This window comes from Pseudomonas sp. JQ36, assembly GCF_053851495.1.
Window position 1 is genome coordinate 1,191,975 of the sequence record NZ_CM132642.1, and the last position, 113,154, is coordinate 1,305,128.

At 60.5% G+C, this 113,154-nt stretch carries 101 protein-coding genes (1 of these 101 cut by a window edge); 47 read left to right on the plus strand and 54 right to left on the minus strand.

Annotation, left to right across the window (positions count from 1 at the left end; genetic code table 11):
• Nucleotides 1-43: 43 nt before the first annotated feature.
• Nucleotides 44-1,147 carry a cytochrome P450 gene (locus ACS4NR_RS05385; protein ID WP_456019298.1) on the minus strand — a complete coding sequence of 368 codons (1,104 nt, stop codon included), beginning with the start codon at nt 1,145-1,147 and terminating at the stop codon, nt 44-46.
• 78 nt (nt 1,148-1,225) lie between these two features.
• On the opposite strand from ACS4NR_RS05385, the gene ACS4NR_RS05390 reads away from it, so the two are divergent.
• From ACS4NR_RS05390 to ACS4NR_RS05400, 3 genes are all read left to right on the plus strand, one after another.
• Complete coding sequence (locus tag ACS4NR_RS05390) at nt 1,226-1,981, plus strand: ArsR/SmtB family transcription factor (protein ID WP_456019299.1); 756 nt, start codon at nt 1,226-1,228, stop codon at nt 1,979-1,981.
• A gap of 150 nt (nt 1,982-2,131) precedes the next feature.
• Complete coding sequence (locus ACS4NR_RS05395; protein WP_456019300.1) at nt 2,132-3,352, plus strand: putative DNA modification/repair radical SAM protein; 1,221 nt, start codon at nt 2,132-2,134, stop codon at nt 3,350-3,352.
• Complete coding sequence (locus ACS4NR_RS05400) at nt 3,349-4,170, plus strand: TIGR03915 family putative DNA repair protein (protein ID WP_456019301.1); 822 nt, start codon at nt 3,349-3,351, stop codon at nt 4,168-4,170. Before ACS4NR_RS05395 ends, ACS4NR_RS05400 begins: the two co-directional genes overlap by 4 nt.
• A gap of 159 nt (nt 4,171-4,329) precedes the next feature.
• Here the strand turns inward: ACS4NR_RS05400 and ACS4NR_RS05405 are convergent, their stop codons facing one another.
• The 5 genes from ACS4NR_RS05405 to ACS4NR_RS05425 form a co-directional block, all read right to left on the minus strand.
• The gene (locus tag ACS4NR_RS05405; RefSeq protein WP_027613221.1) at nt 4,330-5,349 is read right to left on the minus strand and encodes a branched-chain amino acid aminotransferase; all 1,020 of its coding nucleotides are present in this window, start codon (nt 5,347-5,349) and stop codon (nt 4,330-4,332) included.
• Between the two features lie 270 nt (nt 5,350-5,619).
• On the minus strand, nt 5,620-6,993 hold the full coding sequence (lpdA, locus tag ACS4NR_RS05410) for a dihydrolipoyl dehydrogenase (RefSeq protein ID WP_456019302.1): 1,374 nt from the start codon (nt 6,991-6,993) through the stop codon (nt 5,620-5,622).
• 7 nt (nt 6,994-7,000) lie between these two features.
• Nucleotides 7,001-8,281, minus strand: a complete 1,281-nt coding sequence (locus ACS4NR_RS05415; RefSeq protein WP_456019303.1) for a dihydrolipoamide acetyltransferase family protein — start codon at nt 8,279-8,281, stop codon at nt 7,001-7,003.
• The gene (locus ACS4NR_RS05420) at nt 8,282-9,340 is read right to left on the minus strand and encodes an alpha-ketoacid dehydrogenase subunit beta (RefSeq protein WP_456019304.1); all 1,059 of its coding nucleotides are present in this window, start codon (nt 9,338-9,340) and stop codon (nt 8,282-8,284) included. It lies immediately after the preceding gene.
• Nucleotide 9,341: 1 nt separating this feature from the next.
• Nucleotides 9,342-10,577 (minus strand): 3-methyl-2-oxobutanoate dehydrogenase (2-methylpropanoyl-transferring) subunit alpha, encoded by a 1,236-nt coding sequence (locus ACS4NR_RS05425; protein ID WP_003224001.1) that lies wholly within the window; start codon nt 10,575-10,577, stop codon nt 9,342-9,344.
• 185 nt (nt 10,578-10,762) lie between these two features.
• On the opposite strand from ACS4NR_RS05425, the gene bkdR reads away from it, so the two are divergent.
• Complete coding sequence (bkdR, locus tag ACS4NR_RS05430; protein ID WP_007965286.1) at nt 10,763-11,251, plus strand: Bkd operon transcriptional regulator BkdR; 489 nt, start codon at nt 10,763-10,765, stop codon at nt 11,249-11,251.
• Nucleotides 11,252-11,344: 93 nt separating this feature from the next.
• Here bkdR and ACS4NR_RS05435 read toward each other — a convergent pair whose 3' ends face one another.
• On the minus strand, nt 11,345-12,208 hold the full coding sequence (locus ACS4NR_RS05435) for an MBL fold metallo-hydrolase (RefSeq protein WP_456019305.1): 864 nt from the start codon (nt 12,206-12,208) through the stop codon (nt 11,345-11,347).
• 91 nt (nt 12,209-12,299) lie between these two features.
• Between ACS4NR_RS05435 and ACS4NR_RS05440 the strand changes: the two genes are divergently transcribed.
• The 3 genes from ACS4NR_RS05440 to ACS4NR_RS05450 all read left to right on the plus strand — a co-directional run bounded on the left by ACS4NR_RS05440 (nt 12,300) and on the right by ACS4NR_RS05450 (nt 14,862).
• Entirely contained in the window at nt 12,300-12,641 is a 342-nt protein-coding gene (locus ACS4NR_RS05440; RefSeq protein ID WP_007965280.1) for an ArsR/SmtB family transcription factor, read from the plus strand.
• 166 nt (nt 12,642-12,807) lie between these two features.
• Nucleotides 12,808-14,052, plus strand: a complete 1,245-nt coding sequence (locus ACS4NR_RS05445) for an FAD-dependent oxidoreductase (protein WP_456019306.1) — start codon at nt 12,808-12,810, stop codon at nt 14,050-14,052.
• 9 nt (nt 14,053-14,061) lie between these two features.
• A complete protein-coding gene (locus ACS4NR_RS05450; protein ID WP_456019308.1) occupies nt 14,062-14,862 on the plus strand; it encodes a sulfite exporter TauE/SafE family protein in 801 nt (266 codons plus the stop codon).
• A gap of 102 nt (nt 14,863-14,964) precedes the next feature.
• Here ACS4NR_RS05450 and ACS4NR_RS05455 read toward each other — a convergent pair whose 3' ends face one another.
• The 6 genes from ACS4NR_RS05455 to ACS4NR_RS05480 all read right to left on the minus strand — a co-directional run bounded on the left by ACS4NR_RS05455 (nt 14,965) and on the right by ACS4NR_RS05480 (nt 21,216).
• Entirely contained in the window at nt 14,965-16,245 is a 1,281-nt protein-coding gene (locus ACS4NR_RS05455; protein WP_027613212.1) for a TRAP transporter large permease, read from the minus strand.
• Entirely contained in the window at nt 16,245-16,772 is a 528-nt protein-coding gene (locus tag ACS4NR_RS05460; protein ID WP_047601543.1) for a TRAP transporter small permease, read from the minus strand. Before ACS4NR_RS05460 ends, ACS4NR_RS05455 begins: the two co-directional genes overlap by 1 nt.
• Before the next feature lie 76 nt (nt 16,773-16,848).
• Nucleotides 16,849-17,820, minus strand: a complete 972-nt coding sequence (locus tag ACS4NR_RS05465) for a TRAP transporter substrate-binding protein (RefSeq protein WP_123588209.1) — start codon at nt 17,818-17,820, stop codon at nt 16,849-16,851.
• A gap of 64 nt (nt 17,821-17,884) precedes the next feature.
• Nucleotides 17,885-18,778 carry an SMP-30/gluconolactonase/LRE family protein gene (locus ACS4NR_RS05470; RefSeq protein WP_456019309.1) on the minus strand — a complete coding sequence of 298 codons (894 nt, stop codon included), beginning with the start codon at nt 18,776-18,778 and terminating at the stop codon, nt 17,885-17,887.
• A gap of 30 nt (nt 18,779-18,808) precedes the next feature.
• Complete coding sequence (locus ACS4NR_RS05475; protein WP_456019310.1) at nt 18,809-19,633, minus strand: NAD-dependent epimerase/dehydratase family protein; 825 nt, start codon at nt 19,631-19,633, stop codon at nt 18,809-18,811.
• Nucleotides 19,634-19,920: 287 nt separating this feature from the next.
• Nucleotides 19,921-21,216: an OprD family porin gene (locus ACS4NR_RS05480; protein ID WP_456019311.1), complete on the minus strand. Its 1,296-nt coding sequence runs from the start codon at nt 21,214-21,216 to the stop codon at nt 19,921-19,923.
• A 389-nt stretch (nt 21,217-21,605) separates the two neighbouring features.
• Here ACS4NR_RS05480 and ACS4NR_RS05485 point away from each other — a divergent pair, with 389 nt between their 5' ends.
• Together ACS4NR_RS05485 and ACS4NR_RS05490 are read left to right on the plus strand one after the other, a co-directional pair.
• Nucleotides 21,606-23,261 (plus strand): MFS transporter, encoded by a 1,656-nt coding sequence (locus ACS4NR_RS05485; protein WP_456019312.1) that lies wholly within the window; start codon nt 21,606-21,608, stop codon nt 23,259-23,261.
• Nucleotides 23,258-24,400 carry an HlyD family secretion protein gene (locus tag ACS4NR_RS05490; protein WP_166497636.1) on the plus strand — a complete coding sequence of 381 codons (1,143 nt, stop codon included), beginning with the start codon at nt 23,258-23,260 and terminating at the stop codon, nt 24,398-24,400. Before ACS4NR_RS05485 ends, ACS4NR_RS05490 begins: the two co-directional genes overlap by 4 nt.
• A 118-nt stretch (nt 24,401-24,518) precedes the next feature.
• On the opposite strand, the gene copD is transcribed toward ACS4NR_RS05490, so the two are convergent.
• Both copD and copC read right to left on the minus strand, forming a co-directional pair.
• A complete protein-coding gene (copD, locus tag ACS4NR_RS05495) occupies nt 24,519-25,376 on the minus strand; it encodes a copper homeostasis membrane protein CopD (RefSeq protein WP_456019313.1) in 858 nt (285 codons plus the stop codon).
• A gap of 3 nt (nt 25,377-25,379) precedes the next feature.
• Nucleotides 25,380-25,742, minus strand: coding sequence for a copper homeostasis periplasmic binding protein CopC (copC, locus tag ACS4NR_RS05500; protein WP_456019314.1), 363 nt, complete (start codon nt 25,740-25,742; stop codon nt 25,380-25,382).
• Between the two features lie 136 nt (nt 25,743-25,878).
• Between copC and ACS4NR_RS05505 the strand changes: the two genes are divergently transcribed.
• Nucleotides 25,879-26,499: a TetR/AcrR family transcriptional regulator gene (locus tag ACS4NR_RS05505; RefSeq protein ID WP_027613201.1), complete on the plus strand. Its 621-nt coding sequence runs from the start codon at nt 25,879-25,881 to the stop codon at nt 26,497-26,499.
• Nucleotides 26,500-26,615: 116 nt separating this feature from the next.
• Here the strand turns inward: ACS4NR_RS05505 and preA are convergent, their stop codons facing one another.
• The 3 genes from preA to hydA form a co-directional block, all read right to left on the minus strand.
• Complete coding sequence (gene preA, locus ACS4NR_RS05510; protein WP_115990121.1) at nt 26,616-27,890, minus strand: NAD-dependent dihydropyrimidine dehydrogenase subunit PreA; 1,275 nt, start codon at nt 27,888-27,890, stop codon at nt 26,616-26,618.
• On the minus strand, nt 27,891-29,258 hold the full coding sequence (locus tag ACS4NR_RS05515; protein WP_247841685.1) for an NAD(P)-dependent oxidoreductase: 1,368 nt from the start codon (nt 29,256-29,258) through the stop codon (nt 27,891-27,893).
• Nucleotides 29,259-29,417: 159 nt separating this feature from the next.
• Nucleotides 29,418-30,857, minus strand: a complete 1,440-nt coding sequence (hydA, locus tag ACS4NR_RS05520) for a dihydropyrimidinase (protein ID WP_456019315.1) — start codon at nt 30,855-30,857, stop codon at nt 29,418-29,420.
• Between the two features lie 624 nt (nt 30,858-31,481).
• On the opposite strand from hydA, the gene ACS4NR_RS05525 reads away from it, so the two are divergent.
• Nucleotides 31,482-32,966: an NCS1 family nucleobase:cation symporter-1 gene (locus tag ACS4NR_RS05525; protein WP_456019316.1), complete on the plus strand. Its 1,485-nt coding sequence runs from the start codon at nt 31,482-31,484 to the stop codon at nt 32,964-32,966.
• A 143-nt stretch (nt 32,967-33,109) separates the two neighbouring features.
• A complete protein-coding gene (locus ACS4NR_RS05530) occupies nt 33,110-34,393 on the plus strand; it encodes a Zn-dependent hydrolase (RefSeq protein WP_456019317.1) in 1,284 nt (427 codons plus the stop codon).
• A gap of 137 nt (nt 34,394-34,530) precedes the next feature.
• On the opposite strand, the gene ACS4NR_RS05535 is transcribed toward ACS4NR_RS05530, so the two are convergent.
• Entirely contained in the window at nt 34,531-34,740 is a 210-nt protein-coding gene (locus tag ACS4NR_RS05535) for a hypothetical protein (protein WP_095139658.1), read from the minus strand.
• 185 nt (nt 34,741-34,925) lie between these two features.
• Here ACS4NR_RS05535 and ACS4NR_RS05540 point away from each other — a divergent pair, with 185 nt between their 5' ends.
• The gene (locus ACS4NR_RS05540) at nt 34,926-36,422 is read left to right on the plus strand and encodes a helix-turn-helix transcriptional regulator (protein ID WP_456019318.1); all 1,497 of its coding nucleotides are present in this window, start codon (nt 34,926-34,928) and stop codon (nt 36,420-36,422) included.
• 134 nt (nt 36,423-36,556) lie between these two features.
• Complete coding sequence (locus ACS4NR_RS05545; RefSeq protein ID WP_456019319.1) at nt 36,557-36,814, plus strand: DUF1652 domain-containing protein; 258 nt, start codon at nt 36,557-36,559, stop codon at nt 36,812-36,814.
• Nucleotides 36,815-38,004: 1,190 nt separating this feature from the next.
• Here the strand turns inward: ACS4NR_RS05545 and ACS4NR_RS05550 are convergent.
• The 4 genes from ACS4NR_RS05550 to ACS4NR_RS05565 form a co-directional block, all read right to left on the minus strand.
• Entirely contained in the window at nt 38,005-38,772 is a 768-nt protein-coding gene (locus ACS4NR_RS05550) for an SDR family oxidoreductase (protein WP_085687598.1), read from the minus strand.
• 22 nt (nt 38,773-38,794) lie between these two features.
• Nucleotides 38,795-39,862 (minus strand): phosphotransferase family protein, encoded by a 1,068-nt coding sequence (locus tag ACS4NR_RS05555; protein WP_443535825.1) that lies wholly within the window; start codon nt 39,860-39,862, stop codon nt 38,795-38,797.
• Between the two features lie 156 nt (nt 39,863-40,018).
• Nucleotides 40,019-40,987 (minus strand): 2-hydroxyacid dehydrogenase, encoded by a 969-nt coding sequence (locus ACS4NR_RS05560; RefSeq protein WP_115987426.1) that lies wholly within the window; start codon nt 40,985-40,987, stop codon nt 40,019-40,021.
• Between the two features lie 139 nt (nt 40,988-41,126).
• Nucleotides 41,127-41,651 carry a cysteine hydrolase family protein gene (locus tag ACS4NR_RS05565; RefSeq protein ID WP_456019320.1) on the minus strand — a complete coding sequence of 175 codons (525 nt, stop codon included), beginning with the start codon at nt 41,649-41,651 and terminating at the stop codon, nt 41,127-41,129.
• A 464-nt stretch (nt 41,652-42,115) separates the two neighbouring features.
• Here ACS4NR_RS05565 and ACS4NR_RS05570 point away from each other — a divergent pair, with 464 nt between their 5' ends.
• The 3 genes from ACS4NR_RS05570 to ACS4NR_RS05580 all read left to right on the plus strand — a co-directional run bounded on the left by ACS4NR_RS05570 (nt 42,116) and on the right by ACS4NR_RS05580 (nt 44,066).
• A complete protein-coding gene (locus ACS4NR_RS05570) occupies nt 42,116-42,310 on the plus strand; it encodes a hypothetical protein (RefSeq protein WP_115987430.1) in 195 nt (64 codons plus the stop codon).
• A 51-nt stretch (nt 42,311-42,361) separates the two neighbouring features.
• Nucleotides 42,362-42,532, plus strand: coding sequence for a hypothetical protein (locus tag ACS4NR_RS05575; protein ID WP_166497649.1), 171 nt, complete (start codon nt 42,362-42,364; stop codon nt 42,530-42,532).
• A gap of 253 nt (nt 42,533-42,785) precedes the next feature.
• Nucleotides 42,786-44,066 carry an HAAAP family serine/threonine permease gene (locus ACS4NR_RS05580; RefSeq protein WP_166497665.1) on the plus strand — a complete coding sequence of 427 codons (1,281 nt, stop codon included), beginning with the start codon at nt 42,786-42,788 and terminating at the stop codon, nt 44,064-44,066.
• Between the two features lie 261 nt (nt 44,067-44,327).
• Here the strand turns inward: ACS4NR_RS05580 and acnB are convergent, their stop codons facing one another.
• Nucleotides 44,328-46,937 (minus strand): bifunctional aconitate hydratase 2/2-methylisocitrate dehydratase, encoded by a 2,610-nt coding sequence (gene acnB / locus ACS4NR_RS05585; protein ID WP_045122402.1) that lies wholly within the window; start codon nt 46,935-46,937, stop codon nt 44,328-44,330.
• Nucleotides 46,938-47,404: 467 nt separating this feature from the next.
• Here acnB and ACS4NR_RS05590 point away from each other — a divergent pair, with 467 nt between their 5' ends.
• A complete protein-coding gene (locus ACS4NR_RS05590) occupies nt 47,405-47,875 on the plus strand; it encodes a DUF1289 domain-containing protein (RefSeq protein ID WP_007965774.1) in 471 nt (156 codons plus the stop codon).
• 101 nt (nt 47,876-47,976) lie between these two features.
• Here the strand turns inward: ACS4NR_RS05590 and ACS4NR_RS05595 are convergent, their stop codons facing one another.
• Nucleotides 47,977-48,840: a universal stress protein gene (locus ACS4NR_RS05595; protein WP_456019321.1), complete on the minus strand. Its 864-nt coding sequence runs from the start codon at nt 48,838-48,840 to the stop codon at nt 47,977-47,979.
• Nucleotides 48,841-48,998: 158 nt separating this feature from the next.
• Here ACS4NR_RS05595 and ACS4NR_RS05600 point away from each other — a divergent pair, with 158 nt between their 5' ends.
• The 3 genes from ACS4NR_RS05600 to ACS4NR_RS05610 all read left to right on the plus strand — a co-directional run bounded on the left by ACS4NR_RS05600 (nt 48,999) and on the right by ACS4NR_RS05610 (nt 51,830).
• The gene (locus ACS4NR_RS05600; RefSeq protein ID WP_443535819.1) at nt 48,999-49,607 is read left to right on the plus strand and encodes a tRNA-(ms[2]io[6]A)-hydroxylase; all 609 of its coding nucleotides are present in this window, start codon (nt 48,999-49,001) and stop codon (nt 49,605-49,607) included.
• Between the two features lie 228 nt (nt 49,608-49,835).
• Nucleotides 49,836-50,543, plus strand: coding sequence for a response regulator (locus ACS4NR_RS05605; protein WP_456019322.1), 708 nt, complete (start codon nt 49,836-49,838; stop codon nt 50,541-50,543).
• Complete coding sequence (locus ACS4NR_RS05610; RefSeq protein WP_456019323.1) at nt 50,544-51,830, plus strand: ATP-binding protein; 1,287 nt, start codon at nt 50,544-50,546, stop codon at nt 51,828-51,830. It begins immediately after the preceding gene.
• A gap of 118 nt (nt 51,831-51,948) precedes the next feature.
• Here ACS4NR_RS05610 and ACS4NR_RS05615 read toward each other — a convergent pair whose 3' ends face one another.
• From ACS4NR_RS05615 to ACS4NR_RS05630, 4 genes are all read right to left on the minus strand, one after another.
• Nucleotides 51,949-52,437 (minus strand): GFA family protein, encoded by a 489-nt coding sequence (locus ACS4NR_RS05615; protein ID WP_456019324.1) that lies wholly within the window; start codon nt 52,435-52,437, stop codon nt 51,949-51,951.
• 149 nt (nt 52,438-52,586) lie between these two features.
• Nucleotides 52,587-53,204 carry a DNA-3-methyladenine glycosylase family protein gene (locus tag ACS4NR_RS05620; RefSeq protein WP_456019325.1) on the minus strand — a complete coding sequence of 206 codons (618 nt, stop codon included), beginning with the start codon at nt 53,202-53,204 and terminating at the stop codon, nt 52,587-52,589.
• 1 nt (nt 53,205) lies between these two features.
• Nucleotides 53,206-54,003 (minus strand): isocitrate lyase/PEP mutase family protein, encoded by a 798-nt coding sequence (locus ACS4NR_RS05625; RefSeq protein ID WP_456019326.1) that lies wholly within the window; start codon nt 54,001-54,003, stop codon nt 53,206-53,208.
• Nucleotides 54,004-54,034: 31 nt separating this feature from the next.
• The gene (locus ACS4NR_RS05630; RefSeq protein ID WP_456019327.1) at nt 54,035-55,117 is read right to left on the minus strand and encodes a bifunctional transcriptional activator/DNA repair enzyme AdaA; all 1,083 of its coding nucleotides are present in this window, start codon (nt 55,115-55,117) and stop codon (nt 54,035-54,037) included.
• Between the two features lie 179 nt (nt 55,118-55,296).
• On the opposite strand from ACS4NR_RS05630, the gene ACS4NR_RS05635 reads away from it, so the two are divergent.
• Nucleotides 55,297-55,710: a VOC family protein gene (locus ACS4NR_RS05635; protein WP_456019328.1), complete on the plus strand. Its 414-nt coding sequence runs from the start codon at nt 55,297-55,299 to the stop codon at nt 55,708-55,710.
• Between the two features lie 3 nt (nt 55,711-55,713).
• Here ACS4NR_RS05635 and ACS4NR_RS05640 read toward each other — a convergent pair whose 3' ends face one another.
• Nucleotides 55,714-56,334, minus strand: coding sequence for a LysE family translocator (locus ACS4NR_RS05640; RefSeq protein WP_456019330.1), 621 nt, complete (start codon nt 56,332-56,334; stop codon nt 55,714-55,716).
• Nucleotides 56,335-56,607: 273 nt separating this feature from the next.
• Here ACS4NR_RS05640 and ACS4NR_RS05645 point away from each other — a divergent pair, with 273 nt between their 5' ends.
• Nucleotides 56,608-57,222, plus strand: coding sequence for a biliverdin-producing heme oxygenase (locus tag ACS4NR_RS05645; protein WP_456019331.1), 615 nt, complete (start codon nt 56,608-56,610; stop codon nt 57,220-57,222).
• Complete coding sequence (locus ACS4NR_RS05650) at nt 57,219-59,465, plus strand: ATP-binding protein (protein WP_456019332.1); 2,247 nt, start codon at nt 57,219-57,221, stop codon at nt 59,463-59,465. Before ACS4NR_RS05645 ends, ACS4NR_RS05650 begins: the two co-directional genes overlap by 4 nt.
• A 42-nt stretch (nt 59,466-59,507) precedes the next feature.
• On the opposite strand, the gene ACS4NR_RS05655 is transcribed toward ACS4NR_RS05650, so the two are convergent.
• Complete coding sequence (locus ACS4NR_RS05655) at nt 59,508-63,191, minus strand: hypothetical protein (RefSeq protein WP_456019334.1); 3,684 nt, start codon at nt 63,189-63,191, stop codon at nt 59,508-59,510.
• Between the two features lie 223 nt (nt 63,192-63,414).
• On the opposite strand from ACS4NR_RS05655, the gene ACS4NR_RS05660 reads away from it, so the two are divergent.
• Complete coding sequence (locus ACS4NR_RS05660; protein WP_095139638.1) at nt 63,415-64,002, plus strand: LysE family translocator; 588 nt, start codon at nt 63,415-63,417, stop codon at nt 64,000-64,002.
• Nucleotides 64,003-64,016: 14 nt separating this feature from the next.
• Here the strand turns inward: ACS4NR_RS05660 and ACS4NR_RS05665 are convergent, their stop codons facing one another.
• The 3 genes from ACS4NR_RS05665 to ACS4NR_RS05675 form a co-directional block, all read right to left on the minus strand.
• Complete coding sequence (locus ACS4NR_RS05665; RefSeq protein ID WP_456019335.1) at nt 64,017-64,850, minus strand: helix-turn-helix domain-containing protein; 834 nt, start codon at nt 64,848-64,850, stop codon at nt 64,017-64,019.
• Nucleotides 64,851-64,885: 35 nt separating this feature from the next.
• Nucleotides 64,886-65,389 (minus strand): VOC family protein, encoded by a 504-nt coding sequence (locus ACS4NR_RS05670; RefSeq protein ID WP_456019336.1) that lies wholly within the window; start codon nt 65,387-65,389, stop codon nt 64,886-64,888.
• Between the two features lie 191 nt (nt 65,390-65,580).
• Complete coding sequence (locus tag ACS4NR_RS05675) at nt 65,581-66,255, minus strand: class I SAM-dependent methyltransferase (protein WP_456019337.1); 675 nt, start codon at nt 66,253-66,255, stop codon at nt 65,581-65,583.
• A 92-nt stretch (nt 66,256-66,347) separates the two neighbouring features.
• Between ACS4NR_RS05675 and ACS4NR_RS05680 the strand changes: the two genes are divergently transcribed.
• Nucleotides 66,348-66,740, plus strand: a complete 393-nt coding sequence (locus ACS4NR_RS05680) for a GFA family protein (RefSeq protein WP_456019338.1) — start codon at nt 66,348-66,350, stop codon at nt 66,738-66,740.
• Between the two features lie 803 nt (nt 66,741-67,543).
• Here ACS4NR_RS05680 and ACS4NR_RS05685 read toward each other — a convergent pair.
• The gene (locus ACS4NR_RS05685) at nt 67,544-68,374 is read right to left on the minus strand and encodes an alpha/beta fold hydrolase (RefSeq protein WP_456019339.1); all 831 of its coding nucleotides are present in this window, start codon (nt 68,372-68,374) and stop codon (nt 67,544-67,546) included.
• Between the two features lie 251 nt (nt 68,375-68,625).
• Between ACS4NR_RS05685 and ACS4NR_RS05690 the strand changes: the two genes are divergently transcribed.
• Genes ACS4NR_RS05690 through ACS4NR_RS05705 form a run of 4 tightly spaced genes read left to right on the plus strand, consistent with a single transcriptional unit; the run spans nt 68,626 to nt 72,870 of the window.
• Nucleotides 68,626-69,081 carry a (2Fe-2S)-binding protein gene (locus ACS4NR_RS05690; RefSeq protein WP_003224136.1) on the plus strand — a complete coding sequence of 152 codons (456 nt, stop codon included), beginning with the start codon at nt 68,626-68,628 and terminating at the stop codon, nt 69,079-69,081.
• A gap of 20 nt (nt 69,082-69,101) precedes the next feature.
• Nucleotides 69,102-71,264 (plus strand): molybdopterin cofactor-binding domain-containing protein, encoded by a 2,163-nt coding sequence (locus tag ACS4NR_RS05695; protein WP_456019340.1) that lies wholly within the window; start codon nt 69,102-69,104, stop codon nt 71,262-71,264.
• 1 nt (nt 71,265) lies between these two features.
• Nucleotides 71,266-71,844 carry a hypothetical protein gene (locus ACS4NR_RS05700; RefSeq protein WP_456019341.1) on the plus strand — a complete coding sequence of 193 codons (579 nt, stop codon included), beginning with the start codon at nt 71,266-71,268 and terminating at the stop codon, nt 71,842-71,844.
• A 60-nt stretch (nt 71,845-71,904) separates the two neighbouring features.
• Complete coding sequence (locus ACS4NR_RS05705; RefSeq protein ID WP_095139630.1) at nt 71,905-72,870, plus strand: sensor domain-containing diguanylate cyclase; 966 nt, start codon at nt 71,905-71,907, stop codon at nt 72,868-72,870.
• Between the two features lie 1,339 nt (nt 72,871-74,209).
• Here ACS4NR_RS05705 and fabI read toward each other — a convergent pair.
• The 8 genes from fabI to gloB all read right to left on the minus strand — a co-directional run bounded on the left by fabI (nt 74,210) and on the right by gloB (nt 84,981).
• Nucleotides 74,210-75,004: an enoyl-ACP reductase FabI gene (fabI, locus tag ACS4NR_RS05710; RefSeq protein WP_053119821.1), complete on the minus strand. Its 795-nt coding sequence runs from the start codon at nt 75,002-75,004 to the stop codon at nt 74,210-74,212.
• A gap of 19 nt (nt 75,005-75,023) precedes the next feature.
• Nucleotides 75,024-76,634 (minus strand): ABC transporter ATP-binding protein, encoded by a 1,611-nt coding sequence (locus ACS4NR_RS05715; protein WP_166497918.1) that lies wholly within the window; start codon nt 76,632-76,634, stop codon nt 75,024-75,026.
• A gap of 1 nt (nt 76,635) precedes the next feature.
• Nucleotides 76,636-77,655 carry an ABC transporter permease gene (locus ACS4NR_RS05720; protein WP_064587187.1) on the minus strand — a complete coding sequence of 340 codons (1,020 nt, stop codon included), beginning with the start codon at nt 77,653-77,655 and terminating at the stop codon, nt 76,636-76,638.
• Nucleotide 77,656: 1 nt separating this feature from the next.
• Nucleotides 77,657-78,730: a microcin C ABC transporter permease YejB gene (locus ACS4NR_RS05725; RefSeq protein ID WP_095139628.1), complete on the minus strand. Its 1,074-nt coding sequence runs from the start codon at nt 78,728-78,730 to the stop codon at nt 77,657-77,659.
• Between the two features lie 4 nt (nt 78,731-78,734).
• Nucleotides 78,735-80,576 carry an extracellular solute-binding protein gene (locus tag ACS4NR_RS05730; protein WP_166497917.1) on the minus strand — a complete coding sequence of 614 codons (1,842 nt, stop codon included), beginning with the start codon at nt 80,574-80,576 and terminating at the stop codon, nt 78,735-78,737.
• A complete protein-coding gene (locus tag ACS4NR_RS05735) occupies nt 80,573-82,405 on the minus strand; it encodes an extracellular solute-binding protein (protein ID WP_456019342.1) in 1,833 nt (610 codons plus the stop codon). The genes ACS4NR_RS05730 and ACS4NR_RS05735 overlap by 4 nt, the downstream gene beginning before the upstream one ends.
• A gap of 242 nt (nt 82,406-82,647) precedes the next feature.
• Nucleotides 82,648-84,114 (minus strand): LysM peptidoglycan-binding domain-containing protein, encoded by a 1,467-nt coding sequence (locus tag ACS4NR_RS05740; protein ID WP_456019343.1) that lies wholly within the window; start codon nt 84,112-84,114, stop codon nt 82,648-82,650.
• Between the two features lie 99 nt (nt 84,115-84,213).
• On the minus strand, nt 84,214-84,981 hold the full coding sequence (gloB, locus tag ACS4NR_RS05745; RefSeq protein WP_166497914.1) for a hydroxyacylglutathione hydrolase: 768 nt from the start codon (nt 84,979-84,981) through the stop codon (nt 84,214-84,216).
• Between the two features lie 66 nt (nt 84,982-85,047).
• On the opposite strand from gloB, the gene ACS4NR_RS05750 reads away from it, so the two are divergent.
• The 5 genes from ACS4NR_RS05750 to ACS4NR_RS05770 all read left to right on the plus strand — a co-directional run bounded on the left by ACS4NR_RS05750 (nt 85,048) and on the right by ACS4NR_RS05770 (nt 90,455).
• The gene (locus tag ACS4NR_RS05750; RefSeq protein ID WP_456019344.1) at nt 85,048-85,806 is read left to right on the plus strand and encodes a methyltransferase domain-containing protein; all 759 of its coding nucleotides are present in this window, start codon (nt 85,048-85,050) and stop codon (nt 85,804-85,806) included.
• Nucleotides 85,807-85,897: 91 nt separating this feature from the next.
• A complete protein-coding gene (gene rnhA / locus ACS4NR_RS05755; protein ID WP_003224162.1) occupies nt 85,898-86,359 on the plus strand; it encodes a ribonuclease HI in 462 nt (153 codons plus the stop codon).
• A 209-nt stretch (nt 86,360-86,568) separates the two neighbouring features.
• A complete protein-coding gene (dnaQ, locus tag ACS4NR_RS05760) occupies nt 86,569-87,327 on the plus strand; it encodes a DNA polymerase III subunit epsilon (RefSeq protein ID WP_007965849.1) in 759 nt (252 codons plus the stop codon).
• Between the two features lie 243 nt (nt 87,328-87,570).
• Nucleotides 87,571-89,826: an Orn/Lys/Arg family decarboxylase gene (locus ACS4NR_RS05765; RefSeq protein ID WP_456019345.1), complete on the plus strand. Its 2,256-nt coding sequence runs from the start codon at nt 87,571-87,573 to the stop codon at nt 89,824-89,826.
• 14 nt (nt 89,827-89,840) lie between these two features.
• Nucleotides 89,841-90,455 (plus strand): GNAT family N-acetyltransferase, encoded by a 615-nt coding sequence (locus ACS4NR_RS05770; protein WP_041067268.1) that lies wholly within the window; start codon nt 89,841-89,843, stop codon nt 90,453-90,455.
• Here the strand turns inward: ACS4NR_RS05770 and ACS4NR_RS05775 are convergent.
• Together ACS4NR_RS05775 and ACS4NR_RS05780 are read right to left on the minus strand one after the other, a co-directional pair.
• A complete protein-coding gene (locus ACS4NR_RS05775; RefSeq protein WP_456019346.1) occupies nt 90,421-91,314 on the minus strand; it encodes a LysR substrate-binding domain-containing protein in 894 nt (297 codons plus the stop codon). The two genes, ACS4NR_RS05770 and ACS4NR_RS05775, sit on opposite strands and share 35 nt — an antisense overlap.
• A gap of 85 nt (nt 91,315-91,399) precedes the next feature.
• Complete coding sequence (locus tag ACS4NR_RS05780) at nt 91,400-91,630, minus strand: hypothetical protein (RefSeq protein WP_123450411.1); 231 nt, start codon at nt 91,628-91,630, stop codon at nt 91,400-91,402.
• Nucleotides 91,631-91,814: 184 nt separating this feature from the next.
• Between ACS4NR_RS05780 and ACS4NR_RS05785 the strand changes: the two genes are divergently transcribed.
• Nucleotides 91,815-92,372 carry an NADPH-dependent FMN reductase gene (locus ACS4NR_RS05785; protein ID WP_027613142.1) on the plus strand — a complete coding sequence of 186 codons (558 nt, stop codon included), beginning with the start codon at nt 91,815-91,817 and terminating at the stop codon, nt 92,370-92,372.
• A 160-nt stretch (nt 92,373-92,532) separates the two neighbouring features.
• Nucleotides 92,533-93,816 carry an arsenic transporter gene (locus ACS4NR_RS05790; protein ID WP_095139620.1) on the plus strand — a complete coding sequence of 428 codons (1,284 nt, stop codon included), beginning with the start codon at nt 92,533-92,535 and terminating at the stop codon, nt 93,814-93,816.
• Nucleotides 93,817-93,948: 132 nt separating this feature from the next.
• Here ACS4NR_RS05790 and ACS4NR_RS05795 read toward each other — a convergent pair whose 3' ends face one another.
• Nucleotides 93,949-94,899 (minus strand): DUF1853 family protein, encoded by a 951-nt coding sequence (locus ACS4NR_RS05795; protein WP_456019347.1) that lies wholly within the window; start codon nt 94,897-94,899, stop codon nt 93,949-93,951.
• 115 nt (nt 94,900-95,014) lie between these two features.
• Here ACS4NR_RS05795 and ACS4NR_RS05800 point away from each other — a divergent pair, with 115 nt between their 5' ends.
• The 6 genes from ACS4NR_RS05800 to pepN are packed head-to-tail and all read left to right on the plus strand — an operon-like array spanning nt 95,015 to nt 101,531.
• Entirely contained in the window at nt 95,015-95,905 is an 891-nt protein-coding gene (locus ACS4NR_RS05800; protein ID WP_003224174.1) for an NAD(+) kinase, read from the plus strand.
• Nucleotides 95,902-96,876, plus strand: a complete 975-nt coding sequence (locus tag ACS4NR_RS05805) for a metallophosphoesterase (RefSeq protein ID WP_456020357.1) — start codon at nt 95,902-95,904, stop codon at nt 96,874-96,876. The genes ACS4NR_RS05800 and ACS4NR_RS05805 overlap by 4 nt, the downstream gene beginning before the upstream one ends.
• Nucleotides 96,873-97,742, plus strand: a complete 870-nt coding sequence (locus ACS4NR_RS05810) for a rhomboid family intramembrane serine protease (protein ID WP_095139617.1) — start codon at nt 96,873-96,875, stop codon at nt 97,740-97,742. Before ACS4NR_RS05805 ends, ACS4NR_RS05810 begins: the two co-directional genes overlap by 4 nt.
• A gap of 33 nt (nt 97,743-97,775) precedes the next feature.
• Complete coding sequence (locus ACS4NR_RS05815) at nt 97,776-98,036, plus strand: YeaC family protein (RefSeq protein WP_003224178.1); 261 nt, start codon at nt 97,776-97,778, stop codon at nt 98,034-98,036.
• Complete coding sequence (locus ACS4NR_RS05820; RefSeq protein ID WP_027613137.1) at nt 98,033-98,863, plus strand: DUF2797 domain-containing protein; 831 nt, start codon at nt 98,033-98,035, stop codon at nt 98,861-98,863. The genes ACS4NR_RS05815 and ACS4NR_RS05820 overlap by 4 nt, the downstream gene beginning before the upstream one ends.
• 10 nt (nt 98,864-98,873) lie before the next feature.
• Complete coding sequence (gene pepN, locus ACS4NR_RS05825; protein ID WP_456019348.1) at nt 98,874-101,531, plus strand: aminopeptidase N; 2,658 nt, start codon at nt 98,874-98,876, stop codon at nt 101,529-101,531.
• Nucleotides 101,532-101,649: 118 nt separating this feature from the next.
• Here the strand turns inward: pepN and katG are convergent, their stop codons facing one another.
• On the minus strand, nt 101,650-103,920 hold the full coding sequence (gene katG / locus ACS4NR_RS05830) for a catalase/peroxidase HPI (protein WP_456019349.1): 2,271 nt from the start codon (nt 103,918-103,920) through the stop codon (nt 101,650-101,652).
• A 270-nt stretch (nt 103,921-104,190) separates the two neighbouring features.
• On the opposite strand from katG, the gene ACS4NR_RS05835 reads away from it, so the two are divergent.
• Nucleotides 104,191-104,601, plus strand: coding sequence for a hypothetical protein (locus ACS4NR_RS05835; RefSeq protein ID WP_456019350.1), 411 nt, complete (start codon nt 104,191-104,193; stop codon nt 104,599-104,601).
• 40 nt (nt 104,602-104,641) lie between these two features.
• The gene (locus tag ACS4NR_RS05840; protein WP_456019351.1) at nt 104,642-105,076 is read left to right on the plus strand and encodes a hypothetical protein; all 435 of its coding nucleotides are present in this window, start codon (nt 104,642-104,644) and stop codon (nt 105,074-105,076) included.
• Between the two features lie 42 nt (nt 105,077-105,118).
• On the opposite strand, the gene ACS4NR_RS05845 is transcribed toward ACS4NR_RS05840, so the two are convergent.
• The gene (locus ACS4NR_RS05845; protein WP_456019352.1) at nt 105,119-107,350 is read right to left on the minus strand and encodes an LTA synthase family protein; all 2,232 of its coding nucleotides are present in this window, start codon (nt 107,348-107,350) and stop codon (nt 105,119-105,121) included.
• Between the two features lie 308 nt (nt 107,351-107,658).
• Between ACS4NR_RS05845 and ACS4NR_RS05850 the strand changes: the two genes are divergently transcribed.
• Nucleotides 107,659-108,675, plus strand: a complete 1,017-nt coding sequence (locus tag ACS4NR_RS05850) for an ABC transporter substrate-binding protein (RefSeq protein WP_095139611.1) — start codon at nt 107,659-107,661, stop codon at nt 108,673-108,675.
• 39 nt (nt 108,676-108,714) lie between these two features.
• Here ACS4NR_RS05850 and ACS4NR_RS05855 read toward each other — a convergent pair whose 3' ends face one another.
• Both ACS4NR_RS05855 and ACS4NR_RS05860 read right to left on the minus strand, forming a co-directional pair.
• Nucleotides 108,715-108,912, minus strand: a complete 198-nt coding sequence (locus ACS4NR_RS05855; protein ID WP_003224191.1) for a helix-turn-helix transcriptional regulator — start codon at nt 108,910-108,912, stop codon at nt 108,715-108,717.
• Nucleotides 108,909-109,283 carry a hypothetical protein gene (locus ACS4NR_RS05860; protein ID WP_456019353.1) on the minus strand — a complete coding sequence of 125 codons (375 nt, stop codon included), beginning with the start codon at nt 109,281-109,283 and terminating at the stop codon, nt 108,909-108,911. The genes ACS4NR_RS05855 and ACS4NR_RS05860 overlap by 4 nt, the downstream gene beginning before the upstream one ends.
• A gap of 183 nt (nt 109,284-109,466) precedes the next feature.
• Here ACS4NR_RS05860 and ACS4NR_RS05865 point away from each other — a divergent pair, with 183 nt between their 5' ends.
• Nucleotides 109,467-109,961: a hypothetical protein gene (locus tag ACS4NR_RS05865; protein WP_456019354.1), complete on the plus strand. Its 495-nt coding sequence runs from the start codon at nt 109,467-109,469 to the stop codon at nt 109,959-109,961.
• Nucleotides 109,962-110,030: 69 nt separating this feature from the next.
• Here the strand turns inward: ACS4NR_RS05865 and ACS4NR_RS05870 are convergent, their stop codons facing one another.
• From ACS4NR_RS05870 to ACS4NR_RS05885, 4 genes are all read right to left on the minus strand, one after another.
• The gene (locus ACS4NR_RS05870; RefSeq protein ID WP_456019355.1) at nt 110,031-110,510 is read right to left on the minus strand and encodes a copper chaperone PCu(A)C; all 480 of its coding nucleotides are present in this window, start codon (nt 110,508-110,510) and stop codon (nt 110,031-110,033) included.
• On the minus strand, nt 110,510-111,115 hold the full coding sequence (locus ACS4NR_RS05875; protein ID WP_047599796.1) for an SCO family protein: 606 nt from the start codon (nt 111,113-111,115) through the stop codon (nt 110,510-110,512). The genes ACS4NR_RS05870 and ACS4NR_RS05875 overlap by 1 nt, the downstream gene beginning before the upstream one ends.
• A gap of 156 nt (nt 111,116-111,271) precedes the next feature.
• Complete coding sequence (gene adeC / locus ACS4NR_RS05880) at nt 111,272-112,678, minus strand: AdeC/AdeK/OprM family multidrug efflux complex outer membrane factor (RefSeq protein ID WP_456019356.1); 1,407 nt, start codon at nt 112,676-112,678, stop codon at nt 111,272-111,274.
• An 84-nt stretch (nt 112,679-112,762) separates the two neighbouring features.
• Nucleotides 112,763-113,154 carry the 3' end of a helix-turn-helix transcriptional regulator gene (locus ACS4NR_RS05885; protein ID WP_095139606.1) on the minus strand. It continues 403 nt past the right edge of the window, so 392 of the gene's 795 nt are visible here — the last part of the coding sequence; its start codon lies off the right edge, out of view; the stop codon is at nt 112,763-112,765.

The following is a 113,154-nucleotide window of genomic DNA, read 5'->3' on the forward strand; positions in this document are numbered from 1 at the left end:
ACGCACATCATGAGCCTGAACCCCAAGCGCTGAGCCACAGCGCCTAAGGCTGTGCCGCGCTGAACAGCGGGATCCGCCCATTGAGCGATGGGCGGTAATGCCACGTCAGCTGTTGCAGATTCACACCCTGATCGAGGATTTCTCTGACAGTCGCAGCGGCAATGCTCAGCGCCAGCGGTTGTCCCGGACACTGATGCCGGCCGCTGCCAAAGCTGAAACTGCGCCTGTCAGGACGATCCAGCAAAAATCGCTCAGGCTCCTCATTTAACAAGGGATCGCGGTTGGCCGAGGCCAGCAGCACCAGAATCACCTCGCCAGCCTCGAGCCGCACGCCATCGATCTCGCAAGTCTGTGCGACAAAACGCCGGGTGTTCTGCACCGGCGGATCAAGGCGCTGAACCTCGGTCAACAGTGCTTCCACAGAGGCGTCATGCAACTCAGGCTGACGTCGCAGCGCGATCAGTGCATTGCCGATCAGTCCCGCACTGGCCTCGAACGTCTGCGAACAGAGACCGATCAGGTTGGCAATCAGGGTTTCCTCATCGCCATCAAATCGCTGCCCGACGGCCTTGAGCAAATCGCTAGGCGGTTCGGCCAGCAACTCGATGAAGTATCCGCGCAATTGCTCCGCTGCCGCATGCGCCGCCGCCAGTTGCAGGTCATTGCTCAGCGGCGACAGGCAGGCGACGAAATCCGCGGTCAGCTCACTGATCGCCCGGCCTTGCGCCGGGGTGAAGCCGAGCAGCGCCGCGACCACGCACACCGGGCCGCGAAACATCGCCTTATATAAGCCGTCGGCGTCCGCTGTAATCAGACGCGCGGCCACTAGTGCGCGTACTTGCTCGTCATCTATCAACTGCAGTGACGGCTCGATTGCCGCACGCGGACAGCGTTGACGTTCGCCATCGTTCATCCGCATCAACTGCCCGAACACCTTGCCAGCCAGCCCCGAGGCAATCGTCTTGGGCACCGGTTCCTGCGGCGGTCGCACCCGACAATCGGCGTGCGTCAGCACTGCGCTCACCGTTCGGGCGCTGCTGGCGACCCACAGTTTCAATCCATGATCGAAGGTCAGTCCGCCCTCGGCGCGCAGTTGGGCGTAGTAGGGGTAGGGATCGGCATGCGTCGCAGCGATGATCGGGTCCATGTTTCACAGCCTTGTCGTCGGGAAAGTGATGCGAGTATCTTCAGTTCGCAGCGACGACGATTCGTCGGGGAGCGAAATATGCACGCAGAACATCTAGACGTCGGCGTATCGCAGGTGGCGGCCGCCATCGCCGAACCGGCACGCACGAAAATCCTCTGCTCGCTGATGGACGGCCACGCCCGCACCAGCACTGAATTGGCGGCCGTGGCGGAAGTCAGCGCCTCCACCGCCAGTGCACACCTGGCCAAGCTCAAGGATCTGGCACTGGTGCGCCTGCATGTGCAGGGCCGCCATCGTTATTACAGCCTCGCCGATCAACGGGTGGCGCAGGCGCTGGAAGCATTGATGGTGATCGGCCAGAACGCCGCACCGAGCTTCAAGCCGCACACCCCGGATCGCCTGCAATTCGCCCGCACTTGCTACGACCACATGGCCGGGACGCTCGCGGTGTTGCTCCACGACCGTTTGCTCGAGGCGGGGTGGCTGGTGGAAACCGACGAGCGGGTTTATCGCTTGAGCGAAAGTGGCGAGGCGCTGTTCGAAGGCTTGGGGATTGAGGTGCAGGATTTGAGTAACTTGCGTCGCAAGTTCGCCTGCCCGTGCCTGGACTGGAGCATGCGTCGGCCGCATTTGGGCGGATCGTTGGGCGCGGTGTTGTTGCAGATGGCGCTGAAACGCAAGTGGGTGACGCAGGATCTTGATAGTCGGGCGTTGGCGCTGACCGTGGCGGGGCGAAAGGAAATGGGTATGCGGTTTGGTCTTGAGTTGCCTTTAGACGCGAAGATCAAAAGATCGCAGCCTGCGGCAGCTCCTACAGGGAGTGTGCACATCTGAAAAATGTCGACTATTGCGAATTAATGTAGGAGCTGCCGCAGGCTGCGATCCTTTGATCTTGAGCTTCTGCCCGACGAGGTGCGCTTCTTGCACCTTGTAACACCGTGCTCGGACCTATACTGTATATCCACACAGTAAAGAGCCCGCGCCATGCAAATCATCGACAAGCTCAGCATTCTCGCCGACGCCGCCAAGTACGACGCCTCCTGCGCCAGCAGCGGTGCGCCCAAGCGCAGCTCCGAGGGCAAGAGCGGGTTGGGCTCGACCGATGGCATGGGGATCTGCCATAGCTATACGCCGGACGGCCGTTGCGTGTCGCTGCTGAAAATCCTCCTGACCAATTTCTGTCTCTACGACTGCCAGTACTGCGTCAACCGCCGCTCCAGCGATGTGCCGCGTGCACGTTTCACCCCCGAGGAAGTGGTCACGCTGACCCTGGATTTTTACCGGCGCAACTGCGTCAGCGGGCTGTTTCTCAGTTCGGGGATCATCCGCTCGGCGGACTACACCATGGAACAACTGGTGCGCGTGGCGAAGCTGTTGCGCGAGCAGCACGAGTTTCGCGGCTACATTCACCTCAAGACCATTCCCGAGGCCGATCCGGCATTGATCGAGGAGGCCGGGCGCTACGCCGATCGCCTCAGCGTCAATATCGAACTGCCCACCGACGCCAGCCTGCAAACCCTGGCGCCGGAGAAGCAGATCGGTTCGATCAAGCAAGCGATGAGCACCATCTACACCGGCGTGCAAACGGTGCTCAACGAACCGCGTTCGGCGAAGTTCGCCCCGGCCGGGCAAAGTACGCAAATGATCGTCGGCGCCGATGACACCGACGACAGCACGATTTTGCACAGCGCTCAGTCGCTGTATGGCAACTACCGCTTGCGGCGCGTCTACTATTCGGCCTTCAGCCCGATTCCCGATAGCCCGAAAAGCGTGCCATTGGCCGCACCACCGCTGATGCGCGAACATCGTTTGTATCAAGCCGATTTTCTCTTGCGCAGCTACGGCTACAGCGCCGATGAGTTGCTCAAGGGCCCGGGTAATCTGGCGCTGGATATCGATCCGAAACTGGCTTGGGCGCTGCAGAATCGCGAGGTGTTTCCGCTGGATCTGAACCGCGCCGAGCCGTCGCTGATCGCGCGCATTCCGGGCATCGGCCTGCGCACCACCGAGCGTCTGGTGCAATTGCGCCAGCAACGGCGCATCCGCTACGAAGACGTGGCGCGCATGCGTTGTGTGCTGGCCAAGGCCAAGCCGTTCATCATCACCAGCGACTACCACCCGCAACAGGCCGAAGTCACCAGCCAAATGCTTTACCAGCAACTGCGCGACCGGCCGCAACCGCAGCAGATGGGGTTGTGGGGATGATCAATCTCGATTGCGACGACCTGTTCGACACTTGGCGCCAGCAGGCGCGCTGGCTGCTCAGTCATGAAGTCGACCCCAGTCTGGTGAGTTGGGCGTCGGAAGGGGTGAGCGATCTGTTTGCCAGTGACGTCTCGGTACCCGAGGGGCAGGGGCCGTTTCAGGCACGCATCCCCCGCGCACTGCTCGACACCCTGGGGCAAGCCGCACGCTACCGCGGCGACCAGCGCTGGAGTCTGCTCTACGAAGTGCTGTGGCGCGTCAGTCACGGCGACCGCACGGCGATGATGGCCGGCGACAAACTCGGCAGCGAGTTGCAGCGGCGGATCAAGCAGGTGCAGCGCGAAGCCCACCATTTGCATGCGTTCGTGCGTTTCATCGAACGCCCGCAAGATCAGCCAGGCCCACAATACGTCGCGTGGCACGAACCGGCCCACGACATCCTGCACAGTGCCAGCGAGCATTTCATCGGGCGCATGGGCCGCCACCGCTGGTTGATCGCCACCCCACGTGACGGGGTTTATTACGATGGCGAACAGTTGATTCATCAGCGCCAGTGCCCGATGGAGTGGCAGCAACTGGCGCAGAACGTCGATGACCCGCACGGCGAGTTGTGGCTGACGTACTACAGCCACATCTTCAACCCGGCGCGATTGAACGAGAAGGTCATGCAAGGGCACTTGCCGGTGCGTTTCTGGAAGAATCTGCCGGAGGGCGAGTTGATCCCCGGATTGATAACTCAGGCGCGGATGGGCAAGCAGCAGAATGGTCAGGCCAGCGGGATAGCCGCGCGAGGCGGTAAGCGGATTGCGCTGAAATAGAAAATCAAAAGATCGTCCGAACGCGGCCCGAGCCTGCGGCAGCTCCTACAGGAGATCTGTGTAGGAGCTGCCGCAGGCTGCGATCTTTTGATCTTGCTTCCAATAAAAAGCCCCCATCGATCACTCGATGGGGGCTTTTGTGCATCAGCAGCCGTCAGATCAAACCTTGACGATCCAGCCCGCTGGCGCTTCGATGTCGCCGGTCTGCACGCCGGTCAGCTCTTTGTAGAGCTTCTGGGTGACCGGGCCGACTTCGGTTTCGCTGTGGAACACATGCAGGTGGTCGTTGTAGCTGATTCCGCCGATCGGGGTGATCACCGCCGCAGTACCGCAGGCGCCGGCCTCCTTGAAGTCCGACAGCTTGTCGATCAGCACGTCGCCTTCAATCACTTCCAGACCCAGACGGGTTTTCGCCAGTTCGATCAGCGACAGACGGGTGATGCCTGGCAGGACCGACGGCGAGTTCGGGGTGATGAACTTGTTGTCGTGGGTGATACCGAAGAAGTTGGCCGAACCGACTTCCTCAATCTTCTTGTGAGTCAGCGGATCCAGGTAGATGGCGTCAGCGAAGTGCGCTTTCTTGGCCTGGGAGCCCGGCATCAGGCTGGCGGCGTAGTTGCCACCGACCTTGGCCGCACCGGTGCCCTGTGGGGCGGCGCGGTCGAAGCTGGAGATCTGGAAATTGTGCGGAGTCAGGCCGCCCTTGAAGTAGGCGCCGACCGGAATCGCGAATACCGAGAAGATGAACTCCGGCGCGGTACGCACGCCGATGTTGTCACCCACGCCGATCACGAACGGACGCAGGTACAGCGCGCCGCCGGTGCCGTATGGCGGGATGAAGCGCTCGTTGGCGCGAACCACTTCCTTGCACGCTTCAATGAACTGCTCGGTCGACACGTGCGGCATCAGCAGGCGGGCGCAGCTGCGTTGCATGCGAGCGGCGTTCTGGTCGGGACGGAACAGGTTGATCGAGCCGTCCTTGCAACGATAAGCCTTCAGGCCTTCGAAGCACTGCTGGCCATAGTGAAGAGCAGTCGAGCCTTCGCTGATGTGCAGCACGTTGTCTTCGGTCAGGGTGCCTTTGTCCCACTCGCCATTGCGAAAGTACGACAGATAGCGTTTGTCGGTCTTGATGTAGTCAAAACCCAGCTTGTCCCAATTGATGCTCTCGTTACCCATGACACCCTCTATCACTGAACAACCGTCGAAACGGTTCAAGGCTTCTGACGTTTTTTTGGATGGGCACAACAATACTTCATTCTTGCGCGGTTTCGCAGCCCGGACTATCGGATGACAGGCAGATAAATCGAGTCGGCCTCAAGAATTCGCGAGCAAGCCCGCTCCCACAGGGGGAATGCATTTTCCTGAAGAAGCCGCTCCCACATTTTGGAATGCATTTCCCTGTGGGAGCGGGCTTGCTCGCGAAGAGGCCATCACTGCCACCGTCCATCACAGATGCAACGCATGCCCCAAAGCACGCAACGCCGCTTCCTGCACCGCTTCACCCAAGGTCGGATGCGCATGAATGGTGCCGCCGATGTCTTCCAGACGCGCACCCATTTCCAGGCTTTGCGCAAACGCGGTCGACAACTCGGAAACCCCGACACCCACCGCCTGCCAGCCGACAATCACATGATTGTCACGACGTGCGACCACGCGCACGAAGCCGCTTTTCGATTCCAGGGTCATCGCCCGGCCGTTGGCGGCGAACGGGAAGCTGGAAACGATGCAGTCCAGCCCGGCAGCCTTGGCCTCGTCCGGGGTCTGGCCGACCACCACCAGTTCCGGGTCGGTGAAGCACACGGCGGCGATGGCGGTCGGGTTGAATTCGCGGGATTTGCCGCTGATCAGTTCAGCGACCATTTCGCCTTGAGCCATGGCGCGGTGCGCGAGCATCGGTTCGCCGCTCAGGTCGCCGATGGCGTAGACGTTGCGCATGCTGGTCTGGCAGCGGCTGTCGATCTTGATCGCCGAGCCGTTCATGTCCAGATTCAGTGCTTCGAGGTTCCAGCCCTGCGTATTCGGCTTGCGACCGACCGCCACCAGCACCTGATCGGTTTCCAGATTGAGGGTGTCGCCGTTCGGGTCACGCACCTGCAACGTGCCATCGAAACCCAGCACACTGTGCTTGAGATAGAGCTTCACGCCCAGTTGCTTCAGCGCTTCGTGCACCGGCTGGGTCAACTCGGCATCGTAGGCTGGCAGGATACGATCCTGCGCCTCGACCACACTGACCTCGGCGCCGAGCTTGCGGTAAGCAATGCCCAGTTCCAGACCGATATAACCGCCGCCCACCACCACCATGCGTTTCGGCACGGACTTCGGCGCCAGCGCTTCGGTGGAGGAAATGATCGGCCCGCCGATCGGCAGGATCGGCAGGTTGACGCTGGTCGAACCGGTGGCCAGCACCAGATGTTCGCACTGGATGCGCGTATCGCCGACTTCCACGGTTTTGCCGTCGATGACTTTGGCCCAACCATGGATGACCTGAACCTTGTGCTTTTTCAGCAGCGCGGCGACGCCGGTGGTCAGGCGATCGACGATGCCGTCCTTCCACTCGACGCTTTTGCTGATGTCGAGGGTTGGCGCCGAGACGCTGATACCCAGCGCAGAATGCTGACTGTGATGTTGTGTCTGGTGAAACTGCTCAGCCACATGAATCAACGCTTTGGACGGAATGCAGCCGATATTCAGGCAAGTGCCACCGAGCGATTGGCCTTCGACCAGAATGGTCGAAATGCCCAGTTGCCCGGCGCGGATCGCCGTGACATAACCGCCGGGGCCGCCGCCGATGATCAGCAGCGTAGTGTTCAGAGATTGCATGCGAGCCTTACTCCACAAACAAAGTGGCAGGTTGTTCGATCAAGCCACGAATGGCCTGGATGAAGAGCGCCGCGTCCATGCCGTCGACCACGCGGTGATCGAAGGAGCTGGAGAGGTTCATCATCTTGCGGATCACCACCTGGCCTTTGACGACCATTGGCCGTTCGACGATTTTGTTCACGCCGACGATTGCCACTTCCGGCAGGTTCAGCACCGGCGTGCTGACGATGCCGCCCAACGCACCGAGGCTGGTCAGGGTGATGGTCGAGCCGGACAGTTCATCGCGGCTGGCCTTGCCATTGCGCGCGGCGTTGGCCAGACGCGAGATTTCCGCGGCGCTGTCCCACAGGCTGCGCGCCTCGGCGTGACGCACCACCGGCACCATCAGGCCCACATCGCTTTGGGTGGCGACGCCGACATGCACCGCGCCGAGGCGGGTGATGACCTGGGCTTCGTCATCGTAACGGGCGTTCATCTGCGGGAAGTCGCGCAGGGCCACGACCAGTGCGCGGACGAGGAACGGCAGCAAGGTCAACTTGCCCCGGCTGGCACCGTGTTTTTCATTCAGATGCGCGCGCAGTTCTTCAATCGCAGTGACGTCGATTTCCTCGACGTAGCTGAAGTGTGCGGCACGCTGGGTGGCGTCCTGCATGCGCTGGGCAATCTTGCGGCGCATGCCGATCACTTGAATCTGTTCTTCATCGTTGCGCTGGGCGTAAGCGGCGGCTGCCGGTGCCGAAGCGTTCGATTGACCTTGCGCCAGATAGGCGTCGAGGTCTTCGTGCAGCACGCGACCGGCGGGGCCGGTGCCGCGTACCAGACGCAATTGAATGCCCAGATCCAGCGCATGTTTGCGCACGGCCGGCGAAGCCAGCGGACGTTCATCAGCCTCGCGGGCAACCATCGGGCCTTGGCAAACCGGTGCGGAACGCGGTGCAGCAGCGGCGGCAGGTTTGCTCTCGACTGCGGCTTCAACTTTCGGCGCAGCAGGCGGCTCTTGCGCAGCAACCGGTGCTGGCGCGGCGGACTCTTTCAGGTTCCCGGCGCCTTCAACTTCAATGCTGATCAGCACACTGCCGACCGCCATCACTTCACCCGGCTGACCGCCGAGCGCAATCACCTTGCCGTGGACCGGCGACGGAATATCGACCATGGCCTTGTCGGTCATGACATCGGCCAGCACCTGGTCTTCGACGACCAGGTCACCGACCTTGACGTGCCACTGCGACAGTTCTACTTCTGCGATGCCTTCGCCGATGTCCGGCATCTTGATAACGTGCGTGCCCATTCAGACCTCCATGACCCGTTTCAACGCCGCGCCCACTCGGGACGGCCCTGGGAAATACGCCCACTCTTGCGCGTGCGGGTAGGGGGTGTCCCAACCGGTGACGCGTTCGATCGGCGCTTCCAGGTGATGGAAGCAGTGCTCTTGCACCAGCGACACCAGCTCGGCGCCGAAACCGCAGGTACGGGTAGCTTCGTGCACCACCACGCAGCGACCGGTTTTCTTCACCGACTTGACGATGGTTTCCAGATCCAGCGGCCACAAACTGCGCAGGTCGATGACTTCGGCGTCAACGCCACTTTCTTCAGCAGCAACTTGCGAGACGTACACGGTGGTGCCGTAGGTCAGCACGGTCACGTCCTTGCCCGGACGAGTGATCGCGGCGACGTCCAGCGGCACGGTGTAGTAACCGTCCGGCACCTGGGCTTGCGGGTGTTTCGACCACGGAGTTATCGGACGGTCGTGGTGGCCGTCGAACGGGCCGTTGTACAGGCGTTTCGGCTCAAGGAAGATCACCGGGTCATCGTTTTCGATGGAGGCGATCAGCAGGCCTTTGGCATCGTACGGGTTGGAGGGCATCACGGTGCGCAGGCCGCAGACCTGGGTGAACATCGCCTCGATGCTCTGGCTGTGGGTCTGACCGCCGTAGATCCCGCCGCCGCAGGGCATGCGCAGGGTCATCGGCGCGGTGAACTCGCCGGCCGAGCGATACCGCAGGCGCGCCGCTTCGGAAATGATCTGGTCGGAAGCCGGGTAGACATAGTCGGCGAACTGGATCTCGGCCACCGGGCGCAAACCGTAGGCGCCCATGCCCACCGCCACGCCGACGATGCCGCTTTCGGAGATCGGCGCGTCGAATACCCGCGAGGTGCCGTACTTGGTCTGCAGGCCTTCGGTGCAACGGAACACGCCGCCGAAGTAGCCGACGTCCTGCCCGAACACCACCACATTGTCGTCACGCTCAAGCATCACATCCATGGCCGAGCGCAGGGCCTGGATCATGGTCATGGTGGTCGTGGTCATGGCGGTTTCCAACTGAATATTGTTGTTGTGATCGTTCATGTCAGATCCCCAACTGCTGACGCTGGCGCTTCAAGTGCTCCGGCATCTCTTTGTAGACGTCTTCGAACATGGTCGCGGCGCTTGGAATCTGCCCGCCGGCGAGGGTGCCGTACTGTTCGGCCTGTTTCTGCGCGGCAATCACTTCGGCTTCGAGCTCGGCGCTGACGGCGGCGTGCTCTTCTTCCGACCAGTGGCCGACCTTGATCAGGTGCTGCTTCAGGCGGGCAATCGGGTCACCCAGCGGGAAGTGGCTCCAGTCATCGGCAGGACGGTATTTCGACGGATCGTCGGAGGTCGAGTGCGGGCCGGCGCGGTAGGTGACCCATTCGATCATGGTCGGGCCGAGGTTGCGCCGGGCACGTTCGGCAGCCCAGGCGGAAGCGGCGTAGACCGCGTAGAAATCGTTGCCATCGACCCGCAGCGAGGCGATGCCGCAACCGACGCCGCGTCCGGCGAAAGTGGTGGCTTCACCGCCGGCGATGGCCTGGAAGGTCGAGATCGCCCATTGGTTGTTGACCACGTTGAGGATCACCGGCGCACGGTAAACATGAGCGAAGGTGAGGGCGGTGTGGAAGTCCGATTCGGCGGTCGCGCCGTCACCGATCCAGGCCGAGGCGATTTTCGTGTCGCCCTTGATCGCCGAGGCCATGCCCCAGCCGACGGCCTGAATGAATTGGGTGGCGAGGTTGCCGGAGATGGTGAAGAAACCGGCGTCCTTGACCGAGTACATGATCGGCAACTGCCGGCCCTTGAGCGGATCGCGCTCGTTGGACAGCAACTGGCAGATCAGGTCGACCAGCGGCACTTCGCGGGCCATCAGAATGCTTTGCTGGCGGTAGGTCGGGAAGCACATGTCGTCGATGTTCAAGGCCAGGGCCTGCGCACTGCCGATGGCTTCTTCGCCAAGGCTTTGCATATAGAACGACATTTTTTTCTGACGCTGGGCGACCACCATGCGGTTGTCGTAGATCCGCGTCTTGAGCATGGCGCGCATGCCCTTGCGCAGGATCTCGACCGGCACGTTTTCAGCCCAGGGGCCGAGGGCGTTGCCCTGATCGTCGAGCACCCGGATCAGCCCACGCGCCAAGTCGGCGGTGTCGGCAGGTTCGACGTCGATGGAAGGTTTGCGCACCGTGCCGGCATCGGTCAGATGCAGGTAGGAAAAGTCGGTTTTGCAGCCTGGGCGGCCCGAGGGTTCAGGGACGTGCAGACGCAGCGGTTCATACGCTTGGGTCATGGCTTCTACGCTCGATCTTGTGAATTTCTTGTAGTGAGCTGGCAATCATTCTTGGGTGAAAGAAATCTTGTCCTACAACAATCATAGGCCCGGGCCAGAAGAATATTTCTCTCTGTTTCGTTGCGCTGGAGACGATTTGCAGATAGAAATTCTGCATAAACATAAAAAACAGGTGGTTTTGTCTCATGCGCAAACTGGACCGTACCGACATCGGCATTCTCAACAGCCTTCAGGAGAATGCGCGCATCACCAACGCCGACCTCGCGCGCTCGGTGAATCTGTCGCCGACGCCGTGTTTCAACCGGGTCAAGGCGATGGAGGAATTAGGCCTGATTCGCGAGCAGGTGACGCTGCTGGATGCCGACCTGTTGGGCCTGCACGTGAACGTGTTCATTCACGTCAGCCTGGAGAAACAGGTCGAGGAGGCTTTGCAGCATTTCGAAGAGGCAATTTCCGACCGCCCCGAGGTGATGGAGTGCTACCTGATGGCCGGCGACCCGGACTATCTGATCCGGGTGCTGGTGCCGACGATTCAGGCGCTGGAGCGGTTCATGATGGACTTTCTGACCAAGGTGCCGGGGGTGGCGAATATCCGCTCGAGTTTTGCGCTGAAGCAGGTGCGGTACAAGACGGCGTTGCCGTTGCCGGCGAATGGTTTGACCCTCGGGACTTGAAGATCAAAAGATCGCAGCCTTCGGCAGCTCCTACACAGAGCACGCATAAACCGTGTTTCTGTAGGAGCTGCCGCAGGCTGCGATCTTTTGCTTTTAGAGCTTATTGATCGGCACCTTCAGGTAAACCACACCATTGTCCTCGGCCGCCGGAAAATTCCCCGCCCGCACATTCACCTGAATCGCCGGCAGCAACAGCGTCGGCATGCCCAGCCCGGCATCGCGTTTGGTGCGCATCGCGACAAACGCCGCTTCATCAATCCCGTCATGCACATGAATATTGCTTTTGCGCTGCTCACCGACGGTGGTTTGGCACTGCGACTCGCGGCCTTCGGGCGGGTAGTCGTGGCAGACGTAGAGTTTCACGCTGGCGGGGAAGGCCAGCAGTTTGTGGATCGAGTTGAACAGTTGATGCGCGTTGCCACCGGGGAAGTCGCAGCGGGCGGTGCCGACGTCGGGCATGAACAGCGTGTCGCCGACCAGAATCTGTTCGCCATCGATCAGGTAGGCCATGTCCGCCGGGGTGTGGCCGGGCACGTGCAGGGCGGTGGCTTTGAGGTTGCCTATCATGAATGACTCGTTCGGTGCGAACAGGTGATCGAACTGCGAGCCATCGACGCAGAATTCCGGTTCCAGGTTGAACAGCGCCTTGAACACGTTCTGCACCTTGCTGATCGACTGGCCGATGGCGATCTTGCCGCCCAGTTCGCGGCGCAGGTACGGCGCGGCGGACAGGTGATCGGCGTGGGCATGGGTTTCCAGTAGCCATTGCACCTGCAAACGGTGTTCACGGACGAAGGCGATGAGCTTGTCGGCCTGCACGGTACCGGTGCGACCGGCAGCGCCGTCGTAATCGAGGACCGGATCGACGATTGCACACTGCCCGCCATCGGCTTCATAGACCACGTAGCTGTAGGTCGAGGAGGCGGGGTCAAGGAAAGCTTCAATCTGCGCGGGCATGGACACCAACCTGAACCAGGGAAATGGGTTGCAACACTTTATCTAAAAACATAATGTTCGCAGCTTAAGTGACGTTGAAGGCATCGTGCAAATGCAATCCAGTCTGACCGAATGTGAAGTCGCCCAGTTGCGGGCGTCCGCCTCCAAGGCCTGCGCGCTGCTCAAGGCGTTGGCCAATGAGGATCGTCTGTTGATCCTGTGCCAGCTGACTCAAGGCGAGCGCAATGTCGGCGAACTGGAAAAAATGACCGGCGTGCGCCAACCGACCCTCTCCCAGCAACTGGGCATCCTGCGCGATGAAGGCCTGGTGGCGACGCGCCGCGAAGGCAAATACATCTTTTACGGTCTGGCCAGCCCTGAAGTGATTCAGGTGATGAAGACGCTGTCCGGGCTGTATTGCGGGGCGGTGCTGAAAAGTCTAGGCCATCAATAAATGTCAGCCACCACACAATCCCTGTAGGAGTGAGCCTGCTCGCGATAGCGGTGTATCAGCCAACATCTTCATAGACTGACATACCGCTATCGCGAGCAGGCTCACTCCTACAATGGATTTGTGGGATGGCCAAGAAATCCTTGCATGCAGCAATAAGGAACAAGCAATGAACGATCAACACTGGGGCCCATCCATCAGTGCCGATATCGTGGTCATCGGCGGCGGCACCGCCGGCATCGGCTTCGTCGCCAGTCTGCTCAAGCGTGATCCCACTCTAAAAGTCACCGTGATCGAGCCAAGCGCCCAGCACTACTACCAACCGGCGTGGACGCTGGTTGGCGGTGGCGCCTACGACATCAAAGACACCGTCCGCCCGATGAGCAAAGTGATGCCGCGTCAGGCCACCTGGATTCAGGCGGCGGTGACTGGCATCGATCCCGATCAGCGCCAGTTGACCCTCAACGATCAGCGCACCGTCACTTACCAGAACCTGATCGTCTGCCCCGGCCTGCGTCTGGCCTGGGAGAAGATCGAAGGCCTGCAGGAAAGCCTCGGCCAGCACGGCGTGACCTCCAACTACAGCTATCAGCACTCGCAGTACACCTGGGATCAAGTGCAGAAACTGCGTGGCGGCAAGGCGTTGTTCACCCAGCCGGCGATGCCGATCAAATGCGCCGGCGCGCCGCAGAAGGCGTTATACCTGTCGTGCGATCACTGGCGTAAAACCGGCGTCCTGAACAAGGTCGAGGTTGAATTCAACCTGGCCGGCGCCGCGTTGTTCGGCGTCGCGACCTTCGTCCCGCCGCTGATGAAGTACATCGAAAAGTACAACGCGCAACTGGCGTTCAACTCCAACCTGGTCAAAGTCGACGGCCCGGCGAAAACCGCCTGGTTCGAGATCAAGGATGCTGACGGCAACCTCACCACACAGGCGAAAACTTTCGATCTGCTGCATGTGGTGCCGCCGCAGGTCTCGCCGGATTTCATCGCCCAGAGCCCGCTGGCCGACGCTGCTGGCTGGTGCGAAGTCAATCCGCACAGCCTGCAACATCCGCGTTACCCGGAAGTGTTCGGCCTCGGTGATATCTGCGGTACCAGCAATGCGAAAACCGCTGCCGCTGTGCGCAAGCAGGTCGTCGTAGTCGCCGAAAACCTCTTGGCCCTGCGCAAACAACAACCGCTGCCACTGAAGTACGACGGTTACGGTTCGTGCCCGCTGACGGTGGAGAAGGGCAAGGTGATCCTCGCCGAGTTTGGTTACGGCGGAAAGTTGCTGCCGACTTTCGCCCTCGATGCGACCGTGCCGCGCCGCTCGGCGTGGTTTCTCAAGGCGACGCTGCTGCCGTGGTTCTACTGGAACGGCATGCTCAAGGGCCGTGAATGGCTGACCGGTTTGTCCAAAGTCGACTGAGAACTCCCTATGTTGCTGGCAAGTCTGTTTGGCGTGTTGATGGGGCTGATTCTCGGGCTGACCGGGGCGGGCGGCGGGATTCTCGCGGTGCCGGCGCTGGTGCTGGGCCTCGGCTGGAGCATGACCCAGGCCGCGCCCGTGGCGTTGTTCGCCGTCGGTAGTGCGGCGGCAGTCGGGGCGATCGACGGTTTGCGTCATGGTCTGGTGCGTTATCGCGCGGCGCTGCTGATTGCCGCGCTCGGTGCGCTGTTTTCGCCGCTGGGCATCTATTTTGCGCACCAGTTGCCGGAGAAGATCCTGATGATCCTCTTCAGTCTGCTGATGGTCATGGTGGCCTGGCGCATGCTGCGCCGTGAGCGTGCGCAAGAGGGGCCGAGCGACCACGGCCACGCGAGCTGGGGGCAGAAAAACTGCATGCTCAACGAGCAGACCGGGCGTTTCGACTGGACCGCCAAATGCACCGCGACCCTGGCGGCATTGGGTGCGGTGACCGGTGTGGTTTCGGGCTTGCTCGGCGTTGGCGGTGGTTTCCTGATCGTGCCGGCGTTCAAACAACTGACCGATGTGCAAATGCGCGGGATCGTCGCGACGTCGCTGATGGTGATCAGCCTGATTTCGGCGATTGGCGTGATCGGCTCGTTTCATGCAGGTGTGCGGATTGATGCTCAGGGCGCGGCGTTTATCGTGGCCAGCACCGTCGGCATGATCATCGGCCGCAAACTCTGCGCCCGGGTGCCGGCGCGGACGTTGCAGGTGGGGTTTGCCAGCGTGTGTCTGGTGGTGGCGGGGTATATGTTGTTGCGTGCCTGAATGTTGGCAGATCAAAAGATCGCAGCCTTCGGCAGCTCCTACAGGAATCGCATTCCCATGTAGGAGCTGTCGAGTGAAACGAGGCTGCGATCTTTCAGGCTGTTACAACACCAAGTGCGGTAGCCACAGGGAAATGGCGGGGATGTAAGTCACCAGCATCAACACCAGGAACAGCACCGCATAGAACGGCAGCAGCGCTTTCACGGTGCTCTCGATACTGACCTTGCCCACCGCCGAACCGACAAACAGCACCGCGCCCACCGGCGGTGTTATCAGCCCGATCCCGAGGTTGACCAGCATGATCATGCCGAACTGCACCGGGTCGACACCGATGCCGAGAATCACCGGCATCAGGATCGGCGTCAGAATCAGGATCAGCGGCGCCATGTCCATCACCGTGCCGAGCAACAGCAGCATGACGTTGATGCACATCAGGATCACGTAGCGGTTGTCCGACAGGGTCAGGAACAGCGTGGTGATTTTCGCCGGAATCTGCATCAGGGTCATGATGTAGCCGAAGCTTGCGGCGAAGCCGATCAGGATCATCACAATGGAAATGGTGCGTACCGTGCGATGCATCAGCTTCGGCAGTTCACGCCACTTATAGTCGCGGTAGATGAACATGGTCACGAAGAACGACCACAACACGGCGATGGCCGCCGATTCCGTGGCGGTGAAAATCCCCGATAGGATACCGCCGAGGATGATCACCATCGCCATCAGGCCCCAGAGGGCTTCGCCGACGATTTTCAACGCCTGGCGCATCGGGATGACTTCACCCTTGGGGTAATCGCGTTTTTTCGCGAAGATCAGACACAGCACCATCAGGCAGGCGCTCATCAGCAACCCCGGCACGATGCCCGCCATGAACAGCGAGGCAATCGAAACCGTACCACCGGCGGCCAGGGAGTAGAGCACCGAGTTATGGCTTGGCGGAGTGAGCAGGGCTTGCACCGAGCCGCTGACGGTCACCGCGGTGGAGAAGTCCCGTGGATAGCCTTTGCGTTCCATTTCCGGAATCAGCACCGAACCCACCGACGCGGTGTCGGCCACCGAGGAACCGGAGATCGCGCCGAAGAAAGTCGAGGCGACGATGTTGACCAGCGACAGGCCACCGCGCACGAAGCCCACCAGCACCCCGGCACACGCCACCAAACGCCGGGACATGCCGCCCTCGGCCATGATCGCACCGGCCAGGACGAAGAACGGAATGGCAAGCAGCGAGAATTTGTTCACCCCCGACGCGACCTGGATCATCACCGCCTGGAACGGGATGTCGATCCACCATGCACCGATCAGCGCGGCGGCGCCCAGCGCATAGGCGACCGGCATGCCGATCAGGATCAACAGGATAAAACTGCCCAGCAGAATCAGAGCGTCCATTAAGCGCCACCTTCACTTTCTTCAACCAGATCGAACTGCACGACCCGCCGTTTGCTCTGGTCACCGAGCAAGAGTTTTTCCAGAACGAAAACCAGCGTCAGCAAGCCGCCCACGGGAATCGGCAGATAGGTCACGCCAACCCGCAGATCGGGCAGGGCTGCCATGAACTGGTTCCAGGTGGACATGCACAACTTGGCGCCCCAGATCGTCATGAAAATGCAGATCGCCGCCATGAGCAGTTGGGAAAAAATCGCCGCCGCGGATCTCACGTGCGGTGGCATGCGGTCGGTGAGCATGGCCACGGCCATGTGCGCACCGGCGCGGTAACTGGCGGCGGCACCGATGAAGGTGAACACCATCATCAGCAGGATCGCCGTGGGCTCGGGCCAGCTCGAACCGGTGCCCAGCACGTAGCGGGCGAACACGCCCCAGGGAATCATCAGGGAAATCGCCAGGACGGAAAGGCCGGCGACCCAGATGCACGTCATGTAGATCTTGTCGTTGATACGCAGCAGTAGATTCTTCATCGGGTTCCACCGTAACCGGGCGCGCCTGTGTCATCAGGTGCGCCGGGCCTGGTTAATGAGGACGGAGCGGGAGGCGTTACTGAACGGCTTCGATTTTTTTGATCAGGTCGGCGTACTTCGCGCCGTACTTTTCCCGCACCGGTGCGGTGGCGTCGTAGAAGGGTTTTTTGTCGACCTGGATGAACTCGACGCCAGCGGCCTTGAGTTTTTCTTCGCTGGCAGCGGACTTCTTGTCCCACAGCACGCGCTCTTCAGCCTGGGCAGCCTTGGCGGCGGTCTTGACCAGCGCCTGTTGATCCGGGGTGAGTTTTTCCCAGGTGATTTTCGACATCACAATCGGCTCTGGCAGGATCAGGTGACCGGTCAGGCTGTAGAACTTGGCGTTCTGGAAGTGGTTGTGTTCGAGCAGGGTCGGCGGGTTGTTTTCCGCGCCGTCGATCACGCCGGTCTGCAAGGCGCTGAAGATCTCCCCGGTGTCCATGGCGATACCGTTTCCGCCCATGGCGTTCATCATGTCGATGAACATCGGGTTGCCCTGCACACGAATCTTCATGCCTTTGAGGTCTTCGAGCTTGCGTACCGGCTTCTTGGTGTAGACGTTGCGTGTGCCGCCGTCCATCCAGGCCAGAGCCACGAGGCCGAATTCGGAGTTGGTGATTTTGTCGAGGATCTCGTCGCCCACCGCGCCGTCGATGACGTTACGCATGTGTTGATGGTCGCGGAAGATGAACGGCATGTTGAACACGTTCACATCCGGCACTACCGGGCCGACGATACCCAGGCTGACGCGAGACAGCTGTACCGCGCCGACTTGCATCTGCTCGATGACTTCCTTTTCCGAGCCCAGCACACCGCCGGGAAAGTATTGGAAGGTCAGCTCGCCGTTGGTTTCCCTGGTCAGGGTCTTGCCCATGTTTTCTTCGGCCACCACGGTGGGATAACCGGCGGGATGGATGTCAGCGAATTTGAGTTGCAAGGCCTGGGCGGCGCCTGTGAAGGTAAACATCAGCGGGAGTGCAGCGGCCAGCAAGGTGCGTTTGAAGTTCATGGGGGTGAGTCTCCAGTCTTGTTATTTTTGTGTTCAAGGCGCAGCGGTGCAGCAGAGGCGGGTGTTACAGGGAATCGTCGAACAGCGGTTCTTTCAGGCCTTTGACCCCGGGGTTGAGGGCGAACACGCCGCCGGCCAGGGATTGCGGATCGTGGTCGTCGCCGGGACGAATCGAGGTCACGAAGAGGGTGTCCAGGCGGCTGCCGCCGAAGGCACACATCGTCGGTTTCTTCACCGGCACTTGCAGCGAGAAATCGAGGCGGCCGTCCGGGGTAAAACGGTGAATCAGGCCGGCGTCGTTGGCGCAGATCCAGTAGCAGCCTTCGGCATCCACGGCAGCGCCATCCGGTCGGCCGGGGAAGTGGTTCATGTCAACGAAGATCCGCCGGTTCGACGGTGTGCCGGTCTCGGTGTCGTAATCGAAGGCCCAGATCAATTGCACATCCGGATGTGAATCCGACAGGTACATCGTCTTGCCGTCAGGGCTGAAGCCGAGGCCGTTGGGCACGATGAAACCGTCGAGCTGCGCTTCGATCACACCAGACTGCCCGACGCCGTAGCGGTAGAGCCGGCCTTCGGACGCGTTCAGGCCCATGTTCAGCACCATGCTGCCAGCCCAGAAACGGCCCTGGCGGTCGCAGCGACCATCGTTGAGGCGCATGTCTGCTCGGCTGTGCTCGACGGTGGCGAGCAATTCGCTGTCGAGGCTGCCTTCGCTGTGCGGGTGCAGATGAAAAAAGCCGCTCTCCATGCCGGCAACCCAGCCGCCACCGCTGCGACGGGCGATACAAGCGAGCATTTGCGGGGTTTTCCAGGCATGCACATGGCCGGTGTCAGCGTTCCAGCGTTGCAGTCCGCCGTTGGGAATATCGACCCAATACAGCGCGTTTTCCTGCGGCACCCAGACCGGGCTTTCGCCCACGGCGTTGCGAGCATCGACGATCAATTCGGCTTGCATACTCATTCCTTTGCGTCGTTGGCAGAGTGTTCAGTCGCCGAAGGGGCCGGCCGCGACGAATGCGCCGCCCTGATAGATCCGCGCCGGGTCATCGGCGGCGGGCATAGGCTGCGCTTCGACTTTTTCGCGGAACACTTCGGAGCTGTCCCTGGCTTCAAAACCGAGGTGGCTGGCGAAGCGGTTGTCCCACCAGACGTCCTTGTTGGCGGACATGCCGTAGACCACGGTATGGCCAACGTTTGGTGTGTACAGCGCGCGCTCGAGCAAGTGCGTGAGGTCGTCGAAACTCAGCCAGGTGTGCATCATTCGGCGGTTCTGCGGCTCGGGAAATGAAGAGCCGATGCGGATGCTGACGGTCTCGATGCCGTAGCGATCGAAGTAGAAACTGGCCATATCTTCGCCGTAGGACTTGGACAATCCGTAGTAGCCGTCGGGGCGGCGGGCACAGCTGGCGTCGAGCGGCTCGTCCTGTTTGTAAAAACCGATGACGTGGTTGGAACTGGCGAAGATCACGCGCTTCACACCATGGCGGCGAGCAGCTTCGTAGATGTGAAAGACACCGCAGATGTTGGCGCCGAGGATTTCTTCGAAGGGCCGCTCCACAGAGACACCGCCGAAATGCAGGATTGCGTCGACGCCTTCGACCAGTTGGTGCACGGCGTGTTTGTCGGCCAGATCGCAGGGGACGATTTCTTCGCGATCATCAACGGCTGGGGCGAGGGCGGCGATATCTGACAGTCGCAGGACACGGGCATAAGGGCGCATGCGTTCGCGCAGGACTTTGCCCAGGCCACCGGCAGCGCCGGTCAGCAGCAGACGGTTGAACGGGGCGCGGGGAGTAGAGGTAGACGTCATGGCAATCCCTTACACGTTGTTATTAGGTTTGTTGTAGGTTGTCGTATGACTGCGTTGAAGTATCGGTAGGGTTTCCGGAACTTGTCAACGCGACTTTTGGTGTAAATGACGGAAGGGCCAGCCAGTTCAGCCTTCGACCACCAAAATTGCCTTTCTGGTAATGCAACTCCCCCTGTGGGAGCGGGCTTGCTCGCGAAAGCGGTGTGTCATTGAAAGATGAATTGACTGACCCGACGCATTCGCGAGCAAGCCCGCTCCCACAGGGAAACCCGGTGTGAGGACTGGCTTTACAACAACGAAATCGGATAGCTGACAAAGATCCGGTTCTCATCGAACTCATTGGTGCTGAAGTCCCGGCGTATCGTCGCGTTGCGCCATCTCACATTGAGGCTTTTCAGCGGCCCGCTCTGCACGGTGTATCCCAGTTCCGACTCGCGACCCCATTCCTTGCCGTCAGTTATCGTCCCGGTGTGCACGTTGTCGCCGCTGATGTAGCGGTTCATCAGGGTCAGGCCGGGAATGCCGAGGGCAACGAAGTTGTAGTCATGACGCAACTGCCAGGAGCGCTCTTTGGCGTTGTCATAACTGGCGTTGTAGCTGTCGTTGGCCAGGGTGCCGCCGCTGGTGCCGTTGACCCGCATCCACGCATCGTCGCCGCTGAGTTTTTGCAGGCCGACATAGAAGGTGTTGCCGCCGTAGCGTGCCGAAAGCAGGGCAAATGCAGTCTTGTTATCGAGGTCGCCGGCCTGGGCGCTGCCGTCTTCCTTGCCAGTGAAGAAACCGAGGTTGGCGCCCAGCGTCCAGTCGCCCAGTGGCTGGCTATGGCTGAGGTTGAAATACTGCTGCTGGTAGATGTCGCTGAGTTCGGCGTACCACACGCCGACCAGGGTGCGCTTGTCGTTAAAGGTGTATTCGCCGCCGCCGAAGTTGAAACGGTCGGAGGTGAAGGCGCCGCGGCCGTTCATCGACATGTCTTCCATGCTCGCATCGTTGCGCGGGCTGTTCTCGCGGAACTGCCCGCCGTAGAGGGTCAGGCCGTTGATTTCGGTGGAGGTGATCTGGCCACCGCGAAAGGTCTGCGGCAGGGAGCGGCCATCGTCCGAGCGCAGGATCGGCAACACCGGCATCCATTCGCCGACCTTCAATTCGGTCTTCGACACCTTGGCCTTCAACGCCACGCCGAGGCGACCGAAGTTGTCCGCCGGGCGCCCGTCATCGTGGATCGGCAACAGTTGCGTACCGCCGGTGCCCTTGCCTCCATCGAGTTTTTGCGAATACATCCCCAGCACATCGAGACCGAAACCAACGGTGCCTTGGGTAAAGCCGGATTTGGCATCGAGGATGAAGTTCTGCGTCCACTCTTGCGCCTTGCCCTGCGGGTAGTTCGGGTTGACGAAGTTGCGATTGAAGTAGGCGTTGCGCAGGTTCAGCGTGGCTTTGCTGTCTTCGATGAAGCCCTCGGCGTCTGCACTCATCGGCAAAACCAGGGCGAGGCTGCTGCAGCCGATCAAACTCAGGGTGGAACGCGGGCGGGGGATGGAAAAACGGGACGTGCGAACGGAATTGCAGACGAGTGTGCTCACTGTGACGCTCCCTGTTGCATTTGTTGTTTTTATTATTTGTTATACGTCGTCGTACAACATGGTTGCGGATAGTTGCGAGGTTTTCCGCAAAAGTCAACAGGGCTTTTTACGACGAGTTTGCGCGAGGTGGTAGCCCTCCAAATGCGGCGAAGAGGGCTGTTTCGTTGCCCGGCGCGGGAAAAATCCGTTGCGGGCGAGAAGACCTTTAAACAGAATTTACCAATCCACCGCGAACCCTGTGGGAGCGGGCTCGCCCGCGATAGCGGTCTGCCAGTCAGCCTGTTGCCGAGCCGACTGCCGTCATCGCCGGCAAGCCAGCGCCCACAGGATTGTGGGTTTGCCGCAAGATTTGCGGCAAACTCCCGGCAACACAAGCACAAGGCCTTTCAATGGATCGATACGCCCCGCGCGACTGGCAGCCTCACGAGAAGCCCAGTCTGCCCGGTTCCCCCTCGACGCCGCTGCACTCCAACCCCAAGCGCCTGGCCTATGCGCTGGTCGGGCTGCTAGTGGCGGTGACCGGTGGTTTGGGCAACTCGCTGGTGGTCGCCAACCTGCCTTACCTGCAAGGTGCGCTGGGTGCGACCACGGCGGAGATGGCCTGGCTGCCGGCTGCGTTTGTGATGACCAACGTGTCGATGAACCTGCTGCTGGTGAAGTTTCGTCAGCAGTTCGGCCTGCGCGCATTCACCGAAGTGTTTCTGGTGCTGTATGCGCTAGTGACGTTCGGTCATCTGTTCGTCAACGACCTGAGCTCGGCCATCGCGGTGCGGGCGGCGCATGGCATGGTCGGTGCGGCGCTGAGTTCGTTGGGCCTGTATTACATGGTTCAGGCGTTTCCGGCCAAGTGGCGGCTGAAGGCGCTGGTGCTGGGCCTCGGCGCCTCGCAACTGGCTTTGCCGCTGGCGCGACTGTTTTCCGAAGACTTGCTGCAGATTGCCGAATGGCGCGGCCTATACCTGTTCGAATTGGGCATGGCCTTGCTGTCGCTGGGCTGCGTGCTGCTGCTCAAGTTGCCGCCCGGTGACCGCTTCAAAACCTTCGAGCCGCTGGACTTTCTGACCTTCGCGATTCTCGCCAGCGGCGTGGCACTGCTCTGCGCGGTGTTGTCGCTGGGGCGGATCGACTGGTGGCTGGAAGCCAACTGGATCGGCTACGCGCTGGCGGCCTCGATTGCCCTGATCCTCGCCGGCCTGGCGATCGAGCACAATCGCAGCAACCCGATGCTGATGACCCGCTGGCTCGGTAGCGGCACGATGATCCGCCTGGCGCTGGCGGTGACCCTGATTCGCATGGTTACCTCGGAACAGTCCACCGGCGCCGTCGGTTTCATGCAGAACCTCAACATGGGGTATGAGCAGTTACACAGCCTGTACGTGGTGATGCTGATCGGCAGCATCGCCGGGTTGGCGACCAGCGCCCTGACCATCGACCCCAAGCACCTGCTGATGCCGCTGATCATCTCGCTCGCGCTAATGGCCACCGGTTCGGTGATGGACAGCTTTTCCAACAACCTGACCCGCCCGCAAAACCTGTATTTCAGTCAGTTTCTGCTGGCCTTCGGCAGCACGTTTTTTCTTGGCCCGACCATGGTTTTCGGCACCCGCAACGTGCTGACCAATCCGCGCAATCTGGTGAGTTTTTCGGTGTTGTTCGGGATCTGCAACAACCTCGGTGGCCTGCTCGGCGCGGCGTTGTTGGGTACGTTCCAGATCGTGCGCGAGAAATTTCATTCCAGCCATCTGGTCGAACACCTGACGCTGTCTGATCCGCTGGTGGCCGCCCGCGTACAGAGCGGCGGCTCGGCGGTCGGCTCGGTGCTGGCCGACCCCAGCCTGCGCAACCTGCAGGGCATTCGCAGCCTGGCGAATGCCGCGACTCGCGAAGCCAACGTGCTGGCCTATAACGATGTATTCATGCTGATCGCCGTGATTGCGGTGCTGACCATGATCTGGCTGTCCATTCGTGCGCTGTGGCTGATGAGCACCACCAAAGCCGTCGACCCAGCGCCTTCCGTACCTCCTAGCGGTGCTTCCAATTCATGACCGAACCGACCACAACAACCACCAATGCCATCGCCGCCACCCCGGAAGGCGTGGCGCCGCCGTCTTCACCGAACACCGAGCCGCGCTCGTTGCGGGTGCGGATCATCTCGTCGCTGGGCTTTGCCGCGATTGCCATCGTCGGCGTGCTGATCGTGCTCTACGCCTGGCAGTTGCCGCCGTTCAGCAGCGCGGTCGAGACCACCGAAAACGCCTTGGTGCGCGGCCAGGTGACGATCATCGGCCCGCAGCTCAGTGGCTACGTGTTCGAGGTGCCGGTGCAGGACTTCCAGTATGTGAAGACCGGCGACTTGCTGGTGCGTCTTGACGACCGGATTTATCAGCAGCGCCTCGATCAGGCGCTGGCGCAACTGGCGGTGCAGAAGGCTGCGCTGGCCAACGTGGTGCAGCAACGCAACAGCGCCGAAGCGACGATCAAACTGCGTCAGGCGGTGGTGGCCGACAGCGAAGCGCAGTTGCGCAAAAGCGAGGCGGATCTGCGCCGTAACAAGGAGCTGGTGAGTGACGGCTCGGTGTCGAAACGCGAGATGGACGTGGCGCTCGCGGCCAATGCGCAGAGCATTGCGGCGGTGGCGCAGGCCAAGGCCAATCTGGAAATCGCCCGGCAGGATCTGCAAACGGTGATCGTCAATCGCGGCTCGCTGGAAGCCGCAGTGGCCAGCGCTGAAGCGGCGGTGCAACTGGCGCGGATCGACTTGTCGAATACGCGCATTGTCGCCCCGCGTGACGGCCAGCTCGGACAGATCGGCGTGCGCCTGGGCGCCTACGTCAACTCCGGGGCGCAACTCATGGCGTTGGTGCCGAACCAGAAATGGGTGATCGCCAACATGAAGGAAACCCAGATGAACAACGTGCGCGTCGGGCAGCCGGTGCGCTTCACCGTCGATGCACTGAACCACCGCAAGTTCACCGGCCACGTGCAGCACATTTCGCCCGGCACCGGTTCGGAATTCGCCCTGTTACAGGCCGACAACGCCACCGGCAACTTCGTGAAAATCGCCCAGCGCGTGCCGGTGCGGATCACCATCGATGAGGGGCAGCAGGAAGAGGAACGCTTGCGCCCGGGGATGTCGGTGGTGGTCAGCATCGACACCGCAGCGGGCGACACACAACCGCATTGACCTGCGCAGATCAAAAATGTGGGAGCGGGCTTGCTCGCGAAAGCGGTGCGTCAGGCGATATTTTCGTATCTGACACACCGCTTTCGCGAGCAAGCCCACTCCCACATTCAGATTGGGTTTATCCAATAATCATCGGCGGCAGCGTGCCGAGCAGGGAGACGGCCGCCACAGCACCCATCCCCAACAACCATTCCAGCAGCACACTGCGTTTGAGCGCGCCCATCCGCTGTCCGCAATCATCAATCCGCAAGCGGTTGAACAGCGCCAGCGCGAGCATGCCCAGCACCAGCAACGCCTTGATCAGCAGAATCAAGGCAAAGCCTGCAAACAGCGGCGTCGGCCACCATTGCCCGGTCAGCACGCGCACGTTGATCAGCCCGGTGATCAGCAGCCCGCCAACAATCGCATAACCGACACCGCTGAAGCGTTGCAGGATCCGGCCCATCGCTTCGCCTGGCTGGCGCAGGATCAACACCAGCAGCAACAAGCCGCCGAGCCATGCGGCGACGCAGGTCAGATGAATGATCTGGTTGAGGATCAGCAGTTGCCCGCTGAGGCCGTCGAGCATTGCGCCGTGACCGACCGGCGCCAGGGTCGCCAGGAGCAGCGCGCTCAAGCCCAGGCGCAACGTCAGGCTTGATCGCCAGGGCGTGAACAGCAATGCCAGCAACAGCGCATTGATCAGCAGATGCCAACGCCAGACCTGGCCGAAAAACGTGTTGCCGAGCACCACGCCAATGGTCGTCGGGTCGAACGCGGCCGCCGCCGAACCGGCCATGCTCGCGGTGATCAACAGTGCCCAGGTCACACCGCTGAGCAGCGCAATCGCCGTCAGCCAGCGCGCCATTCGCGCTTGTTGCCGATCCAGTGTCGGCACCGGCGTCTTGAGTAGCAGCGGCCGGAACAGCCAGGCGCCGAACAGCATCAACACCGCGCTGAAATGCACAAAGCGGCACAGCACCAGCGCTTCACTCATGAATTACTGGCCAACCTTGAACTGGTAGGCGCCTTCGCTCTTGTGTGTGTCGACCGACACCGCGTGCCATTCGACTTTGTATTGACCGGCGGCGAGTGGTGCGGCGGGGGTGACGATCAGGGTTTTCTTGTCGCCTTCGGTGGTCAGCGGTTTGATTGCGACCGGGGCGCCATCGTGGGTCAGGCTAACTTTGGTGAAACTGGCTTCGACGCCTTCAGAAAAGGTCAGGCGCAGATCGGCCGGCGTGGCGACGGTGCTGTCGGCGGCCGGGGTCTGGCTTTTCAAGTGGGCGTGGGCGAAAACCGAAGATGCGGCGAACAGCGAAGCGAGCAGGGCAGTGGTGGTCAGGACGTTCTTGAACAGCATCGCGGATACCTCTGAGGCAGGACAAAGATGCCAGTTTAGCCATGCGCCGACCTTCATACGAAGTTTTGTTTGCAACGGTCGCCCGCGCACCAGAGCGGGTGCTAGTCTTGGGCAACGCTGTTGTCAGGGAGCCCTCATGGGCAATCACAAGATCGAGATTCGTCGCAGTAACGTCGAGAAAATCCTGCTGGCGGCGGAAAAAGTCTTCGCCGAAAAAGGCTTCGGCGGCACCGCCATGGCCGACATCGCGGCTGAAGTGCAACTGCCGCGTTCCAACCTGCATTACTACTTTTCGACCAAGAGCGAGCTGTACAGCGCGGTGCTGTTCGACCTGCTGGAAGTGTGGAAGCAGGATGCGCTGTGCTTCGAGATGTTCGATGACCCACGGGTGGTGCTGAGCAGCTACATCCGCGCCAAGATGAACCACTCGCGCAGCCGGCCTTATGGTTCGAAAGTCTGGGCCAATGAAATCATCCACGGCGCGCCGACCCTCGGTGAAGCGCTGGATCTGAGCCTGTACGACTGGGCAAAAATGAAGGAGGCGAAGATCCGCCAGTGGGTCGAGGACAAGCGGATTCTGCCGGTGGAGCCATCGAGCCTGCTGTACATGATCTGGGCCTCGACCCAGCATTACGCCGACTTCGATCATCAGGTGAATATTCTGAACGAGCATCAGCCGCTGTCGGACATGCAGTTCGAGCGGGCGGTGCAGACGGTGACCAGCGTGATCTTGCGCGGGATCGGGTTGGAGCCCTGATATGTGTTGAAGCGGCTGGCCTCTTCGCGAGCAAGCCCGCTCCCACAGTTTTGAAATGCATTCCAAATGTGGGAGCGGGCTTGCTCGCGAAGGCGTCAGTTCAGACGCTACCTGCCCTAAGCTGAGACATGGTAAGGATTGCGCGGATCATGATTCCAGTCCAGAAACGGCTTGCCGGTTTCCATCGGCACCATCTCGATACAGTCCGCCACCGGACAAGTGATCTGGCACAAGTTACACCCCACACACTCCTCATCGATCACTTCATATTTGTGCGTGCCGTCAGCCTGTTTCAGGCTGCTGATCGCCTGGTGTGAAGTGTCTTCGCAAGCAATGTGGCAACGCCCGCAACCGATGCACGCGTCCTGGTCGATCTTGGCGATGACCTGATAGTTGATGTCGAGGTACTTCCAGTCGGTAGTATTGCCCACTGCGCGCCCGGAAAATTCGGCGATGTTGGCGTAGCCTTGACTGTCCATCCAGCGCGACAGCCCGTCCTTCATCTCCTCGACAATCCGGAACCCGTGGAGCATCGCCGCCGTGCACACCTGCACCGCGCCGCTGCCCAACGCGATGAATTCCGCCGCGTCACGCCAACTGCCGATACCACCAATGCCACAGATCGGCAGGCCCTGGGTCTGCGGATCACGGGCGATCTCGGCGACCATGTTCAACGCGATCGGCTTCACCGCTGAGCCGCAATAACCGCCGTGGGTGCTTTTGCTGCCGACGGTGGGCAGGGCGACCATGTGTTCCAGGTCGACGCTGGTGATCGAGTTGATGGTGTTGATCAGCGACACCGCATCGGCGCCCCCGCGATGCGCAGCGCGGGCGGCGACACGGATGTCGGTGATGTTCGGTGTCAGCTTGACGATCACCGGCAACGAGCAATAGGTCTTGCACCAGCGCGTCACCTGCTCGACGTACTCCGGCACCTGACCGACTGCCGCGCCCATGCCGCGCTCGGGCATGCCGTGCGGGCAACCGAAATTCAGCTCGATGCCGTCGGCACCGGTGGCTTCCACCAGCGGCAGGATGTGTTTCCACGACTCCTCGACGCACGGCACCATCAGCGAGACGATCAGCGCACGATCCGGCCAGTCCTTCTTGACCTGGGTGATTTCGCGCAGGTTGATCTCCAGCGAGCGGTCGGTGATCAGTTCGATGTTGTTGATGCCCAGCACCTCGCGGTTGTTGCCGTAGTGCGCCGAGTAGCGCGACGAGACGTTGACCGCTGCCGGGTCCTCGCCGAGGGTTTTCCAGACCACGCCACCCCAGCCGGCCTCGAAGGCGCGGACCACGTTGTAGGCCTTGTCGGTCGGTGGCGCGGAGGCCAGCCAGAACGGATTGGGCGCTTTGATGCCGGCGAAGACTATCGAGAGATCGGCCATTTATGCAGCCTCCACGTTGAGCATCAGTTGCGCGTTGATCGCCTCGGCGGCGAGTTTGCCGTGCTGTACCGCTTGCACGGTGAGGTCCTGATCGAGGCTGGTGCAGTCGCCGCCGGCATACACGCCGGGAATGCTCGTGCGCAGGTTGTCATCGACCTGAATCCGCTCGCCCTGACGCTTGAGTTCACGGGCCAGCGGGTCAGCAAGGGCGCTGCTGTCAAAGGCCTGGCCGATGGCTTTGAAGATCGCGTCGGCGGCCAGTTCGAAGGTCTCGCCAGTGGTTTGCAGACGACCGTCGACCAGTTGCGTGCGGGCGAAACGCATGCCGCGGACCTTGCCTTGCGCGTCGAGCAGCACTTCCTCCGGTTGCGCCCAGGTCAGCAGGCGCACCTGATTGGCTTTGGCGATGTCTTGTTCGTGGCCGGTGGCGCCCATGTCCGCCGCGCCCCGGCGATACACCAGATTCACGTCACGCGCTCCGAGGCGGGCCATTTGCACGGCCATGTCGATCGCGGTGTTGCCGGCGCCGAGGACGATGCAGCGTTCGGCCAGTGGCAGTTGCGTCAGGTCATCGGCCTGGCGCAGTTCACGGATGTAGTCGGTGGCGGCGAGCAGGCCGGGGGCGTCTTCGTGCGGCAGGCCGAGCTGTTTGCTGGCGTTGAGGCCGAGGCCGAGGAACACCGCGTCGAACTGCTGATGCAGCTCGCTGAGGGTCAGATTCTCGCCGAGTTTCTGCCCGTGACGGATTTCGATGCCGCCGATCTGCAGAAGGAAATCCAGCTCCTTCTGCGCGTAGTCGTCGACCAGTTTGTATTTGGCGATCCCGTATTCATTGAGGCCGCCAGCCTTCTCCCGTGCTTCGAAAATCACCACGTCATGCCCGTGCATCGCGCTGCGGTGAGCGCAGGACAAACCCGCTGGCCCGGCGCCGACCACGGCGATGCGCTTGCCGGTGCTGGCCGCACGCTGGAACGGGTGCTCGGTGAAGTGTGCGTTGTCCACGGCGTAGCGTTGCAGCAGTCCGATCAGTACTGGCGCACATTCCTGGGCGTTGTTGCGCACACAGGCTTGCTGACAAAGAATTTCCGTCGGACAGACCCGCGCACAACTGCCGCCGAGGATGTTCGCCGAAAGGATTTTCTGCGCCGCACCGGGCACGTTGTCCTGATGGATATTGCGGATGAACGACGGAATATCGATCTCGCTCGGGCATGCGTTGACGCATGGCGCGTCGTAGCAATACAGGCAGCGCGACGCTTCCAGATGCGCCTGCCGGGCGTTGAGCGGTGGCGCCAGATCAGTGAAATGGCCGGCGAGGGCGGCCGCACTTTCGTGCGGGTGCGGGAGATGGTTCAGGGTCTCGATCACGGTTTTGTGCCTCACGGTTATTGAGGTTCTCTGCCTCTGATGGGCAGTGGTTTTTTGGTTGTCTGGACGGGCCCCTTCGCGAGCAAGCCCGCTCCCACATTTTGGAATGCGTACACCTGTAGGAGTGAGCCTGCTCGCGATGAGGCCGAAGGCCTCGCTTTAGCGCTTAACGGCAGTCGGGCGGTGTTGCTCAGCCCGCTTGCTCAGCAAGTCAAACACTGCCGGATACGCCGGTCGTTCGATATAGCGCCCGGCCCCGCGCTCGGCGCGCAGGTCGCCGTCGGCCCAGACCAATTTGCCCTGGCTGACGGTATGGCTCGGTACGCCGCGCACGGTCTTGCCTTCGAAGATGTTGAAATCCACCTGCTGATGGTGGGTCTTGGCGGAGATGGTGCGGGTGCCTTGCGGATCCCACAGCACCAGATCGGCATCGGCGCCGACGCGGATCGCGCCTTTGCGCGGGTAGAGGTTGAAGATTTTTGCGGTGTTGGTGGAAGTGAGGGCAACGAAATCCTGCATCGACAAACGTCCGCTGTTGACCCCTTCATCCCACAGCACCGCCATACGATCTTCGATGCCTGCCGTGCCGTTGGGAATCTTGCTGAAGTCATCGCGCCCGGCGGCTTTTTGCTCGGCGCAGAAGCAGCAGTGGTCGGTGGCGGTGGTGTGCAGATTGCCGCTTTGCAGGCCATGCCATAGCGCTTCCTGATGCCCGCGCGGGCGGAACGGCGGGCTCATCACGTAACCGGCGGCGGTCTGCCAGTCCGGGTGCTGGTAGACGCTGTCGTCGAGCAGCAAATGCCCGGCGAGCACTTCGCCGTACACCGGTTGACCCTTGCTGCGCGCGTAAGTGATTTCGTCCAGCGCTTCCTTGGTGGAAACGTGCACCAGGTACAGCGGCGTGCCGATGGTCTCGGCAATACGAATCGCCCGGCTCGCCGCTTCGCCTTCCACCTGCGAGGGCCGCGACAGCGGATGCGCCTCCGGCCCGGTGATGCCCTGGGCCATCAACTTGCGTTGCAGGTGATAGACCAGCTCGCCGTTTTCCGCGTGCACGGTCGGCACGGCGCCGAGTTCCAGGCAACGTTCGAAACTCGCCACCAGCGTATCGTCGGCGGCCATGATCGCGTTCTTGTAGGCCATGAAATGCTTGAAGCTGTTGATCCCGTGGTGGCTGACCAACTCGGCCATTTCCTCACGCACTTGCTCGCTCCACCAGGTGATCGCGACGTGGAAGCCATAGTCCGACGCGGATTTTTCCGCCCAGCCGCGCCACTGGTGAAACGCTTCCATCAGTGACTGCTGCGGATTGGGAATCACGAAATCGATGATCGAGGTAGTGCCGCCAGCCAGACCTGCAGCGGTGCCGCTGTAGAAATCTTCACTGGCCACGGTGCCCATGAAGGGCAGTTGCATGTGGGTGTGTGGATCGATGCCGCCGGGCATCAGGTATTGGCCGCTGCCGTCGAGCACTTCGGCACCGGCGGGAACATCCAGGTTCTGACCAATGGCTTTGATCACGCCGTCGGCGCAATAGACGTCGGCGCGATAACTTTCATCATGGGTAACAACGGTGGCGCCACGGATCAACAGAGACATTCCGAGTTCCTCGCAGGCATGACCGACTTGTGTCGGTTCTAAATGTTTTATTGATGTACAACGCTGATCGGCGTATTCCTGTCAGCGCTGTCAGGAATAGAAACTAGTCGCAGTTTTGCAATTGATCAAGATTATTTTTTATAAGCTTATGACTGTTTTAACTATATGAAAAATAACGATAAAAAACATAAATCACCAAAATGGTGAGGCTGTTCACCATTTTGACGCACTTGACAGGATGGAAATATGAGCAAGATTTCCTAAGTGAAATCAGCCGCTTGAAGTTGAGCTGCGGCTGAGCGCCCGTGATGAAAAAAAAGTGCAGTGCACCAGATTGAGTCCTGACATTTCGAACAACTTGGCAAGCGTTTGGCCTGAGCGTGCAGACAAGTTTTCGCGGACTCTTTCGGTGAATAATTAAAACCGAGCAATATCAGAAAGTTGCAATGTGTTTGAACCACGGCCCTACCGTCAAGCGGGGCACCCGGCACGTTTATTGATGCCGCCGCTGACATCATGGCCGGTACACGAAAGTTGTCAGTTCCTCCGGCCATCGTCCGGCTCGCACCCCGTGTGCAGCCGCCTGATGAGCAAAAAAATAATCAGAAGAACAGTGGAGCGGCCATGCAACAGATCAGATCGCAAGTGACCGAGCGCGACGGCTTGTTCGAACTCGAAGCCGGCAGCGACGTCCTCGACAGTCCCCGTTACAACCACGACATGGCACCGACCAAGGTGCGCGAACGAACCTGGAACAAATGGCACATCACCGCGCTGTGGGTCGGCATGTCGATCTGCGTGCCGACTTACACCCTCGGCGGCGTGCTGACGGCGTACTTCGGCCTGACCGTTGGTGAGGCGCTGCTGGCGATTCTTTTCGCCAACATCATCGTGTTGATTCCCCTGACGCTCAACGCCTTCCCCGGCACCAAGTACGGCATTCCGTTTCCGGTATTGCTGCGCTCTTCATTCGGTATTCTCGGTTCCAACGTGCCGTGCCTGATTCGTGCGCTGGTGGCGTGCGGCTGGTTCGGCATCCAGACCATGTTCGGCGGCCTGGCGATTCACCTGTTTCTCGGCTCGGTGTTCGAGGGCTGGAAATCCCTCGGCGGCACGGGGGAGGTGATCGGCTTCATGATCTTCTGGGCGCTGAACCTGTGGGTGGTGATCCGCGGCGCCGAGTCGATCAAGTGGCTGGAAACCCTGTCCGCGCCGCTGCTGGTCGCGGTCGGCATCGGTCTGCTGGTGTGGGCGATGCCCAATGTGTCGATGACCGAGTTGCTGGCGATTCCGCCCAAGCGTCCTGAAGGCGCCAGCGTGGTCAGTTACTTCGCCGCCGGGCTGACGGCGATGGTCGGTTTCTGGGCCACGCTGTCGCTGAACATTCCCGACTTCAGTCGCTACGCCAAGAGCCAGAAAGACCAGATCCTCGGGCAGATTTTCGGCCTGCCGCTGACCATGTTCCTGTTCGCTGCGCTGGGGGTGGTGATGACCGCCGCGTCGGTGAAACTGGTCGGCGTGACCGTGTCGGATCCGGTGAGCCTGATCGGCCATATCCAGAGCCCGGTGTGGGTGGCGGTGGCCATGGCGCTGATCATCGTCGCCACACTGTCGACCAACACCGCAGCGAACATCGTCTCGCCGACCAACGACTTCCAGAACATCGCGCCCAAGGTGATCAATCGCACCAAAGCGGTGTTGCTCACCGGCTTGGTCGGGCTGGCGTTGATGGCTCACGAGCTGCTGAAAAAACTCGGGCTGATTGTTTCCGATGTCAGCCTGGAAACCGTGTATTCCAACTGGCTGCTGGGCTATTCGAGCCTGCTCGGGCCGATCGCCGGGATCATGGTGGTGGACTATTTCCTGATCAAGAAACAGCAACTGGACTTGGCCGGGCTGTACCGCGACGACGTGTATCCGGCATGGAACTGGGCCGGGTTTGTCGCGTTTGGCGTGCCGGTGGTGCTCACCTTGCTGTCGCTGGGCAGCGATGCGTTCAGCTGGTTTTACAGCTATGGCTGGTTTACCGGTTCGGCGCTGGGTGGGGTGATTTATTACGGGTTGTGCGTGATGCGGGCGCAGCCTTCGGTCGTGAAATCGGCGGTGTAGCGGAGGGCGCTTTCGCGAGCAAGCCCGCTCCCACAGGGTGAACGCACTCCAAATGTGGGAGCGGGCTTGCTCGCGAAGACGGCCTCAAATACACACAAGAACTGCCTGAAGAAAATCATAAAAAACTGTCTGAGGAGATCAACATGAACGCAGCCGTAGACGTTCTGCAATCCACCCATCAGCACATCAACCGCGACCGGCTCTGGGCCTCGCTCATGGAGCTGGCCAAGCTCGGCGCCACGATCAAGGGCGGGGTCTGTCGCCTGGCCCTGACCGAACTCGACCGTCAGGCCCGCGACTTGTTCGTGCAGTGGTGCAAGGACGCCGGGTGCAGCGTCACGGTGGATGAGGTCGGCAACATCTTCGCCCGTCGCCCGGGACGCAATCCGAACCTGCCGCCGGTGATGACCGGCAGCCACATCGACACCCAGCCCACCGGCGGCAAGTTCGATGGCTGCTTCGGCGTGCTCGCCGGTGTTGAAGTGCTGCGCACCCTAAATGACCTCGGCGTGGAAACCGAAGCGCCGCTGGAAGTGGTGGTCTGGACCAACGAAGAAGGCTCGCGCTTCGCCCCGTGCATGATGGGCTCCGGGGTGTTCGCCGAGAAATTCACCCTTGAAGAAACTCTGGCCAAAGTCGACGCCGAGGGCATCACCGTGGGCGAAGCGCTCAACGCCATTGGTTACGCCGGATCACGCAAAGTCAGCGGGCATCAAGTCGGCGCCTACTTCGAAGCACACATCGAGCAAGGCCCGATCCTCGAAGACGAGCAGAAAACCATCGGCGTGGTGCTCGGCGCTCTCGGGCAGAAGTGGTTCGACCTGAAACTGCGCGGCGTTGAAGCCCACGCCGGGCCAACGCCGATGCACCTGCGCAAGGATGCCTTGGTCGGCGCCTCGGTAATCGTCGGTGCGGTCAACCGCGCGGCCCTCGGTCATCAACCCCACGCCTGCGGCACCGTCGGTTGCCTGCAAGCCTATCCCGGCTCGCGCAACGTCATCCCCGGCGAAGTGCGCATGACCCTCGACTTCCGCCATCTGCAGCCAGAACGTCTGGACTCGATGATCGCTGAGGTGAAGCAGGTCATCGACGCCACCTGCGAAGAACACGGCCTGACCTATGAACTGACCCCGACGGCCGACTTCCCGCCGCTGTATTTCGAGAAGGGTTGCGTCGAAGCCGTGCGCGGCGCGGCAAAAAGTCTGGGCCTGTCGCACATGGACATCGTCAGCGGTGCCGGGCATGACGCGATCTTCCTTGCCGAACTTGGCCCGGCCGGGATGATCTTCGTGCCGTGCGAGGGCGGGATCAGCCACAACGAAATCGAGAATGCCGCGCCGGACGACCTGGCGGCCGGGTGTGCGGTGTTGTTGCGGGCGATGCTGGCGGCTTCGGCGATGGTGGCAGCGGGGCAGCGCGCGGCCTGAAGATCCAAAGATCGCAGCCTGCGGCAGCTCCTACAAGTTGAACGCAATCCAACTGTAGGAGCTGCCGCAGGCTGCGATCTTTTCGTGTTCATCTGTAGGAACGAGCCGGCCGCTCCGCTGATCTTGTGTTGGTTTGATCAACCGGGCCGGTCATTTTTGCCGGCAGTGCCCTGACGTCTATCGGAGCCGTTGGGGTTGCCCAAATCCAGCAACCGTCGTTCGACCAGGACATTCTCCAGTGCCTGACGCTCGACCGGCGCCATTTGGTGTTCGCGCTTTTTCAGCTCCAGCAGAATCGGGCTGGACCAGGTGCGATAAGTCTGTTCGATGTTGCGACGCGACGTCATCAGTCTCTCCTTGATCAAGAGCCCGGTATAGCTGGCAGGGGCTCAATCCGATGAGGAGTTAACGTTAGTCGACAATCCCTGAAGTCGCGAATCCTGCAGGGTTTTGTGGTGTTGTCGAACTGGCCGGCACGATCACGAACGCCCGCGGTCGTAATCTGCACACGCGCATTCCCTGTGGAGATCCAATGAGCCAGGAAGTCCTGACCACCGAAACCAATCGTCGCCAGTTGCAGCAGATCATCGCCGGGCTGTCCGACGGGGTGATTCTGCTCGAGCTCGATCAGAGCATCCTCTGGGCCAATGAGGCGGCGCTGGCCATGCACGGTGTCAGCCGGATCGGGGAGCTGGGCATTAATGCCGATGAGTACGCCAAGCGTTTCACTCTGCGTTATCGCAACAATCACCTGTTACCGCCCGAGAACTATCCGATCAGCCGCGTCGCGCGCTGTGAAGTGTTCAGCGACCTACTGATCGAGATGCATGCCGTGGATGACCCGGAACGGGTCTGGGTGCACAGTGTGCGCAGCATGGTGCTGACCGACCGCGAAGGGCAGCCGGAGTCACTGGTGCTGATCATGAGCGACGTCACTGATTGGGCCAACGCCGAGCAGCGCTTCGAAAAGACCTTCAATGCCAACCCGGCGCCGGCGGTCATCTGCCGCCTCAGCGATCTGCGCTATATCAAAGTCAATCCGGGGTTTCTGGAGATGACCGGTTACACCCGCGACCAGGTGATCGGCACCTCGGCTTATGAAATCGATATTTTCGAGCAGGCCGAGCAAAGGGATCTGGCGATCCAGCGCTTGCGCGACGTGGTGACGATTCCGCAGATGCAGGCTCAATTGCGTCTGCCCGACGGCGGCAGCAAGCAAGTGATCGTCGCCGGGCAGCCGCTGCTGCTCAACGATGAGGATTGCATGCTGTTTTCCTTTGTCGACATGGAGCTGCGGCACAAGGCCGAAGTCGCGCTGCGTCAGAGTGAAGAGCGCTTTGCCAAGGCGTTCCGCCTGACTCCGGTGCCGATTTTGATCTGCACCGCCGACGAGCAGCAGGTGATCGATGTCAATCAGGCGTTTCTCGACACCCTGGCTTACGCCAACGACGATGTCGTGGGCAAAACCGTGACGCAGCTGAATTTCATTGACGACGATGGCGCCCGGGCCCGACTGCTGACCGCACTGGCGAAAAGCGGACGAGTGGACCGGGTCGATGTGCGGGTGCGCAAGAAGGACGCGGATCTGCTGGAGTGCGCGGTATCGGCCGACACCGTGAATATCCAGGACACGCCGTGCTATTTGCTGGTGCTGATGGACATCACCGAGCGCAAGCGCACCGAGCTGGAGCTGGTGGCGGCGATTGAAGAGGTGATGAAAGACGCTTCGTGGTTCAGCCGGACGCTGATCGAAAAACTGGCCAATGTGAAGAAGGTCAACTCGCCGCAACTACCGAGCGTGTCGTTTACTGATCTGACGGCGCGGGAGCGCGACGTATTGGGGCTGATCTGCGAAGGGCTGGCCGACAAGGAGATCGCCGCCCGCCTGAAACTCGCGCCGAACACCGTACGCAATCATGTGGCGACCGTGTATTCCAAGCTTGATGTGCACAGTCGCAGCGAGGCGATTGTCTGGGCGCGGGAGCGTGGTCTGTTTTCCGGTGAATGGAACGGGAAGGGGCAACGGTAGGTGCAAATGCACTAGTTGATACGGTGCAAATGGAGGTTTTGGTGGGGTAGGGCAGTTCTTAGTCTGGTGGCGTGCGATACGAGCCTGTCGGCTCGGGATCGTCTCCCTTCGAAGCAGCTAAAGGAACAGCCTCCATGATGAATCTTGCGCAGTTGCGCGCCCGCCTGGAGCAGAGTTTTTCGCCGTTGGCGTGTGAGTGTCTGGTGGATGGTGATCATTCATTGACGGTGAAGTTGTATCACCCGGAGACCGGGCAGGTGGATCTGGTGATCAGTGGGTTGAAGCTCAGTTCGTTGCGTACGCCGGAGGCTGTGGCGGCGTTGATTGATGAGTTGCGGTATGAGTTGGAGAGCAACTCTTTGCGGGCTGCTCGGGATCCGGATATGGCTTAGGGTTTTAGGTTTTTTTGGGGGTGTATATCCGTTGCTGCGGGGGTTGCTGATTAGGGTTCCGCCCTTACGGCGGGTCACTTTTGACAAACGCCTCAAAAGTAACCAAAAAGGCTTTACCCTGACGTTCGGCCCTCGCTTAGGCTCGGGTTCCTTCGCTGCGGGATTCATCCGGGGGGCAGCGCCTACGGTTTGCTTCGCTGCACCTCCTCTCGCTGTGTTTGGCTGCGCCAAACGGTCGCTGCGCTCCCACCCCCGGATAAATCCCTCCACTCAGCCTGCCGACGGGCCCTGAGATCAAAAGCGGTACTCGAGCTAACGCTCATTGTGTTGAGTGGAACGGCTTCGCCGCATGCGGGGCACGCTCTCTGAATTGTAGGAGCCAGCCTGCTGGCGATGGCGGCCTGTGAGCCGACCCATTTCCAACTGAACACACCCATTCCAACTGTGGGAGCTGGCTTGCCAGCGATGGCGGCCTACGAGCCGACCGATTTCTAACTGAATGCACTCAGTCCAAATGTGGGAGCGGGCTTGCTCGCGAAGGCGGCCTGACAGCCGACCCATTTCCAACTGAACACACCCATCCCAACTGTGGGAGCTGGCTTGCCAGCGAAGGCGGCCTTCCAGTGAACAGATTTCTTGCTGAAGTACTCCTCCAATAAGGTCTGATCCCCACAAAATCGACAGCCAATTCCCTTATCCCCCTCCATTTCACTGGCGCTTACAGGGTGGTCGGCTATAAAGAATGAGTGATCAGGTCTTCTGTCATTCGCTGCAGTTGTGCGCGACGGCGGAAGTGGCTTTTCCATTCATCGCGGGTCGTCCTATGAATAATCCTGGGAAACGCGTGTATCTGGCGTTGTCACTGGCTTTTTCTGTCGCGCTGTCCAGCGGCTGCGCCAGTCCTCCGCCACCGCCTCCTGCTGCACCTCCACCACCGCCAGTACGTACCTGTCAGACGCTGGAAGACACTCAGGTGTCGGGCAATATGTACGTTGACGAGCAGGTCACCCGACATATCACCACCACCCGGTGTGTCACGCAGTAGTGCTGTGGGGAACATTGTCTGACAGCTAACCCGTGTGGGAGCGGGCTTGCTCGCGAATGCGGTGTGTCATTCAAGGCAATGCCGCCTGACACTCCGCATTCGCGAGCGAGCCCGTTCCCACCGGGTTAACCATTTGTCAAAGAAATCAGGACAAGAATCCGCCATCCACATTCAGCGAAACCCCGGTGGTGTAGCTCGACGCGTCGCTGGCCAGGTACAACACTGCGCCGGCCATTTCACTCGGATCGGCCACGCGCTTGAGCGGAATCTGCGTCAGCGCCTGCTTGAGGATCGCGTCATTCTTCACCAGCGCCGAGGCGAATTTGGTGTCGGTCAGGCCCGGCAGCAGGGCGTTGCAGCGGATGCCGAATTGCGCGCATTCCTTGGCGAAGACTTTGGTCATGTTGATCACGGCGGCCTTGGTCACCGAGTAGATGCCCTGGAAGATCCCCGGTGAAATACCGTTGATCGACGCGACGTTGATGATGCTGCCGCCGCCGTTCTCGCGCATCAGCTTGCCGGCTTCCACCGACATGAAGAAGTAGCCGCGAATGTTCACGTCGACGGTCTTCTGGAACGCGCCCAGATCGGTGTCCAGCACGTTGCAGAACTGCGGGTTGGTCGCAGCGTTGTTCACCAGAATGTCGAGGCGACCGAACTGTTCCTTGATCCCGGCGAAGACCTGGCTGATCTGTTCCATTTCACCAATGTGGCAAGCCACGGCGGTAGCTTTGCCGCCGGCGGCGATGATCGCGTCGGCCACGTGCTGGCAGCCTTCAAGCTTGCGGCTCGAAACGATCACGTGGGCGCCTTGCTGGGCCAGCAGTTTGGCGATGGCTTCGCCGATGCCACGGCTGGCTCCGGAGACGAATGCGATTTTGCCGTCGAGGTCGAACAACTGAGTCTTGGACATAGGGGTTCCTTGGTGTGGGCCGTCAGAGGCTCGATTTCGCAATGACCTGCAGGCTCATGTGCTCCAGCAGTTTGTTCATGTGAATGAACTGCGCGAAGCGTTTGTCCTGGGTCTGGCCGTGGTAGAAGCGGTAGTAGATCTGCTGCACGATGCCGGCCAGGCGGAACAGGCCGTAGGTGTAGTAGAAATCGAAATTGTCGATCCGGATACCCGAGCGTTCGGCGTAGTAATCGACGAACTCGCGGCGGGTCAGCATGCCTGGAGCGTGGCTCGGCTGGCGGCGCATCAGTTGCACGGGCGCTGGATCATCGGCCTGAATCCAATACGCGAGGGTATTGCCCAGGTCCATCAGCGGATCGCCGAGGGTGGTCAGTTCCCAGTCGAGCACGCCTATGATCTGCATCGGGTTGTCCGGGTCGAGGATCACGTTGTCGAAGCGGTAGTCGTTGTGAACGATGCTCGACGTCGGGTGGTCGGCCGGCATCTTCTCGTTGAGCCAGGCTTTGACCTTTTCCCAGTGCGGTGCGTCCGGGGTCAGGGCTTTTTCGTAGCGTTCGCTCCAGCCTTTGATCTGACGGGCGACGTAGCCTTGCGGTTTGCCCAGATCGCCGAGGCCGCAGGCGTTGTAGTCAACTTGATGCAGCTCGACGAAACGGTCGATGAAGCTCTTGCACAGCGCTTCGGTTTTCGCTGCATCGAGACCCAGTTCCGGCGGCAGATCGGAGCGCAGGATGATGCCTTTGACCCGTTCCATCACGTAGAACTCGGCACCGATCACCGATTCATCGGTGCAGTGCACGTAGGCTTTCGGGCAGTAGGGGAAACCGTCGCGCAGTTGATTGAGGATGCGGAATTCGCGGCCCATGTCGTGGGCGGATTTGGCTTTGTGGCCGAACGGCGGCCGGCGCAGCACGAATTCCTGCTGCGGGTATTCCAGAAGGTAAGTCAGGTTCGACGCACCGCCGGGAAACTGGCTGATCTGCGGCGTGCCGGTCAGCCCCGGAATGTGCTTCTTCAAGTATGGGTCGATCAGGCTGGCATCGAGTTCTTCGCCAGAGCGGATCCGGGTGGACTGGTCAGTAAGCGCCATGCTTATCCCTTCTGCTTATTTTGGTGGCCAGACATCATTGGCTAATCTAATGGCGCACTCGGACGGCCACAAGCGCGCAGCGGTCTTATAGGTTAGCGTGTTGCAGGATAATCAGCGTTTCGAATAGGTAAGGCAGCAGGGCGCTGCCGGCTCTTTTCAGTGCACGCGCTGGTTGTTGAGCCTTGGGGGCAGGGCGATCGGCGTCAGCACCGGTTGCCCGGAGAAAAACGCCACGAGGTTTTTGCCGACCAGCTCCACCGTGCCTTGGGTGGCTTCGGGTGACAGGCCGGCAACGTGTGGCGTGAGAATCACGTTGTTCAGGACTTTCAGCGCATCCGGCACCTGCGGTTCGTGATCGAACACATCCAGCGCAGCCCCGGCAATTCGCCGTTGCTCAAGAGCGCTGATCAGCTCGGCGGTGGCGATCACACTGGCCCGGGCGATATTGACGATGAAACCTTGTGGTCCCAGAGCATCGAGCACCGGGCGAGTCACCAGATGCTGGGTGCCGATTCCGCCCGGTGTGGCGACGATCAAAAAGTCCGAGGCGCGTGCCAGTTCGGTCGGCGTGGAACAGAACGCATAGGGCACATCACTGCGCAGCTGACGGTTGTGATAGCTGATGTCCATATCGAAACCGAGGTGGGCACGCTTGGCAATCGCCATGCCCACCGCGCCCAGGCCGAGAATCCCCAGGCGTTTATTGGCCAGCGACGGGCGCATGATCTTCGGCCATTCACCCCGGCGCACCGCGGCGTCGCAGCGTGGAATATCGCGCACCAGTGCCAGCAGCATCGCCATCGCATGATCGGCCACCGACGAGGCGTTGACCCCGGCGCCGTTGGTCACGGTGATCCCGCGGTCGCTGGCAGCCTGCAGGTCGACGTGTTCGTAACCGGCGCCGATCACGGTGATGATTTTCAACGCTGGCAGGGCGTCGATTTCCTCAGCGCTCAGGCCCAGCGGACCTCGGGTCAGCACCGCGTCGATCCGTGCGCCGTGGGTGGCGATGGCTTGCGTGCGTTCGGCAGGGGTTGGCGCGAGAATCAGGTGAAAACCCTGATGCTCGAGAATCGGCAGATAGTCATTGATGGTTTCAACCAGTACCAGAACGGTGGCGGGCATTGCGCGGCTCCTGTGATCAATGGCGGTTCGGTCGCGAAAGTCGTGTCAGGGTGCTGATTCCAGAGCGGTTTGGCAATGATGGCCGCATCCCCGCTTCAGCCAGTGTAGGAGCTGAAACGGGGAGCGCGCGGGCGCTTCGTCAGAAGCTCACGTCGGCGCTGTTGATCAGCCGTGCGAATGCCCCGCCGAGGGTGGCGTTGTGGTGCTCGATGATGGCTTGAGCGGGCAGTGCCGGCGTGTCCATGCAAGTGTGTGCGTCGGCCACCAGTAGCGGTTTGAAGCCCAGATCGGCAGCGGCGCGGCAGGTGGCGTCGACGCAGAACTGCGTCTTCATGCCAACCAGGTACAGGTTTTCGACGTGTCGGTTTTTAAGCTGCTGCGCCAGATCGGTGTCATGGAAGGCGTTGGGCCGGGACTTGTCGAACACATGGTCGGACTCGGCATCCAGTTCGAGTTTCGGAAGCAGTTGCCAGAAGGGGCTGCCGGCAGCAATCGGCGAGCCTGCCGGGCCGGTGTGGCGTACGGCGTAGATCGGCACGTGTTGCCGGCGTGCCTGATGGATCAGTTGCCGGATGTTGGCGAGCACACGTTGGCCGTCGTGGGGTTTTTCCGGTCCATGGAACAGACCGACCTGCATATCGATGATCAACAGTGCTGCGGACATGGTGTTTCTCCTTGAGGGCTGCAAGTGCCGCACGGACGGGAGAAACAACAAGGCCCCGTCCATTGCTGGCGGGGCCTTGGGTTCACTGCGCTGGATTCACCTCAGGCAGCAACACCACGACCCGCCGGTGGCGGTCGTGGTGGTACGGGTGAGGTGCAGCGGGCGAAGGTTCATGCCGCCGATCATGCTGGCGGCGGCGAAGGGCTGTCAACTGGCGTATTGAGCGAGGAGCATGGGCGAAGGCTCCGTGGGGCAGGGGACTCGTCTCACGCCAGAGCATGTCGGGAAAATTGAAAGCAGGGAGTGATGATCTCGCCGTTGCTTTTGTACGAGGCTACCTACTATTTGCGGGGAATTTGCCTACGAAATTGGCAGATGCTTCTGCTAGCGGAATGGTGATGAACGCGAAATCATGTGGGCACAAAGCAGCCCGGCCAGGGACTGTCAGCAGCCAAGGAAGGCGAATGCTCAAGAACAATCTTGAAAATCTGGAACTCGACAGGCTGGAGAATGAGTCAAGAAAGCTTGTGGCCGAAAGGAAAAAGCTATTGGCGGAGGAAAAAAAGCTTAATAGAGAGACAAATTTATATCCACTTGCAGTAATAGCTGGGGTGGTGACAGCAATCACCGCCGTAGCAGGCGTTTTCTTCAAGTTTTGATTGTTCGCGTTCCACAACTGTCGGACCCATGACCAAAAAAGGAAAATCCACATGAGTACCTATGACCGCAAAGCCAGAATGGAAGAACTGGAACGTGAGCACGAAGAGTGGGAGGAAAGAATGCGTATTAAAAACAAGGGCGATATGTACCCAATCTGGGGAATGCTAGCGTTCGGCCTGTTTTGCATGTCACTCGGATTCATGTTGGCTCGATCGATCTGATCAAGCCTTGTCGTTCGCATTGGCGCTGAAACTTGCCTGAAAACGACATCTGACGTACCTGGAGCCGACAGCCATTTTCCTGAAAACGACAACCCGCTGATCTGCTCCGCACAACCATTCCTCAGCTAAGTCTTTGCTTCTGCTCATTTATCGCGGAGAATCGCGCCCCTGTTTCGGCCGGAGCATGTCTGTCGGTTTTTTCCGACGCGTCCTGACCGAGTGGCAAGTGACCGGAATGCGGAGATCCGACCGGATGAATGATCAGGCCAATAGCGTCGACGCACGCTATGAAGCGGCAGCACCAGCTGAACTGTCGAGCTGGAATCGCCATGACACCACGTGGATGTTGGGACTGTTCGGGACGGCCATTGGCGCCGGCACCCTGTTTTTGCCGATCAACGCCGGTCTGGGTGGCTTCTGGCCGCTGGTGATCCTCGCGTTGCTGGCCTTCCCGATGACATTCTTCGCTCACCGAGGCCTGACCCGCTTCGTGCTCTCCGGTCGCGAAGGCGCCGACATCACTGACGTGGTGGAGCAGCATTTCGGCATCAAGGCCGGTGCGCTGATCACCCTGCTGTACTTCTTCGCCATCTTCCCGATCCTGCTGATCTACAGCGTCGGCCTGACCAACACGGTCGCCAGCTTCCTCGAACACCAACTGCACATCACGCCGCCACCGCGCGCGCTGCTGTCGTTCGTGCTGATCCTCGGCCTGCTGGCCGTGGTGCGTTGCGGCGAAACGGCGATCGTCAAGGCGATGAGCCTGATGGTTTATCCGTTCATCGTCGCGCTGCTGTTCCTTGCGGTGTACCTGATTCCGCACTGGAACGGCGGCATTCTCACCACCGCCTCGCAAGTGCCGGCGCCATCGGCGCTGTTGCATACGTTGTGGCTGGCGATTCCGGTAATGGTGTTCTCCTTCAACCACTCGCCGATCATCTCGGCGTTCGCGGTGGATCAGAAGCGTCGTTACGGTGCCAATGCGGAGCAGCGCAGCTCGCAGATCCTCTGCCGCGCCCACCTGCTGATGGTGGTGATGGTGCTGTTCTTCGTCTTCAGTTGCGTGCTGACCCTGTCGCCAGAGCAACTGGCGGAAGCCAAGGCGCAGAACCTGTCGATCCTGTCGTACCTGGCCAACCACTTCAGCAACCCGGCCATCGCCTTTGCGGCGCCGTTGATTGCCTTCGTGGCGATTTCCAAGTCGTTCCTCGGCCACTACATCGGTGCCAGCGAAGGCCTCAAGGGCCTGATCGTCAAGAGCGGCAAGCGTCCGGGCGCCAAGGCGCTGGATCGCATCGTCGCGGCGTTCATGCTGGTGGTGTGCTGGATCGTTGCGACCCTGAACCCGAGCATTCTCGGGATGATCGAGGCCGTCGGCGGTCCGGTGATCGCGGCGATCCTGTTCCTGATGCCGATGTACGCTATTCGTAAAGTACCGGCGATGGCGCGCTATCGCGGTCAGGCGTCGAACGTATTCGTAACCTTGGTCGGTCTGGTGGCCATTTCGGCGGTGATTTATTCGCTGACGGCGTAAGCCAAAACGCCAAAGACTCGGTGACAGTGGCCGCTGTGCGTAATGCGCACAGCGGCTTTTTTTCGTCTGGAGACATTTGGATTGTCGAGCGCGCCCAACTGTTTTTCCAGCAAGGGCATAGGGCGACGGCTGATTCTGGCGCGGCTCAAGCATGATGCACTGGCGGTACAGCAGGCCCTCAAGCCCGCGCCTACAGGTCTCCAGGCATAAAAAAACGCCGCGCATCTCACGATGGGCGGCGTTTTCTAGTGCTTTGTAACGTTAGGCTTGAACGACCGGAATCTTGGCGTTCGCAGCCGCTTCACGGAACTCGGCGATCTGGTCGAAGGACAGGTAGCGGTAGACATCGGCTGCCATGCTGTCGATCTTGCCAGCGTATTCCATGTACTCCTCGACGGTCGGCAGGCGACCCAGGATCGAAGCCACGGACGCCAGCTCGGCCGAGGCCAGGTAGACGTTCGCGCCGTCGCCCAGACGGTTCGGGAAGTTACGGGTCGACGTCGACACCACGGTGCTGTTCGGCTCAACGCGTGCCTGGTTACCCATGCACAGCGAGCAGCCCGGCATTTCCATGCGTGCGCCAGCCTTGCCGTAGATGCCGTAGTAGCCTTCTTCGGTCAGTTGGTGAGCGTCCATCTTGGTCGGCGGCGACAGCCACAGACGGGTTGGCAGCTGACCCTTGACCTGATCCAGCAGCTTACCGGCAGCGCGGAAGTGACCGATGTTGGTCATGCACGAACCGATGAACACTTCGTCGATCTTCTCGCCAGCAACGCTGGACAGCAGACGGGCGTCGTCCGGATCGTTCGGCGCACACAGTACCGGCTCGTTGATGTCGGCCAGATCGATTTCGATGACTTCGGCGTATTCGGCGTCGGCATCGGCTTCCATCAGCTCAGGGTTGGCGATCCAGGCTTCCATCGCTTGAGCACGACGTTCCAGGGTACGTGCATCGCCGTAGCCTTCGCCGATCATCCAGCGCAGCAGGGTGATGTTGGACTGCAGGTACTCGGTGATCGACTCTTTCGACAGCTTGATGGTGCAACCGGCAGCCGAACGTTCGGCCGAGGCGTCGGACAGTTCGAACGCCTGCTCCAAGGTCAGGCCTTCCAGGCCTTCGATCTCCAGGATGCGGCCGGAGAAGGCGTTTTTCTTGCCTTTCTTCTCGACGGTCAGCAGACCGTTCTGGATGGCGAAGTAAGGAATGGCATGAACCAGGTCACGCAGGGTGATGCCAGGTTTCATTTTGCCTTTGAAGCGCACCAGGATCGATTCCGGCATGTCCAGCGGCATGACGCCGGTGGCAGCGGCGAATGCGACCAGACCGGAACCGGCCGGGAACGAGATGCCCATCGGGAAACGGGTGTGCGAGTCACCACCGGTACCCACGGTGTCCGGCAGCAGCATGCGGTTCAGCCACGAGTGGATGATCCCGTCGCCCGGACGCAGGGAAACGCCGCCGCGGGTCATGATGAAGTCAGGCAGGGTGTGGTGGGTGGTCACGTCGATCGGCTTCGGATACGCCGCGGTGTGGCAGAAGGACTGCATCACCAGGTCAGCGGAGAAGCCCAGGCACGCCAGGTCTTTCAGTTCGTCACGGGTCATCGGACCGGTGGTGTCCTGAGAACCTACGGTGGTCATCTTCGGTTCGCAGTAGGTGCCAGGACGAACGCCTTGGCCTTCTGCGAGACCGCACGCCTTGCCGACCATTTTCTGCGCCAGGGTGAAGCCCTTGGTGCTTTCAGCCGGTGCTTCCGGCTTCTTGAACAGATCGAATGCTGGCAGACCCAGTTCGGCGCGCGCCTTCTCGGTCAGGCCACGGCCGATGATCAGCGGAATACGACCGCCGGCACGGACTTCGTCCAGCAGCACAGGGGTCTTCATTTCGAAGGTGGTGATGACTTCGTCGGTACCGTGCTTGCAGACTTTGCCAGCGTGCGGGTACAGGTCGATCACGTCGCCCATGTTCATGTTCGATACGTCGAACTCGATTGGCAGGGCGCCGGCATCTTCCATGGTGTTGTAGAAGATCGGAGCGATTTTGCTGCCGAAGCAGAAACCGCCAGCGCGCTTGTTCGGCACGTAAGGGATGTCGTCGCCGAAGAACCACAGCACCGAGTTGGTCGCGGATTTACGCGAGGAACCGGTACCGACCACGTCACCGACGTAGGCGATCGGGAAGCCTTGACCGCGCATTTCTTCGATCTGCTTCATCGGGCCGGTCTTGCCTTGCTCGTCCGGAACGATGCCGTCACGGGCCATTTTCAGCATGGCCAGGGCGTGCAGCGGGATATCAGGACGCGACCAGGCGTCTGGCGCAGGGGACAGGTCGTCGGTGTTGGTTTCGCCGGTGACCTTGAATACGCGCAGGCTGATCTTGTCGGCCAGGACAGGACGCTTCTTGAACCACTCGCCGTCAGCCCAGGATTGCAGCACGGCTTTGGCGTGAACGTTGCCGTTCTTGGCTTTTTCAGCCACGTCGTGGAAGGCATCGAACATCAGCAGGGTGTGCTTGAGTTCTTCGGCAGCCACTGGCGCCAGTTCGGCGTTGTCCAGCAGTTCAACCAGGGTCACGATGTTGTAGCCGCCCTGCATGGTGCCGAGCAGTTCTACAGCGCGCTTCTTGTCCAGCAGAGGGGAGGAGACTTCGCCTTTGGCCAGGGCCGACAGGAAACCGGCTTTGACGTAAGCGGCTTCGTCCACTCCTGGTGGTACGCGATTGGTGATCAGGTCAACGAGGAAAGCTTCTTCGCCAGCCGGAGGATTCTTCAGCAGCTCGACCAGGCCTGCAGTTTGTTCGGCGTTAAGCGGCTGGGGAACGATACCCAGGGCTGCACGCTCTTCGATATGTTTGCGGTAGGCTTCAAGCACAGTTATTACCCTCATCAGTGGTCCCAAATGGGTGTCCGGGACGCTCATCCCGAAATTGCCGTACTCATGCACCGCACGACGTTGTGAGTCGTTTGGCCAGAATTACCGGCAATTCCTTACAGAAGCTGCTTTCAAAGTTTTACGCCTGCAGAACGGGGAGCTGATGAGGGTTGGCGTTGGGCTTTTCCCCGCTGGAAAAACCCTTCGCCAACACCGCTCTGAAGGAACGACTGTGCTCGTGACGCTTTGAAAACAGCTTCTAACGGACATTGGCGCCTTAAAAGGCTGGCTGATTCTACGGCAAAAAAAATTTAAAGGTAAGTCGCGCTCTATTGGACTTTGGTGGCGTTGTGCACGGGCAGGGTAAACCGCGAGCCAGCGCTTGCCCCTGACGTTTGAGGGGTGATCAATGCCCGACAAAGGGCTAACATGCCGGCCTGTTCCGCGTTTCAGTGTTTTGCCAATTTATGCCCAATCAGACCATCAAGACCCCCTGCGTCGGCCTCTGCTCCACTGTTTACGGAGATCTGGTGTGCCGTGGCTGCAAGCGTTTCCACCACGAAGTGATCCACTGGAATGGTTACGGCGAGGAGGAAAAGCGTGCGGTGTGGTTGCGTCTGGAACAATTGCTGTCACAAGTGATGGCGAGCAAGGTCGAGATCTTCGATCCGGCGCGCCTGCGCCAACAGCTGGAACAGCGCAAGATCCGCTTCGTGCCGCATCAGTCGGAATATTGCTGGGCCTATCAGCTGATTGCGCGCGGGGCGCGGGTGATCATTAATCTGGAAGCCTACGGGATGGTGTTGCTGCCGGAGTTCCGCGACTGGAACCTCCCGGAGTTGCGCGATGCCATTGATCGGGAATTCTTCCTGCTGTCGGAAGCGCATTATCAGCGCTATATCGCCCCGGGCTTCCTCAAGGACGCCTTTGGCGCCTGAAGATCAAAAGCTTCGCGAGCAAGCCCGCTCCCACAGGAGATTGCATTCCAAATGTGGGAGCGGGCTTGCTCGCGAAGACTGACTTTCAAACGCCTCAGTCCCTAATGCTTCACCGCCAACTCCACCAGATGATCTTCAATCTCCTCCGGCTTGAGCACCAGCACGTCGCTTTCCAGGGCATCCAGCACCACTTCGGCGGTATTGCCGATCAGTGCGCCTGACAACCCGGTGCGCGCCACAGTGCCGATCACCGTCACCGCCGCCTGCAGCTTGTGCGCCATGAATGGGATCAGCACGTCGGCCGGGCCTTCCTCGATGTGCAGATGCGCGTCATCGACATCGAATTCCGCCTGAAACGCCCGGCATTGCTCCCGATAACGTGCTTCGATGGTTTCGCTGAGCTGTAAGGTCGGATCGGCTGCCGAGAGCATCGGCGACGGATGCGCGCTGATCACATGCAGATGCCCCTTGGCCAGGCTGGCGATGTCGTAGCCGTGATCGATGATTGTGGTGTGCAGATGCCGGTGTTCGCCATCGGCATTGCCCACGTCGACAGCCGCGAGAATCACCCGGTCTTTCCACGGCGTGGCGGTTTTCACCAGCAACACCGGAGTCGGGCAGTGCCGCAGCAGTTTCCAGTCCGCCGGGGTCAGCAAAGCCTTTTTCAGCGCACTGTCGGGATAGTGCTGTTTGATCACCAGCCCGCAGCCTTCGGCCTGCTGCACATCGATGATGGTTTCGTGCAGGCTTTCGTTCCACGCCTGTTCGGTGGTGACGCTGTAGCCATCTGCTAAAAGCGCAGCTTTGAGCACGCCAAGCATGCCGGCGTGGTCGTGCTTCTTGTCGCACACCAGCAGGTGCAGATGGGCCTGGGTCACGCCGGCGATCAACTTGGCGCGCTTGAGCGCCAGGCTTTCCGAATGTTCGGGTTCGATGACCACCAGAATGCTGCGAATGGCTTGCATGAGCGGAGTCTCCAGCAAAGAAAAGGCATGGCGTTGCACAACTATAGTTGCTGCTCATCGGGACGCGACTTGATGCATATCAACGCCTGCGACTGGTGGTCTGCGGGCAGGCCGGTATAATCGGCGCCCTTCGCGCCAATACCTTTACCGTGAGCCCCATGATCCTTCCCGAAATCCACGAATTCCTTGGCTGCCGCACGCCCGACGCCTGGGTCCAGGCGGCACTGGCCGATCAGGAAACCCTGCTGATCGACCACAAGAACTGCGAGTTCAAGGCCGCCAGCACCGCGCTGAGCCTGATTGCCAAGTACCATTCCCACGTCGACCTGATCAACATGATGTCGCGTCTGGCCCGGGAAGAGCTGGTGCACCACGAACAAGTCATGCGCATCATGAAACGCCGCAAGATCGAGCTGCGCCAGCTGCATGCCGGGCGCTACGCCTCGGGTCTGCGCAAAGTGGTGCGCAGCCATGAGCCAGTGAAACTGGTGGATACGCTGGTCGTAGGCGCGTTCATCGAAGCGCGCAGTTGCGAGCGTTTCGAAGCGCTGGTGCCGCATCTGGACGAAGAACTCGGCAAGTTCTATTTCGGCCTGCTGAAAAGCGAAGCGCGGCACTTCCAGGGTTATCTGAAACTCGCTTACCAGTACGGCGACGCGAAGGACATCACTCAGGTGATCGACAAGGTGCGTGCTGCCGAGCAGGAGCTGATCGAGTCGCCGGATGAAGAGTTCCGCTTCCACAGTGGTGTGCCTGTCGCGGCCTGAAGATCAAAAGATCGCAGCCTTCGGCAGCTCCTACATTTGGTATGCGTTTCCCTGTAGGAGCTGCCGCAGGCTGCGATCTTTGCTCTTGATTGTTAAAAACTCTTAAGAGTATGAAATATCACCGAAAACCGGCCCCTGTGGCCGGTTTTTGCTGCCCGAAACAACGCCTCGCCAACGAATCCCGCCATACTGTCGCCCACTTCACATATGGGTTGGCAGACGGTCGTTATGGATAACCTGGGTTTTGGCAAAGTCCTGCTGGTCGAAGACGATGAGCGTCTGGCCACGTTGATTGCGCACTTTCTCGAACAGCATGGCTACGAGATGCGCGCGGTGCATCGCGGTGATCTGGCAGTGGCCGCGTTTCTCGAGTTCCAGCCCAAAGTGGTGGTGCTCGATCTGATGTTGCCGGGGCAGAGCGGGCTGCACGTGTGTCGGGAAATTCGCAGCGTGTCGGACACGCCGATTGTCATCCTCACCGCCAAGGAAGACGACCTCGACCATATTCTCGGCCTGGAATCCGGCGCCGACGACTACGTGATCAAACCGATCAAACCGCCGGTATTGCTCGCTCGGCTGCGCGCCTTGCAGCGGCGGCAGATGCCGGAAGCCGGCGTGGTCAGTGCGCTGGAGTTCGGGCGCTTGAACATTGATCGCAGCTGTCGCGAAGTGCGTCTGGCCGGCGAGATCATCGAAATGACCACCATGGAGTTCGAGCTGCTGTGGCTGCTGGCCAGCGCCGCGGGCAAGACCCTGTCGCGCGATGACATCCTCAACCGCATGCGTGGTATCGCCTTCGACGGGCTCAATCGCAGCGTCGACGTGTACATCAGCAAGTTGCGCAACAAACTCAAGGACAATCCCCGCGAACCGGTGTGTATCAAGACCGTGTGGGGCAAGGGTTATCTGTTCAATCCGTTCGCGTGGGAGCTGTAGATGCTGCGGTTATTCCTCGGGCTGTTTCTGGTGATGACGGTGGGCCTGGTCCTGGCCCTGCAAACCGTCGAACACACCTTCAACGCGTTGCTCGACAACCAGATGCAGGCCTACAACCGTGAGGCGGTGCGCGGGCAAGCGTGGTCACTGGTCGAGCACATGCGCGATCAGCAAGGCGAGGCGCGCGAGCAGCAACTGGAGACGTTGCGCCCGCACTACGGTTTGTCGCTGAAACTGGTCGAGGCTGACCAACTGGGGCTCAGTCCTGAGGAAAAATCCGAATTGGCGCAGAACCTGTTGGTGATCCGCGACAACTACACCCAGTTCATCAGCAACATCGACGGTGGCTCGCAACTGCTCAGCATCAAGTTGCCGCCGGAGCCGAGCCTGATGCCGTTCTACATCGCAGTGGCTTACGCGATGCTCGCGGTGCTGATCGGCATTGTGCTGTTCTTCTGGGTGCGCCCGCACTGGCGCGATCTGGAAAAACTGCGCCTGGCCGCCGAGCGTTTTGGTGACAACGATTTGTCGGTGCGCATTCAACTGTCAAAACGCTCGAACATCCGCGATCTGGCGGAACACTTCAACCTGATGGCGGCGCGCATCGAGAGCCTGATCGCCAATCAGCGCGAACTGACCAATGCCGTGTCCCACGAGTTGCGCACGCCGATTGCGCGGCTGTCGTTCGAGCTCGATCAGCTCAAGCAACAGCCGGATGCCAGTCAGAACCGCGAACTGATCGCCGATATGTACGCCGACCTTGGCGAGCTGGAAGAAATGGTCTCCGAACTGCTGACCTACGCCAGCCTCGAACGCGGTGCGACGGTGATCAAGCGCGAAAACATTCAGGCCGCCAACTGGCTCGACAGCGTGGTCGGCAGCGTGGCGCTGGAGGCGGAAGCGGCGGGGGTGCAGTTGCTGATTGGTGACTGCCGGCTCGACACCGTGCGCATCGAGCCACGGTTCATGGCGCGGGCGGTGATCAATCTGCTGCGCAACGCCATTCGTTATGCCGAGCAGCGGGTTGAAGTGACACTGGTGCGTAGCGGCGATTATTACGAAGTGCGGGTCAACGACGACGGCCCGGGTGTGCCGGTGGAAGGCCGGGAGAAAATCTTCGAACCGTTCTCGCGGCTGGATGCCAGCCGGGATCGTCGCACCGGTGGCTTCGGCCTGGGGCTGGCGCTGGTGCGGCGGGTGTCGCAGTCCCATGGCGGACAGGTCGAGGTCGGGGAGTCGATTTGGGGCGGGGCGTCGTTTCGCATGACCTGGGCGCATCTGGACTGATTTGTGTAGACAGGTTGGGCCCTATCGCGAGCAGGCTCACTCCTACATTTGGAATACATTCCCTTGTAGGAGTGAGCCTGCTCGCGATAGGGCCATCAATCACAACACAACCCCCTGCTCATTTGACCAATCCCAACCGCTCATGCCACTGCGCAATCGACTCCTCGGGATACACCGCAAACTGCTTGTCCTTGGGCTTGGCATTCACCTCAACCCACGGCGCCTTCGACCCCAGCATCAAATGTGTATGCTCCGGCGGCACCGGCAGCGGCGTATCAATGGCCGAGGCGAACGGATGAATAAGCTCCGGCCATTCCGGGCTGAACAGCCACAATCCGCTGCCGCACTGTGAGCAGAAATGCCGCTCGGCGGTGCTGCGGTGGGCACGTTTGTCACCTTCTTCCTTCATCCTGGCGTGGTAGATGCTGATGTGTTTACGCCCCTGAACCTTGAGGCTGGCCGCATCGCCACCGAGGTTGATCGCATAACCGCCACCGCCCTGGGTCTTGCGGCAGATCGAGCAATAGCAGCGTTGATAAGGGTAGGGATGGGCGCTGGTCAGGCTGAAAGTGACGGCGCCGCAGTGGCAGGAGCCTTCGAGGTGCATGAGGGGCCTCCGGTTGGCTGAAGTGGTGCGGTTGAGCCTAGAAGATTTGTGGTGATCATGTTGACGACTTCGCGAGCAAGCCCGCTCCCACAGGGGGACGCATTTCAAAATGTGGGAGCGGGCTTGCTCGCGAAGAACGATAACGCGCTCTAGACCTTGGCAACGCGCCACAGGTACCAAGCTGCCACCGTCCGATACGGACTCCACGCCAGGCCAATCTCGATCATCTGCCTGCGCGTCGGCTGTACCTCCAGTCCCTTCAAGCGCCGATAGCCTTCGCGCACGCCAAAGTCATCCGCCGGCAGAATATCCATGCGCTCCAGGCTGTAAATCAGCAGCATCTCCACCGTCCAGCGGCCAACTCCACGCAGGCTGACCAAACGTTCGATCAACGCTTCATCGTCCATCGCCAGCGCGGTGGGATAATCCGGCACCACACCGTCCAGCGTTGCCTGGGCGATGCCCTGAATGGTCGCAATCTTGCCCGCCGAAAAACCGCAGCCGCGCAGTTGATCGAAGTCGGTCGCGAGAATCTGTTCCGGCCGGGGAAACGTCTGCCCCGGAAACAGCGCCACCAGACGCCCGACAATCGCGTCCCCGGCCTTGGCGTGCAGTTGCTGATAGGCAATCGCCCGCACCAGCGATTCGTAAGGATCGCGCGCCGGGTGCGGTTGATGCAGGCAGGGGCCGACGGCTGCAATGTGGTGCTGCCAGTCCTCGTCGAACTCGGCCAGAAACGCGCTGGCCGCCTGATAACGATCCGGCATGCTATTTCAGCAGCCCGTTGACTTCGCCGTAGGTCAGCGCCTTGAGATCATGGGTGTCGAGCTTGCCGCTGGCGAGAAAGCTTTTCACCAGCGAGCCCATCGCGCCGTAGAGGAACTCGGCGATGCCAGACCCAGCGCTCAGGCGCCGCACGCCCAGGGCTTGCAGCTCGGACGGCGAGGGCAGGCAAGCGAAGCCGAGCACGTTCACCGGCAGTGAAGTACCTTTGCAGATTGCCTCGATTTCATAAGCGGCGGTCACGCCAGCGGCAAACAAGCCATCGGCCCCGGCGGCCTGGTACAACGCTGAACGGCGCAGGGTTTCGGCGACTCGATCCTCGGCCGGTACCAGACCCTTGAGGTAGACGTCCGTGCGCGCGTTGATGAACAGCTTCACAGCGCGTTTGCGGGCGACTTCGCGTGCTACTTCGATCTTGCGCGCCAACAGCTCCGGGGCGCCGCTGCCGTCCTCGATATTGATCCCGACCGCACCGGCGGCGAGCACCGCATCGACCACTTCGGCCACACGGCCAAGGTCATCGGAATAACCCGCCTCGATGTCCACGCTCAGCGGCACCTGGATTACCCGCGCGATGGATTCCACGGTTGAAATCAGCCGTTCGAGGGGCAGGGTGTTGCCGTCTGGATAGCCATGCGCCCAAGCGACTGCCGCGCTGCTGGTGGCGACCGCTTGCCCACCCGCGTGCTCGACCAGCCGCGCGCCGGTGGCGTCGGCGACGTTGGTCAGGATCAGCAGACCTTCTTGGTGTAACTGGTGAAACCGAGTGTCGAGCGCGTTCATCGAAATCCCTTCTTGTGAGTGGTGCAAAGCGTCAGAAAGCCAATGGTTGCGTGAGCTGCACCGCAGCGTTTTCCAGCCTCAGCAGAAACGCCTTGCGCGGCTGTCCACCACCATAGCCGGTCAACGAACCATCCGCACCGATCACCCGATGGCACGGAACCACGATCGACAGCCGATTGTGCCCATTGGCCAAGCCTACCGCGCGACTGGCGCCGGGTTTGCCCAGGCGTGTGGCGATGGCGCCGTAGGTGCTGGTCTGGCCATAGGGAATTTGCAGCAGTTGCTCCCAGACTTGCCGGTCGAACGCGCTGCCGGGCAGGTGCAGCGGGACACTGAATGCACTGCGCGTCCCGGCAAAATATTCGTTGAGTTGCTCTTCGATCTGCCGCAAATGCGCGTTGTGCCCCGGTGCGACCACGTAGCCATGACGGGTCTGCAGCTCTTCGACTTCGCGGGTCAGCGCCGGGCGGTCGAGAAACTCCAGCAACACCAGCCCGCGACGTTCGGCCATGGCGATCATCGGCCCCAGCGGCGTGGTCAGGCGGGTGAACAGCAGCGGTTCACTGTTCGCCGCGCGGCCCGGGGTGATGTGGAAGGACTTCTGAAACGCATCGCGAAAACCGCTGAGTGATTCGTAGCCGGAATCGAACGCCGCATGGTCAATCGAGGTGCCTTGGCGGATGCCGCCCAGTGCCATGCCGAGTCGGCGGGTACGCAGCCACGCATGGAAGGTCATGCCGAAATGCTGCTTGAACCAGCGCCGCAGCTTCAGCGGTTCGATGCCTTCGGCCAGCAGTTGCGCATCGCTCCAGCGCGCTTCCGGGTCGGCATCGACGGCGGTCAGCAGGCGCTGCACCCAGTCGGGGGCGATGGCTGCAGCGTCCAGCGGTTTGCAGCGCAGGCAGGCGCGATAACCGGCGCTCAAGCACTCATCGGCGTGGGCGAAGAATTCGACGTTCTCCGGTTTCGGCTTGCGCGCCGTGCAGCTGGGGCGGCAGAAGATCCCGGTGGTTTTCACGGCCGTGAAGAACACGCCTTCGTAGGCGGTGTCGCGTTCGAGCATGGCGCGAACCATCTCGGCGTGGGGCGGCAGGAGTGCGGTTTGTATGTTCATGGGCAGAGCTTAAATCCAGGATTTCGATGGCTCCACCGAAAAATCGACAGTGAATTTTCAAATGCCCTGAACTACCGTGTAGGAGCTGCCGCAGGCTGCGATCTTTTGATCTTGTTTCTTAAAATCAAAAGCAAAAGATCGCAGCCTGCGGCAGCTCCTACAGTTGAGGGATTGAGTTCATGCCACCGTTCATCATTCAACACATCGATCACATCGTCCTGCGTGTTGCCGATCTGCAACGCAGTATCGATTTCTACCGCCAGGTGTTCGGCGCCGAGGTGGTCAGGCACAACGAACCATTGGGTCTGGTGCACCTGCGCGCCGGCACCTCGATGATCGACCTGGTCGACTTGCAAGGCGAGCTGGGCAAGAAGGGTGGCGGGGCGGCGGGTAACGAGCGGCGCAACGTCGATCACTTCTGCCTGCGCATCGAGCCGTTCGATGAATCTGCGCTGACAGAGCACTTGCAGGCGCACGGTCTGGCCGTGGAAAACGCCGCCCGACGCTTCGGCGCCGAGGGCTACGGCCTGTCGCTGTATTGCTTCGACCCGGACGGCAATCAGGTCGAACTCAAAGGCCCGTCCGAGGCCTAGGCATCACGCGCGTTTCGCCAGCAACAACACCGAAGCCGCCGCCGACAACAGCCCTGCGCAGCAACGGTTGAAGAACCGTTTGCCGCGCGGCTCGGCGAACCAGCGGCGCATGTGCAGGCCCATCCACGCGTAGGCGCCGATGGCAATCCATTCCAGCAGCAGAAACAGCGCGCCGAGCACGGCGAATTGCGCCGGCACCGGGCGGCTCGGATCAACGAATTGCGGCAGAAACGCGGTGAACAGGAGGATTGCTTTCGGATTGCCCGCCGCCACCAGAAACTCCTGCCGCGCCAGCCGCCAGAACCCCACCGACGCTCCGGCCATCTGCTGCTCGGCCTCGGGATTGGCCCGCCACAGTTGCCAGGCCAGGTACAGCAGATACGCCGCGCCGATGATCTTGATCGCATGGAACAGCCATTCCGAGGTCTGCAGCACCACCGACAATCCTGCGCCGGCGAGGGCGATCATTGCGGCGAACGCGATAATCCGTCCGATGCCGGCGGTGCAGGCCCGACGATAGCCGTAGCGGGTGGCATTACTGACCGACAGCAGGTTGTTCGGGCCGGGGGCCATGTTCAGGGCGAAACAGGCCGGGAGAAACAGCGAGAGCGTGGCGAGATCCATGGGCTTGGGCTCCGGAAACGATGGTGCTTTTTTATCACAGGCTGCGGGCGCCTTGACCCGTACAGTCACGCGGTGCTGTCGCGGTACAGCATTGGCAGCCCTTTAATCGAGTCGAACTTTTCTGATTCTTCAGAACTCTGAAAGGTCAGAAGGCGCTGGTTTCGTCAGAAAAATCTGTGCGCCAAGTCAGAAAAAGGCGTTTGCCGTGTAATATCCGTCCAAAGCTGCAAACACCCTGCCGGCCCCGAAGCGGCCCCACCAAGAGCGATCTACATGCAAGCAAAGGCCCGTGAAGTTTATGTGCCACCGGTGCTGCAAGATCTGCGAGCCGGCACTGCCGAACTGCACATCGCACTGGAAAAACGTCTTCCTTTTTTCTCCGATACCCTCGATTCCAACGCTTTTTTGCTGCTGATGCAGGCCTACTACGGCTTTTATCGGCCGATGGAAAGCGCATTGCTCGACAGTGGCGTGATCCCGGTCGATTTCGATCTTGCGCCGCGTCTCAAGGCGCCGACCCTGTTCAATGATCTGAGGGCCCAAGGCCTGTCGGTCGAGGCTATCGCCCGTTTGCCGCTGTGTCAGGCGCTGCCCGTGATCGACTCCAGCGCTGCCTGTCTGGGAGTGACGTACGTGCTGGAAGGGGCAACCCTCGGCGGGCAGATCCTGCGTCGCGAAATCGCCTCGCGGTTGAGCCTGAACGCCGCTAACGGTGCGGCCTTCCTCGATATTTATGGCTCCGCCACCGGCCGCCGCTGGCGCGATTTCATTGAATACCTGGGCAGTCGATCGCTGGATGCAAGCGAACGTGAAGCCGTGGTTGCGGCGGCCCGAACCACATTCAGTTGTTTCGAGCGCTGGCTCGAAAGCCGGGAGGTACTGGCATGAACCCGCAAGACCAAGAAGCCTTTGAAGAACTGCTGGCCAACTGTGCCGACGAGCCGATCCGCTTTCCCGGCGCGATCCAGCCTCATGGCCTGTTGCTGACCCTGAGCGAACCGGCGCTGGAAATCATTCAGATCAGCGCCAACGTCGAGACCCTGCTGGCACGCCCGGCGCAAGAACTGATCGGCCAGCCGCTGCACCAATTGCTGGGTGAGACGCATGCGGCGGCCGTGCGCGAGGCGTTGCAACAACCGGTATTTGCCGATGCCGGACCGCTGCACTTTCGCCTCAACGGCACCGCGTTCGAAGGGTTGCTGCACCGTCATCAAGGCGTGTTGATTCTGGAACTGGAAATCCACGTCGAAAATTTCCAGCCGCGTAACGTCGCCGGCAACCAGACCCATCTGGGGCGCATGCTTCAGCGCTTGCAAGCGGCAACTTCGCTGCAGGCGCTGTACGACATCAGCGTCAAGGAAATCCAGGCAATGACCGGTTACGACCGGGTGCTGATCTACCGCTTCGAGGAGGAGGGCCACGGTCAGGTGATCGCCGAGGCGTCCGATCCGTCGATGGAAGTGTTCAACGGCCTGTTTTTCCCAGCCTCGGACATCCCCGAGCAGGCGCGCGAGCTGTACCGCACCAACTGGCTGCGAATCATCCCGAATGCCGATTACCAGCCGGTGCCGCTGGTGCCCAAGCTGCGCCCGGACACTCAGACCCCGCTGGACCTGAGTTTCGCCACCCTGCGCAGCGTTTCGCCGATTCACTGCCAGTACATGAAGAACATGGGCGTGCTGTCGTCGATGAGCATTTCGCTGCTCAAGGGCGACAAACTCTGGGGCCTGATCAGCTGCGGCAACCGCCAGCCGTTGCATGTGCCGCACGAACTGCGCAGCGCGTGCCAGACCATCGGTCAGGTGCTGTCGCTGCAGATCAGTGCAATGGAGGCGCTGGAGATCAGCCGCCAGCGCGAAGAGAAAGTCGAGGCGCTAGCGCTGCTCAATCAGGCGATGATCGACTCCCCGCAAAATGTCTTCGATGGTCTGGCGCAACAACCTCAAGTGCTGATGGCGCTGGCCGGGGCCGGGGGCATTGCGATCATCGAAGACAAGCAATTGCATCGCTACGGCAACTGCCCGGAGCCGGAGGAGATTCGCGCCCTGCACAAGTGGTTGCAGGACACCGGTGAGCCGGTATTCGCCAGCCATCATCTGGCAAGCGTCTACCCGCCGGCCGCGCAATTTCAGCAAGTGGCCAGCGGTGTACTCGCCATGAGCCTGCCCAAACCGGTGGACAACGGCGTGCTCTGGTTCCGCCCCGAGGTCAAGGAAAACATCAGCTGGAGCGGTGACCCGCGCAAGCCGCTGGATCTGGAAAACTCCGACGCCGGCCTGCGTCTGCGTCCGCGCACTTCGTTCGAAATCTGGAAAGTCGAGATGGCCGGGATCTCCACCAAATGGAGTCACGGTGATCTGTTCGCGGCCAATGACCTGCGCCGTTCGGCACTGGAAAACGACCTCGCCCGTCAGGTGCGCCGTGAGCAGGAGGCAGTGCGCGCCCGTGATGAATTGGTAGCGGTGGTTTCCCACGACCTGCGCAACCCGATGACGGTGATTTCCATGCTCTGCGGCATGATGCAGAAGACCTTCAGTTCCGACGGCCCGCATACCTCGCGGCGCATCTCCACGGCGATCGACACCATGCAGCAGGCGGCCGGGCGGATGAACACGCTACTGGAAGATCTGCTCGACACCTCGAAGATCGACGCCGGGCGCTACACGATCGCCCCGCAGACCCTGGATGTCGGGCAGATGTTCGAGGAGACCCAGTCGCTGCTCGGGCCACTGGCGCTGGACAAGGACATCAGCATCTCGTTCCAGGCCGATCCCGACCTGAAAATCCATGCCGACCCGGAGCGCCTGTTTCAGGTGCTGTCAAACCTGATCGGCAACGCGATCAAGTTCACCCCGCGCAAAGGCTCGGTGGGTGTGTTGGCGAAGTCTGACGGCAAGGAAATCGTGTTCACCGTGCGCGATACCGGCGAAGGCATTCCCAAGGAAAACCTGGCGCGGGTGTTTGATCGCTACTGGACGGTGAAGGAGGGCAACCCGACCGGAACCGGACTGGGCTTGTACATCACGCAGGGGATTGTTGAAGCCCACGGCGGGCGGATCGAGGCCAGCAGCGAGCCGGGTGAGGGCACTGAGTTTCGGTTTACGGTGCCGGCGATGCTCTCCGGGGAATGAAGAAATCCGTGCCACGTTAAACGGGGCACGGATTTTGGGTGGTTAGCCCAGATCGCTCAACGACATGAACACGTGTTTCGGCATCGGTACAAATCGATTGTTGCGCAGTTGGCTGATCGCATACACCGCGCTGGCGGTACGACCATTGCCGTCGCCGAAGCCTTGAAAACCGGCGATGGCCGCCAGCAAGTGTTTGTCGACGTGCTCATGGGCGGCATCGAGCGTCTTCAGATGTTGTTCCAGCGAAGCATAACCGCTGATGCTGCCACCATATTTTGTTGGCTGTCCTACCTCGCGCACAGACTCCGCCAGTTGAGGCACCAATCGAGCGTGGATCTCTTTGACCACGGTCGCATCGGTGAGCGATTTATTGTTGTTCGTATACTCGCGCAGGATCGCGACAATGTGCTCCAGTTCGTTGTCGGAGGACGAACCCTTGACCATCCAGGCTCCGGCTCTCTGCGCATTGTCGGTGAAACCCTGCGGGTTGAACGCCGTTTCGGGCATCACGTCGCTGTAGGGTGGCTTGCCCAGATCCAGCTTCAAGACGCTTTGCTGATGATTCTTCAGATAGATGACTTTCCTGGATTCAAGCTCGGCCATTGATCCAAGTATTTCCGAATAGTCACCAGCTTTTGTAGTGAACTTTGTGCCGTTGAACCGGGGGCCTCTGCTTTTGGTGAAGCTGATCAGTACGTCGTTCGCCGCGGCATGACCTATTAACGATTCCAGTTGCTGGAATCCCTTTGAGGACTGAGTCGCTTCCCTCGTTGCAGCGTTGAACAGATGCTGCAGTTCTGTCGCATTGCCGCCCTTGGGTATGGAAACAACGTCCTGGCTCAGGCGTGTGACGAGCTGTTCGACTGTTTCGAGTGCATCATCCTTGAACAATGCCCGTGCATGCGCCAGCGTCGGCAACGTCATGCGAATCTCCGCTGCAACCCCGGTCTTGCTCAGGGCCTTGACCAGGTCGTACGAGCCGCTGCTGGTACTGCTCAGCGCTCGGAGTTGTCCGGCTCCGGCCCGGATGACGGTATGGCCGAAATGGCTGAGTTTCATCACGCCTTTACCGACCAGTCTGGCACCACCGTAAACCAGCTTCGGAACGCCATCGAGCGGATTGAACACCGACAGCGCTACGCTTGCGCCGACCTTGCTCAGGCTTAACAGTCTTGTACTGCTGCCCAGCGCCTTGCTGAACGGCCCCAGCGCTCCGGCAAAGACGAAGAGGATCGCGGTAAGGTCCATCACACAGCTGAATATGGCACCGCTACGAAGATCCGGATCACCGGAGGACAGGCCCCTGATGCACTGACGGAACGGGATGACGATGTCGAGAAAGGTTTCGGTGACGTTGTCCCAGTCATCATGTTTTTTCTCCAGGGCAGGTCTGTCGTAACTGATTGCATAAAACTGATCGTAATGGGTCGGGGGATTATGTTCGGCAATGATTTCGCCGATCTTGTTGAAACGCTCCGAGTTGAAACTGTGCATAGGGCTACGCGTGAAGGGGAGCGCGTCGTCAGGTTCATCGAATTCGGCAAAGCGTTCGAGAATGATGCCCGGCCTGTCTCGCAGCTCCTCGCCCAAGGGGGGCTGGCCTTCGAAGTAGGCGGTTTTTTCGATTCGCGTGGAAAGATACGTCAGCGACTTGAAGTCGCTGTCGCCGTTCGGTCCCTCGGTAAACCATCCATACTCATCAGTTGTATGGCCACGGATGTAAGCTTCAGCCAGTGCCGGATTATTTCGGCAAATGCCTTGCAGAGGGAATACTTCAAAGCAGTAAAAATGCAATCCATACTTGCAAAACAGCATGTTGCCGAAACGCGCTGTTAAACGTGGGTCAAAAGGTACGAAGTTACTATTTTTCGGGGAGTGTGAGGTAACTTCGCGAACGCTGAATATGGCCGCCTTGCCAAATTCAAGTGCCATCCGTTCTTCCAGTGACAATCGTGAAAGTGTCAGGCGCACAGTGGTATTGATGGCCGTTTTGTATTGTTTGAAGTGTTCTTTTACTTTTGCCTTGTAAATGTCGTTGATTGGCTCGAGTGTCAGCAGATCCGGATACGCCTTGTAGATACTTGTTCCGGATTGCCTGTCATAGCCCTTTTTGAACAGCAAGTTGCGGGTCATATAAACATCAAGCACGGAATGATAGTTGCGTTTGTATCCGTATTCGACCGGCAACGCTATCTGCATCATCGGGTCGCAACCAACGTCGTACAGCTCGGCTTTCGCCAGCTTGCGCCGGCTGACCGGTGGGGTGGCGATCGTTGTCAGTGCGGTGTTGATCGCCTCGATGTGGGCGTTGTATTGGGTGGCTGCCTGCTTGAACAGCTCCTGGGTTGGCAGGTCATTGGCATTCTCCGGTTCCAGGCCATTCAGCATCGACCAGTCCATGATGCCTCGCAGGTTCGCCCAGTCATGCAGGGTCTGCTGTTGCGCACTGGTGGGCAAAATCGCGCCCAATTCAAGCAGCTTGTCATAGGACATCTGACTGGACAGGCCAGGCGCGATGCTCTCGGCCAGACTTACCGATTTGCGCAGAATTACCCAGCCTGGCGTGCCGATCTGTAGCGTCGTGGGTGTCCTGACCAGGAACTCGGGCGCAAGTCCGGCGAGGATCAGTTCCAGCGTCATGGGAGCTGCATATTCCTTGATACGTCGGCGTCCGAGTGCCTGTTCCAGTGCCAGGTTGACCTCATGGGAGGTAGCCTGCACGTAACCTGGGTTATAGATATTTTGCTCGATGAAATTCTGGTTCTTGTCATCGCGACCCAACGACAAATCCAGCATGACCGCTGCGACCAGCAGGCGACTGCGCTGCGCTGTGCTCAGCACAGTCGCATTGGCCATGGACGGTCCATTCAACGCTTCAAGGCAGGACTGGACGAAAGCTCTGGCTTCTTCGGTCTCGATCAGCAATTCCCAGGCGCGACGCGGGTATTCACGCAGGGCTGTCGGCGTCTCTTTCTTGAGCAGTGCACCCGCCAGATAATTGATCAGCGGTTCCGTGCGCGGCTCGCCCTTGTCCATCAGCTTATGGATGACCTGATAGATAGCCGATTGCTGATCTTCGTCGATGCACAGCTCTGTTGCGCCGGTTTCGTTCGATATCCCCCAGTAGTTGCCATGCGTGGGCGGCAGCGGCAACGTCAGTTCGAGCCAGGCAATCAGGTTTTGCAACTGGTCTGCGGTCTCGGGCAGGTTCAGTTGCTGGAACTGCAGCCAGTTGAGCAAGGGCAGACGGTCGCTTGAAGACACGATGCCACCTGTCATGACTGCACTGCTGGCCAGCAGTTGCAGGTCGGCTTTCAACGAATCAATCTCGTTGATCTGCTGGGTGATATCAATGCGCTCGATAAACGTCCCGACAGTTGTTTCGATTTCATGGACTTGAAAGATTTCCCCCTTTTTATTGACCAGTGTCCAGTTGTCATCATTGATTTCTAACGTATCGACGATTGCAACGAATTGTGGCTGACGTACCAGTTGGCGCAGGACGATGTGTGCCGAAAAATGCGCTTGATTGAATAGACTTCCCTCAAGAGTCGATATGCACAGTTGTTTGTTATTAACACGGTTGGTGGGGTAGGCATAGTTGTCGCTGGCCTTGGCCTTTTCCCACTTTTCGAGCATGGCTCTCATTGTCTGCGCAATAGCACGTCGCTCAAGTTGCTCACTTGATAGAGGTGCCGGGGTAAAAAGATTGGTTAAAGTCGTCATTGGGTGTCAGTCCATCCATGGCTATATAGGTGGGTCAATAAACGGGTATGGCGAAGTTTTGTTTTCGCATGGCGACTATATCGGCGCAGTCAGGGTTTGTTCTGCAGTATTGGTTTCAATGTATGTTTCCTGTCGGTCGATACGAGGGCAATTTTGTTCAATACAGGAGGCTATGCCTTAGTTAGCCTGAGTCTCTTTCTCCCCAATCTGCGGCAGGTGCGTTATGAGTCTGATTGTGTCGATGGCGGCGTTCGCGCTAGTGGCGTCCATAACCCCGGGCCCGGTGAACATCGTCGCGCTGAGTTCCGGTGCGCAGTTCGGCTTTCGGGCCAGTCAGCGGCACGTGGCGGGAGCGACGCTGGGGTTTGTGTTGTTGCTGGTGCTGATGGGCCTGGGCCTGCATGAAGTCCTGAAACTGTGGCCATTCCTGACCCGGGTGGTGCAATTGGCCGGGGTGGCGTTTCTGTTGTTCATGGCCTGGAAGCTGGCTGCCGATGACGGCCAGTTGCATGCCGGCGAGGCGGGGCGGGCGCCGTCGATGTTGTACGGCGCGGTGATGCAATGGCTCAACCCGAAAGCCTGGCTGGCCTGTGTGGCAGGGATGGGCGCGTTTGTCGCCGATGGCGAGGCGCGGTTGGTCTGGCAGTTCGCCGCGGTGTATCTGGTGATCTGTTATCTGTCGGTCGGTTGCTGGGTCTATGCCGGGACGTTTCTGCGTGGGTATCTGGGCAATCCGAAGGGGATGCGCCTGTTCAATCGGTTGATGGCCTTGTTGCTGGCGGCGAGCGCGGGTTATCTGCTGTTGCCGTGAGCCCGGCGCCAGGGTCAGCCGCGATACTGGCCGGGTGTTGCCGCCAGATGCTGTTTGAATGCGCGCTGAAAATGCGCCTGATCGGCAAACCCTGCTTCCAGTGCGACATCGGCAATCAACTGGCCGCTGCGCAGACGTTCGCGAGCAAACTGGATGCGCTGGTTGACCACAAACGCATGCGGCGTCATGCCGTAATGCTGCTTGAACGCTCGGATCAGATACGACGGTGACAACTGCGCCGCCGTGCAGATGTCCTCCAGGCTGAGCAGGTCAGTGCAGTGTTCGCGGATGAAGTCGGCGGCGCGTTCGAGCTTGAAATTCGGCTCGCGTAACGGTGGTTCAGCCGGGTTCAAGCGTAGTTGCAGATCGCTGAAAAACTCCACCGCTGCGCTGTGTTTGCGCAGTACGTCCTGCTGCTCGTCGACCAGTGTGACGTAAAGCCCTTGCAGGTCACGAAACAGTCGCGGGTCATCCAGATGAGTAGTGGAGAACCGCCGAAACTCCAGCTCCGCACTGAACCCCAGTTGATGCTGCAAATCCGTCAGCCACGGCGTCTCCACATACAACATCAGGTACGACCACGGCTGATCATCGATCGGATTGCAGGCATGCACGTCTCCTGGATTCATCAGCACCACCGTACCGTCGGCGACTTCGAACCGCGATTGCTCATGCACATAAATGCTGCGCCCCGCCGTGATCGCGCCGATCGAAAAATGCGCATGGGAATGGCGCGAGTAGCAGACCTCACGGCCATCGGCGATGGCCCGCGCTTCGATGAAGGGCAGGGCAGCGTCCCGCCAGAAGCGTGGGGCTTTTTCAGGATTTTTGGCGGCAGCGTGTTTCATCGTTATGGTTCCCGGCAGGCCAGAACCGGAGTGTATTAGCTCTGGCCGGCAAAGGCCCGCTCCAGTTCGGCGATGTCGAGTTTTTTCATCTTGAACATGGCCTGCATCGCCCGTTGCGACTTGCTGGTATCGGGGTCTTGCATCATGTGCATGAACGCCACCGGCACGATCTGCCACGACACCCCGAACTGGTCCTTGAGCCAGCCGCATTGCTGCGCCTCGACCGGCCCACCGGCCGACAGGTTGCCCCAGAAGTGGTCGACTTCTTCCTGATTCTGGCAATTGACCTGAAACGAAATGGCTTCACTGAATTTGAACATCGGTCCGCCATTGAGACCAGTGAAGGTCTGGCCGTCGAGTTCGAAACTGACGGTCATCACGGTGCCTTCCGGCTTGCCGTGAAACTCCTGACCGACCTTGCTGTAGTGGGTAAGGCCGGTAATTTTCGAATGGTCGAAGATCAAGCAATAGAACTTCGCCGCCGCTTCGGCCTGATCGTCGAACCACAGGCACGGCGTGAGTTTTTGAAAGCGTTGCATGGCAGTCATCCTCGGCAGGTTAGACACGCAGGATTATCAGCGTAGTCAGTCCTTGGTCGAAGGGCGGTGCCGTAGATCGACAAGTGCGTCGCTTGCTGACAAACCCTGTAGGAGTGAGCCTGCTCGCGATGGCGTAGGGTCAGGCAACGCCTATGCAAGCTGCGACGACGCCATCGCGAGCAGGCTCACTCCTACAAGGAGCGCCGTTCGGCGATCAGCAACAGTGACTGCGGCACCGGGCTTTGCGGGTGCTGCGGTTCCTGCAGGCTGACAATTTGAAAACCTGCCATGTCCAGCGCGTTGCACCAGCTCGACAGCGTGCGGAAATACCACGGCATCGGCTGCCACTGACCCTTGAACCCGGCAAAGGATTCTTCTCGCCAGCCGTCCTGATAATCGCCTGCGGCAACCGCCCACGGGTGCAGGGTCTGGATGATCATGGCACCGCCGGGAGCCAGCAACGCATGCATCGCGGCGAGCAATGGAATGATCTCCTGATGCAGCAGCGAGAAGTTGGCGCAGATCAAATCGTAATCACGACCGATGTCGACTTCGGCCTCGACCAGCGTCTGGTAACTGGCGACATGCACACTGGCTGAACCGGCCGTGCGTGCCGCCTCGATCAGTGTCGCATCGCCGTCGACGCCTGCCACATTGATACCGCGATCCGCCAGCGCCCGCAACAACCAGCCTTCGCCGCAGCCCAGATCCAGCACGCACTCCGGTTGGCGGCCCATGATCGCCAGCAGGATCGCCTGATCGGTGACCTGCTGACGGCTTTCGATGGCACCGCTGCGGATCACTTCGATCCAGGCATCAGCGTTGGCGTGCCAGCTCTGTAACAAGATGGATTCGGGGGAGGGCATGGCGCTGTCTCCGGCAAAGGCAGAATGTGGGCGTTGGCTTGTACGACTGCTATGGTCAAAGGCTGAACAGAGTCTGGCAGAGGATAGACACCATGAGCCCATTAACTGGCGGCTGCCTGTGCGGCGATGTGCGTTTCGAAGCATCAGGCGAACCTTACCGCGTCGGGATCTGCCACTGTCTCGACTGCCGCAAACACCACGGCGCGTTGTTTCATGCCTCGGCGATATTTCCCGAGAATGCGCTGACCGTCAGTGGCAAGACCGGCGAGTATCAAGGGCGGGTGTTCTGTCCGCGCTGTGGGTCGCCGGTACTGGCACGTTCGGGGGATGAAATTGAAGTCAATGTCGGCTCGCTGGACGCGCCGAACCAGTTCAAGCCGACTTATGAGCTGTGGACTGTGCGGCGTGAGTCATGGTTGCCGGCGCTGCCATTGGCCCACCACTACGAACGTGATCGCGAAGGCACGGGGCGCACCGAGGAATAGCAAAAAGTCCGGGCAATACCGAGTCCCCTGGTGGGAGCGGGCTTGCTCGCGAAGGCGGTGGGTCAGCCAACTCGATATCGACAGACCGATTGCCTTCGCGAGCAAGCCCGCTCCCACAGGATTTGTGTTGGATGGATAGAAGTGTGTACACCACCGACCATGGTGGGAGCGAGCTTGCTCGCGAATACGGTGGGTCAGCCAACCCGAGTCCGACAGACAGACTGCCTTCGCGAGCGAGCCCGCTCCCACAGGATTTGTGTTGGATAGATAGAAGTGTGTACACCACCGACTATGGTGGGAGCGAGCTTGCTCGCGAAAGCGGTGGTTCAGCCAACTCGATATCGACAGACCGATTGCCTTCGCGAGCAAGCCCGCTCCCACAGGATTTGTGTTGGATAGATAGAGGTGTGTACCCCACCGACCTTGGTGGGAGCGGGCTTGCTCGCGAAAGCGGTGGTTCAGTCAACCCGATGTCGACAGACCGATTGCCTTCGCGAGCAAGCCCGCTCCCACAGGATTTGTGTTGGATAGATAGAGGTGTGTACCCCACCGACCTTGGTGGGAGCGGGCTTGCTCGCGAAAGCGGTGGTTCAGCCAACTCGATGTCGACAGACCGATTGCCTTCGCGAGCAAGCCCGCTCCCACAGGATTTGTGTTGGATAGATAGAGGTGTGCACGCCACCGACTATGGTGGGAGCGGGCTTGCTCGCGAAAGCGGTGGTTCAGTCAACCTGATATCGACAGACCGATTGCCTTCGCGAGCAAGCCCGTTCCTACAGGGGAGTCAGCTGACTTCGGTTATCTCAACCGCGAATAAACGCCAGCAGATCCGCATTGATCGTCTCCGCCTCAGTCGTCGGCATCCCGTGCGGAAACCCCGGATACGACTTCAACGTGCCATTTGGCAGCAGTTTCGCCGACAAAGGCCCGGAGTTTGCGTACGGCACGATCTGATCATCCTCGCCGTGCATCACCAGCACCGGCACGGTGACCTTCTTCAGGTCTTCAGTGAAATCGGTCTGCGAGAACGCGACGATCCCGTCGTGATGCGCCTTGGCCCCGCCGATCATGCCCTGACGCCACCAGTTGCTGATGATCCCTTCCGAAGGCGTGGCCCCCGGGCGGTTGTAGCCGTAGAACGGGCCAGTGGGAATGTCGCGATAGAACTGCGCACGATTGGCCGCCAGTTGCGCCTGAAAATCATCGAACACCGATTTCGGCAAGCCACCCGGATTGCTCTCGGTCTTGACCATCAACGGAGGCACTGCGCTGATCAACACGCCTTTGGCGACGTTGTCCTGACCATGACGGGCGATGTAGTGAATGACCTCGCCGCCGCCGGTGGAGTGGCCGACATGCACCACGTTCTTCAACCCCAGGTGCTGAACCACCGCCAGCACATCGTCGGCGTAATGGTCCATGTCGTGGCCGTCCCAGACCTGGCTCGACCGTCCGTGCCCGCGACGGTCATGGGCAATCACCCGAAAGCCCTTGGCCAGAAAGAACAGCATCTGCGCATCCCAGTCGTCCGCGCTGAGCGGCCAGCCGTGGTGGAAGTGGATCACCGGGGCGTCCTTCGGCCCCCAGTCTTTGTAGAAAATATCGACGCCGTCTTTGGTGGTGACAAATCCCATGTTCGCGACTCCTGACCAAGGTGATGGGTTACCGCGCTCGTCGCAGAACGGTCGTGAGGGTTCGGATGAGCGCCTTTATCAGCCAGAGGATTAAAGTCGACATTTTGGCGTTGAGGCATGACCGGTGGTCGCCACGTCTGGCTTCACGCGCAAATTAGGCTTTGCTGAAAGGGATAAGCCGAGGCGCGCACAGGCTTTGCTGACCGTAGCGACGCCCCTTCAGAACACCGTGAGTCTGAGGAAAATCCCCGATGCTGACCTTGAATATCAATGGCAAGGATCAGGAACTCGATGTGCCGGCCGACATGCCGTTGCTCTGGGTCCTGCGAGATGTGGCGCACCTGACTGGTACCAAATTCGGCTGCGGCATGGCTCAGTGTGGCGCCTGTACCGTACACGTCGATGGCGCGCCGCTGCGTGCCTGTATCACGCCCGCCACCGCCGTGGCCCACGGCCAGAAAATCCTCACCATAGAAGGACTGTCCACCGACGGCTCGCACCCGGTGCAGCAGGCCTGGGCCGAACTCGACGTGGTGCAGTGTGGTTACTGCCAGTCCGGGCAGATCATGTCTGCCGCCGCGCTGCTGGCGAAAATCCCCAAACCCACCGACAGCGATATCGATCAGGCGCTCTCCGGCAATATTTGCCGCTGCGGTACCTATCCGCGGATCCGTGCGGCGGTCAAGCGCGCGTCCGAAATCGGCTGATGCATGTTTGGAGAAGGCTGATGAACAGTCCTGTATCGCGTCGCGGGTTTCTCAAGGGCAGTGCCGTGTTGGGTGGCGGTCTGGTGGTGGCATTTGCCGTCCCCGGTGCCCATCGTTTTGCCCTGGCAGCGGAGAATGAAGGCAAGGTCTTCGCGCCGAATGCGTTTTTGCGTATCGGCGCTGACAACAGCGTCACGGTGTTGCTCGGGCATTCTGAAATGGGCCAGGGCATCTGGACCGGTCTGACCATGCTGATCGCCGAAGAGCTGGACGCCGACTGGTCGAAGATCCGCGTCGAACACTCGCCGGCCTCGGCGGCCAATTACGGCATGCCGGCGTTTGGCGGGATGCAGATTACCGGCGGCTCGACCTCGACCTGGATGGAGTTCGACCGTTACCGGCTCGCCGGGGCCACGGCGCGGCAGATGCTGGTGGAAGCGGCGGCCAAGCGCTTTAACGTCGCTGCGTCGACGATTCGCACCGAGTCGGGTGTAGTGATCGCCGGCGATAAACGTGCGACGTACGGCGAACTGGCGGACGCCGCCGGGCAACTGCCAGTGCCGGATCCAAAGTCGATCACCTTCAAGGAGGCCAAGGACTGGAAAGTCATCGGCAAACCGACCAAGCGTCTCGACACCCCGGAGAAAATCACCGGCCGCGCCAGGTTCGGCATGGACGTGCAATTCGAGGGCTTGATGACCGCGATGGTCGCGCGCGCGCCGGTGTTCGGTGCCACGGTCAAATCCTTCGAGGGCGCCGAGGCGCTGGCGGTGCCGGGCGTGCACAAGGTCGTGCAAGTGCCGACCGGCGTGGCGGTGATTGCCGTGCATTATTGGGCGGCGAAACTCGGACGCGATGCGCTGAAGGTCGATTGGGATCTCGGGCCGCACGCTGACCTGAGCAGCCAGGGCCTGCTCGACAGTTTCCGCAAACTGGCGGCGACACCGGGCACTTCCGCCAGTCAGGCTGGGGATCCGCAGGGCAACTTCGACAAGTCGGCGAAGAAAATCGATGTCGAATACAGCGTGCCGTATCTGGCGCACGCACCGATGGAACCGCTGAACTGTACGGTAAAGATCAGCGCCGAAAAGTGTGAGATCTGGACCGGCACGCAATTCCAGACCCTCGACCAGATGGTCGCCGGCAAGATCACCGGGCTCAAACCGGAGCAGGTGGAGATTCATACCGAGTTTCTCGGTGGCGGATTCGGGCGGCGGGCCAATCCGACCTCGGACTTCGTCGCCGAAGCGGTGCAAGTGGCGAAAGCCGCCGGGCTGCCGGTGAAAACCGTGTGGTCGCGCGAGGATGACATTCGCGGCGGTTATTATCGCTCGATGTTCCTGCATCAGGCGCGCATCGGCCTCGACGGGCAGGGCATGCCGCTGAGCTGGCAGCATGTGCTGGTCGGCCAGTCGATCATGGCCGGCACCATGCTCGAACAGACCATGGTCAAGAACGGCATCGATTCGACTTCGGTCGAAGGCGTGGCCGACAGCCCGTATATCAAGGGCCTGGCCCATCAGCAGGTCGAGCTGCATTCGCCGCAGACCGGGATCAATGTACTGTGGCTGCGTTCGGTGGGGCACAGCCACACCGCGTTCGTCATGGAGTCGCTGATCGATGAGATGGCCACGGCTGCGGGCAAGGACCCGGTCGAATATCGACGCACCTTGCTCAAGGACCATGCGCGGCACCTCGGGGTGCTGAATCTGGCGGTGGAGAAGGCCAACTGGAAAGCGCCGTTGCCGGACGGACATGCGTTGGGTGTGGCGGTGCACGAGTCGTTCGGCAGTTATGTGGCGCAGGTGGCCGAGGTCTCTCAGGACAATCTGGCGATCCGCGTGCACCGCGTGGTGTGTGCGGTGGACTGTGGGATCGCGGTCAACCCGCAGAGCATCGCGGCGCAGATGGAATCGTGCATCACTTTTGGCCTGGGCATGGCGCTGCACAGCAAGCTGACGGTCAAGGATGGCGCGGTGGTGCAGTCCAATTATCACGATTACCAGGTGCTGCGGATCAACGAGATGCCGCTGGTCGAGGTGCATATCGTGCCCAGCAGCGACAAGCCCGGCGGCATCGGCGAGGCCGGGGTTCCGCCCACCGCGCCGGCGGTGGCCAACGCGGTGTATGCGCTGACCGGGCAACGCTTGCGTGAACTGCCGCTGCAACTGTCGGGGGTGTGAGATGAAACGACATCTGCTGTTGGGCACGATGATGTTGCTGGGGCTGGGCGGCTATGCCTCGGACCTGTTCGCCGATGATCAGGAAGCGCTCAAGGCATTCGGTACGGTGCAGAAGGTGTTCCAGAGCCCGCGCTGCCAGAACTGCCACATTCCCGGCGACTCGCCACTGCAATTCGATGCCGGCATTCCACACGCGATGAATGTGGTGCGCGGCATGGACGGCAAGGGCGCTGCCGGTTTGCCTTGCGCCACCTGCCATGGCGAGAGCAATCCGCCTGAAAGTTATGGCGCGCATGCACCTCCGGGAGCGCCGCACTGGAGCCTGCCGCCGGCGGCGCACAAGATGGCCTGGATCGGTCTGCCACCGGACAAGTTGTGCGCGATGATCAAGGACCGTTCGAGCAACGGCGACCGTGATTTCGCCGCACTGATCAAACATGTCAGCGACGACAAACTGGTGTTGTGGGGCTGGAATCCCGGGGCAGGGCGCGCACCGGTGCCGGTGCCGCATGACATTTTTGTGGCCCAGTTCAAGCTTTGGGCCGATGCCGGTGGGCCGTGCCCGATAGCCGGGAGTTGACGATGTGACCCTGCGCAAAATCAGGCTACTCTACGGCCACTGACTTCGATGGAGTGCGTGATGCTGGCCCCGAGTAAACCCGCCAATGAAGCTGTGCGAATCCAGGCGTTGCACGCACTGAACGTCCTGGATTCTGCGCCCGAAGAACGCTTCGACCGATTAACCCGTCTGGCCAAACGCCTGTTCAACGTGCCGATTGCGCTGGTCACGCTGGTGGACAAGGATCGGCAATGGTTCAAGTCGTGCGTCGGCCTCGACGTCAACGAAACCCCGCGTGATGTGTCGTTCTGTGGGCACGCGATTCTTCAGGACGAATTGCTGCTGGTGCCCGATGCCAAGCAGGACAAACGCTTTCATGACAATCCGCTGGTCACCGGTGAGCCGAAGATTCGTTTCTACGCGGGCTACCCGCTGACCGTGCCCAACGGCAACAAAATGGGCACGTTGTGCCTGATCGACACCAAGCCGCGCGAACTCGACGACGAGGAGCGTGCCCTGTTGCGCGATCTGGCCGGTATGGCCGAGCAGGAGTTGATGGCGGTGCAGATGGCGAATATGGACGAGCTGACGCTGCTGTCCAACCGCCGTGGCTTCAAGGCCCTCGCTCAACATGCGCTGGATGCCTGCAAGCACCGGGACAAACCGGCGACACTGCTGTTTTTCGACCTCAATGACTTCAAACACATCAATGATCACTACGGCCATGCTGAAGGCGACAGTGCGCTGAAGACCTTCGCCGATGTGCTGCGCATTGCCTTTCGCGAGAGCGACGTGATCGGGCGCCTGGGGGGCGATGAGTTCGTGGCGCTGCTGACCGGCTCCTGTCACGTCGAAACCACGGCGATCATGGCCAGGCTCAAAGAGATCCTCGACGAGCGCAACGCGACGTTGCAGCGCGGTTATGACATCCGCTTCAGCGTCGGCCAGATTGCCTACGATCCGCAACGCCACGACAGCGTCGATCGGCTGCTGGCGGATGCCGACGAGGCGATGTATGCGCACAAGCAGGCATTGAAGCGGCGCTGATTCGGGCCTCATCGCTGGCAAGCCAGCTCCCACAGATTTAGCGGCTGCCCACGAAATCCAGGCACATCGCAGAACCTTGTAGGAGTGAGCCTGCTCGCGAAAGCGTCCGGTCAGGCTATATCCATGTTGAATCTGCCGGCCTCTTCGTGAGCAAGCCCACTCCCACAGGTTTATCGGGTGCCCACAAAATTCAGGCATATCGTAAAAACATTGTGGGAGCGGGCTTGCTCGCGAAAGCGTCCGCTCAGGCTATATCCATGTCGAATGTGCCGGCCTCTTCGTGAGCAAGCCCACTCCCACAGGTTTGTCGGCTGCCCACAAAATTCAGGCATATCGTAAAAACATTGTGGGAGCGGGCTTGCTCGCGAAAGCGTCCGCTCAGGCGATATCCATGTCGAATGTGCCGGCCTCTTCGTGAGCAAGCCCACTCCCACAGGTTTGTCGGCTGCCCACAAAGTTCAGGCGCATCGCAAAACAGTGTGGGAGCGAGCTTGCTCGCGAAAACGTCCGGTCAGGCGATATCCATGTTGAATGTGCCGGCCTCTTCGTGAGCAAGCCCACTCCCACAGGTTTATCCGCTGCCCACAAAATCCAGATACACCGCAGAACCCTGTGGGAGCGGGCTTGCTCGCGAAAGCGTCCGGTCAGGCGATATCCATGTCGAATGTGCCGGCCTCTTCGTGAGCAAGCCCACTCCCACAGGTTTATCCGCTGCCCACAAAGTTCAGGCGCATCGCAAAACAGTGTGGGGGCGAGCTTGCTCGCGAAAACGTCCGGTCAGGCGATATCCATGTTGAATGTGCCAGCCTCTTCGTGAGCAAGCCCACTCCCACAGGTTTATCCGCTGCCCACAAAATTCAGGCATATCGTAAAAACATTGTGGGAGCGGGCTTGCTCGCGAAAGCGTCCGGTCAGGCGATATCCATGTTGAATGTGCCGGCCTCTTCGTGAGCAAGCCCACTCCCACAGGTTTATCGGGTGCTCACAAAATTCAGGTGCAGCGCAGAACCTTGTAGGAGTGAGCCTGCTCGCGAAAGTGTCCGGTCAGGCGATATCCATGTTGAATGTGCCAGCCTCTTCGTGAGCAAGCCCACTCCCACAGGTTTGTCGGGTGCTCACAAAATTCAGGTGCAGCGCAGAACCCTGTGGGAGCGGGCTTGCTCGCGAAAGCGTCCGGTCATGCGATATCCATGTTGAATGTGCCGGCCTCTTCGTGAGCAAGCCCACTCCCACAGGTTTATCCGCTTCAGGCTCACTCCTACAGGGGATTTGGGGCGTTCAAGAAATTGCAGGCACAAAAAACCCGCCGATTGGCGGGTTTTTTATCGGCTATCGAAGATTACTCTTCGATGTTGCCCATGGCGGTGGTGTTGAAGCCGCCGTCCACGTACATGATTTCACCGCTGATGCCCGACGCCAGGTCGGAGCACAGGAAGGCGCCGGCGTTGCCGACTTCTTCGATGGTGACGTTGCGGCGCAGTGGGGTTTGCGCTTCGTTGGCGGCCAGCATCTTGCGGAAGTTCTTGATGCCCGAGGCTGCCAGGGTGCGGATCGGGCCAGCCGATACGCAGTTGACGCGGGTGCCGTCCGGGCCCAGGGAGCCGGCCAGGTAACGTACGCCAGCTTCCAGCGAAGCTTTGGCCATGCCCATCACGTTGTAGTTCGGCATGGTGCGCTCGGCGCCCAGGTACGACAGGGTCAGCAGGCTGCCGTTGCGGCCTTTCATCATTTCGCGGCCAGCCTTGGCCAGGGCCACGAAGCTGTAGGCGCTGATGTCGTGAGCGATGCGGAAACCTTCACGGGTGGTGGCTTCGGTGAAGTCGCCGTCCAGTTGGTCGCCCGGGGCGAAGCCGACGGAGTGCACGATGCAGTCCAGGCCGTCCCACTTCTTACTCAGCGCTTCGAAGACCTTGGCGATTTCTTCATCGCTGGCCACGTCGCACGGGAAGCACAGCTCAGGGCTCGACCCCCAGCCCTGTGCGAACTCTTCAACGCGACCTTTCAGTTTGTCGTTCTGATAAGTGAAGGCAAGCTCAGCGCCCTCGCGATGCATGGCGGCAGCGATGCCGGATGCGATGGACAGCTTGCTGGCGACACCGACGATCAGTACGCGCTTACCGGCGAGAAAACCCATGTGTTGCTCCTCTTTCAGGTTATTGCGCAGTGGCTGGTGCCAAAAAAGCGGCCTCCAGCAACTGCTGTGTATACGGATGTTTGGGGGCGGCAAAAATATCTTGCGCAGCTCCCTGTTCGACCACTTGGCCATGCTTGACCACCATCAGCTGGTGGCTCAGCGCTTTGACGACAGCCAGGTCATGGCTGATGAACAAATACGTCAGGTTGTACTTGGCTTGCAGTGAACGCAACAGCTCCACCACTTGCCGCTGCACCGTGCGGTCGAGCGCGGAAGTCGGCTCGTCCAGCAGGATCAGCGCCGGTTTCAGCACCAAAGCCCGGGCAATGGCGATACGTTGCCGTTGCCCACCGGAAAATTCGTGAGGGTAGCGGTGCCGGGTTTCCGGATCCAGACCTACCTCCTTCAATGCCGCAATAATCGCCGCTTCCTGCTCGGCCGCGGTGCCCATCTTGTGAATCCGCAGGCCTTCGCCAACGATGTCGCTGACGCACATCCGCGGGCTCAGGCTGCCGAACGGGTCCTGAAACACCACCTGCATCTCCCGACGCAACGGGCGAATCTCGTTCTGCGTCAGGCAGTCTAGCTGTTTGCCCTCAAAGCGAATGGCGCCTTTGCTGCCGATCAGCCGCAAAATCGCCAGACCCAGCGTGGATTTGCCGGAACCGCTTTCCCCCACGATCCCCAGGGTCTGACCCTGAGGCAGGCTGAAATTGATGCCGTCCACTGCCTTGACGTAATCCACCGTGCGCTTGAGCAGGCCTTTCTTGATCGGGAACCAGACTTTGAGGTTCTCGACTTCGAGCAACGGCGCCCCGATTTTATTGGTCGCCGGGCCCCCGCTGGGCTCCGCACCGAGCAATTCCCGAGTGTACGGATGCTGCGGCGAACGGAACAGCTCTGCGCACGATGCCTGTTCGACGATGCAACCGCGCTGCATGACACATACGCGATGCGCAATTCTTCGCACCAGGTTCAAATCGTGACTGATCAGTAGCAGCGACATGCCCAATCGAGCCTGAAGTTCCTTGAGCAAATCGAGGATTTTCAGCTGAACGGTCACGTCCAGTGCGGTAGTCGGTTCATCGGCGATCAGCAGTTCCGGCTCGTTGGCCAACGCCATGGCGATCATCACGCGCTGGCGCTGGCCGCCGGACAGCTCGTGGGGCAGGGCCTTGAGGCGCTTGTGCGGCTCGGGTATGCCAACCATCTCCAGCAGCTCCAGGGTGCGTCTGGTCGCGACTTTGCCGCTCAGCCCCTTGTGGATGCCGAGGATCTCGTTGATCTGTTTTTCAATCGAGTGCAGCGGGTTGAGCGAGGTCATCGGCTCCTGAAAGATCATCGCGATGCGGTTGCCACGGATGTGGCGGATGGTCTTTTCGCTCAGGTCCAGCAGATTCTGCCCGGCATAGTTGATACTGCCGGCCGGATGGCGGGCCAGCGGGTAGGGCAGCAGGCGCAGGATCGAGTGCGCGGTCACCGATTTGCCCGAGCCGGATTCGCCGACCAGCGCCAGGGTTTCGCCGCGTTTGATGTCGAAGCTCACACCTTCGACCACCCGGTGCCGCCGCTCGTTGAGGCCGAACTCGACGGCGAGGTCGCGCACTTCGATCAGATTGTCCTGATTCATTTCACTTCCTCGGGTCGAAGGCATCGCGAGCGGACTCGCCGATAAACACCAGCAAACTCAACATCAGCGCCAGCACGGCAAACGCGCTCATGCCCAGCCACGGTGCCTGCAGGTTGGATTTGCCCTGAGCGACCAGCTCACCCAGCGACGGGCTGCCTGCGGGCAGGCCGAAGCCGAGGAAATCCAGCGCAGTCAGGGTACCGATGGCGCCGGTGAGGATGAACGGCATGAAGGTCATGGTCGAGACCATCGCATTGGGCAGGATGTGGCGGAACATGATTGCGCCGTTCTGCATGCCCAGCGCCCGTGCGGCGCGCACGTATTCGAGGTTACGGCCACGCAGGAATTCGGCGCGCACCACGTCGACCAGGCTCATCCACGAGAACAGCAGCATGATCCCCAGCAGCCACCAGAAATTCGGCTGGACGAAACTGGCAAGAATGATCAGCAGGTACAGCACCGGCAAGCCCGACCAGATCTCCAGAAAACGCTGACCGGCCAGATCGACCCAGCCGCCATAGAAACCCTGCAGCGCGCCGGCAATCACGCCGATGATCGAACTCAACACGGTCAGGGTCAGGGCAAACAGCACCGAAATGCGGAAGCCGTAGATCACCCGTGCCAGCACATCGCGGCCCTGATCGTCGGTGCCCAGCAGGTTGTCCGCCGAAGGCGGGGCCGGGGCCGGGACTTTCAGGTCGTAGTTGATGCTCTGGTAGCTGTAGGGAATCGGCGCCCACAACACCCAAGCGTCCTTGGCCTTGAGCAGTTCGCGGATGTACGGGCTCTTGTAGTTGGCTTCCAGCGGGAATTCGCCGCCGAAGGTGGTTTCCGGGTAGCGCTTGATCGCTGGGAAATACCAGTTGTTGTCGTAATGCACCACCAACGGCTTGTCGTTGGCGATCAGCTCGGCACCGAGGCTCAGGCCGAACAGGATCAGAAACAGCCACAGCGACCACCAGCCACGCTTGTTGGCCTTGAACAGTTCGAACCGGCGGCGGTTGAGAGGGGACAGGTTCATCTCAATGCTCCCGGCTGGCGAAGTCGATGCGCGGATCGACCAGGGTGTAAGTGAGGTCGCCGATCAGTTTCACCACCAGACCGAGTAGGGTGAAGATGAACAGGGTGCCGAACACCACCGGGTAATCGCGGTTGATCGCCGCTTCGAAACTCATCAGGCCCAGACCGTCGAGGGAGAAAATCACTTCCACCAGCAACGAGCCCGTGAAGAAGATGCCGATGAACGCCGACGGGAACCCGGCAATCACCAGCAGCATGGCGTTGCGGAACACGTGGCCGTAGAGCACGCGGTTGCGCGTCAGGCCCTTGGCCTTGGCGGTGACCACGTACTGCTTGTTGATCTCGTCGAGGAAGCTGTTTTTGGTCAGCAGGGTCATGGTCGCGAAGTTGCCGATCACCAGCGCCGTCACCGGCAGCGCCAGGTGCCAGAAGTAGTCGAGGATCTTGCCGCCCAGGCTCAGCTCATCAAAGTTGTTCGAGGTCAGGCCACGCAGCGGGAACCAGTCCAGATAACTGCCGCCGGCAAACACCACGATCAGCAGAATCGCAAAGAGGAACGCCGGAATCGCGTAGCCGATGATGATCGCGGAGCTGGTCCAGACGTCGAAGTGGCTGCCGTGCCGTGTGGCCTTGGCGATCCCCAGCGGGATCGACACCAGGTACATGATCAGCGTGCTCCACAGCCCGAGCGAGATCGACACCGGCATCTTTTCCTTGATCAGGTCGATGACCTTGGCGTCGCGGAAGAAGCTGTCGCCGAAATCCAGCTGCGCGTAGTTCTTGACCATGATCCACAGGCGTTCCGGGGCCGACTTGTCGAACCCGTACATGTGCTCGATTTCCTTGATCAGCGCCGGGTCGAGGCCTTGCGCGCCACGATACGCCGAACCGGCCACCGAGACTTCGGCACCGCCACCGGCAATGCGGCTGGTGGCGCCTTCGAAGCCTTCGAGCTTGGCGATCATCTGTTCCACCGGGCCGCCGGGCGCGGCCTGGATGATCACGAAGTTGATCAGCAGGATGCCGAACAGGGTCGGGATGATCAGCAGCAGTCGCCGAAAGATATACGCCAGCATCTGATTACTCCGTGCCCACAGGGTCGGCTTGCAGTTTGGTTTCGACTTCTATGGCGGGTTTCGCGTCAGGCTTGACCCACCAGGTGTTAATCCCGATGTCGTATTTGGGCGAGACTTTCGGGTGACCGATGTGGTTCCAGTACGCCACGCGCCAGGTCTTGATATGCCAGTTGGGGACCACGTAGTAACCCCATTGCAGCACCCGATCCAGCGCCCGCGCATGGGCCACCAAGCTGCTGCGTGAATCGGCGTTGATCAGGTTCTCTACCAGTTGATCGACGATCGGATCCTTCAGGCCCATGGTGTTGCGGCTACTCGGTTTGTCGGCGGCGGCGCTCATCCAGAATTCGCGCTGCTCGTTACCCGGCGAGTTGGATTGCGGGAAGCTGCCGACCATCATGTCGAAGTCCCGCGAACGCACGCGGTTGATGTACTGCGAAACGTCGACGCGGCGGATCACCAGGTCGATGCCGAGGTCAGCCAGATTGCGTTTGAACGGCAGCAGCACGCGTTCGAATTCGGTCTGTGCCAGGAGGAACTCGATGACCACCGGTTTGCCGTTGGCGTCGACCATTTTGTCGTCGACGATCTTCCAGCCGGCTTCCTGCAACAGTTGATAGGCCTCGCGCTGCTGGGCGCGGATCATGCCGCTGGCGTCGGTCTTCGGGTTCTCAAAGGCTTCGCTGAACACCTGCGCCGGCAGTTTGCTGCGAAACGGTTCGAGGATCGCCCGTTGCTCGGCGTCGGGCAGGCCGGTGGCGGCCATTTCCGAGTTTTCGAAATAACTGCGGGTGCGGAAGTAGGCACCGTTGAACAGCTGTTTGTTGGTCCACTCGAAATCAAACAGCAGGCCGAGCGCCTGACGCACCCGCACATCCTGAAACACCGGGCGGCGCAGGTTGAAGACGAAGCCCTGCATGCCGGTCGGGTTGCTGTTGGCAATCTGTTCCTTGATCAGCCGGCCTTCGGTCACGGCCGGGATGTTGTAAGCGTTGGCCCAGTTCTTCGCGGTCATTTCCAGCCAGTAATCGAACTGCCCGGCCTTCAGCGCTTCGACGGCCACGGTGTTGTCGCGGTAGTAATCGGTGGTCATCACATCGAAGTTGTAGAACCCGCGATTGACCGGCAGATCCTTGCCCCAGTAATCCTTGACCCGCTCATAGCGCACCGAGCGCCCGGCTTTCACTTCGGCGACCTTATAAGGGCCGCTGCCCAGCGGAATTTCCAGATTGCCCTTGGTGAAATCGCGATTGGCCCACCAGTGTTTCGGCAGCACCGGGAGCTGACCGAGGATCAGCGGCAACTCGCGATTGTTGGTGTGCTTGAACTTGAACAGCACCTTGAGCGGGTCTTCGGCGATGACTTCGGCAACATCGCTGTAGTAACCGCGAAACAGCGGCGAGCCGTCCTTGGTCAGGGTCTGGAAGCTGAACACCACGTCTTCGGCGCGCACCGGATGACCGTCATGAAACCGCGCTTCCGGGCGCAGGTAGAAACGCACCCAGCTGTTGTCCGGGGCTTTCTCGATCTTTGCGGCGATCAGCCCGTACTCGGTGAACGGCTCGTCGAGGCTGTGCTTGGTCAGGGTGTCGTAGATCTGCCCGACGTCATCGGCCGGCACGCCTTTGCTGATGAACGGGTTGAGGCTGTCGAAGCCGCCAAACCCGGCCTGGCGGAAGATCCCGCCCTTCGGCGCGTCGGGGTTCACGTAATCGAACTGCTTGAAGTCCGCCGGGTATTTCGGCGGCTCGTTGTACAGGGTCACGGCATGTTGCGGGGCGGCAATCGCCAGCCCGGCGAACAGCAGACCGCTGGCCTGCACGAGCAGGGCGCGGATGGGCATCATTTATTGTTCTCCGAAGATTTCAGCCACCACGCGCTCAGGCCCAGGGTGTAGGGCGGTGTGGTGACGAAAGCCAACCGGTTGCGGTAGGCCAGTCGGTGATAATTGAGGTACCAGTTGGGAATGCTGTAGTGCTGCCAGAGCAGCACTCGGTCGAGCGCCTTGCCGGCGGCGACCTGTTCGTCGCGGGTTTGTGCGGCGAGCAATTGTTCGAGCAGGTGATCGACCACCGGGTTGGCGATGCCGGCGTAATTCTTGCTGCCCTTGACCCCGACCTGACTGGAATGAAAGTACTGCCATTGCTCCAGACCCGGGCTGAGGGTCTGGTTGAGGGTCATCAGGATCATGTCGAAATCGAACTGGTCCAGGCGCTGTTTGTACTGGGCGCGATCCACCGTGCGCAGGCGCGCGTCGATGCCGATGCTGTTGAGGTTCTCGATGTACGGCTGGAGGATCCGTTCAAGGTTCGGATTGACCAGCAGCAGTTCGAAACCCAGCGGCTGACCCTTGGCGTTTTGCAGGCGCTGGCCGTTGAGCTTCCAGCCGGCTTCGGCGAGCAGGGCCAGGGCCTTGCGCATGGTTTCCCGGGGGATGCCGCGGCCGTCGGTCTGCGGCAGGCTGAACGGCTCGGTAAACAGCTTCGCGGGTAACTGATCTTTATACGGCTTGAGCATCAGCCATTCATGCCCGACCGGCAGGCCGCTGGCGCTGAATTCGCTGTTGGGGTAGTAGCTGGTGGTGCGTTTGTAGGCATTGCTGAATAGCGCGCGGTTGGTCCACTCGAAGTCGAACATCAGGCCCAGCGCTTCGCGCACCTTGACGTCGCTGAAAGTCGCGCGCCGGGTGTTCATGAACAGACCCTGGCTCTGGGTCGGGATCTGGTGCGGGATCTGCGCCTTGATCACCTCGCCACGGCGCACCGCCGGGAAGTTGTAGCCGTTGGCCCAGTTCTTTGCCTGATGCTCGATGTAAATGTCGAATTCGCCGGCCTTGAAGGCTTCGAAGGCCACGTCGCTGTCGCGGTAGAACTCGACTTCCATGCGATCGAAGTTGTACTTGCCGCGATTGACCGGCAGATCCATGCCCCAGTAATCCTTGACCCGCTCGAAAATCAGCTGCCGCCCCGGCGTCACCGAGGTGATGCGGTAAGGGCCGCTGCCCAGCGGTGGCTCGAAGGTGGTGGCCTTGAAGTCGCGATCCTTCCAGTAATGCTGCGGCAGCACCGGCAATTCACCGAGGCGCAGAATCAGCAGCGGATTGCCCGAGCGCTTCATCACGAATCGGATGCGCTGCGGGTTGAGGATGTCGACCCGCGACACCTCCTGCAGGGCGGTGCGGTACAGCGGGTGGCCGTCCTTGAGCAGCAAGCGATAGGAGAACGCCACGTCGTAGGCGGTGATCTGGGTGCCGTCGTGGAAACGCGCTTCCGGGCGCAGATTGAACACCACCCAGCTGCGATCTTCGCTGTATTCCACCGATTGCGCGATCAGTCCATAACTCGACGCCGGTTCGTCACCGGATGGCGAATACTGGCCGGTGCCGACCATCAGCGGCTCGTTCAGCTCGTTGATGCCGTACTGCAGGAAATTCGGTGTCGTGACCGGGCTGGAGCCCTTGAAGGTGTACGGGTTGACCGTATCGAAGGTGCCGAACGCCATCACCCGCAACGTACCGCCCTTGGGCGCTTGCGGGTTGACCCAGTCGAAGTGGGTAAATCTGGCCGGGTACTTGAGCGTGCCGAACTGCGCATAACCGTGACTCTCGGTAATCGTCGCGCTTGCGGGTGAGCTCAAGGCCAGGCTGATCAGGAGCAGGAGGAGGGGACGCTTCAAGTCAGATCCGATCCAGGCGGCTTGGGCTTTGTGGGCCGTACAGTAACAGCTTGTCTGGACAGGAAAAAGATGCGGGTTAATGCGGGCTTAATCGCCTTCAATTGCGTTTGCTTTTGGTGGGAGCGGGCTTGCTCGCGAATGCGGTGTATCAGTCACCTTCATATGCGGCTAACAGACCGCATTCGCGAGCAAGCCCGCTCCCACAAAAGCAAAAAAGCCCCTGAATTTCAGGGGCTCTTCTGTCAGTGCGGCTGGTAAACCGTGAGCATCTGCCCAGGCTTGAGGGCCTTGCCGGCACCCGGGTTCCAGCGCTTGAGATGCTGCATCTCGACGTTGAAACGCTTGGCCACCACGTACAGCGTGTCGCCACGCTTGACCTTGTACTGGGTCTGCTGCTGGCTGTCGGTCTTGCCTTTGGTCTTGCTGTTGGCGGCAATCACCGTGTTGACCCGGCCACTGCTGCGCGCCGGGGCGCGTTTGGTGGTGTCTTGCATCACCAGGGTCTGGCCGACCTTGAGGTTCTTGCCGGTCAACTTGTTCCAGCGCTGCAGATCCTTGACTTCGACCTTATTGGCCTTGGCGATGGAGCCGAGATTGTCGCCGCGTTTGACCCGGTAAGCGCGCTTGAGCTTCGCCACTTCGCTCGGGTCGGCACCGTCGAACACCGGCTTCAGCGAACGCGGGCTGATCAGCTCTTCAGGCCGCATGGTCTGCAGGCTGGCGGTCAGCAGTTGCGCCTTGGACGTCGGCACCAGCAGATGCTGGGGGCCGTCGATGGTGGTGCGCTGCTTGAAGGCCGGGTTGAGCTGGAACAGCTCGTCTTCGTCGATGTTGGCCACCGCCGCAACCTTGGACAGGTCCATGCGCTGGTTGATTTCGACGACCTGGAAATACGGTTCGTTGGCGATCGGGTTGAGGTTCACCCCGTAGGCTTCCGGGGCCAGCACCACTTGCGACAAGGCCAGCAGTTTCGGCACATAAGCCTGTGTTTCCGCCGGCAACGACGACAGGTTCCAGTAGTCGGTCGGCAGGCCCAGCTTCTCGTTACGCTCGATGGCGCGGCTGACCGTGCCTTCACCGGCGTTGTAGGCCGCCAGGGCCAGCAGCCAGTCACCGTTGAACATGTCGTGCAGACGAGTCAGGTAGTCCATCGCGGCGGTGGTCGAGGCGGTAATATCGCGACGGCCATCATAGAAGCGGGTCTGGCGCAGGTTGTAGTAACGACCGGTGGACGGAATGAATTGCCACAGGCCCGAAGCGTCGGCCCGGGAATAGGCCATCGGGTTGTAGGCGCTCTCGATCACTGGCAGCAAGGCCAGCTCCAGCGGCATGTTGCGCTCTTCGAGACGCTCGACGATGTAATGAATGTAGAGACTGCCGCGTTCGCCGGCGTTCTCCAGGAAAGAGGGGTTACTGGCGAACCACAGGCGCTGCTGCTCGATGCGTGGGTTGACGCCCAGGCTGTCCTGTAGCTGGAAACCACCGCGCATGCGCTCCCAGATGTCCTGAGGCACTTGCGGGCTGGGCTTTTCAGTCAGCCAGATCGGCTTCTGCTTGGCTCGCGCAGCAATGTTCGGCGTATGGGTCGCTTCAGGCTGCGGATCATGGCTGGAGCAGCCCGCCAGCGTGGCGGACACCGCCACCGCGATGGCTTGAGCCAGGCGGGTCAATGCGTCTGAATTGACGGACTTACGTATGGATGACGACATTGGCTGGAAGTAAGTTCCGGGCAAAAATGTCGGGCGATTCTAGAAAGCGCACCCCCTGCGGTCAACCATTCAGAATTTTTGTACCAGGTGACAAGTCACTTAGAACGTATCTTTCCATGCCCGCAGAGCCGCAAAAACCTCACTCGGCGCCCGGTTTTGAGCGCCTGCCCGTTCGTCCACTTTTTGTGTAACTAATGTTTCAGCGGTGCGCAAAAACGGATTGGTGAGCTTTTCCAGGGCCAGGGTCGAGGGCAGGGTCATCACGCCTTTTTCCCGTTGCCGGGTGACTTTTTCCAGACGGGCGGCAATGTCCGGGTTGGTTGGTTCGACCGCCGCAGCAAACTTCAGATTGCTCAGGGTGTATTCATGGGTGCAATACACCAGCGTATCCTCGGGCAGGGCAGCGAGACGGCCGAGCGAGTGGTGCATCTGCTCCGGCGTGCCTTCGAACAGGCGTCCGCAACCGGCGGCGAACAGGGTGTCGCCGCAAAACAGCAGGCCGTGGTGGTAATAGGCGATGTGGCCGAGGGTGTGACCGGGCACCGCATAGACATCGAAGTCCCAGCCGAGCACGCTGACCGTGTCGTTGTCCTTGAGCGCCACGTCGCGCCCCGGGATGTTTTCGCTGGCCGGGCCGTAGACTTTGGCGCCGGTTGCCGCTTTCAGACGTTCGACGCCGCCGACATGGTCATGGTGGTGATGGGTGATCAGAATGTCGCTCAGCACCCAGCCCTCGTGTGCCGCCAGCCAGGCCTGGACCGGCGCGGCATCGCCCGGGTCGACCACAGCGCAACGCTGGGTGCGGTGATCCTGTAACAACCAGATGTAGTTGTCGGTGAACGCGGGCAGGGCACTGATCTGTATCATCGTCGGAATTCGCCAAGCGGAAAACATTGGCGCATCTTAGAGCTTCTAGCGGCGTTGGAGAATGACATGACCGATAAAGCGTTCGCTCAGGCCGATCCCGACTGGCTGGCGTTGATCGGCGCGGCCCGAGAATGGCTGGCCGGCCCGCTCGGGCAATTTCTGCTGGATGAAGAACGGCGCATGCTCGAAGACGAGTTGGGGCGGTTCTTCGGCGGCTATCTGGTGCATTACGGGCCGTCGGCCCAGACCCCGCCGTCGGCGCCGCAGGTGCAGCGCAACGTGCGGCTCGGCGCGCCGTTGCCGGGTGTCGAGATCGTCTGCGAAGAACAGGCCTGGCCGTTGAGCGAGCACGCCGCCGACGTGGCGGTGTTGCAGCACGGTCTGGATTTCTGTCTGTCGCCCCACGGTTTGCTGCGTGAAGCGGCGAGCAGCGTGCGCCCCGGCGGGCATCTGCTGATCATCGGCATCAACCCCTGGAGCACCTGGGGCTTGCGCCACGTTTTCGCTCACGACGCGTTGCGCCAGGCACGCTGCATCTCGCCGTCGCGGGTCGCCGACTGGCTCAATCTGCTGGGCTTTGCGCTGGAGAAACGCCGCTTCGGGTGCTATCGTCCGCCGCTCGCGTCGCCCAAGTGGCAGGCCCGACTGGCCGGCTGGGAACGCAAGGCCGGCGACTGGCAACTGTCGGGCGGTGGCTTCTATTTACTGGTCGCGCGCAAGATCGTGGTTGGCCTGCGTCCGGTGCGTCAGGAACGCCGCGAGCCGATGGGCAAGCTGATTCCGCTGCCGATGGCCAAGGTCAACCGCCGTCGTATCGAACCGTAAACCTTCTTTTTATAGTGGCCGGACTTGCTCCGGCCGCGGCCATCGTCGATCCGCGATTGACGGGGCCAGGCATTTTTCTGGATAGAGTGGCATGAGCGAAAGCGTCGATAGCGTAGAACTGTTCACCGACGGCGCCTGCAAGGGCAACCCCGGCCCGGGCGGCTGGGGCGCCTTGCTGGTGTGCAAGGGCGTCGAAAAGGAACTGTGGGGCGGCGAAGCCAATACCACCAACAACCGCATGGAACTGCTCGGCGCCATCCGTGGCCTCGAAGCCTTGAAGCGGCCCTGCGAAGTGCTGCTGGTGACCGACTCGCAATACGTGATGAAGGGCATCAACGAGTGGATGGCCAACTGGAAAAAACGCGGCTGGAAGACCGCTGCCAAAGAGCCGGTGAAAAACGCTGACCTGTGGAAAGAACTGGATGAGCAGGTCAATCGCCACAAGGTCACCTGGAAGTGGGTGCGCGGGCACATTGGTCATCACGGTAACGAACGGGCTGACCAATTGGCCAACCGTGGGGTGGATGAGGTTCGCGGGTACAAGCAGAGCTGAGTCCCGCCGTTGCACCGAGTCGTGGCCTTCGCGAGCAAGCCCGCTCCCACACTGGATCTCCTGTGTATCAGGATTGTGCCCACCGCAGATCCAGTGTGGGGAGCGGGCTTGCTCGCGAATGGAGCGGCACGGTCTGACTGAAACACCCCCACCGAGCGTGTTAACATCGCCGCTTTTGCACGATTGACCCCGTTGAGAACTGAACACTGATGGCCACCAGATCCGTTGTACTCGATACCGAAACCACCGGCATGCCGGTGACCGATGGTCACCGGATCATTGAAATCGGCTGTGTCGAACTAATCGGTCGGCGCCTGACAGGCCGGCACTTTCACGTCTACTTGCAACCGGATCGCGAGAGTGACGAGGGCGCGATTGGCGTTCACGGCATCACCAACGAATTCCTCGTCGGCAAACCGCGTTTCGCCGAAGTCGCCGACGAGTTCTTCGAGTTCATCAACGGCGCGCAGCTGATCATCCATAACGCGGCGTTCGACGTTGGCTTCATCAACAACGAATTTGCCTTGATGGGTCAGCACGATCGCGCTGACATCACCCAGCATTGCACCATTCTCGACACCCTGATGATGGCCCGGGAACGTCACCCGGGGCAGCGCAACAGCCTCGATGCCTTGTGCAAACGTTATGGCGTCGACAACTCCGGCCGTGAACTGCACGGCGCCTTGCTCGACTCGGAGATTCTCGCCGACGTCTACCTGACCATGACCGGTGGCCAGACCAGCCTGTCGCTGGCCGGCAATGCTTCCGACGGCAATGGCACGGGCGAGGGCGCGGACAACTCCGCCACGGAAATTCGTCGTCTGCCGGCTGATCGCCAGCCTGCGCGGATCATTCGGGCGACGGAAGAGGAACTGGCGGCGCATATGGCGCGGCTGGAGATCATTGCCAAGTCGGCGGGCGGGCCGGCGTTGTGGACGCAGATTGCCGAGGCTGATGCTCAAGCTTGATCCCCTCTGTGGCGAGGGAGCTTGCTCCCGCTTGGCTGCGAAGCAGTCATAAAACCTGAATGCACATTGATGCTGAACGAATACCGGGGGCCGCTTCGCGCCCCAGCGGGAGCAAGCTCCCTCGCCACAAAAGCCGAGTCAGGCTGAATGAAGCCAACTGGCCACCCTCGCCACTTTCGCTGCAACCCTCTACCCTGAGTGCATTGGCTGACTTTGATCCGCCGCCTCGGGACACTGAGCCTCATGTACAAAGATTTGAAGTTTCCGGTGTTGATCGTCCACCGCGACATCAAGGCCGACACGGTCGCCGGTGACCGTATCCGTGGCATTGCCCGGGAGTTGGAGCAGGAAGGTTTCAATATCGTTTCGGCCATCGACTACACCGAAGGGCGGTTGGTGGCGTCGACCCATCATGGTCTGGCGTGCATGCTGATCGCTGCCGAAGACGCCAGCACCAACTCGCACCTGCTGCAGAACATGGCCGAACTGATCGGTCTGGCGCGGGTGCGCGCGCCGGATCTGCCGATCTTCGCCTTGGGCGAACAGGTCACTCTGGAAAACGCCCCCGCCGATGCCATGGCCGAACTCAATCAGTTGCGCGGCATTCTCTACCTGTTCGAAGACACTGTGCCGTTTCTGGCGCGGCAAGTGGCGCGGGCCGCGCGCAAGTATCTGGATGGCCTGCTGCCGCCGTTTTTCAAGGCGCTGGTACAGCACACCGCCGACTCCAACTATTCCTGGCACACCCCCGGGCATGGCGGTGGCGTGGCCTATCACAAGAGTCCGGTGGGGCAGGCGTTTCACCAGTTTTTTGGCGAAAATACCCTGCGTTCGGACTTGTCGGTATCGGTGCCGGAGCTTGGTTCGCTGCTCGATCACACCGGCCCGCTGGCTGAGGCCGAAGAACGCGCGGCGCGCAACTTCGGCGCCGATCACACGTTTTTCGTGATCAATGGCACCTCGACTGCCAACAAAATCGTCTGGCACTCGATGGTTGGCCGTGATGATCTGGTGCTGGTCGATCGCAACTGCCACAAGTCGGTGTTGCACGCGATCATCATGACCGGCGCGATCCCGCTGTACCTGTGCCCGGAGCGCAATGAGCTGGGGATCATCGGCCCGATTCCGTTGAGCGAATTCAGTCGCGAATCGATCCAGGCGAAGATCGATGCCAGCCCGCTGACCAAAGGCCGGGCGCCGAAAGTCAAACTGGCGGTGGTGACCAATTCGACCTACGACGGCCTCTGCTACAACGCCGAGCTGATCAAGCAGAGCCTGGGTAATAGCGTCGAAGTGCTGCATTTCGACGAGGCGTGGTACGCCTACGCAGCGTTTCACGAGTTCTTCGCCGGGCGCTATGGCATGGCCACCTCGCGCACAGTAGACAGCCCGCTGGTGTTCACCACTCATTCCACGCACAAGCTGCTCGCTGCATTCAGCCAGGCCTCGATGATTCATGTGCAGGACGGCGGCGCGCGGCAACTGGACCGTGACCGTTTCAACGAAGCGTTCATGATGCACATCTCGACCTCGCCGCAGTACAGCATCATCGCCTCGCTGGATGTCGCCTCGGCCATGATGGAAGGCCCGGCCGGGCGTTCGCTGTTGCAGGAAACCTTTGACGAGGCGCTGAGTTTTCGCCGGGCGCTGGCCAATCTGCGCCAGCACATTGCGGCGGATGACTGGTGGTTCTCGATCTGGCAGCCGCCCGGCGTCGAAGGCATCGACCGGGTGCAGACCGAAGACTGGCTGCTGCAACCGGATGCCGACTGGCACGGCTTCGGCGAAGTCAGCGACGACTATGTGCTGCTCGACCCGATCAAAGTGACCCTGGTCATGCCCGGATTGAATGCCGGTGGCGCGTTGAGCGAGAAGGGCATCCCGGCGGCGGTGGTCAGCAAGTTCCTCTGGGAGCGCGGGCTTGTGGTGGAGAAGACCGGGCTGTATTCATTCCTGGTGCTGTTCTCGATGGGCATCACCAAGGGCAAGTGGAGCACGCTGCTCACCGAATTGCTGGAATTCAAGCGCAGTTACGATGCCAACGTCAGTCTCGCGACCTGCCTGCCGTGCGTGGCGCAGCAAGACACCGCGCGCTATCGCGGCATGGGCTTGCGCGATCTGTGCGATCAACTGCACGCCTGTTACCGCAGCAACGCTACGGCCAAACATCTGAAACGCATGTACACGGTGCTGCCGGAAATCGCCAAGAAGCCGGCCCACGCCTATGATCATCTGGTGCGCGGCGAGGTGGAGGCGGTGCCGATCGATGAGCTGGAAGGGCGGATTGCGGCGGTAATGCTGGTGCCGTATCCACCGGGAATTCCATTGATCATGCCCGGCGAGCGCTTTACCGAGGCAACCCGCTCGATCATCGACTACCTGAAGTTTGCCCGTACGTTCGATAGCAGCTTCCCCGGTTTTGTCGCTGATGTGCATGGACTGCAACATGAAGATGAAGGCAATGGACGGCAGTACACCGTCGATTGCGTCAAGGAATGAGGACTTTTCCGAGTATGCAACCGGTCATGAATCCGAAATACCCAGGGTTGTCGGTGCGCGTCGCCGACGATGGTTTTGCGGCGTACATCTGGGGCAGCGACTTCAGTTTCGAGGTGGCCGCGTACGGTGCGGCCGTCATTGGTCAACCGGTCGAGCGCTGGGCGGTGACGCCGATCGTGCCGTACCGCAAGTGCTACGGCATCGACCCTGAAGAGTTCAGCAGCTATCGCGATGCCGCCGACAGCGCGATTTTCATGGCGTATCTGGATGACGAGCCGGTCGGCCATCTGGTGATCAGTACCAACTGGAACGGCTTTGCTCACATTGATGAGCTGGCGGTGCACGCACCGGCGCGCCGGCATGGTGTGGCCAAGGCGCTGCTGGATGTCGCGCAGTTCTGGAGCCGCAAGAAAAAACTGCCGGGGATCATGCTCGAGACGCAGAACAACAACCTCGGTGCCTGTCGTTTGTATGAGCGCTGCGGTTACGAAATTGGTGGTATCGACCATTTGCGTTATCGCGGGATTGACCCGAACACCGCGGAAATCGCGTTGTTCTGGTATCGATTGTTCGATAACCCGCTGGAAAACCCGCTCAGCTCGCCAGCATCGCCTCGGCTTGTTCCGTGACGATCGTCAGCAGCGTCTGAATCGCTGACGGCGTGGCGCTGTGTCGGTAGGTCAGGGCATACAGGCTGATCGGCACCGCCGGTGACAACGGGCAGACATCCAGTCCGCTCGTCCGCGCGCCGAGGGCGGTGAACGGGTCGACGATGGCCAGGCCTTCGCCGGCCTCGACCATGCTGCGCATCATCTGATGGGTTTGCACTCGGGTCTGGATGCTCGGCGCCGGGCGCAGGGCCTGGAGTTTGTTTTCCAGCGCCGGGCTCAACGGGTCGTGGCCTTCGAGGCCGACCATCGCCTGGCCGGCGAGATCCTGCAGGGAAATGTATTTCTGCTTCGGCTGCAGCCAGCCGTGGGGCGCAAGCAGTTGCAGCTTGCCGTGGGCCAGCGGTTGCGCGTGGATGTCGGGGTGTTCCGGATCGTGCAGGCTCAGGCCCAGATCGCTTTCGCGCAGCAGCAGGCTACGGACGATGTCGCAAGTCGCAGAGCTGAGCAAACGGCAGGGTGCATCGGGCAACCGCCGGCGCAGCAGCGCGATACTTTGCGGCAACAGTTGTTGCGCCAGCGGCGGGGTGCCGATGATGCGCAGGGGCGGGGCGAGGTATTGCTTGAGGCTGCTGGCCAGACGCTGCACCGGTTCCAGTGCCTCGTAGACATGAGCGATCTCGACTTGCAGCGCCCGCGCTTCGGGCGTCGATTGCAATCGACCGCGTACACTGGCGAACAGCATGAACCCCAACTCGCTCTCGGCTTCGCGCAAACGCTCTTCGACCTCGGTCACCGGGAGCTGCAGCCATTCGGCGGCGGTGCCCAGGTGACCGGTCTGCAAGAGCGCCTGAATCACTTCGATATGACGTAAACGCATGCGTGAAGTCCATGTTCAGCAGGTGGGGTCAGTGGCTGAATCCTACCCCAAGTCTGCGCACATGACTTCTGCTCATAACGGCCAGTTATGAAGCGATGGTTGTCTCAGGCTCGCGGGTCAGGGTGATACCTGACTGAACCAGGAGAAACTCGGTGTCACTGACTTTGTTGACGCGATCGCCAATGGCCAGTTTGTAAATCGGCTCCGAGCCAGTGGAACCGTCTGCCGACGGGTTGGATTCCTGGAACTCATGCACGGAATAAACGCGGCCTTCCGCATCTCTTGCATGGAACTGACCGACGAGTACTGCTGCCATCTGCTTAGAACCTCTGGAGATAAAACGCTTGATTTGCGGCTTGGTAGACCGTCATCAAGCCCTGTAAGTTTTCCTACAGGAAAAAAATAATCAGCGCGCAGGAATTTCCCTTGCTCGCTGGTGAAACTGTCATCGAATCATCTATAACTACTGGCTCTTCCCACCGACAGTCGAGAGTCTTCCAATGAGCAATGTCTACAACGTCGCTGTAGTCGTCGGCAGCCTGCGCAAAGCATCGATCAACCGCAAAGTCGCGCTGGCGCTGGCCGAGCTGGCACCGGCGAACCTCAAACTGAAGATTGTCGAGATTGGCGACCTGCCACTCTATAACGAAGACATCGACGGCGATTCACCGCCGGCAGCCTACAGCACTTTCCGCCAGGAAGTCGGTTCTTCCGACGCGGTGCTGTTCGTCACCCCGGAATATAACCGCTCGGTGCCGGCGCCTTTGAAGAATGCGATTGACGTGGGTTCACGGCCGTATGGCAAAGCCGTCTGGAGCGGCAAACCGGGTGCGGTGATCAGCGTGTCGCCGGGGGCGATTGGCGGTTTTGGTGCCAACCAGCATTTGCGCCAGTCCTTCGTGTTTCTCGATGTGCCGTGCATGCAGCAGCCGGAAGCGTATCTGGGGGGCGCGGGTTCGGCGTTTGACGAGGCGGGCAAGCTGAGCGAGTCGGTCAAACCGTTCCTGCAGAATTTCATCAATGCGTACGGGAAATTTGTGGAACAACACAAAAAATAATCTGGTCAGAGCTGCGATAAAACAGAGATCCTGTGGGAGCGGGCTTGCTCGCGAAAGCGGTGTGTCAGACACAAAGTTGTCATCTGACATACCGCTTTCGCGAGCAAGCCCGCTCCCACGTTTGGATCTCCACTCATTGAATAATTGAAGGCTGTCGCGAATGCTCGCTGCGTCACTGATCTTCCTGCTGACCATCACCCTTGTCATCTGGCAACCCAAAGGCCTCGGGGTCGGCTGGAGCGCGACGCTCGGCGCGGTGCTGGCGCTGATCTTCGGCGTCGTGCACCTGAGCGATATTCCGCTGGTGTGGCAAATCATCTGGAATGCCACCGGCACCTTCGTCGCACTGATCATCATCAGTCTGTTGCTCGACGAAGCGGGGTTCTTCGCCTGGGCCGCGCTGCATGTGGCGCGCTGGGGGCGGGGCAGTGGGCGCAAGCTGTTTGCCTTCATGGTGCTGCTCGGCGCGCTGGTATCGGCGCTGTTCGCCAATGACGGCGCGGCGCTGATCCTCACCCCGATCGTGATTTCGATGCTGCTGGCGCTGCGCTTTTCCCCGGCGGCGACCTTGGCGTTCGTCATGGGTGCCGGTTTTATTGCCGATACCGCGAGCCTGCCGCTGGTGGTGTCGAACCTGGTCAACATCGTCTCGGCGGACTTCTTCCACATCGGCTTCAACCGCTATGCGGCGGTGATGGTGCCGGTCAACTTCGTCAGCGTGGCCGCGACGCTCGGCGTGCTGATGTGGTTTTTCCGCCGCGACATTCCCAAGGCTTACGACCCCGAACAGCTCGAACAGCCGCACACGGCGATCCACGACAAGGCCACGTTCTATGCCGGTTGGGTGGTGCTGGTGATTTTGTTGATCGGCTGCTTCTTCCTCGAACAGATGGGCATCCCGATCAGCGCGATCTCGGCGGTCTGCGCGGCGCTGCTGCTGGGGATCGCCGCCCGAGGCCACAAGATTTCCACGCGCAAGGTGCTCAAAGAAGCGCCGTGGCAGATCGTGATTTTCTCCCTCGGCATGTATCTGGTGGTCTATGGCCTGCGCAATGCCGGGCTGACCGGGTATCTCGCCGGCTGGCTGGATGTGTTTGCCGGGTACGGCGTGTGGGGCGCGGCGCTGGGCACCGGGGTGCTGACGGCGTTGTTGTCATCGATCATGAACAACTTGCCGACGGTGCTGATCGGGCTGCTGTCGATCGATGCCAGTCAGGCCAGCGGTGTGGTCAAGGAAGCGATGATCTATGCCAACGTGATCGGCAGCGACTTGGGGCCAAAAATCACCCCGATCGGCAGTCTGGCGACGTTGCTCTGGCTGCATGTGCTGGCGCGCAAGAATATCCGGATTGGCTGGGGCTATTACTTCAAGGTCGGGATTGTGCTGACGGTGCCGGTGTTGTTGATTACTTTGGCGGCTTTGGCGTTGCGGTTATCCATCTAGACCGTGTTGGCCCCTTCGCGAGCAAGCCCGCTCCCACAGGGGGATCGCATTCCAATGTCTACATTTGGAATGCAGCTCAAAATGTGGGAGCGGGCTTGCTCGCGAAAGGGCCGGTCCAGGCACTGCAGAAACTCAGGCCTGCCCCGGCACATTCGGCCAAAGATCCGCCACCAGAAACAGGCGCTCCGCCTCTTCCCATTCGCCCCGGGCATTCTCGGTCAGGCGCACCATCAATTGCGCCGGGGCTGTCGGTTCCAGAGCGTCCAGCCACATCTGCAGGTGTTCAGCGCTCCAGGTCTGATCCGCCGGGTAGTGTGCCGGCGCCAGCCACGCATGGCGGGGCAGGGGTTGCCAGCGCCCGGCCGGACGCTGGGCGACGAACGCCTGCCAATCCTTCTGATGCAACCAACTGCCCCGCAGATGCTGCGGATGCGCGCCTTTCGGCGGTTCGGCCTGACCGGGCCACGGGTACAGCAGATATCCGCCCAGCCACAACTGCGCACTGAACACTTCGATATCCAGCTTCGCCAACACCTCGCGACTTTCCGGACGGGCCGAGATCGGCAGTTGGTGTTCGGCCAGATGCGCCAGTTTGCGGTCCAGTCGATCATGACAACCCGGCCCCAGCCATTGCGCCGGGTCGTGGCCGTCGCCCTCCTGCGGGCCGAGATAGAGCTTGATCGCCAGTTCCAGGTGATGCACGCCGTCGCGGTCGCGCAGCAGCATGTCCAGTTCACCGAGGGTGTGGCCTTCGCGGCGGATCGGCAGGTTGGCGGCAATCAGCTCGATGCCCGGCGCATGCTGCACGGCAAACTGCCACAACCGCTCGTAATACAGGCCCAGCCGTCGGGTGCGCGCCTGCGACAGCCAATGCAACAAGCCATAACTGTCGTGATCCAGTTGCCGCAGCCAGTGCTCCAGGCGCTGCGGATCACTGACCCAGTCGCTGCCGGCCAGCGGATGGCGCTGCGGCCACGGCGTTGCGGCCAGCATCGGCGGGGCGAGAATCACCCACGCCAGATCACGCACTTCCGGATGGCGTAATTGGTGTGGCAACTGGAGCAGGTCGGGAAACAGGATCATCTTGCGAGCATAGCCTGAATCACGCGCGCACCCTTGAGGCTGAAAGGATTTTGTCTATGGCGGGCTTTCGCCCATAATCGTGTTTTTCGCGTTTTCGATTGTCCGCAGAGGTCCCATGGAGCAATTTCGTAATATCGGCATCATCGGTCGCCTGGGCAGTTCCCAGGTGCTGGATACCGTCCGCCGACTGAAACGCTTTCTGCTCGATCGTCACCTGCACGTGATCCTCGAAGACACCATCGCCGAAGTCCTGCCGGGCCACGGCCTGCAAACCTCGTCGCGCAAGATGCTCGGCGAAGTCTGCGACATGGTCATCGTCGTCGGCGGTGACGGCAGCCTGCTCGGCGCTGCGCGGGCGCTGGCCAAGCACAATATTCCGGTACTCGGGATCAACCGTGGCAGCCTCGGTTTTCTCACCGACATTCGTCCCGATGAGCTGGAAGTCGAAGTGGCCAAGGTGCTCGACGGCCATTATCTGGTGGAAAACCGCTTCCTGCTGCAAGCCGAAGTTCGCCGCCATGCCGAGGCCATCGGCCAGGGCGATGCGTTGAACGACGTGGTGCTGCACCCGGGCAAATCGACGCGGATGATCGAGTTCGAGCTGTACATCGACGGCCAGTTCGTCTGCAGCCAGAAGGCCGACGGCCTGATCGTCGCCACGCCGACCGGCTCCACTGCGTACGCGCTGTCCGCCGGTGGCCCGATCATGCATCCCAAGCTCGACGCCATTGTGATCGTGCCGATGTACCCCCATATGTTGTCGAGCCGGCCAATTGTGGTCGATGGCAACAGTGAGCTGAAAATCGTCGTGTCGAAAAACATGCAGATTTACCCGCAAGTCTCTTGCGACGGGCAGAACCACTTCACCTGCGCGCCGGGCGACACCATCACCGTCAGCAAGAAAGCCCAGAAGCTGCGGCTGATTCACCCGCTCGACCACAACTACTACGAAGTCTGCCGGACCAAGCTCGGCTGGGGCAGCAAGTTGGGTGGTGGAGGCGACTGATGCTCGATCCCGCGCGCAGTTATGACTTGATTGGTGACGTGCACGGATGCGCCCTGACCCTCGAACACTTGCTTGACCGACTCGGTTATCACAAGCAGGGCGGGGTCTGGCGGCATCCATCGCGCATGGCCGTGTTCGTCGGCGACATCATCGACCGTGGCCCGCGAATCCGCGAGGCGCTGCACATCGTCCACGACATGGTCGAGGCCGGGCAGGCGCTGTGCATCATGGGCAACCACGAATTCAACGCATTGGGCTGGAGCACGCCGGCGCTGCCCGGCAGCGGCAAGCAGTTCGTCCGTGAGCACACGCCGCGCCACGCGCGCCTGCTGCAGGAAACCCTGATCCAGTTCGAAGACCATCCGGGCGACTGGCATGACTTCCTCAACTGGTTCTACGAGCTGCCACTGGTGGTTGATGCCGGACGCTTCCGCGTGGTGCACGCCTGTTGGGATGCCAGCCTGATCGAACCGTTGCGCGGGCTGTTTCCCGATGCGCGTATCGACGAGCACTTTCTCCAGGCCTCGGCCGTGCCCGGCAGCTTCGCCTGCACCGTGTTTGATCGCTTGCTGCGCGGCACCGACATGCGCCTGCCGGATGGTCTGACCATGACCAGCGGCGACGGTCTGGTGCGTTCGTTCTTCCGCACCAAATTCTGGGAAGACGACCCGAAAACCTACGGTGACATCGTCTTCCAGCCAGATGCGCTGCCGGAGCCGGTGGCGCAGAAGCCGCTGACCTCCAGCGAAAAAAACAACCTGCTGCGCTACGGCATCGATGAGCCGTTGCTGTTCGTCGGCCACTACTGGCGCAGCGGCAAACCGGCGCCGATCCGCCCGAACCTCGCGTGTCTCGATTACAGCGCGGTGCTCTACGGCAAACTGGTGGCCTATCGTCTGGATCAGGAAACACGCCTCGATCCGCATAAATTTGTCTGGGTCGATGTCGAGCGGCCGGAGGTGCTGCAATGAGTGCGGTAGCGGTATTGCGTCTGCCGTTGGCGGTGGATCTGAGCGGTTTCGTCCAACTGCTGCAACGGATGCAGGTGCCGCATCGGGTCAGTGAAGAGGCGGGCGAGCAGGTGCTGTGGGCGCCAGCGGAAATCAGCGAGGACGTGCGTTCACTGTACGAGCGCTTCCCGGCCGGTGACCCCGATCAGCAACTGGACATCCCGGCAGCGCCGGCCTTCAAGCGCCCGAGCTTCGCCGAACAACTCAAACACGCCAAGGCCACCGGGTTGATCCTGCTGCTGAGCCTGCTGGTCGGCGGCCTGACTTATCTGGGCGACAACCTCGAAACTGTCCGTTGGCTGACCTTCCTCGACTTCCGCGTGGTCGGCGAGTACATCCAGTTCACGCCGCTGGCCGACAGTCTGGCGGCGGGGCAGTGGTGGCGCCTGTTCACGCCGATGCTGCTGCACTTCGGCATCCTGCACCTGGCCATGAACGGCATGTGGTACTGGGAGCTGGGGCGGCGCATCGAGTCACGTCAGGGCAGCATCAACCTGCTCGGGCTGACCCTGCTGTTCAGCCTGGTGTCGAACTACGCGCAGTTTGCCTGGAGCGGCCCGAGCCTGTTTGGCGGCTTGTCCGGCGTACTCTACGGACTGCTCGGCCACTGCTGGATCTTCCAGTTGCTGGCGCCGAACCCGGCGTATCGCCTGCCGCGAGGCGTGCTGGTGATGATGCTGGTGTGGCTGGTGATTTGCATGTCCGGACTGGTGTCGATGATCGGTTTCGGCCAGATCGCCAACGCCGCCCACGTCAGCGGGTTACTCATCGGATGCTTCACCGGTTTGTTGGGCGGTTTGTATAACCGCCGTAAACTGGCCGCCTGAAATTTTAAGTGAATAAAGAGCACGGAGACCCTGATGTCCTCTTTTAACGACATGATCAAAAACATCACCCCGGACATCTACGAGAGCCTGAAACTGGCCGTGGAAATCGGCAAGTGGTCCGACGGCGGCAAACTCACCGCCGAACAGCGCGAGCTGTCGCTGCAAGCGATGATCGCCTGGGAAATCCAGAACCTGCCTGAAGACCAGCGCACCGGTTACATGGGCCCGCAGGAATGTGCGTCGAAGTCGATCGAAGTGCCGAACATCCTGTTCAAGTCGGATGCCATCCATTGATCGAGATTGGCCGCGGTGCAATCAGCAAAATGTCGGCGCGCCTGGACGGGCCGAACGTGCAATACGCGTTTCGTCTGGATGACGTCGAGGTGCCGGTCAATCCCATGATCGGCACCACGGTGCGTCTGGAGTACCTGGGGGCGATTCATTGCACCCATTGCGGGCGCAAGACCAAAACCAGTTTCAGCCAGGGTTACTGCTACCCGTGCATGACCAAACTGGCGCAGTGCGACCTCTGCATCATGAGTCCGGAGCGCTGTCACTTCGAGGCCGGTACCTGCCGGGAGCCAGAGTGGGGTCAGAAGTTCTGCATGACCGATCACGTGGTGTATCTGGCCAACTCGTCGGGGATCAAGGTCGGTATCACCCGCGCCACGCAATTGCCGACCCGCTGGCTCGATCAGGGCGCAAGTCAGGCGCTGCCGATCATGCGCGTATCGACGCGCCAGCAGTCGGGCTTCGTCGAAGACCTGTTCCGCAGCCAGGTGGCCGACAAGACCAACTGGCGCGCGTTGCTCAAGGGCGATGCGGCGGCAGTGGATCTGGCCCAGGTGCGCGACCAGTTGTTCGAAAGCTGCGCTGAGGGCTTGCAAGGCCTGCAACAGCGATTCGGCCTACAAGCAATTCAGACGATTGCCGATGTAGAACCGCTCGAAATCCGCTATCCGGTCGAGCAATACCCGGCCAAAATCGTCAGCTTCAACCTGGACAAGAACCCGATTGCCGAAGGCACGCTGCTGGGGATCAAGGGTCAGTACCTGATTTTCGACACCGGCGTGATCAACATTCGTAAATACACGGCCTATCAGCTCGCCGTGCATCAATAAGGATTCCAGCATGCGCACCGAACAACCGAAGATGATTTACCTGAAGGACTATCAGGCGCCCGAGTACCTGATCGACGAGACGCACCTGACCTTCGAGCTGTTCGAGGACCACAGTCTGGTCCACGCGCAACTGGTGATGCGCCGCAACCCGGAGCGTGGCCCGGGCCTGCCGCCACTGGTACTCGACGGCCAGCAACTGGAGTTGCTGTCGGTGACCTTGGCCGACCAGGAACTGAGCGCCAGTGATTACCAGCTGAGCGAAAACACCCTGACCCTGCAGCCGGCCAGCGCCAGTTTCACGGTCGACACCAGCGTCAGGATCCACCCGGAAACCAACACTGCGCTGGAAGGCCTGTACAAGTCCGGCACGATGTTCTGCACCCAGTGCGAGGCCGAAGGCTTCCGCAAGATCACCTATTACCTCGACCGCCCGGACGTGATGAGCAAGTTCACCACCACGGTGGTCGCCGAGCAGCACAGCTATCCGGTGCTGCTGTCCAACGGCAACCCGATTGCCTCCGGCCCGGGTGAAGATGGCCGGCACTGGGCGACCTGGGAAGACCCGTTCATGAAACCGGCGTACCTGTTCGCGCTGGTGGCCGGTGATTTGTGGTGTGTCGAAGACACCTTCACCACCATGACCAATCGTAATGTCGCGCTGCGCATCTACGTCGAGCCGGAAAACATCGACAAGTGCCAGCATGCGATGAACAGCCTGAAGAAGTCGATGCGTTGGGACGAAGAGGTCTACGGTCGCGAGTACGATCTGGACATCTTCATGATCGTCGCCGTCAACGACTTCAACATGGGCGCGATGGAGAACAAGGGCCTCAACATCTTCAACTCCAGCGCCGTGCTGGCCCGTGCCGAAACCGCCACCGACGCCGCGCACCAGCGGGTCGAGGCGATCGTCGCTCACGAATACTTCCACAACTGGTCGGGCAACCGCGTGACCTGCCGCGACTGGTTCCAGCTGTCGCTCAAGGAAGGCTTCACCGTGTTCCGCGACGCCGGTTTCTCCTCGGACATGAACTCGGCCACGGTCAAGCGCATTCAGGACGTGGCGTACCTGCGTACCCACCAGTTCGCCGAAGATGCAGGCCCGATGGCCCACGCGGTGCGCCCGGATAGCTTCATCGAGATCTCCAACTTCTACACCCTGACCGTGTACGAAAAAGGCTCGGAAGTGGTCGGCATGATCCACACCCTGTTGGGCGCCGAAGGTTTCCGCAAGGGCAGTGACCTGTACTTCGAACGCCACGATGGTCAGGCCGTGACCTGCGACGATTTCGTCAAGGCCATGGAAGACGCCAACGGTGTCGATCTGAGCCAGTTCAAACGCTGGTACAGCCAGGCCGGCACGCCGCGTCTGGCGGTCAGCGAGTCCTACGACGCCGCGGCGAAAACCTACAGTCTGATCTTCCGCCAGAGCTGTCCGGAAACCCCGGACAAAGTGGAAAAACTGCCGTTTGTGATTCCGGTCGAACTCGGTCTGCTCGACAGCAAAGGCAACGAGATCGCGCTGCGTCTGGCCGGTGAAGCGTCGGCGCAAGGCACAACCCGCGTGATCTCGGTGACCGAGGCTGAGCAGACCTTTACCTTCGTCGACATCGCTGAACAGCCGCTGCCATCGTTGCTGCGCGGGTTCTCGGCACCGGTGAAACTGAGCTTCCCGTACAACCGCGACCAGTTGATGTTCCTGATGCAGCACGACAGCGACGGCTTCAACCGCTGGGACGCCGGTCAGCAACTGTCGGTGCAGGTGCTGCAGGAGCTGATCGCCCAGCAGCAGAAGGGCGAGAGCCTGGTGCTCGATCCGCGTCTGATCTCGGCGCTGAAAACCGTGCTGTCCGATGAGTCGCTGGATCAGGCCATGGTCGCCGAAATGCTTTCGCTGCCGAGCGAAGCGTATCTGACCGAAATCAGCGAAGTGGCGGATGTCGAGGCGATCCACAACGCTCGCGAATTCGCCCGCAAGCAACTCGCGGACAGCCTGTTCGAAGCGCTGTGGCTGCGTTATCAGGCCAACCGCGACTTGTCGAAGCAGACGCCGTATGTGGCCGAGGCCGAGCACTTTGCCCGTCGCGCGCTGCAGAACATTGCGCTGTCGTACCTGATGCTCAGCGGCAAGCCGGAAGTGCTGGCCGCTACGCAAGAACAGTTCGAAAACAGCGACAACATGACCGAGCGCCTGACCGCGCTGGCGGTGCTGGTCAACTCGCCGTTCGAAGAACACAAGGCCAAAGCGCTGGCGACCTTCGCCGAGCACTTCAAGGACAACCCGCTGGTCATGGATCAGTGGTTCAGCGTGCAGGCCGGCAGCACCTTGCCCGGCGGTCTGGCGCGGGTGAAGGCGTTGATGCAGCATCCGGCGTTCAATATCAAGAACCCGAACAAGGTGCGTGCGCTGGTCGGTGCGTTTGCCGGGCAGAACCTGATCAACTTCCACGCCGCCGACGGTTCGGGCTACCGCTTCCTCGCGGATCTGGTGATCGAACTGAACGGCTTCAACCCGCAGATCGCTTCGCGGCAGCTGGCGCCGCTGACCCGCTGGCGTAAATACGACAGCGCCCGTCAGGCGTTGATGAAAGGGGAGCTTGAGCGGATTCTGGCTTCCGGTCAGCTGTCCAGCGATGTGTACGAAGTGGTCAGCAAAAGCCTGGCGTAACGCATAACGAAATGTGGGAGCGGGCTTGCTCGCGAAAGCGGTGTGTCAGACACGGAGATGTCGACTGGTATACCGCATTCGCGAGCAAGCCCGCTCCCACAGGTTTTTGCGTTTTCGGTTATTTCAGGTCAAACCGATCCAGATCCATCACTTTGGCCCACGCCGCCACGAAGTCGTTGACGAACTGCTCTTTCGCATCAGCACTCGCATACACCTCGGCCAGCGCCCGCAGGATCGCGTTGGAACCAAACACCAGATCGACCCGCGTCGCCGTCCACTTCACGCTACCGGTTTTACGGTCGCGCCCTTCGAACTCGTCCGCCGCTGCTGACGTCGGTTTCCACTCCACGTCCATGTCCAGCAGGTTGGTGAAGAAGTCGTTGCTCAGCGTTTCAGTGCGCGAGGTGAACACGCCATGCCGGCTTTCCCCGACATTGGCCCCCAATACCCGCAGACCACCGACCAGCACGGTCATTTCCGGAGCGGAGAGGGTGAGCAGTTGCGCCTTGTCGATCAGCAGTGATTCGGCCGACACGGTGTACTTGCCCTTGCTGTAGTTACGGAAACCATCGGCAATCGGTTCGAGGAAGCCAAACGACTCGACGTCGGTTTGCTCCTGAGTCGCGTCGGTTCGACCTGGATTGAACGGCACCGACACCGAGTGCCCAGCGTTTTTCGCCGCTTGCTCGACCCCCGCATTACCCGCCAGCACGATCAGATCCGCCAGCGAGACTTTCTTGCCGGATGAGCCGGCGTTGAACTCGTTCTGAATGCCCTCAAGAGTCTTCAGCACCTTGTCCAGTTGCTCCGGCTGGTTGGCCTGCCAGAACTTCTGCGGGGCCAGACGCAGACGCCCGCCGTTGGCGCCACCACGTTTATCGGATCCACGGAAGGTCGACGCGGCAGCCCAGGCGGTGGAAACCAGTTGTGACACCGACAGGCCGGAAGCCAGCACTTTGCTTTTCAGCGCCGCCACATCGTTGCTGTCGATCAACGGGGGAGTGGCATCGGGAATCGGGTCCTGCCACAGCAGTTCTTCGTTCGGCAGTTCCGGGCCGAGGTAGCGCGACAACGGGCCCATGTCACGGTGGATCAGCTTGTACCAGGCGCGGGCAAAGGCGTCCGCCAGCTGATCCGGGTTGGCCAGGAAGCGGCGGGCGATCGGCTCGTAGATCGGGTCGAAACGCAGCGCCAGGTCGGAGGTGAGCATGGTCGGCGAAAGCTTCTTGCTTGGATCGTGCGCGTGCGGAACGGTGCCAGCGCCGCCGCCGTTCTTCGGTTTCCACTGGTGCGCACCGGCCGGGCTTTTGAACAGTTCCCACTCGAAACCGAACAGGTTTTCCAGGTAGTTGTTGCTCCACTGAGTCGGAGTGGTGGTCCAGGTGACTTCGAGGCCACTGGTGATGGTGTCGGCGCCTTTGCCGGTGCCGAATGCGTTGCGCCAGCCGAGGCCTTGTTCTTCCAGCCCGGCCGCTTCCGGCTCAGGCCCGACATTGTCGGCCGGGCCGGCGCCATGGGTCTTGCCGAAGGCGTGACCGCCAGCGATCAGCGCCACGGTTTCTTCGTCGTTCATGGCCATGCGGCCGAAGGTTTCGCGTATATCGCGGCCCGAGGCTACTGGGTCCGGATTGCCCTCTGGGCCTTCCGGGTTCACGTAAATCAGGCCCATCTGCACCGCGGCGAGCGGATTTTCCAGATTACGTTCGCCCTGATCGGTGCGGCTTTGCTCTTTGCCGTGCAGGTCCGGTTCGGCCACCAGCGTGCCGTCCCCCGGCTCCTGCATGGCCGATTTGTCTTTGCCGTAGCGGCTGTCGCCGCCGAGCCATTCGCGTTCCGAACCCCAGTAGACGTCTTCGTCCGGCTCCCACACATCGGGACGTCCGCCGGAGAAGCCGAAGGTCTTGAAGCCCATCGACTCCAGCGCGACGTTGCCGGTGAGCACGATCAGGTCGGCCCAGGAAATATTACGGCCGTATTTCTGCTTGATCGGCCACAACAGACGCCGCGCTTTGTCGAGGCTGACATTGTCCGGCCAACTGTTGAGCGGAGCGAAACGCTGTTGACCGGAGCCGGCGCCACCGCGGCCATCGGCGGTGCGATAGGTGCCGGCGCTGTGCCAGGCCATGCGAATGAACAGCGGGCCGTAGTGGCCGAAGTCGGCCGGCCACCAGTCCTGGGAGTCGGTCATCAGCGCACGCAGGTCTTGTTTCAGGGCCTGGAAGTCCAGGCTCTTGAAGGCTTTGGCGTAGTCGAAGTCCTTGCCCAGCGGATCGGACTTGGGCGAGTGCTGGCTGAGGATCTTCAGGTTCAGTTGATTCGGCCACCAGTCACGGTTCGTCGTACCACCACCGGCGGCGTGGTTGAACGGGCATTTCGATTCGTTTGCCATGTTCGGATCCTTATCAGGTCTTGTGCGGCCGGCTCATGCCGGCTTCGGACTTGTAAGGCTAGACCGGACTTGGGCAGTCAGCTAATAGGCCGGCTATTGGGGCGTGATAGGAAAACTCTTTAATGATTGTTGTTTTGGAATGAGTTGAAAATTTTTTAGCCCGAAATCGACTAAGGAACTGTCATTTCTGACAGTGCGCGGAGGAATTAATAAAAAATATATTGGCTGCAGGCTAACAGGCCTGATTAATCTCATAAGGGAATAGCGAATATGTCCAGCCAAGAAAGCAAAATTGCAGAGCTCGTCAAGAATTACAAAGATACTGGTTGGTTTACTGCATATGTTGGAGGCAAAGAATTTCTTAAAGCTACTACGGTAGTCTTTCACGAAGCGGGTGCAGATGAATATTGGATTATTGCAGACCAACCCGATAAAAGCTGGGTAACTTTCGCAATTCCGAGTTCCTTGGTCGGTGACGGTCCGCATGTTGTTGAACATCCTTCCGGATCTCTTGTCTGGACTGCAAAATTCGACGAAAAGTCGCGTCCCGCTGAAGCCGGTTCGTCAGTTGAGGTCACTTTTTTTGATAAGCGTACTGGCGTAGAAGGCACCATTGATTTTGTATTGAAGGATGGACGGAAAGTGACGGGGAAATTCAATATTTCCAGAACATCTCGATGAACTGCTGTGGGTAGTCAGTTTCTACTGAAGGCGCATCCATATGAAAAAATCAATTAATACAAAAGAGCAGCTCGAAGCGCTGTTACAGGAGATTGGTCACGTCTCCGACGGTGTTTTCAATGCATCTGTTGGTAAAAAACCGTTCGTGTCTGCGACGAAGGGGAACGCGGTACTTTATGTAGCAAGAAACGACTTTTTAATTATTGGAGTTGACGACAATGGACGAGGTCATGTTGCGTTCTGCGTTCCACGAAGCCTGGCCGGAGACGGCCCTCATGATGTGATGTGCTACAAGGGGGACTTGAGTTGGACCGCTGATGACAATGGCAATTACCAGCTTATTAAATCAGGGCGGGCAACAGTGACGTTTTTTAGAAAAGAAGGATTTCCATACGTTGTTTCAGGTGATATCGATTTTGATTTTTCTGATGAGGGAAAAATAACAGGTAATTTTCAAATTAAACTTCGCTCGTAAGAGTTTAGGGACGGATCCAACCAATCCGCCCCTTCCCTGATTTCAACTCGATTGCACAGTTTCATCCTCTGGCAGCGCATCCAGCGGATCTTCCTGTCCCGGCAGCTCAGTAATCACACTGAAATCCGTGACCTCGACCGCACCCAATCCATAACCCAGCAAGTGAAACGAGAAAGCCTTGCGCTGCTGCGGGTTGTCGAAGCTGAAATCCATCTGCAGCGGCTGATCCGCCGTGGCGACCATCTCGGTTGGCAGGCCCAGTTGCACGTCCTGTTCGAACTCCTTGGCCTTGAGCTGAATGTACGCCGCCTGCTGCGGATCCACCGAACGCACGGTCAGGCGCACGCGGGTGTGCGAGCCCTTGGGCATTTCCAGGTATTGCGCACCGATCAGGTTATCGGCCCAGTCATCCTTGATCTGCGCCTGTAGCGGGATGACGTTGTTACTGCCGAACTGATAGCGCTGATTGAGCGGGGTGCGCAGCAGCGACAGGTCCAGCGCCATGGCCCGCGCGGCAATCTGCCGGGCCTGCTGGCTGCTTTCATTGCCCTTGAAGGTGGCGCGGTCGGCAATGAACCCGGGGCTTTCGTAGTAGCGGCAACGGCGCGGCATGTCGCACTCGGAGAAGATCCCCTGGCCATTGTGGTAGCGCAGTTTGCCGTTGGTGTAGGACATGATTTCACGCCCGCCGTCATAGTCGCGGAACAGCGAACGGCCGCTCAGCGCCGACGGCACCGGCAGATCGAAATAATCAAGGATCGACGCGCTCAGATCGACATGACCGTATACCCCGGCATTCAGTCGCGGCAGTTGCTCGTGTTCCGGGGCCAGGGTCAGGTTGAAGCCCCAGGACGATGCCAGACGCACGCCATCGATGCCGTGGGATTCGTCCGAAGTAATCACCACCAGCGTTTCCTTGAGCACGCCCTGGCGTTCGAGGCCGCTGAGGAACTGCTCCAGCGCATCGTCCAGATAACCGACGGCGGCCTGTTTCGGCGTCTCGTAGCGCGCCAGATATTCTTCCGGTGCGGAGTAGGGCTGGTGCGTGCCGACAGTCAGCAGGGTGAGCATCCACGGTTGCTTCTGCTTCTTCAGTTGGCCGACGTAATCCAGCGCGCCTTCGAAGAACGCCTTGTCATCCTTGCCCCACGGGAACTCCAGATAGTTGGCGTTGCTGAACCATTCCAGACCATGGGTCGCATCGAAGCCGATGTGCGGCATGATCTTGTCTTTGGCCATGAAGCGCAGACCGGCGCCTTGCAGGTAATGAGTGCTGAATCCGTTCTGCCGCAGCTGCGCCGGCAGGCAGGCCTGATTGCGCTCCTGCTGGGTGAGCATTTCCACGCCTTTGGGCGTGCCGTTGTTGAGCTTGTCGTAATCGCCACAGAGCATGGCGTACAGGCCGCGAATGGTCTGGTGCGTGTGCAGCACGTAATCCGGGGTGTTCATGCCGCGCTCGGCCCAGCGGCTGAGATTGGGCATCAGGTCTTCTTGATAGCGGCTGCCGATGGCCTCGCGATTGGCGCGGATGTACGCGCCGGGAATGCCTTCCAGGGCGATGATCAGCACATTGCGCGCCTGACCCGGTGCGGCCAGCAGCTTATGGCCATTGAGATCCAGATCGGTCAACCCGGCCATCTGTGGCGCGGGCTCTTCGACGTCACCGTCCAGCCATTCCTCGGCCTGCAACTGCAGATCGGCCACTTGAGCGGCGAGCAACTGATGCGGCAGGTTGTACAGGCGCCACGGGTCTTCATCGTTCGGCCAAAGGTTTTGCACGCCCCAGTGCGCGGCGAACAGCAGCGCCGGTGCGGCCCACATGGCGCGGGGCAGGGCAGCAGGGGATTGCGTGCGATTGGCGAAGCGCGTCAGCAACCAGAGCAGCAGCGCCAGCAACAGGGTGGCGCCCAACGCCGGGTGGGCGAAACCGCCACCGGTGGAGTTCTCCACGAATTGCGGGTCAATCAGGTAATGCAGGTCGGATGGGTTCGGCAACCGGCCGACAGCGCTGACCAGCTCCGCCGTCGCCACCGCCAGCAACCCCCAGAACAGCAGCAACGGCAACGCCAGCCACCACGCACGGCGATGCAGTAACAGCACCAGCAAACTACCAATCGCCAGGTCGGACAAATAGCCCGGCGACGACGACCAGCCCAACGCCGCGCGCAGGCACACCGGTACGATCAGCACCAGCAGAATCAGGGAAAACAGGCGGGCATGCGGCTGCCGCAACCAACGCAAAAGAACGCTCACAAACAAAGACCTTCCAGCCATCAAACCGTCATAAAAGTGTGCGCGATGATACCAAGGGTGGGCTGTCTGATCGCCCTTTTAAACTCCCGGCTGATCCGCTCTCGCAAGCGCGGCGCAGGGCTTGAGGCCGTGACTGGCGTTGGTGTCAGCCCGCTAGCGGCTGACGTCCAGCTTGTAACCGGTGGCAGATTTATTGTTTCAGGCTGTTTAAACCGGCGCACATGGCAAACGCGGGCGTGCTATCGATATTCGATAACGGTATTTAATTTCTGTTTTTTATAGCGATAGAGTTCGGCCTTTCAGCCAATCCACCCTGCTGCGAGGTTGTCATGGCCACACTGTTCAAACGTTCTGCGCTGACTCTGTTGGCCACATCTCTGACAGGCAGTCTGCTGCTCAGCGGCGGTGCGCAGGCCGAAGGCAAGATCAGCATCGCCCAGCAATTCGGCATCGGTTATCTGATTCTCGACGTGGTTCGTGATCAGCAGTTGATCGAAAAACACGGCAAGGCGCAGGGACTGGAAATTAAGGTCGACTGGAACAGCATCTCCGGCGCCACCGCCATGAACGAAGCACTGCTGACCGGCGCACTGGACGTGGTCTCCGCCGGGGTGCCGCCGATGCTCACCGTGTGGGATCGCACTCGCGGCAAACAGAACGTCAAAGCCATTGCCTCGCTCGGCTCGATGCCCAATTACCTGCTGACCAACAACCCCAACATCAAGACCCTGAAGGATTTCAGCGACAAGGATCGCATCGCCGTACCCGCAGCGGGCGTGGGTTTCCAGTCGCGTACCTTGCAGATCGAAACGGCCAGGGAATTCGGCAATGATCAATACAAGAAGTTTGACGACATCTCGGTCAGCCTGCCGCACCCGGATGCCACGGCGGCGCTGATTGCCGGCGGTTCGGAAATCAACTCGCACTTCTCCAGCCCGCCGTTTCAGTATCAGGCGCTGCAAAACCCCAACGTGCACAAGGTGCTCAGTTCCTACGACGTGCTCGGCGGTCAGGCCACGTTCAACGTGCTCTACACCACGGAAAAATTCCACGACGAAAATCCCAGGACCTACAAGGCGTTCTACGACGCGTTGGCCGAAGCGGAAAAAATCATCAAGGCCGACAAACCCGCCGCCGCCCAGGCGTACATCCGCGTCGAACAGTCCAAGCTGCCGCTGGCGCTGGTCGAGCAAATCGTCAGCGATCCGGAAATCGACTTCACGGTGGTGCCGCAGCGCACGTTTATCTATGCCGAAAAACTGCAGGAACTGGGCGTGCTGAAGAACAAGGCCGGCAGTTGGAAGGATTACTTTTTTGAAGAGGCGCATGGCGGCGCGGGGAGCTGACACCTCTCAGGCAGCGCCCACCGCCGGCCAATTCGGCGATCAGTTCAAACCGTCGTCGAAGATGCTTTCAATCGGCAGCTCGAACGCCCGGGCAATCTGAAAGGCCAGTGGCAGGCTCGGGTCGTAACGCTCGTTTTCGATGGCATTGATCGTCTGACGTGACACCTTGAGGCGTTCGGCCAGATCGACCTGCGACCAGTTGCGCTCGGCGCGCAGCGCCTTGAGGCGATTTTTCATTGGTAGCGAAGTCGCGCGATTTGCAGGCCGACAATCCACATCGCGCCCATCACCGGCCACACGCAAGTCCACGATATGTGCGGGGCGCCGATGTTTTCCAGAAAACCGTAACTGAAGGTCAGCAACGCCGAGGCGGCGAAGGCAAACCCCAGCGCTTCGAACTGGATACGCAGATGCATTTCGTCCATGCGCCGCATGTTGCGCACGATACTCCAGCACATCAGTCCTGCCGGAATAACCGGTGTCAGCGCGACGGCTGAGCGCAGAATCATGTTGGCGTCCGTCAGGTATTGCGTGGCAATTACTGAGGCCGTCAACACCAGCATGTAGAGGATCAAGGCTGCGCCCATTTCGAGGTAGTACCGGTTCATTTTTCAACTTCCTGTGTAAAAGACCCTTTACATACTGGCTAAACTTTTTCCCCATGTAAAGCAAGCTTTCCATCAGCCTCGAACGGGTTGTTTCTGGACAGTCTAATGGCCACTTAGTAGCATTCGAGCCCAACGGACTTTCCCTCTGCACGTCGTCCGACGTGGAATTCTCAAGGAATCGACATGCGCGAGCCCAGCAATGGCGAACAACGAACAGTCGTGACCTTGGTCAACGGTGAGATTCATCACGAAACCCGGATCAGTTTCAGCTCGGTGTCGGTCGTCAATGGCGAAGTGCGGGTGCATACCGCTGAAGGCAATCAAATAAATGTCCAGGTACCGGGGGCGGACTTCTCATTGCGCTTTGATCTGGATGGAGTGCAGCAGACTCCAGTGGCGCAGCAGGCACCGGTTGAAACGGTGCCCGTCGACAACAACCTGAAGCTGTTCACCTGGAAAACCGTACTGATCACCCTCGGGCTGTGGACGGTGGTCAACCTGATCACTGGTTGGCTGGGATTCTTCGCGGCGGCCGGTTATCTCGGTTATCGCTGGAGTCAGGTGTTGAAGCGCAAGCAACAGTTGGCTGCGGCGCCCGTGGAGAAAACTGCGGCGGCATCGCGCCCGGGGATGTCGAGAGAAAGCGTGCGCAATGCACTGGCCCGCAAGCGCGGCTGATATGCGCGAAAAAAAAGGGGCGATCTGATCATCAATCAGGCCGCCCCTTTTTATTGCCGCAAAGTCAGATCAATGCATCTTGCTGTGATCGTGGCCTTCCATGTGCGTCAGCGCACGGACTTCGGCTTTGACTTCGACAGTTTGTTTCTCGCCCTTGGCGTTTTCCACGGTCAGGGTCAGCGGCACGCTTTCGCCTTCCTTAAGCTGGCCGGTCAGGCCCATCAGCATCACGTGGTAGCCGTTCGGGTCGAAGGTGACGGCTTTGCCGGCCGGCAGGTCGACCGACTTGACCGGGCCCATGCTCATCACGTCGTTCTTCATCGACATTTCGTGGATCTGCACATCTTTGGCCACTGGCGAGGCAACGCTCAGCAGTTTGCTGTCGCTGTCAGCAGTGACGGTCATGAACGCGCCGCTGGCCGATTGGGTCGGCACGGTCGCACGCACCCAGGCATCGTCCACTTTGGTCTGGGCGGAGACCTGAAAAGCCAGGCCCAGCAGCGACAGAGCGCAAACGGCGCGTTTGATGTTGTTCAAAACGGGGTGCATCAGCAGACCTCCATAACGGTGAGCAAATCTTCCGTGCACTCTTGTGCCGAAAGCGATACAGACAGACCCATGCGCAGTTGGCCGCGCGAGTCGTAGACGTAACTGGTGGACGTGTGGGAAATCGTATAGGTGTCGCCGGCCGGCACCTTCTCGAAGAACACGTCGAATTCCTTGGCGGTGGCCTGGGTTTCTTCCAGCGTGCCGTACAGCGCGACGAAGCTCGGGTCGAAGGCTTTGACGTAGGCGTCGAGGATCTGCGGCGTGTCGCGTTCCGGGTCGAGGGTGATGAAGATCACCTGCAGACGGTCGCCGTCCTTGCCCATCAGCTTCTTGATTTGCGCAGCGCGGGCGAGGGTGGTCGGGCACACCGCCGGGCATTGGGTGAAGCCGAAGAAGATCATCGGCATCATCCCGCGAAAGCTCGACAGCGTCATGGTTTCGCCGTCGGTGTTCTTCAGCTTGAAGGTGCGCCCGAGGATCTTGTCACTCAGGTCCTTGCCGTACTTGTACGACAGTTGGCCACGGGTGTCGCAGCCCGCGAGCAGGCCCAGGCCCAGCACGCCCATTCCCGCAAGCACCTTGCGGCGAGTCAACAAAGCCGTCATCTAATACCGCCTTTTGCAGCCCGTCAGTCGGCAGGACTGGCGGGGGGTTAACCGTAAAAGCGGCGCATGATACCAAACTGACGGCAGACGCCGGCCACGGATCGCCGCGCGGCGCAGGATCGGGCGACAAAAGGTGTAAGAAAAAGTGACGAGGCGCTACTGAATTCGGCCCTCATCGGCCCGCCAGCCGCCGCCCAGCGCGGTGTACAGGTTGACCTCGGCGACCAGTTGCGCGAGACGATCAGTGATCAGCCCCTGCTGTGAACTGAACAGTGAACGTTGCGCATCGAGAAACGTCAGGCTGCTGTCGACACCGTTCTTATATCGGTGCTGCGCCAGGTTGTAGTAGTCCTGAGTCGCCTGTACCAGATCGCGCTGCGCCTGCAATTGCTGCTGATAAGTACTGCGCGCCGCCAGGCCGTCGGCGACTTCCTGAAACGCGGTTTGAATCGATTTCTCGTATTCGGCGACCGCCACATCCTTCTGCAATTTCGAGTAATCCAGACTCGCGCGCAGGCTGCCGGCGTTGAAAATCGGCAGGTTGATTTGCGGCTGGAACGTCCACGCCCCGGAGCCGGCGCTGAACAGCCCGGACAGATCGCGGCTGGAGGTTCCGGCGTTGGCGGTCAGGCTGACACTGGGGAAAAACGCCGCGCGCGCCGCGCCGATATTGGCGTTGGCCGCTTTCAGTTTGTACTCGGCCTGCAGAATGTCCGGGCGCCGTTGCAGCAGATCCGAGGGCAGTCCGGCCGGCAATTGCTGGACCAGATCGCTGGCCAGTGGTTGCGCCGGCAGTTGCTCGGGGACTGGCGCGCCGATCAGCAGCGTCAGGCTGTTCAGATCCTGCGCCACCTGGCGTTTGTATCGCGCCAGATTGGCCCGCGAACTGTCGACGCTGGTTTGCGCCTGCGCCTGTTCCAGCGCTGAAGACTTACCGGCGTCGCGGTTGCGCGTGGTCAGGCGCAGGCTTTGCTCATCGGCGGCCAGGGTCTGGCGCGTCAGTTCGAGCAACTCCTGATCGGCGCGCCAGGTCAGGTAGGCATTGGCGACGTTGGCCACCAGACTCAGCTCGGCACTGCGCCGCGCCTGTTCGGTCGCCAGCCAGGTCTGCAGCGCCTGCTCGCTGAGGCTGCGCACTCGGCCGAAAAAATCCAGTTCATAGGCGCTGACGCCCAGATTCACTGCATAGGTCGAATTGATCAGCGCCTTGCTGCGAGTCACGCTGGGCGGCATGCGCTGGCGCGACCCGCTGGCATTGGCCGACACCGCCGGCAGCAGATCGGCGCGCTGGATCCGGTATTGCGCTTGAAACGCCTCGACGTTCAGCGCTGCCACTCGCAGGTCGCGATTGTTCACCAGCGCACTTTCGATCAACTGTTGCAGGGCCGGATCGTTGAACAGCGTGCGCCAGTCTTCAGTGCGCGCTGCGGCGGGTGTCGATGTCGGATAAACCGCGCCTTGCGGGTACTGCGCAGCGCTCGGTGAAGCAGGGCGCTGGTAGTCGGGAATCAACGAACAACCGGCCAGCAGCACGGCAAGGGACAACAGGGAAATGCGCAGCATCGAACGCTCTCATGCAGAAAAAACACGTGCCGGGGACTGCGTCCCCACACCACCATCGAATACTGTTGAAGCCTGACCGCGCGGTTACGCCCCGGCCATCCAGCGCGCCAGGCCATGCCGTCCGCTGACCCCCAGTTTGGCGGTCGCACGCTTGAGGTAGGTCTCGACCGAACTGCTCTTGACCCGCAGCTTCTCGGCGAGTTGCGGCACGGTGCCGCCGGTCAACAAACCGAGGCAGACTTCTTTCTCCCGCGCCGACAGCACAATGCCGCCCAGCGCCAGACGCTCGTCGAACACCTGCTGCAACGGCGCCTGTTCCAGGTCGGCCAACGGCAGGCGCGGTTGTTTGGCGATGATCTGCCGGCTGAGTTGCGCGTGGCGCTCGATCAGCGGCAGCAGGGTGTCGGACAGGCTTTTGAGAAACGACAGCTCCGGCAGGGAAAACACCCGGTGCGTGTGCGGTCGATAGAACGAGA

Excerpts from the sequence above, each read along its gene's own strand:
- ACS4NR_RS05385 (WP_456019298.1), bottom strand. The coding sequence starts at position 1,147 with ATGGACCCGATCATCGCTGCGACGCATGCCGATCCCTACCCCTACTAC.
- ACS4NR_RS05390 (WP_456019299.1), top strand. The coding sequence starts at position 1,226 with ATGCACGCAGAACATCTAGACGTCGGCGTATCGCAGGTGGCGGCCGCC.
- ACS4NR_RS05395 (WP_456019300.1), top strand. The coding sequence starts at position 2,132 with ATGCAAATCATCGACAAGCTCAGCATTCTCGCCGACGCCGCCAAGTAC.
- ACS4NR_RS05400 (WP_456019301.1), top strand. The coding sequence starts at position 3,349 with ATGATCAATCTCGATTGCGACGACCTGTTCGACACTTGGCGCCAGCAG.
- ACS4NR_RS05405 (WP_027613221.1), bottom strand. The coding sequence starts at position 5,349 with ATGGGTAACGAGAGCATCAATTGGGACAAGCTGGGTTTTGACTACATC.
- lpdA (WP_456019302.1), bottom strand. The coding sequence starts at position 6,993 with ATGCAATCTCTGAACACTACGCTGCTGATCATCGGCGGCGGCCCCGGC.
- ACS4NR_RS05415 (WP_456019303.1), bottom strand. The coding sequence starts at position 8,281 with ATGGGCACGCACGTTATCAAGATGCCGGACATCGGCGAAGGCATCGCA.
- ACS4NR_RS05420 (WP_456019304.1), bottom strand. The coding sequence starts at position 9,340 with ATGAACGATCACAACAACAATATTCAGTTGGAAACCGCCATGACCACG.
- ACS4NR_RS05425 (WP_003224001.1), bottom strand. The coding sequence starts at position 10,577 with ATGACCCAAGCGTATGAACCGCTGCGTCTGCACGTCCCTGAACCCTCG.
- bkdR (WP_007965286.1), top strand. The coding sequence starts at position 10,763 with ATGCGCAAACTGGACCGTACCGACATCGGCATTCTCAACAGCCTTCAG.
- ACS4NR_RS05435 (WP_456019305.1), bottom strand. The coding sequence starts at position 12,208 with ATGCCCGCGCAGATTGAAGCTTTCCTTGACCCCGCCTCCTCGACCTAC.
- ACS4NR_RS05440 (WP_007965280.1), top strand. The coding sequence starts at position 12,300 with ATGCAATCCAGTCTGACCGAATGTGAAGTCGCCCAGTTGCGGGCGTCC.
- ACS4NR_RS05445 (WP_456019306.1), top strand. The coding sequence starts at position 12,808 with ATGAACGATCAACACTGGGGCCCATCCATCAGTGCCGATATCGTGGTC.
- ACS4NR_RS05450 (WP_456019308.1), top strand. The coding sequence starts at position 14,062 with ATGTTGCTGGCAAGTCTGTTTGGCGTGTTGATGGGGCTGATTCTCGGG.
- ACS4NR_RS05455 (WP_027613212.1), bottom strand. The coding sequence starts at position 16,245 with ATGGACGCTCTGATTCTGCTGGGCAGTTTTATCCTGTTGATCCTGATC.
- ACS4NR_RS05460 (WP_047601543.1), bottom strand. The coding sequence starts at position 16,772 with ATGAAGAATCTACTGCTGCGTATCAACGACAAGATCTACATGACGTGC.
- ACS4NR_RS05465 (WP_123588209.1), bottom strand. The coding sequence starts at position 17,820 with ATGAACTTCAAACGCACCTTGCTGGCCGCTGCACTCCCGCTGATGTTT.
- ACS4NR_RS05470 (WP_456019309.1), bottom strand. The coding sequence starts at position 18,778 with ATGCAAGCCGAATTGATCGTCGATGCTCGCAACGCCGTGGGCGAAAGC.
- ACS4NR_RS05475 (WP_456019310.1), bottom strand. The coding sequence starts at position 19,633 with ATGACGTCTACCTCTACTCCCCGCGCCCCGTTCAACCGTCTGCTGCTG.
- ACS4NR_RS05485 (WP_456019312.1), top strand. The coding sequence starts at position 21,606 with ATGGATCGATACGCCCCGCGCGACTGGCAGCCTCACGAGAAGCCCAGT.
- ACS4NR_RS05490 (WP_166497636.1), top strand. The coding sequence starts at position 23,258 with ATGACCGAACCGACCACAACAACCACCAATGCCATCGCCGCCACCCCG.
- copD (WP_456019313.1), bottom strand. The coding sequence starts at position 25,376 with ATGAGTGAAGCGCTGGTGCTGTGCCGCTTTGTGCATTTCAGCGCGGTG.
- copC (WP_456019314.1), bottom strand. The coding sequence starts at position 25,742 with ATGCTGTTCAAGAACGTCCTGACCACCACTGCCCTGCTCGCTTCGCTG.
- ACS4NR_RS05505 (WP_027613201.1), top strand. The coding sequence starts at position 25,879 with ATGGGCAATCACAAGATCGAGATTCGTCGCAGTAACGTCGAGAAAATC.
- preA (WP_115990121.1), bottom strand. The coding sequence starts at position 27,890 with ATGGCCGATCTCTCGATAGTCTTCGCCGGCATCAAAGCGCCCAATCCG.
- hydA (WP_456019315.1), bottom strand. The coding sequence starts at position 30,857 with ATGTCTCTGTTGATCCGTGGCGCCACCGTTGTTACCCATGATGAAAGT.
- ACS4NR_RS05525 (WP_456019316.1), top strand. The coding sequence starts at position 31,482 with ATGCAACAGATCAGATCGCAAGTGACCGAGCGCGACGGCTTGTTCGAA.
- ACS4NR_RS05530 (WP_456019317.1), top strand. The coding sequence starts at position 33,110 with ATGAACGCAGCCGTAGACGTTCTGCAATCCACCCATCAGCACATCAAC.
- ACS4NR_RS05535 (WP_095139658.1), bottom strand. The coding sequence starts at position 34,740 with ATGACGTCGCGTCGCAACATCGAACAGACTTATCGCACCTGGTCCAGC.
- ACS4NR_RS05540 (WP_456019318.1), top strand. The coding sequence starts at position 34,926 with ATGAGCCAGGAAGTCCTGACCACCGAAACCAATCGTCGCCAGTTGCAG.
- ACS4NR_RS05545 (WP_456019319.1), top strand. The coding sequence starts at position 36,557 with ATGATGAATCTTGCGCAGTTGCGCGCCCGCCTGGAGCAGAGTTTTTCG.
- ACS4NR_RS05550 (WP_085687598.1), bottom strand. The coding sequence starts at position 38,772 with ATGTCCAAGACTCAGTTGTTCGACCTCGACGGCAAAATCGCATTCGTC.
- ACS4NR_RS05555 (WP_443535825.1), bottom strand. The coding sequence starts at position 39,862 with ATGGCGCTTACTGACCAGTCCACCCGGATCCGCTCTGGCGAAGAACTC.
- ACS4NR_RS05560 (WP_115987426.1), bottom strand. The coding sequence starts at position 40,987 with ATGCCCGCCACCGTTCTGGTACTGGTTGAAACCATCAATGACTATCTG.
- ACS4NR_RS05565 (WP_456019320.1), bottom strand. The coding sequence starts at position 41,651 with ATGTCCGCAGCACTGTTGATCATCGATATGCAGGTCGGTCTGTTCCAT.
- ACS4NR_RS05570 (WP_115987430.1), top strand. The coding sequence starts at position 42,116 with ATGCTCAAGAACAATCTTGAAAATCTGGAACTCGACAGGCTGGAGAAT.
- ACS4NR_RS05575 (WP_166497649.1), top strand. The coding sequence starts at position 42,362 with ATGAGTACCTATGACCGCAAAGCCAGAATGGAAGAACTGGAACGTGAG.
- ACS4NR_RS05580 (WP_166497665.1), top strand. The coding sequence starts at position 42,786 with ATGAATGATCAGGCCAATAGCGTCGACGCACGCTATGAAGCGGCAGCA.
- ACS4NR_RS05590 (WP_007965774.1), top strand. The coding sequence starts at position 47,405 with ATGCCCAATCAGACCATCAAGACCCCCTGCGTCGGCCTCTGCTCCACT.
- ACS4NR_RS05595 (WP_456019321.1), bottom strand. The coding sequence starts at position 48,840 with ATGCAAGCCATTCGCAGCATTCTGGTGGTCATCGAACCCGAACATTCG.
- ACS4NR_RS05600 (WP_443535819.1), top strand. The coding sequence starts at position 48,999 with ATGATCCTTCCCGAAATCCACGAATTCCTTGGCTGCCGCACGCCCGAC.
- ACS4NR_RS05605 (WP_456019322.1), top strand. The coding sequence starts at position 49,836 with ATGGATAACCTGGGTTTTGGCAAAGTCCTGCTGGTCGAAGACGATGAG.
- ACS4NR_RS05610 (WP_456019323.1), top strand. The coding sequence starts at position 50,544 with ATGCTGCGGTTATTCCTCGGGCTGTTTCTGGTGATGACGGTGGGCCTG.
- ACS4NR_RS05615 (WP_456019324.1), bottom strand. The coding sequence starts at position 52,437 with ATGCACCTCGAAGGCTCCTGCCACTGCGGCGCCGTCACTTTCAGCCTG.
- ACS4NR_RS05620 (WP_456019325.1), bottom strand. The coding sequence starts at position 53,204 with ATGCCGGATCGTTATCAGGCGGCCAGCGCGTTTCTGGCCGAGTTCGAC.
- ACS4NR_RS05625 (WP_456019326.1), bottom strand. The coding sequence starts at position 54,003 with ATGAACGCGCTCGACACTCGGTTTCACCAGTTACACCAAGAAGGTCTG.
- ACS4NR_RS05630 (WP_456019327.1), bottom strand. The coding sequence starts at position 55,117 with ATGAACATACAAACCGCACTCCTGCCGCCCCACGCCGAGATGGTTCGC.
- ACS4NR_RS05635 (WP_456019328.1), top strand. The coding sequence starts at position 55,297 with ATGCCACCGTTCATCATTCAACACATCGATCACATCGTCCTGCGTGTT.
- ACS4NR_RS05640 (WP_456019330.1), bottom strand. The coding sequence starts at position 56,334 with ATGGATCTCGCCACGCTCTCGCTGTTTCTCCCGGCCTGTTTCGCCCTG.
- ACS4NR_RS05645 (WP_456019331.1), top strand. The coding sequence starts at position 56,608 with ATGCAAGCAAAGGCCCGTGAAGTTTATGTGCCACCGGTGCTGCAAGAT.
- ACS4NR_RS05650 (WP_456019332.1), top strand. The coding sequence starts at position 57,219 with ATGAACCCGCAAGACCAAGAAGCCTTTGAAGAACTGCTGGCCAACTGT.
- ACS4NR_RS05655 (WP_456019334.1), bottom strand. The coding sequence starts at position 63,191 with ATGACGACTTTAACCAATCTTTTTACCCCGGCACCTCTATCAAGTGAG.
- ACS4NR_RS05660 (WP_095139638.1), top strand. The coding sequence starts at position 63,415 with ATGAGTCTGATTGTGTCGATGGCGGCGTTCGCGCTAGTGGCGTCCATA.
- ACS4NR_RS05665 (WP_456019335.1), bottom strand. The coding sequence starts at position 64,850 with ATGAAACACGCTGCCGCCAAAAATCCTGAAAAAGCCCCACGCTTCTGG.
- ACS4NR_RS05670 (WP_456019336.1), bottom strand. The coding sequence starts at position 65,389 with ATGCAACGCTTTCAAAAACTCACGCCGTGCCTGTGGTTCGACGATCAG.
- ACS4NR_RS05675 (WP_456019337.1), bottom strand. The coding sequence starts at position 66,255 with ATGCCCTCCCCCGAATCCATCTTGTTACAGAGCTGGCACGCCAACGCT.
- ACS4NR_RS05680 (WP_456019338.1), top strand. The coding sequence starts at position 66,348 with ATGAGCCCATTAACTGGCGGCTGCCTGTGCGGCGATGTGCGTTTCGAA.
- ACS4NR_RS05685 (WP_456019339.1), bottom strand. The coding sequence starts at position 68,374 with ATGGGATTTGTCACCACCAAAGACGGCGTCGATATTTTCTACAAAGAC.
- ACS4NR_RS05690 (WP_003224136.1), top strand. The coding sequence starts at position 68,626 with ATGCTGACCTTGAATATCAATGGCAAGGATCAGGAACTCGATGTGCCG.
- ACS4NR_RS05695 (WP_456019340.1), top strand. The coding sequence starts at position 69,102 with ATGAACAGTCCTGTATCGCGTCGCGGGTTTCTCAAGGGCAGTGCCGTG.
- ACS4NR_RS05700 (WP_456019341.1), top strand. The coding sequence starts at position 71,266 with ATGAAACGACATCTGCTGTTGGGCACGATGATGTTGCTGGGGCTGGGC.
- ACS4NR_RS05705 (WP_095139630.1), top strand. The coding sequence starts at position 71,905 with ATGCTGGCCCCGAGTAAACCCGCCAATGAAGCTGTGCGAATCCAGGCG.
- fabI (WP_053119821.1), bottom strand. The coding sequence starts at position 75,004 with ATGGGTTTTCTCGCCGGTAAGCGCGTACTGATCGTCGGTGTCGCCAGC.
- ACS4NR_RS05715 (WP_166497918.1), bottom strand. The coding sequence starts at position 76,634 with ATGAATCAGGACAATCTGATCGAAGTGCGCGACCTCGCCGTCGAGTTC.
- ACS4NR_RS05720 (WP_064587187.1), bottom strand. The coding sequence starts at position 77,655 with ATGAACCTGTCCCCTCTCAACCGCCGCCGGTTCGAACTGTTCAAGGCC.
- ACS4NR_RS05725 (WP_095139628.1), bottom strand. The coding sequence starts at position 78,730 with ATGCTGGCGTATATCTTTCGGCGACTGCTGCTGATCATCCCGACCCTG.
- ACS4NR_RS05730 (WP_166497917.1), bottom strand. The coding sequence starts at position 80,576 with ATGATGCCCATCCGCGCCCTGCTCGTGCAGGCCAGCGGTCTGCTGTTC.
- ACS4NR_RS05740 (WP_456019343.1), bottom strand. The coding sequence starts at position 84,114 with ATGTCGTCATCCATACGTAAGTCCGTCAATTCAGACGCATTGACCCGC.
- gloB (WP_166497914.1), bottom strand. The coding sequence starts at position 84,981 with ATGATACAGATCAGTGCCCTGCCCGCGTTCACCGACAACTACATCTGG.
- ACS4NR_RS05750 (WP_456019344.1), top strand. The coding sequence starts at position 85,048 with ATGACCGATAAAGCGTTCGCTCAGGCCGATCCCGACTGGCTGGCGTTG.
- rnhA (WP_003224162.1), top strand. The coding sequence starts at position 85,898 with ATGAGCGAAAGCGTCGATAGCGTAGAACTGTTCACCGACGGCGCCTGC.
- dnaQ (WP_007965849.1), top strand. The coding sequence starts at position 86,569 with ATGGCCACCAGATCCGTTGTACTCGATACCGAAACCACCGGCATGCCG.
- ACS4NR_RS05765 (WP_456019345.1), top strand. The coding sequence starts at position 87,571 with ATGTACAAAGATTTGAAGTTTCCGGTGTTGATCGTCCACCGCGACATC.
- ACS4NR_RS05770 (WP_041067268.1), top strand. The coding sequence starts at position 89,841 with ATGCAACCGGTCATGAATCCGAAATACCCAGGGTTGTCGGTGCGCGTC.
- ACS4NR_RS05775 (WP_456019346.1), bottom strand. The coding sequence starts at position 91,314 with ATGCGTTTACGTCATATCGAAGTGATTCAGGCGCTCTTGCAGACCGGT.
- ACS4NR_RS05780 (WP_123450411.1), bottom strand. The coding sequence starts at position 91,630 with ATGGCAGCAGTACTCGTCGGTCAGTTCCATGCAAGAGATGCGGAAGGC.
- ACS4NR_RS05785 (WP_027613142.1), top strand. The coding sequence starts at position 91,815 with ATGAGCAATGTCTACAACGTCGCTGTAGTCGTCGGCAGCCTGCGCAAA.
- ACS4NR_RS05790 (WP_095139620.1), top strand. The coding sequence starts at position 92,533 with ATGCTCGCTGCGTCACTGATCTTCCTGCTGACCATCACCCTTGTCATC.
- ACS4NR_RS05795 (WP_456019347.1), bottom strand. The coding sequence starts at position 94,899 with ATGATCCTGTTTCCCGACCTGCTCCAGTTGCCACACCAATTACGCCAT.
- ACS4NR_RS05800 (WP_003224174.1), top strand. The coding sequence starts at position 95,015 with ATGGAGCAATTTCGTAATATCGGCATCATCGGTCGCCTGGGCAGTTCC.
- ACS4NR_RS05810 (WP_095139617.1), top strand. The coding sequence starts at position 96,873 with ATGAGTGCGGTAGCGGTATTGCGTCTGCCGTTGGCGGTGGATCTGAGC.
- ACS4NR_RS05815 (WP_003224178.1), top strand. The coding sequence starts at position 97,776 with ATGTCCTCTTTTAACGACATGATCAAAAACATCACCCCGGACATCTAC.
- pepN (WP_456019348.1), top strand. The coding sequence starts at position 98,874 with ATGCGCACCGAACAACCGAAGATGATTTACCTGAAGGACTATCAGGCG.
- katG (WP_456019349.1), bottom strand. The coding sequence starts at position 103,920 with ATGGCAAACGAATCGAAATGCCCGTTCAACCACGCCGCCGGTGGTGGT.
- ACS4NR_RS05835 (WP_456019350.1), top strand. The coding sequence starts at position 104,191 with ATGTCCAGCCAAGAAAGCAAAATTGCAGAGCTCGTCAAGAATTACAAA.
- ACS4NR_RS05840 (WP_456019351.1), top strand. The coding sequence starts at position 104,642 with ATGAAAAAATCAATTAATACAAAAGAGCAGCTCGAAGCGCTGTTACAG.
- ACS4NR_RS05845 (WP_456019352.1), bottom strand. The coding sequence starts at position 107,350 with ATGGCTGGAAGGTCTTTGTTTGTGAGCGTTCTTTTGCGTTGGTTGCGG.
- ACS4NR_RS05850 (WP_095139611.1), top strand. The coding sequence starts at position 107,659 with ATGGCCACACTGTTCAAACGTTCTGCGCTGACTCTGTTGGCCACATCT.
- ACS4NR_RS05855 (WP_003224191.1), bottom strand. The coding sequence starts at position 108,912 with ATGAAAAATCGCCTCAAGGCGCTGCGCGCCGAGCGCAACTGGTCGCAG.
- ACS4NR_RS05860 (WP_456019353.1), bottom strand. The coding sequence starts at position 109,283 with ATGAACCGGTACTACCTCGAAATGGGCGCAGCCTTGATCCTCTACATG.
- ACS4NR_RS05865 (WP_456019354.1), top strand. The coding sequence starts at position 109,467 with ATGCGCGAGCCCAGCAATGGCGAACAACGAACAGTCGTGACCTTGGTC.
- ACS4NR_RS05870 (WP_456019355.1), bottom strand. The coding sequence starts at position 110,510 with ATGCACCCCGTTTTGAACAACATCAAACGCGCCGTTTGCGCTCTGTCG.
- ACS4NR_RS05875 (WP_047599796.1), bottom strand. The coding sequence starts at position 111,115 with ATGACGGCTTTGTTGACTCGCCGCAAGGTGCTTGCGGGAATGGGCGTG.
- adeC (WP_456019356.1), bottom strand. The coding sequence starts at position 112,678 with ATGCTGCGCATTTCCCTGTTGTCCCTTGCCGTGCTGCTGGCCGGTTGT.